The organism is Sphaerospermopsis sp. LEGE 08334 (genome assembly GCF_015207205.1).
In the GTDB taxonomy this organism is placed as follows: domain Bacteria; phylum Cyanobacteriota; class Cyanobacteriia; order Cyanobacteriales; family Nostocaceae; genus Sphaerospermopsis.
Genome location: NZ_JADEXH010000007.1, coordinates 57,672 through 144,421, shown reverse-complemented (window position 1 = coordinate 144,421; position 86,750 = coordinate 57,672). Strand labels below are relative to the sequence as shown.

70 protein-coding genes, 1 tRNA gene and 7 pseudogenes (1 of these 78 only partly in view) are annotated in these 86,750 nt (G+C 37.9%); 39 read left to right on the top strand and 39 right to left on the bottom strand.

Annotated features, from left to right (window positions below; all coding sequences use genetic code 11):
• Nucleotides 1–189: 189 nt before the first annotated feature.
• The gene (locus tag IQ237_RS06015) at nucleotides 190–813 is read right to left on the bottom strand and encodes a TMEM165/GDT1 family protein (RefSeq protein WP_194053292.1); all 624 of its coding nucleotides are present in this window, start codon (nucleotides 811–813) and stop codon (nucleotides 190–192) included.
• Between the two features lie 487 nt (nucleotides 814–1,300).
• Here IQ237_RS06015 and IQ237_RS06005 point away from each other — a divergent pair.
• Together IQ237_RS06005 and IQ237_RS06000 are read left to right on the top strand one after the other, a co-directional pair.
• A pseudogene (locus IQ237_RS06005) lies at nucleotides 1,301–1,600 on the top strand (type II toxin-antitoxin system HigB family toxin).
• Nucleotides 1,584–1,985: a type II toxin-antitoxin system HigA family antitoxin gene (locus IQ237_RS06000; protein ID WP_194053286.1), complete on the top strand. Its 402-nt coding sequence runs from the start codon at nucleotides 1,584–1,586 to the stop codon at nucleotides 1,983–1,985. The pseudogene IQ237_RS06005 and the gene IQ237_RS06000 overlap by 17 nt, the downstream one beginning before the upstream one ends.
• 982 nt (nucleotides 1,986–2,967) lie before the next feature.
• Here IQ237_RS06000 and miaA read toward each other — a convergent pair.
• Nucleotides 2,968–3,858 carry a tRNA (adenosine(37)-N6)-dimethylallyltransferase MiaA gene (gene miaA, locus IQ237_RS05995; RefSeq protein WP_194053284.1) on the bottom strand — a complete coding sequence of 297 codons (891 nt, stop codon included), beginning with the start codon at nucleotides 3,856–3,858 and terminating at the stop codon, nucleotides 2,968–2,970.
• Nucleotides 3,859–4,078: 220 nt separating this feature from the next.
• On the opposite strand from miaA, the pseudogene IQ237_RS26875 reads away from it, so the two are divergent.
• The 4 genes and pseudogenes from IQ237_RS26875 to rpoD all read left to right on the top strand — a co-directional run.
• Nucleotides 4,079–6,904 (top strand): annotated as a pseudogene (locus tag IQ237_RS26875) (ATP-binding protein); the annotation flags it as partial.
• Nucleotides 6,893–8,542, top strand: a pseudogene (locus IQ237_RS26870) (LAGLIDADG family homing endonuclease); the annotation flags it as partial. The pseudogenes IQ237_RS26875 and IQ237_RS26870, both read left to right, overlap by 12 nt.
• A gap of 6 nt (nucleotides 8,543–8,548) precedes the next feature.
• Nucleotides 8,549–8,974, top strand: a pseudogene (locus IQ237_RS26865) (intein-containing DNA gyrase subunit B); the annotation flags it as partial.
• 1,400 nt (nucleotides 8,975–10,374) lie between these two features.
• A complete protein-coding gene (gene rpoD / locus IQ237_RS05985) occupies nucleotides 10,375–11,544 on the top strand; it encodes an RNA polymerase sigma factor RpoD (RefSeq protein ID WP_096569065.1) in 1,170 nt (389 codons plus the stop codon).
• Nucleotides 11,545–11,710: 166 nt separating this feature from the next.
• On the opposite strand, the gene IQ237_RS05980 is transcribed toward rpoD, so the two are convergent.
• Together IQ237_RS05980 and gyrA are read right to left on the bottom strand one after the other, a co-directional pair.
• Nucleotides 11,711–11,890, bottom strand: coding sequence for a chlorophyll a/b-binding protein (locus IQ237_RS05980; RefSeq protein ID WP_096569061.1), 180 nt, complete (start codon nucleotides 11,888–11,890; stop codon nucleotides 11,711–11,713).
• Between the two features lie 195 nt (nucleotides 11,891–12,085).
• Nucleotides 12,086–14,590, bottom strand: coding sequence for a DNA gyrase subunit A (gyrA, locus tag IQ237_RS05975; protein WP_194053280.1), 2,505 nt, complete (start codon nucleotides 14,588–14,590; stop codon nucleotides 12,086–12,088).
• Between the two features lie 333 nt (nucleotides 14,591–14,923).
• Between gyrA and IQ237_RS05970 the strand changes: the two genes are divergently transcribed.
• The gene (locus IQ237_RS05970) at nucleotides 14,924–15,328 is read left to right on the top strand and encodes a response regulator (protein WP_194053278.1); all 405 of its coding nucleotides are present in this window, start codon (nucleotides 14,924–14,926) and stop codon (nucleotides 15,326–15,328) included.
• A 222-nt stretch (nucleotides 15,329–15,550) separates the two neighbouring features.
• Here the strand turns inward: IQ237_RS05970 and IQ237_RS05965 are convergent, their stop codons facing one another.
• Nucleotides 15,551–16,435, bottom strand: a complete 885-nt coding sequence (locus IQ237_RS05965; protein ID WP_194053277.1) for a tetratricopeptide repeat protein — start codon at nucleotides 16,433–16,435, stop codon at nucleotides 15,551–15,553.
• Between the two features lie 255 nt (nucleotides 16,436–16,690).
• Between IQ237_RS05965 and IQ237_RS05960 the strand changes: the two genes are divergently transcribed.
• The 5 genes and pseudogenes from IQ237_RS05960 to IQ237_RS05940 form a co-directional block, all read left to right on the top strand.
• Complete coding sequence (locus tag IQ237_RS05960; protein ID WP_194053276.1) at nucleotides 16,691–17,284, top strand: TetR/AcrR family transcriptional regulator; 594 nt, start codon at nucleotides 16,691–16,693, stop codon at nucleotides 17,282–17,284.
• Between the two features lie 486 nt (nucleotides 17,285–17,770).
• A complete protein-coding gene (locus IQ237_RS05955) occupies nucleotides 17,771–19,222 on the top strand; it encodes an efflux RND transporter periplasmic adaptor subunit (RefSeq protein ID WP_194053275.1) in 1,452 nt (483 codons plus the stop codon).
• A gap of 79 nt (nucleotides 19,223–19,301) precedes the next feature.
• Nucleotides 19,302–20,519, top strand: a complete 1,218-nt coding sequence (locus tag IQ237_RS05950; protein WP_194053274.1) for an ABC transporter permease — start codon at nucleotides 19,302–19,304, stop codon at nucleotides 20,517–20,519.
• 172 nt (nucleotides 20,520–20,691) lie between these two features.
• Nucleotides 20,692–20,976, top strand: coding sequence for a type II toxin-antitoxin system Phd/YefM family antitoxin (locus IQ237_RS05945; RefSeq protein ID WP_194053273.1), 285 nt, complete (start codon nucleotides 20,692–20,694; stop codon nucleotides 20,974–20,976).
• Nucleotides 20,966–21,253 (top strand): annotated as a pseudogene (locus tag IQ237_RS05940) (Txe/YoeB family addiction module toxin); the annotation flags it as partial. The gene IQ237_RS05945 and the pseudogene IQ237_RS05940, both read left to right, overlap by 11 nt.
• A gap of 186 nt (nucleotides 21,254–21,439) precedes the next feature.
• Here IQ237_RS05940 and IQ237_RS05935 read toward each other — a convergent pair.
• The 5 genes from IQ237_RS05935 to IQ237_RS05920 form a co-directional block, all read right to left on the bottom strand.
• Nucleotides 21,440–22,423, bottom strand: coding sequence for a formylglycine-generating enzyme family protein (locus IQ237_RS05935; protein WP_228019736.1), 984 nt, complete (start codon nucleotides 22,421–22,423; stop codon nucleotides 21,440–21,442).
• Nucleotides 22,423–22,593, bottom strand: coding sequence for a hypothetical protein (locus IQ237_RS26140; protein WP_228019733.1), 171 nt, complete (start codon nucleotides 22,591–22,593; stop codon nucleotides 22,423–22,425). The genes IQ237_RS05935 and IQ237_RS26140 overlap by 1 nt, the downstream gene beginning before the upstream one ends.
• 23 nt (nucleotides 22,594–22,616) lie before the next feature.
• Nucleotides 22,617–22,904, bottom strand: a complete 288-nt coding sequence (locus IQ237_RS05930) for a DUF86 domain-containing protein (protein WP_194053271.1) — start codon at nucleotides 22,902–22,904, stop codon at nucleotides 22,617–22,619.
• Nucleotides 22,894–23,184 carry a nucleotidyltransferase family protein gene (locus tag IQ237_RS05925; RefSeq protein WP_194053269.1) on the bottom strand — a complete coding sequence of 97 codons (291 nt, stop codon included), beginning with the start codon at nucleotides 23,182–23,184 and terminating at the stop codon, nucleotides 22,894–22,896. Before IQ237_RS05925 ends, IQ237_RS05930 begins: the two co-directional genes overlap by 11 nt.
• Nucleotides 23,185–23,273: 89 nt before the next feature.
• Entirely contained in the window at nucleotides 23,274–23,711 is a 438-nt protein-coding gene (locus tag IQ237_RS05920; RefSeq protein ID WP_194053267.1) for a DUF29 domain-containing protein, read from the bottom strand.
• A 288-nt stretch (nucleotides 23,712–23,999) separates the two neighbouring features.
• On the opposite strand from IQ237_RS05920, the gene IQ237_RS05915 reads away from it, so the two are divergent.
• Nucleotides 24,000–24,764 (top strand): ABC transporter ATP-binding protein, encoded by a 765-nt coding sequence (locus IQ237_RS05915; RefSeq protein WP_228019730.1) that lies wholly within the window; start codon nucleotides 24,000–24,002, stop codon nucleotides 24,762–24,764.
• A 133-nt stretch (nucleotides 24,765–24,897) separates the two neighbouring features.
• On the opposite strand, the gene IQ237_RS05910 is transcribed toward IQ237_RS05915, so the two are convergent.
• The 6 genes from IQ237_RS05910 to IQ237_RS05880 form a co-directional block, all read right to left on the bottom strand.
• Nucleotides 24,898–27,000: a TonB-dependent siderophore receptor gene (locus tag IQ237_RS05910; protein WP_194053265.1), complete on the bottom strand. Its 2,103-nt coding sequence runs from the start codon at nucleotides 26,998–27,000 to the stop codon at nucleotides 24,898–24,900.
• A 93-nt stretch (nucleotides 27,001–27,093) separates the two neighbouring features.
• On the bottom strand, nucleotides 27,094–28,515 hold the full coding sequence (locus tag IQ237_RS05905) for an energy transducer TonB (RefSeq protein WP_194053263.1): 1,422 nt from the start codon (nucleotides 28,513–28,515) through the stop codon (nucleotides 27,094–27,096).
• A gap of 121 nt (nucleotides 28,516–28,636) precedes the next feature.
• On the bottom strand, nucleotides 28,637–28,972 hold the full coding sequence (gene petJ, locus IQ237_RS05900) for a cytochrome c6 PetJ (RefSeq protein ID WP_194053261.1): 336 nt from the start codon (nucleotides 28,970–28,972) through the stop codon (nucleotides 28,637–28,639).
• Between the two features lie 342 nt (nucleotides 28,973–29,314).
• A complete protein-coding gene (gene petJ / locus IQ237_RS05895; RefSeq protein ID WP_096569028.1) occupies nucleotides 29,315–29,647 on the bottom strand; it encodes a cytochrome c6 PetJ in 333 nt (110 codons plus the stop codon).
• A 503-nt stretch (nucleotides 29,648–30,150) separates the two neighbouring features.
• The gene (locus tag IQ237_RS05885; protein ID WP_194053257.1) at nucleotides 30,151–30,642 is read right to left on the bottom strand and encodes a GNAT family N-acetyltransferase; all 492 of its coding nucleotides are present in this window, start codon (nucleotides 30,640–30,642) and stop codon (nucleotides 30,151–30,153) included.
• Nucleotides 30,643–30,742: 100 nt separating this feature from the next.
• Nucleotides 30,743–31,912, bottom strand: coding sequence for an RpoD/SigA family RNA polymerase sigma factor (locus IQ237_RS05880; RefSeq protein WP_194053255.1), 1,170 nt, complete (start codon nucleotides 31,910–31,912; stop codon nucleotides 30,743–30,745).
• A 970-nt stretch (nucleotides 31,913–32,882) separates the two neighbouring features.
• On the opposite strand from IQ237_RS05880, the gene priA reads away from it, so the two are divergent.
• From priA to IQ237_RS05845, 7 genes are all read left to right on the top strand, one after another.
• Nucleotides 32,883–35,522 (top strand): primosomal protein N', encoded by a 2,640-nt coding sequence (priA, locus tag IQ237_RS05875; RefSeq protein ID WP_194053253.1) that lies wholly within the window; start codon nucleotides 32,883–32,885, stop codon nucleotides 35,520–35,522.
• 715 nt (nucleotides 35,523–36,237) lie between these two features.
• Nucleotides 36,238–37,923 (top strand): potassium-transporting ATPase subunit KdpA, encoded by a 1,686-nt coding sequence (gene kdpA / locus IQ237_RS05870; protein ID WP_194053251.1) that lies wholly within the window; start codon nucleotides 36,238–36,240, stop codon nucleotides 37,921–37,923.
• Between the two features lie 127 nt (nucleotides 37,924–38,050).
• Nucleotides 38,051–40,159, top strand: a complete 2,109-nt coding sequence (gene kdpB, locus IQ237_RS05865; protein ID WP_194053249.1) for a potassium-transporting ATPase subunit KdpB — start codon at nucleotides 38,051–38,053, stop codon at nucleotides 40,157–40,159.
• A 113-nt stretch (nucleotides 40,160–40,272) separates the two neighbouring features.
• On the top strand, nucleotides 40,273–40,872 hold the full coding sequence (kdpC, locus tag IQ237_RS05860) for a K(+)-transporting ATPase subunit C (RefSeq protein WP_194053247.1): 600 nt from the start codon (nucleotides 40,273–40,275) through the stop codon (nucleotides 40,870–40,872).
• 21 nt (nucleotides 40,873–40,893) lie between these two features.
• A complete protein-coding gene (locus IQ237_RS05855; protein ID WP_194053245.1) occupies nucleotides 40,894–41,973 on the top strand; it encodes a sensor histidine kinase KdpD in 1,080 nt (359 codons plus the stop codon).
• 426 nt (nucleotides 41,974–42,399) lie between these two features.
• Entirely contained in the window at nucleotides 42,400–43,620 is a 1,221-nt protein-coding gene (locus tag IQ237_RS05850) for an anhydro-N-acetylmuramic acid kinase (protein ID WP_194053243.1), read from the top strand.
• Nucleotides 43,621–43,828: 208 nt separating this feature from the next.
• Entirely contained in the window at nucleotides 43,829–44,275 is a 447-nt protein-coding gene (locus IQ237_RS05845; RefSeq protein ID WP_193941608.1) for a hypothetical protein, read from the top strand.
• Nucleotides 44,276–44,756: 481 nt separating this feature from the next.
• On the opposite strand, the gene IQ237_RS05840 is transcribed toward IQ237_RS05845, so the two are convergent.
• The 6 genes from IQ237_RS05840 to IQ237_RS05815 all read right to left on the bottom strand — a co-directional run bounded on the left by IQ237_RS05840 (nucleotide 44,757) and on the right by IQ237_RS05815 (nucleotide 49,985).
• Nucleotides 44,757–45,035: a type II toxin-antitoxin system RelE/ParE family toxin gene (locus IQ237_RS05840; protein ID WP_190647819.1), complete on the bottom strand. Its 279-nt coding sequence runs from the start codon at nucleotides 45,033–45,035 to the stop codon at nucleotides 44,757–44,759.
• Nucleotides 45,032–45,298: a CopG family ribbon-helix-helix protein gene (locus tag IQ237_RS05835; protein WP_194053241.1), complete on the bottom strand. Its 267-nt coding sequence runs from the start codon at nucleotides 45,296–45,298 to the stop codon at nucleotides 45,032–45,034. Before IQ237_RS05835 ends, IQ237_RS05840 begins: the two co-directional genes overlap by 4 nt.
• 791 nt (nucleotides 45,299–46,089) lie before the next feature.
• Complete coding sequence (locus IQ237_RS05830) at nucleotides 46,090–46,287, bottom strand: NblA/ycf18 family protein (protein WP_096568971.1); 198 nt, start codon at nucleotides 46,285–46,287, stop codon at nucleotides 46,090–46,092.
• 734 nt (nucleotides 46,288–47,021) lie between these two features.
• Nucleotides 47,022–47,756, bottom strand: coding sequence for a Stp1/IreP family PP2C-type Ser/Thr phosphatase (locus IQ237_RS05825; protein WP_194053239.1), 735 nt, complete (start codon nucleotides 47,754–47,756; stop codon nucleotides 47,022–47,024).
• An 18-nt stretch (nucleotides 47,757–47,774) separates the two neighbouring features.
• Complete coding sequence (locus IQ237_RS05820) at nucleotides 47,775–49,460, bottom strand: AarF/ABC1/UbiB kinase family protein (protein WP_194053314.1); 1,686 nt, start codon at nucleotides 49,458–49,460, stop codon at nucleotides 47,775–47,777.
• 201 nt (nucleotides 49,461–49,661) lie between these two features.
• On the bottom strand, nucleotides 49,662–49,985 hold the full coding sequence (locus tag IQ237_RS05815) for a DUF6825 family protein (protein WP_194053237.1): 324 nt from the start codon (nucleotides 49,983–49,985) through the stop codon (nucleotides 49,662–49,664).
• 445 nt (nucleotides 49,986–50,430) lie between these two features.
• On the opposite strand from IQ237_RS05815, the gene IQ237_RS05810 reads away from it, so the two are divergent.
• Nucleotides 50,431–53,475 (top strand): type ISP restriction/modification enzyme, encoded by a 3,045-nt coding sequence (locus IQ237_RS05810; RefSeq protein ID WP_194053235.1) that lies wholly within the window; start codon nucleotides 50,431–50,433, stop codon nucleotides 53,473–53,475.
• Between the two features lie 194 nt (nucleotides 53,476–53,669).
• On the opposite strand, the gene IQ237_RS05805 is transcribed toward IQ237_RS05810, so the two are convergent.
• From IQ237_RS05805 to IQ237_RS05795, 3 genes are all read right to left on the bottom strand, one after another.
• A complete protein-coding gene (locus IQ237_RS05805; protein WP_194053233.1) occupies nucleotides 53,670–53,909 on the bottom strand; it encodes a type II toxin-antitoxin system HicA family toxin in 240 nt (79 codons plus the stop codon).
• A complete protein-coding gene (locus tag IQ237_RS05800; RefSeq protein ID WP_194053231.1) occupies nucleotides 53,906–54,130 on the bottom strand; it encodes a 2-oxoisovalerate dehydrogenase in 225 nt (74 codons plus the stop codon). Before IQ237_RS05800 ends, IQ237_RS05805 begins: the two co-directional genes overlap by 4 nt.
• Nucleotides 54,131–54,587: 457 nt before the next feature.
• Nucleotides 54,588–57,305: a CBS domain-containing protein gene (locus tag IQ237_RS05795; protein ID WP_194053229.1), complete on the bottom strand. Its 2,718-nt coding sequence runs from the start codon at nucleotides 57,303–57,305 to the stop codon at nucleotides 54,588–54,590.
• Between the two features lie 288 nt (nucleotides 57,306–57,593).
• Between IQ237_RS05795 and psbZ the strand changes: the two genes are divergently transcribed.
• From psbZ to IQ237_RS05780, 3 genes are all read left to right on the top strand, one after another.
• The gene (psbZ, locus tag IQ237_RS05790; RefSeq protein ID WP_096568955.1) at nucleotides 57,594–57,782 is read left to right on the top strand and encodes a photosystem II reaction center protein PsbZ; all 189 of its coding nucleotides are present in this window, start codon (nucleotides 57,594–57,596) and stop codon (nucleotides 57,780–57,782) included.
• 573 nt (nucleotides 57,783–58,355) lie between these two features.
• A complete protein-coding gene (ribH, locus tag IQ237_RS05785) occupies nucleotides 58,356–58,907 on the top strand; it encodes a 6,7-dimethyl-8-ribityllumazine synthase (protein ID WP_194053220.1) in 552 nt (183 codons plus the stop codon).
• 233 nt (nucleotides 58,908–59,140) lie between these two features.
• Nucleotides 59,141–59,212, top strand: a tRNA-Gly gene (locus tag IQ237_RS05780).
• A gap of 438 nt (nucleotides 59,213–59,650) precedes the next feature.
• On the opposite strand, the gene cas5 is transcribed toward IQ237_RS05780, so the two are convergent.
• The gene (gene cas5 / locus IQ237_RS26990; RefSeq protein WP_228019748.1) at nucleotides 59,651–59,725 is read right to left on the bottom strand and encodes a CRISPR-associated protein Cas5; all 75 of its coding nucleotides are present in this window, start codon (nucleotides 59,723–59,725) and stop codon (nucleotides 59,651–59,653) included.
• Nucleotides 59,726–59,972: 247 nt separating this feature from the next.
• On the opposite strand from cas5, the gene IQ237_RS05770 reads away from it, so the two are divergent.
• Together IQ237_RS05770 and IQ237_RS05765 are read left to right on the top strand one after the other, a co-directional pair.
• A complete protein-coding gene (locus tag IQ237_RS05770) occupies nucleotides 59,973–61,238 on the top strand; it encodes a glutamate-5-semialdehyde dehydrogenase (protein ID WP_194053218.1) in 1,266 nt (421 codons plus the stop codon).
• Nucleotides 61,239–61,442: 204 nt separating this feature from the next.
• Nucleotides 61,443–61,877 carry a DUF29 domain-containing protein gene (locus tag IQ237_RS05765; protein ID WP_194053216.1) on the top strand — a complete coding sequence of 145 codons (435 nt, stop codon included), beginning with the start codon at nucleotides 61,443–61,445 and terminating at the stop codon, nucleotides 61,875–61,877.
• A gap of 859 nt (nucleotides 61,878–62,736) precedes the next feature.
• On the opposite strand, the gene IQ237_RS05760 is transcribed toward IQ237_RS05765, so the two are convergent.
• From IQ237_RS05760 to IQ237_RS05750, 3 genes are all read right to left on the bottom strand, one after another.
• Entirely contained in the window at nucleotides 62,737–63,816 is a 1,080-nt protein-coding gene (locus IQ237_RS05760) for a DUF3474 domain-containing protein (RefSeq protein WP_194053214.1), read from the bottom strand.
• A 128-nt stretch (nucleotides 63,817–63,944) separates the two neighbouring features.
• On the bottom strand, nucleotides 63,945–65,018 hold the full coding sequence (locus tag IQ237_RS05755; protein WP_194053212.1) for a fatty acid desaturase: 1,074 nt from the start codon (nucleotides 65,016–65,018) through the stop codon (nucleotides 63,945–63,947).
• A gap of 255 nt (nucleotides 65,019–65,273) precedes the next feature.
• Complete coding sequence (locus tag IQ237_RS05750) at nucleotides 65,274–66,095, bottom strand: acyl-CoA desaturase (protein ID WP_194053210.1); 822 nt, start codon at nucleotides 66,093–66,095, stop codon at nucleotides 65,274–65,276.
• Between the two features lie 86 nt (nucleotides 66,096–66,181).
• On the opposite strand from IQ237_RS05750, the gene IQ237_RS05745 reads away from it, so the two are divergent.
• On the top strand, nucleotides 66,182–67,411 hold the full coding sequence (locus IQ237_RS05745) for a methionine gamma-lyase family protein (RefSeq protein ID WP_194053208.1): 1,230 nt from the start codon (nucleotides 66,182–66,184) through the stop codon (nucleotides 67,409–67,411).
• A 41-nt stretch (nucleotides 67,412–67,452) separates the two neighbouring features.
• Nucleotides 67,453–67,830, top strand: a complete 378-nt coding sequence (locus IQ237_RS05740) for a GxxExxY protein (protein ID WP_194053206.1) — start codon at nucleotides 67,453–67,455, stop codon at nucleotides 67,828–67,830.
• Nucleotides 67,831–67,865: 35 nt separating this feature from the next.
• On the opposite strand, the gene IQ237_RS05735 is transcribed toward IQ237_RS05740, so the two are convergent.
• Complete coding sequence (locus IQ237_RS05735) at nucleotides 67,866–69,065, bottom strand: Coenzyme F420 hydrogenase/dehydrogenase, beta subunit C-terminal domain (RefSeq protein ID WP_194053204.1); 1,200 nt, start codon at nucleotides 69,063–69,065, stop codon at nucleotides 67,866–67,868.
• Between the two features lie 241 nt (nucleotides 69,066–69,306).
• Between IQ237_RS05735 and IQ237_RS05730 the strand changes: the two genes are divergently transcribed.
• The 5 genes and pseudogenes from IQ237_RS05730 to IQ237_RS26630 all read left to right on the top strand — a co-directional run bounded on the left by IQ237_RS05730 (nucleotide 69,307) and on the right by IQ237_RS26630 (nucleotide 71,716).
• Complete coding sequence (locus IQ237_RS05730) at nucleotides 69,307–70,047, top strand: PspA/IM30 family protein (protein WP_194053203.1); 741 nt, start codon at nucleotides 69,307–69,309, stop codon at nucleotides 70,045–70,047.
• 253 nt (nucleotides 70,048–70,300) lie between these two features.
• The gene (locus IQ237_RS05725; RefSeq protein WP_194053201.1) at nucleotides 70,301–70,702 is read left to right on the top strand and encodes a hypothetical protein; all 402 of its coding nucleotides are present in this window, start codon (nucleotides 70,301–70,303) and stop codon (nucleotides 70,700–70,702) included.
• A 15-nt stretch (nucleotides 70,703–70,717) separates the two neighbouring features.
• Nucleotides 70,718–71,125, top strand: a complete 408-nt coding sequence (locus IQ237_RS05720; RefSeq protein WP_194053199.1) for a DUF6575 domain-containing protein — start codon at nucleotides 70,718–70,720, stop codon at nucleotides 71,123–71,125.
• Nucleotides 71,126–71,197: 72 nt separating this feature from the next.
• Nucleotides 71,198–71,404: pseudogene (locus IQ237_RS26635) on the top strand (UPF0175 family protein); the annotation flags it as partial.
• 6 nt (nucleotides 71,405–71,410) lie between these two features.
• Nucleotides 71,411–71,716, top strand: coding sequence for a helix-turn-helix transcriptional regulator (locus IQ237_RS26630; protein ID WP_309225678.1), 306 nt, complete (start codon nucleotides 71,411–71,413; stop codon nucleotides 71,714–71,716).
• A 422-nt stretch (nucleotides 71,717–72,138) separates the two neighbouring features.
• On the opposite strand, the gene IQ237_RS05710 is transcribed toward IQ237_RS26630, so the two are convergent.
• The 3 genes from IQ237_RS05710 to IQ237_RS05700 form a co-directional block, all read right to left on the bottom strand.
• The gene (locus IQ237_RS05710; protein WP_194053195.1) at nucleotides 72,139–72,915 is read right to left on the bottom strand and encodes a cobalt-precorrin-6A reductase; all 777 of its coding nucleotides are present in this window, start codon (nucleotides 72,913–72,915) and stop codon (nucleotides 72,139–72,141) included.
• A gap of 139 nt (nucleotides 72,916–73,054) precedes the next feature.
• On the bottom strand, nucleotides 73,055–73,438 hold the full coding sequence (locus tag IQ237_RS05705) for a DUF1636 domain-containing protein (protein WP_194053193.1): 384 nt from the start codon (nucleotides 73,436–73,438) through the stop codon (nucleotides 73,055–73,057).
• Between the two features lie 157 nt (nucleotides 73,439–73,595).
• Nucleotides 73,596–75,077, bottom strand: coding sequence for a site-2 protease family protein (locus tag IQ237_RS05700; RefSeq protein ID WP_194053191.1), 1,482 nt, complete (start codon nucleotides 75,075–75,077; stop codon nucleotides 73,596–73,598).
• 245 nt (nucleotides 75,078–75,322) lie between these two features.
• Here IQ237_RS05700 and IQ237_RS05695 point away from each other — a divergent pair, with 245 nt between their 5' ends.
• Nucleotides 75,323–76,084, top strand: a complete 762-nt coding sequence (locus tag IQ237_RS05695) for an MBL fold metallo-hydrolase (RefSeq protein WP_194053189.1) — start codon at nucleotides 75,323–75,325, stop codon at nucleotides 76,082–76,084.
• A gap of 115 nt (nucleotides 76,085–76,199) precedes the next feature.
• Here IQ237_RS05695 and ctpA read toward each other — a convergent pair whose 3' ends face one another.
• The gene (ctpA, locus tag IQ237_RS05690; RefSeq protein WP_194053310.1) at nucleotides 76,200–77,453 is read right to left on the bottom strand and encodes a carboxyl-terminal processing protease CtpA; all 1,254 of its coding nucleotides are present in this window, start codon (nucleotides 77,451–77,453) and stop codon (nucleotides 76,200–76,202) included.
• Between the two features lie 351 nt (nucleotides 77,454–77,804).
• On the opposite strand from ctpA, the gene petB reads away from it, so the two are divergent.
• From petB to IQ237_RS05675, 3 genes are all read left to right on the top strand, one after another.
• Complete coding sequence (petB, locus tag IQ237_RS05685; RefSeq protein WP_096568852.1) at nucleotides 77,805–78,452, top strand: cytochrome b6; 648 nt, start codon at nucleotides 77,805–77,807, stop codon at nucleotides 78,450–78,452.
• A 258-nt stretch (nucleotides 78,453–78,710) separates the two neighbouring features.
• Entirely contained in the window at nucleotides 78,711–79,193 is a 483-nt protein-coding gene (gene petD / locus IQ237_RS05680) for a cytochrome b6-f complex subunit IV (protein ID WP_194053187.1), read from the top strand.
• 392 nt (nucleotides 79,194–79,585) lie between these two features.
• Nucleotides 79,586–80,029, top strand: coding sequence for an anti-sigma regulatory factor (locus tag IQ237_RS05675; RefSeq protein WP_194053186.1), 444 nt, complete (start codon nucleotides 79,586–79,588; stop codon nucleotides 80,027–80,029).
• 353 nt (nucleotides 80,030–80,382) lie between these two features.
• On the opposite strand, the gene IQ237_RS05670 is transcribed toward IQ237_RS05675, so the two are convergent.
• Entirely contained in the window at nucleotides 80,383–81,099 is a 717-nt protein-coding gene (locus IQ237_RS05670) for a pirin family protein (protein WP_304944940.1), read from the bottom strand.
• Between the two features lie 221 nt (nucleotides 81,100–81,320).
• Nucleotides 81,321–81,935 (bottom strand): orotate phosphoribosyltransferase, encoded by a 615-nt coding sequence (pyrE, locus tag IQ237_RS05665; protein WP_194053185.1) that lies wholly within the window; start codon nucleotides 81,933–81,935, stop codon nucleotides 81,321–81,323.
• A gap of 111 nt (nucleotides 81,936–82,046) precedes the next feature.
• On the opposite strand from pyrE, the gene IQ237_RS05660 reads away from it, so the two are divergent.
• Nucleotides 82,047–82,478: a hypothetical protein gene (locus IQ237_RS05660; RefSeq protein ID WP_193943752.1), complete on the top strand. Its 432-nt coding sequence runs from the start codon at nucleotides 82,047–82,049 to the stop codon at nucleotides 82,476–82,478.
• 110 nt (nucleotides 82,479–82,588) lie between these two features.
• Here IQ237_RS05660 and IQ237_RS05655 read toward each other — a convergent pair whose 3' ends face one another.
• On the bottom strand, nucleotides 82,589–83,086 hold the full coding sequence (locus IQ237_RS05655; protein ID WP_194053184.1) for a GNAT family N-acetyltransferase: 498 nt from the start codon (nucleotides 83,084–83,086) through the stop codon (nucleotides 82,589–82,591).
• A gap of 396 nt (nucleotides 83,087–83,482) precedes the next feature.
• Here IQ237_RS05655 and blaOXA point away from each other — a divergent pair.
• Nucleotides 83,483–84,280: pseudogene (blaOXA, locus tag IQ237_RS05650) on the top strand (class D beta-lactamase).
• A 58-nt stretch (nucleotides 84,281–84,338) separates the two neighbouring features.
• Here blaOXA and IQ237_RS05645 read toward each other — a convergent pair.
• Nucleotides 84,339–85,058: a class I SAM-dependent methyltransferase gene (locus tag IQ237_RS05645; RefSeq protein ID WP_194053183.1), complete on the bottom strand. Its 720-nt coding sequence runs from the start codon at nucleotides 85,056–85,058 to the stop codon at nucleotides 84,339–84,341.
• Between the two features lie 81 nt (nucleotides 85,059–85,139).
• Nucleotides 85,140–86,750, bottom strand: the 3' portion of a protein-coding gene (locus IQ237_RS05640; protein ID WP_194053182.1) for an ABC transporter ATP-binding protein. It continues 36 nt past the right edge of the window; 1,611 of the gene's 1,647 nt are visible here — the last part of the coding sequence; the start codon falls outside the window, past its right edge — the gene reads right to left on this strand; the stop codon is at nucleotides 85,140–85,142.

Genomic DNA, 86,750 nt, shown 5'->3' with positions numbered 1-86,750 from the left:
AAAAATGGTCTGTTGAGCGTCGGTTTTTGTGACCAATTGTACATTATTTGCACGGGTTTCCTCCCTTGTCCACTGTCCTTCCTTGTCCCCCAAGTCTTGCCCTCACGACAATGTAAAATACCTACCCCTGTGAGCTGCACCCTGCACCCCTGGCTATTTACTGTCACCTGTCACCTGTCACCTGTCACCTCAACTTCCTTCTACGGCGGCGACGATACCGAAGATAATAAATAAAATGCCTCCCAGGAGGGTTATTTGTTTTTCGGAAATTTTACCTGCAATTAATTTACCACCAATGACGGCGATCGCTGCACAAATTGCGTGTCCTAATATTGCTCCTGCTGTGACACCTATGGCGTTGTTACTCGCTGCTAAGGCTATGGTGGCTATTTGTGTGCGATCGCCCCATTCTGCTATAAATGTTAATATAAAAGATTTCAGTAAAATTGACCAGGGAGTTTTCTGCTTACTATCTAAATCTGCCTTTTCTACTGCTTCTTTGGCTTCTTCTATGACTTCTTCTTCAGCTTTAGCGGTCATTTTACTAGCATCGTAGAGCAGTTTTAGCCCAAAGGCTATAAATAACACTATTTTGGCATAATGAACATAGATTTCTGAACCCTGTGTTAAAGCTGACAGTATTTGCCCAAATATTACAGATAATACTGTCATTGCTGCTAAGGCTGCTGTCACCCCTGCAAACACTATTTTTCTGGAGTGTTGCATAGAAAGAATGACAGCGATAAAAAAGGTTTTATCACCTAGTTCGGATATGGTAATTAATAATAAACCTGCGGTGAAGGCTGTTAACACTTTCTTGCTCCTGTAGGATTTTTTACCTGTGTGGAGCTTCTAATGAGAGTTTTTATGACCTCACTGAAGCTCACACACTGTTTTTGTGTGAACTCAGTGAAGGTCTCGCTTTCAAATACTTTGTTATTTGCCGTCTGAACCAGGCTCATCGCCAGTATGTTGATTCAGATGCACTGGCTTTTTGCCAGCAGCTACTCCCCTTCGATTTGATGTGTATTATACGTTGGTTGTGGTTGGGTGTCAAGGGTTTTGAAGGAATGAACCGCAGAGGTGCAGAGGGAGGAGGGTTTTCGGTTTTTTTTGGAGTTTTTGGAGATTTAACCACGAAGACACGAAGAGCGCGAAGGGAAGAGAGTTTAAGAGAAATTTTTCGTGAGTTGTGATTTACTCTTGACAGGTTACTCTCATTTTGAGAGAATTAAATAATCAAAAGAAACAAAGGTAAGTTTTATGTCAATAAATAACCCAAAAACCAAACCTAAAATATATGCACTTAATTTCAATTCGCACCCTCCGCAATGATGCAGCGAAATACCCCGATATCAAAAAACAAATTGAAGATTGGAATACAACTGTTAAGAAATCCGAATGGCAAAATTTAGAGGATGTGCGTAAAGTTTACCGTGATGCTGAAGCGGTTGGTAATTTTACTGTTTTCAATATCAAAGGTAATAATTACCGTCTTATTGTAGCAATGGATTATGAAGATCAAACAGTGTACTAAAAATACTTACTAACTCACGTCGAATACAGTAAAAATAAATGGAAAAATGACCCTTACTTTTGACGATAAAACCTATAGTCAATTACTAGCTGAAGTCGCTCCTCAAGTAATTGAAACAGAGGAAGAGTATGAACGTCTTTTAAAAGTTGCTGAATTTCTAACTTTTAAAAAAAATCTAACTCCAGAGGAGCGAAAATTAGATAAATTGCTTGTGAAACTAATTGAAGATTATGAGGAAGAAAATTATCCAATGGATAAGTCTACTCCTCATGAAATATTACAACATATCATGGAATCTAGTGGCCTTCGTCAAGCTGACTTAGTTCGTATTCTTGGTTCTAGTAGTGGTGTGGTTTCTGAAATGGTTAATGGTAAACGTTCCATTAGTAAAGCACAAGCTAAAGCTTTGGGAGAATATTTTAAGGTTTCTCCTAGTTTGTTTATTTGAACTTCGGTTGTTTAGGATTTTTGTCAGAATCAGGATGTCCAGGATTTAAGGATTTTCAGGATTTTTATTGAGAGATTTTTTAACTGATGTTAAAAAACTAACAGTTTTGATGGTTTTCATGATTGTGAATAATGAATTTACAAAAATACCAAGATTTGCCAAATATAATAGTATAATCATCAACTACCGAAAATTCTGGTATTTTGTAAATCCTGAATCTTCCGAAAAATCACATCCTGTAAATCCTAAAATCCTGGATATCCTGATTCAGACAATCACAATATCATATATCATGAAAATTCTGGTATTTTCTAAATTCTGAATCTTCCAAAAAATCATATCCTGTAAATCCTTAAATCCTGGATATCCTGATTCAGACAATCACAATATCATATATCATGAAAATTCTGGTATTTTGTAAATCCTGAATCTTCCGAAAAATCATATCCTGTAAATCCTAAAATCCTGGATATCCTGATTCAGACAATCACAATATCATATATCATGAAAATTCTGGTATTTTGTCAATCCTGAATCTTCCGAAAAATCACATCCTGTAAATCCTAAAATCCTGGATATCCTGATTCAGACAATCACAATATCATATATCATATATCATGAAAATTCTGGTATTTTGTAAATCCTGAATCTTCCGAAAAATCACATCCTGTAAATCCTAAAATCCTGGATATCCTGATTCAGACAATCACAATATCATATATCATGAAAATCTGGTATTTTGTAAATCCTAAAATCCTGGATATCCTGATTCAGACAATCACAATATCATATATCATGAAAATTCTGGTATTTTGTAAATCCTGAATCTTCCAAAAAATCACATCCTGTAAATCCTAAAATCCTGGATATCCTGATTCAGACAATCACAATATCATATATCATGAAAATTCTGGTATTTTGTAAATTCTGAATCTTCCAAAAAATCATATCCTGTAAATCCTAAAATCCTGGATATCCTGATTCAGACAAACTCCTTTATTCTTCCCCAAACCTTGTCTAATAAATCTGAATCCGCAATATTAAAATATTCAAGATTCGGAGATTGTCTAAACCAAGTGCGTTGACGTTTGGCAAATTGTCGCGTATGCAAAGCTATTAAATCTGTAGCTTCCTCTAAATTAATTTCCCTTGCTAAATATTGTTTGATTTCTTGATATCCCAATGTATTCAATAATGGCAAATCAAAACCATATTTATGACATAAATATTCAACTTCAGCTACTAAACCATCTGCTATCATTTGTTCAGTACGTTTGCGAATCCTTACATCTAAAATTTCTGGTTCACAATCTAAATAAATTTGTAAAATCGGATAATTTGGGGGGTTTTCTCCTTGTTGTTCAGACATGGGACAACCCGTGACATAATATACTTCTAATGCTCTTAATGTCCGCACTAAATCATTAGCATGAATTTTTTGCACTGCTATAGGATCAACTTGCTTTAACATCTGGTAAAGTTGATGTTGACCTAATGATTCTAGTTGCGATCGCAATTCTGGTTGTGGTGAAACTCTGGGAATTTTCATTCCCTGCACAATAGCACGTATATATAAACCTGTCCCACCTACCAACAATAATGGGGAAACTCCCAAATTATCTATTAACTGTTGTGTTTGTTCCTGATAATCTGCTACTGTCATTGTTTCAGTCGGTTCACAGATATCAATCAAATAATGGGGCATTAATTTCTGTTCTTCCCGCGTTGGTTTAGCAGTACCAATGTCAAACTCGCGGTATACTTGACGGGAATCAGCACTCAGAATGACAGAACCTAATCTTTCTGCTAAACTTAACGCTAATCCAGATTTTCCCGTCGCTGTCGCACCACAAATCACAATTAATTTAGTCATTAGTTATTAATTATTTTTATTAGTTATTAGTCATTAGGCTATTCATCTTCCCCAGTCACCAGTCCCCAGTCCCCAATCATCAGCCTATTCCACCCCCTATATAAATTTGCTATTAAATTGCTCTAGAGACGGCATTAAGGCTTTTGTGTTATAATTTTGGGGTGATTTTACTTTTTTAGCCTTTTGGCGAATTAAACCCCTTTTTATCAGGAGAATTTTCATGACGAGCAGTTACAGTGCCGATCAGATTCAAGTTCTGGAAGGTCTGGAAGCCGTCCGTAAACGACCAGGGATGTACATCGGTACTACAGGTCCGCGAGGACTACATCATTTAGTTTACGAGGTAGTGGACAACTCTGTTGATGAAGCTTTGGCTGGTCACTGTACCCATGTTGAAGTGGATATCAATGCTGATGGTTCTGTTACAGTTACAGATGATGGTCGGGGTATTCCTACGGATATTCACCCGAAAACCGGCAAGTCAGCTTTGGAAACGGTGTTAACTGTTCTCCATGCTGGTGGTAAGTTTGGTGGTGGCGGCTACAAAGTATCTGGTGGTTTACACGGTGTGGGTATTTCTGTTGTTAACGCCCTCTCTGAGTTTGTAGAAGTGACTGTTTGGCGTGATCAAAAGGTACACAACCAACGCTATGAAAGGGGTATACCTGTTACTGATCTGCAAGAAAAACCACATAAAGAACCCAGAACTGGTACTTCTGTTACTTTTAAACCAGATGAGCAAATTTTTACTACTGGTACTGAATTTGATTACATCACTTTAGCAGGTCGTCTGCGGGAGTTAGCCTATCTCAACGCAGGTGTAAAAATTACTTTTACGGATCATCGTTTAGAAGTTCTCAAAAGCGATACTCCCAAGGTAGAAACATATCAATATAATGGCGGTATAAAAGAATATGTCGCCTACATGAACCGGGAAAAACAACCTTTACACGAAGAAATTATTTATGTACAAGGGGAACGAAATAATGTACAGGTGGAAGTCGCTCTGCAATGGTGTACAGATGCCTATACTGATAATGTCTTAGGTTTTGCTAATAATATCCGTACTATTGATGGCGGTACTCATTTAGAAGGGTTAAAAACGGTTCTGACTAGAACTTTAAATGCGATCGCCCGCAAGCGGAATAAAATTAAAGAAAATGAATCTAATCTCAGTGGTGAACACGTCCGCGAAGGTTTAACTGCTGTTATTTCCGTCAAAGTCCCTGATCCTGAGTTTGAAGGACAAACTAAAACTAAACTTGGTAATACGGAAGTCCGGGGTATTGTTGATTCTTTCGTAGGAGAAGTCCTGACTGAATACCTAGAATTTCACCCTGGTGTCGCTGATTCTATTCTAGATAAGGCTATTCAAGCTTTTAAAGCCGCAGAAGCAGCACGTCACGCACGAGAGTTAGTTAGAAGAAAATCTGTACTGGAATCATCCCCTTTACCCGGTAAATTAGCAGATTGTAGCTCTCGTGACCCCGCTGAATCAGAGATATTCATCGTGGAAGGCGATTCAGCGGGCGGTTGTTGGCATTGCGACACAGTAATTTCACTTACGGATGGACGTAATATTACATTCAAAGAATTGATTGCAGAGCAGGAGGAGGGAAAAGAGCATTACTGTTACACAGTCAGGGATAGCGGCAATATTGGGGTAGAAAGAATCATCAATGTCCGCATGACTAAGGCTAATGCTGAAGTAGTTAAAGTCACATTAGACAATGGAGAAGTTTTAATCTGTACTCCTGACCATCGGTTTATGTTACGTGATGGTAATTACAAAGCAGCAGCTTTACTTACTCCTGAAGATTCCTTAATGCCTTTGTATCGCAAAATATACCAAAAGAATGAACGCGGTCAAGGTCTTAACGGGTATGAAATGGTTTGGAATCCTTTAAATGATAAATGGATTTACACTCACCTGTTAGCAGATTTTTATAATCTTGAGCATGGGGTTTATCCTTATTCTGATGGTAGTCATCGTCATCATGTTGATTTCAATAAACGCAATAATGACCCCACTAATATTAAACGGATGACTCCTGATGCACATTTAGAACTGCATCGTCAACATATCGAAAAAACTCTCCATCGTCCTGATGTGATTGAAAAGAGTCGTCAAATTCATCAAAGTCCTGAGTTTCGCGCTTTTATGAGCGAAAGAATGCGTGACGAGAAAACTCGTCAAATTCTTTCCGCACAAGCTAAGGCTCAATGGGAAGATGAAGCTTATAAGGAATTTATGACGGCTAAATGGCGGGAGTTTTATGAAACTAATGAAGACTACCGCAGGGAAAATAATGAGTTGTTAAATCAAGCACAACAAGAATATTGGGGGAATGAAGCTAACAGATTGGCACAATCTCAACGAGTGAAGGAATATTTTGCTAATAATCCTCAAGCGCGTCAAGTATTATCTGAGTTAGCTAAAAAACAATGGGAGGACGAAGAATTACGGGCTTGGCGCAGTCAGCAAACTAAGGAACAATGGACCTATGAGTTTCGGGAAAAATGCAAAAGGACTTTACACGAAACATATTTTGATAAGACTATTGGCGTTTTGAAACAATTAGAACTGCAAACTGGTGATATAGATGTAGACAGCTATGAAACCTATCGCAGATTTAAGAAAGATAAATCTTTGCTACGCTGGGATACGTTTTGTGAACGTTATTATCAAGGTCGGCCATCTGTAGCTAAAGAAGCAATAAGAAACTATAATCACCGTGTGGTGAGTGTGGAAAAACTAGAAGAACGCTATGATGTCTATGATCTGGAAGTTCCCAATACTCATAACTTTGCTTTAGGGGCGGGAATTTTTGTGCATAATAGCGCCAAACAAGGACGCGATCGCCGAACTCAAGCTATCCTGCCCCTACGTGGTAAAATTCTCAACATTGAAAAAACCGACGACGCAAAAATCTACAAAAACAACGAAGTTCAATCTTTAATTACAGCACTAGGTTTAGGCGTTAAGGGTGAAGAATTTGATGCCTCACAATTACGGTATCATCGTGTAGTAATTATGAGCGTCGCCGGTGATGAACCCACATTAGTCATGAACAATTCAGGTGAAACTGAATTTGTGCAAATTGGGCGGTTTATTGACGACTGTGCAGAAGGAAGACGCAATGTTAAAGAATACCAAGTTGTCTGTTTTGACCAAAAAACCCACGCTACCCGCTTCCGTCCCCTCAAAGCTGTCATTCGTCACGGTCATGAAGAACCGATGTACAGGTTAACTACCCGTTACAACCGTTCAGTGAAAGTCACATCCTCCCATAGCGTGTTTGTTTGGGAAAATGGGCAAGTAATTCTCAAAAAAGGTAACGAAGTTAAACCAGGGGATATCTTAGTAGCTAGTCGTCGTCTTCCCCGTCCTACCAATAGTCCCACCCGCATTGACTTACTAGCAACTTTCCACCAAGCAGAATTAACCAAATCACTTTATGTTCAAGGTGAGGATGTCCGTAAAGTTGCCAGTCAGCGAGTGTTAGCCAAAGTTGAACGCCCAGATTTATGGGATGAACCCAGAGTTGTGCTAGATTCAACAGCATGGCAACAACTGATCACCGCTCGTCAGCAAGCAAAAGTTAGCCAGAAAAAGGTTGCTACCGCTTGCGGAGTTAAACAACCAATTACTATTAGTCACTGGGAACGGGGAATTAATCGCCCAATTTTATCTCAATTCCTCAACTACCTGGAAGCTATTGGTTGGAATGACAGCATTGTTTATGAACAACTCCCTTCCAAAATAGACGCATTACTTAACCAAGACGACAGTAGTAAAAATGCTAAATGGCGGGAAGTTAGTGACTATAAACCCTTAGATGAGTTTACATCTTTAGAAATTGCCGCTTTAGGTGAAGATATACAGCTTGTTCCCCAAGCACACAGTCACAAAGCCTTTGGACGTTATCTACCTATTACTACTGAATTAATGTGGTTCTTAGGTTGGTATGTAGCTGAAGGAACTTTGAGTCAACATCAAGTAAGTTTGAATTTAGGGAAAAAAGACGAAAGATTCATTCCTGAACTCACAGCAGCCATCGAATCAGTATTTGGGGAAACACCCAGGGTATATCCTGACCCTGATAGTGATGGTCTTAAACTCTATTTCCACAGTGTAGCAGCAGCCAGATTAATTCAGGCTTATGGTTTAGCAAAACCAGCACATCAGAAGAAATTACCTGATTTGGTTTTCAGTCTTCCTGAAGATTTACAGATGGCTTTTGTGGAAGGTTATTTCTTGGGTGATGGAACTACAGCAGGTTTACATTTATCCTTTACCACCAACTCTGTAGAACTCAAAGAAGGATTACTTTATCTGTTGGGGCAAATGGGTATAATTGCTGCTAACAGTCAACATCAGCCAGCAACTAAATCTGATGCACCGATTCAAACTCGCCATCCTTATTACAGCATTAGAATTTGCGGCAAAGAGCAAATATCAAGATGTCGGCAAATTTGGCAGCGTCATGGTAATGCCCATAAACTAGAAGCATTGTTAGCTAGTCCTACTCGCAAAGCTCAAGATTTCGTCTATATCAGTGATGATTTAATGGGTTTACGGGTAATTTTAGCGGAGGAGATAGAGCCGGTTGGCGACTATGTTTATGATTTCTCCGTAGAAGATGATGAAAACTTCGTCTGTGGTACTGGTGGTTTATGCGCTCACAATACTGATGCTGACGTAGATGGTGCACACATCCGCACCTTGTTGTTAACATTCTTCTATCGTTATCAGCGATCGCTCATTGAACAAGGTTTCATTTACATTGCTTGTCCACCACTGTATAAAGTAGAAAGGGGTAAAAACTACCAATATTGTTATAGCGATCGCGAATTACAACAGCATATCGCCACTTTACCTGCCAATGCTAACTATACCATCCAGCGATTTAAAGGTTTGGGGGAAATGATGCCCGAACAACTGTGGACAACAACCATGAACCCAGAAACCCGGACTCTAAAACAAGTGGAAATAGAAGACGCAGCAGAAGCAGATCGGATATTTACCATTTTAATGGGCGATCGCGTTGCACCCAGACGGGAGTTTATTGAAACCTATGGTTCTAAACTAAACCTCATAGATCTAGATATCTAATTTGTGATCTTGAATCTAGTTATAGAACTCGCCCTACATCCAATGGATGTAGGGTAAGATTAATCACTAATAGCTGTGTTAAAATACTAGTATTTAACAGCAACTAAATCAAAATTTTGGAGATATTGTTTGCTTTCATAATGAAGCAAGTTTTGGAAAATAAATGTAGTATACTTATAAAATACTTATAAAACAAGTAAAAATACCCTGCTTGGCAAATAAAAATAGCAGTCATTTAAAATATTAAGGTGCTAATATATACCTTTTTCCAAGAAAACTACTAACAATATATTTGCCAATATTGTCATATACCGCTATGGTAAAAAATATAGATTTGCTGTTAGCGTATCGAAGACAGCGAAAGCTCCGAAGGTAGCATAGCGTCGCCACTTACTGATAGCTGAAAGCTGGCGATTTGTATTATGTATCCGATGCACTTTTTTCATAAGTAGGTAAATTGTTTAGCATATCCAATGACAAATTATTTCTCGACTGATTAAAATATCTTTGTATACAATAGGAACAGTTTGTCAAGCTGCATAAGGTTGAAATCTTCACATTGCGCTAATGTGTTAATAAGGCCGAAAAGAGATAACTTTAAATTCATCTGTCAATCGGCTGATTCTCCCAAAACCTTAACTCCTTAGTTCAGGTTATGAACATAGCATATACAAGGCTTGGTGTCTGGAAACAAGCACCACCACTGTTACGCTATTTCCCTATATACTCAGCGGTTAGCCTAGTTTTGCTATCTCAAATAAGTAATTTATGAAGGAATGGTAAACATGGGGGTGCATCAATAACTGCTAACTTGAGTGAACCTCCAATGTGCTGTTGTCAGGAAACTCAGAAAACTATTGTTTGACTTGGGGTTGAAAATATCCCCATAGCAAGTGCGCCTACCTTTTAATCTAATGAGAATGCCACTGCAAATTCAAAAAGTTTCCAACAAGATTTAATGGTGTGACTACCGTTTTTAATGTCTTTTTGATAAAAGTGGCTTCATCTTGGTAAATGAGTTCGTTATTAACACACAAAAAGATTACAATTTCTGTGAAACAGGCTACAATCAGAACAGTCTTAACAGGTAAATCTGCCCGCAGTCATATCCATTATGTCTGAAGTGGTTAATTTCTTGATTAAGGTGCATCTGGTTTTAGACCAGTGAATCAGAAGTTGTGTATAACGGCAACAGCGATTAGTTTTACTTTTTCAGAGCAACTCACATAAAAGTGATTTTTTGCCATTAAAGTAAACAAGTGCGCCTCCATTGAGAGGAAATGGGAAAGATCATAGGCAAATTAGCCAAAAGCCTATATTTCGGTGAAAAAAAGCTCGATCACAAGAGCAGTAACCACATTTTGAGTAATTGATTCTGCAAGGAGCATGAGGAACGCGGCATGAACCAGGCTAACAACGTACTCGATATTGATTATCGGCCTGACCTAGAAATAAATACGCCTGATATCGAAGAAGAACTCTTATTAATCGAGGATGAAGAGGACTTACTGCTAGTTGATGACGGCGATATTGATGATTTTTTAGAGCCTCAGACTGATGAGGACGACGCAAAGTCTGGAAAAGCCGCTAAATCGCGTCGTCGGACACAAAGCAAGAAAAAACACTTTACCGAAGACTCGATTCGCCTTTACCTGCAAGAAATCGGTCGGATTCGTTTGTTACGCGCAGACGAAGAAATTGAACTGGCGAGGAAAATCGCTGATTTACTGGAATTAGAAAGAGTACGGGATCATCTGTACGAACAGTTAGAACGAGAACCCGAATTTAAGGAATGGGCAGAAGCGGTACAACTGCCATTACCAACTTTCCGTTATCGTCTGCACGTAGGCCGTCGGGCGAAAGATAAAATGGTGCAATCGAACCTGCGGCTTGTGGTTTCCATTGCTAAAAAATATATGAATCGTGGCTTATCCTTCCAAGACTTAATTCAAGAAGGTAGCCTGGGTTTGATTCGGGCAGCAGAAAAATTTGACCATGAGAAAGGTTATAAGTTTTCTACCTACGCTACATGGTGGATTAGACAAGCAATTACAAGAGCGATCGCTGATCAATCTCGTACTATCCGTCTACCAGTTCACCTCTACGAAACTATATCACGGATCAAGAAAACTACCAAGCTATTATCTCAAGAAATGGGTCGCAAACCTACGGAAGAAGAAATTGCGACTCGCATGGAAATGACTATTGAGAAACTGCGGTTTATTGCTAAGTCAGCCCAGTTGCCAATTTCTTTAGAAACACCCATTGGTAAAGAAGAAGATTCCCGGTTAGGCGATTTTATTGAATCTGATGGCGAAACACCAGAAGATCAAGTTTCTAAGAACTTACTCCGTGAAGACCTAGAAAAAGTCCTCGATAGTCTCAGCCCCCGTGAAAGAGATGTGTTGAGATTACGCTACGGCTTAGATGATGGTCGCATGAAAACCTTGGAAGAAATCGGACAGATTTTCAACGTTACCCGCGAACGCATCCGCCAAATAGAGGCCAAAGCACTCCGTAAGTTACGTCACCCCAATCGTAACAGCGTCCTCAAGGAATATATTCGGTAAGGGGACAGGAGATTCAATTTTGGATTTTGGATTTTGGATTGTTTTTCTCAACTCCAATCTAAAATCTAAAATCTAAAATTCTTCTGACTCCTAAAAACTGAAAAACCTGGTGGTTGTAATTAACTACCAGGTTTTTTAGGTTACAAAAAATTTTGCACTTCAAAATTTACAGAATACCCCAGAAGTGCAGGAAGCCTTGGCCAGAGAATAACTCAATTAAAGTGGCTGCTAAAAAGCCAATCATTGCCAAGCGACCATTCCAAATTTCAGCTTGGGGAGTAAAGCCCCAACGCCAAGCATTGCGATCTTCAGGTACAGAAGTAATAGTTTTTGTTGCATTAGTCATGGTTCGCACTCCAAACTATATTTACTAAGCTTTATTGCCTTATGTAAACTAATATAACAATTTTTTTCAGAAATGCAATATTGATTTATGTTTGTGTAGAGATTTGTGAACATAATTTAACAAATCTTATAAATTGATTAGCCAACAGGTGACAAGAATGTTGTCACCCTGAACTTCCAAGCTAAACTTCTAAATTTATGATCGCACCTCAAAAACGCTGATAATTACCTCATCTCGGTTGACTTGTAAAACACTTTCACCCTTAGCATCTCTATCTAGCATCGGCACAGAGTCCACAGGTATTCTGACCACTCGCTCCTTGTTAGTAACTATTACCACCTCTTTCCCAGAGATAGCACGTACCATTCCCGCCAAATGATCAGTTTTGTTATGAAACTTGAGGATTTGTAAACCTAAATCACCACGATTAGCTGCTTTTAAATTGCTGGCGGGTATTCGCTTGGCGTATCCTTCTTGAGTAACCAGCAATAACTGATCATCTTTACCAACATTCGCACAGCCGACCATTTGCTGATTTTTTACCAAGCGAAAAGCTTGTAAACCCATTGCCGCACGTCCCATAAGAGGTAACTGTTCATCATTAACGGCAAATCGCAACAAGCGGCCGCCAGAACTGGCTAAAATCAGATGTTGACCTGTGGTGGTAAACTCAGTAAAAGACAATTCATCATCATCTTTGAGTTTTAAAATCGTAATTCCGCGCCGACTAAGATTAGCAAATTCCTCCAAAGCCAGACGCTTAATGCGCCCTTGTTTTGTCAGCAGTACAATTTGATTAATTTCAGGATCTTCTGGCAGCACAAAGCGGCTAACAATACCTTCTACATTGGCTTGAGCCGTACTGGTAAGCATGGTAATTAAAGGTGTTCCCCGTGGAGAACGTCCAGTTGTGGCGGGAATATCTCCCACCTTCACAGGGTAAACTTTGCCCCCAGTATTAAGAATGAGCAAATCTTGATTGGTATCAGTTACCTCTGTTTGAATAATGAAGTCATTTTCATGCAAACTGTTTTCAGTTTTTGGCTTCTTCCCATTAGGAGAAAGACGACGTACATAACCGCGCTGGGTAAATTCTAAAATAGCTGCTTCTGGGGGCTGTTCCGATTTTAGATTTTGGATTTTGGATTTTGGATCGTCTGTTTCTAATTTTCCATGTTCTTGTTTAACTGGGATATCGCTGATGGCGGAAATTTTAGTGCGTCTTTTATCGACATATTTGCGTTTTAGAGTTCGCAAATCCTTTTTTAAAGACTTCAGTAATTCCCGTCGGTCTTCCAGTAATCTCCGCAATGAGGTAATTTGCTCGTTGAGGTCATTAAATTCCTGCTGTAAGTTTTGTTGTTCTAAACTGGTGAGACGGCGTAATGGCATGGCTAAAATGGCATCCGCTTGTACTTCACTTAAATCTAACTGACTACAAAGAGTCATTTTGGCTGTACTACCATCGGCAGCGTGCCGTAAAATAGCGATTACTTCATCTAAGTTAGATAAAGCTGTTAATAAACCAGTGACGATATTTAAACGATTTTCAGCTTTACCTAACTCATAACTGTAGCGACGATTAAGAGTATGTTCTCGGAAATTGAGAAACTCCTGTAACATTTGCCGCAAGCTTAACTGACGGGGTTGTCCATCCACCAAAGCTAAAAGAATCGCCCCAAAAGTAGTTTGTAGGGCTGTTTGGTGATACAGATGCTGAAGAACATCCTGGGGGTTGGTATCGCGTTTGAGTTCAATAACTACTCGCATTCCCTCACGATCGCTCTCATCTCGCAAATCAGAAATGCCGTGTAAACGACCTTGATTGACCAAATCAGCGACTTTTTCAATCCAGCCGGCTTTATTCACTTGATACGGTAATTCTGTAACTATAATTGCCGTCCGGCGCTTACTTCCCCTAGTTGGCATAACTTCTTCTAGGGTAGCTACACCCCGGAGAACGATCCCACCTTTACCTGTAGTGTATGCTTCTCGAATGCCTGAGTTACCAACAATTTCCCCACCTGTAGGAAAATCGGGACCAGGAATTAACTCAAATAACTTCTCATCTTTTAAATCTGGATTATCAATTAAAGCTATTAAACCATCGACTATTTCCCCTAAATTATGGGGTGGAATATTTGTAGCCATCCCCACAGCAATACCAGCACAGCCATTAAGCAAGAGAAATGGTAACTGAGCAGGTAATACTGTGGGTTCTTGTTGGGAATTATCGAAATTTCCGATAAATTCTACAGTTTCTTCGCCAATTTCCGCCAGCATTCCCTCGTGACTTACTGGTGCAAGGCGCGTCTCTGTATAACGCATCGCCGCTGGTGGGTCATTATCCACACTGCCAAAGTTACCATGTCCGGCTAATAAGGGGTAACGGCTAGAAAAATCCTGTACTAACCTGACTAGGGCATCGTAAACAGCTTGATCTCCGTGGGGATGGTACTTACCTAATACGTCACCAACTACGCGAGCGCATTTGCGATAAGGTCTATCTGGTGTTAAACCGAGTTCGTGCATGGCGTACAAAATCCGCCGATGCACAGGCTTTAAGCCATCACGCACGTCCGGTAATGCCCGCCCGACTATCACACTCATGGCATATTCTAGATAAGACCGTTGCATCTCGGTGTGCAGGGGTGTTGGAATTACCTGTCCCGTGGAGAGAAGGTTTAACTGTTGTGCCATGAGTTTTTTCCCTGAATTCTAACTATACAAAAATCGCTGTAACTTACCACTGTAACAACCACAGCATCACCAATGAAATAGCATTCCTCACACAATCTTGATTCTCAGAGGATAAAAAACCGTAGTATTATCCTTGATGTTGGGGATACACATTGATTATTAAACGGGTGGCAAATATTATTTGCTACATAAGTCTTATACCAAATTGGTAGCGGTTATACTGTTTCAAATTATGGAAACAACTTAACCATCAACACTTCCCCATCGAAAATCCCAAAGCAGAAATCCAATATTGCTTGTCATCCTCCCATATCCACCCTAATTTAAATTCTCATGAAAACAGTTTTAATTGTCGAAGATGATTTGATTAATGCTCGTGTTTTTTCCAAGATTTTGACCAAACGTGGTGGCTTGGGGGTAAAACACACGGAAGATGTGGAAGAAGTAATGAAAATTGCCCATGCTGGTGAAACTGATTTGATTTTAATGGATGTTTCTCTGTCACGTAGTATTTATCAAGGTAAGTCTGTTGATGGTATCCAAATTACACAAATTTTAAAATCTGACCCGCAAACAGCAAAGTTACCTGTAATTTTAGTGACTGCACACGCTATGGAAGGCGATCGCGAGAACTTTCTTGAACAAAGTGGTGCTGATGGCTACATCTCAAAACCAGTTGTTGACCATGAGCAATTTGTTGAGCAAATCATGGCACTTCTACCCAAAGAGGAGTCTTGAGTATTGATCACTGATATTAACAGGGTTCATCCATAACTTTCACCCATAAATATGGGGAAATATTTTGTATTTTGGGCTAATTCTCTATTTTGGACTACTTCTCTGTCTCTTTAGAATATATGTACTATAAATGAGGCAATTTAGGCAAGTATTCTTGATCCTCTCTCCGCTAACCCCAGGGGTGTAGCGGGAGATTTTTGGGACTTTTTGGGGAAAAGGTCTCTACCGTGGAGTTGCTGGATCGGGTATGATTACATCTTCCTGTGGATATAGGGCTGATTGCATTTGGGGTAAATCCAAGAATTTTTTAGCATCTAGTAACAGGCGTGTACCCCAAAGGTTTTGTTTAAGAAAATCTAATTCTGCATAGCGTAGGTCTAGGCGGAGTGCTTCTTGCCCTATTGCTAAACCTTGTTGGCTATCGCCTTGAGTATACAGTGCTACTGCTAGTGCTAATAAAGGTTCTGCTGCTTTTTTGTCAATAGCAATTGCCTCTTGCCATTTCTTTATTGCGCCTTCAACATCCCCTTGTTCGTATTTAATTAAGCCAATGTTGTTAACTGCTGGCCAGAATTTTTTATCTTGGGATACAGATTCATTAAGTTTGGCGATCGCTTCTGGTAAACGACCTAACATATAATAAGCATTTCCCAGATCAAATAAGCCTTCTGGATCATTGGGTTTTAACTTCAACCCAGCTTGATAATAGTTGGCTGAAGCTTGATAATTTTCTTTCTGAAAATTAGCTGAACCTATAGCAAAAAGAACATCCGCATTTTTGGGATTGAGAGTTTGTGCTTTTTTCAAAGCGGCGATCGCTGCATCAAACTCTTTTGTCTGCAAATGTAATCCACCTAACAGGAACCATACTTTATCATTTTTAGGAGCCAATTGAGTCGCCAGCCTGGCTCTGGGTAAAGCCATATCAATTTGCTGAAATTGAGCTAATTGAGCAGCTTCTTGAGCCAAGCTCAAACCCTGCTTCTCTAACTTAGCTGTATCAATCTCTACTGTATGAGGTATTAGTGCCTGTGCGTGAACTGCTTGGGGCAGATTCCATAAACCACAGACAATTAGAAAAGAAATAAAATTAAGGTGTTTTGGCACACTACCGCCTCTTAGCCACAAATCAATTCATCTTTACCGTTAGCTTAGACGATTTCCACCGTAGACGACAGGTAAATTTTACAGAAGATTGGTGATTGGTGATTGGTGATTGGTGAAGAAAATTTTAGATTTTAGATTGGAGATAATCCAAACAATCCAAAATCCAAAATCCAAAATCCAAAATTTAATCGCCCAATGCCCTGTTGACATATATTTTGAAATCAGGTATTTTAATAAGTAATTACATACTTATTTATGGGACGGATAGCAAAAATCACCAATCAGCAAATTTTAGATGCAGCCCGTGAAATCTTTCTGGAGCAAGGTTTTGGGGCTTCTACTTTAGAAATTGCTCAAAAGGCAGGGATTTCAGAAGCGTCTATTTTCAAACGTTTCTCTACCAAAGAAGAACTTTTTTTGGCATCAATGGGGATACCTGAGAAATCACCTTGGGGAAAAAAACTTGATGCTGTGGTAGGAAAAGGAAATCTGAAACAAAATCTGAGCGATTTGAGTCTAGAGATTTTAGAATTCAATCGTCAAGTGATGCCACGATTGATGATGTTGCGATCGCGTGGTAATTTATTGCCAGAAATGTTCAATCGAGCAGATTCTAGACCTAGCCGAGATTTGAAAACATTTACCAAATTTTTAGAGAAGGAAATAGAAAATGGCAGAATCCGCCCCTGTGATCCCCAAACTATTGCTATGATATTGTTAGGTTCACTGATGAACTTTGTGTTTTTAGAGCAGATGCACCCCAAAGGAGATGTACCCGCAGATGAGCAAAAGTTTGTCCAGAACTTAGTTGAGATTATTTGGCAAGGAATTTCACCCATTGAAAATTAATCACTTCACGCCCAAGATATTTTCCCAAGATATTTTTTTGGGCAATTAATAAGTGATTACTTGCATTTTATTTGTCAAGTCAGTTGACTGACGAAGAGTTCATAGGTTTTATTTGCTGGTTTTATTCGCAGGTTAGGTCAAGTCACCCGATCAGGTGATGGCTGACTATAAAATTAATAGGTAAGATAAATCCAAATCAATCAATAAAACCAATCATATCAATAAATTTATCTGGATTTATTGAAGTTGATAATTTATATGAATCACATTTAAATTATTGATTGGAAAATCAGGAAAAAAGCATTAAAATTTAAATAGCTTTGATGAAATTTTAGTTGAGAATTTTCAGTTAAAAATTTCTGTTTTAAGAAAAAATAACTTAGCAAATAACATGAGCAGTAAAACATTGAATATTTAATTTATAATTTATATTTATCCTTTGATGAATCCAAAATCCAAAATCCAAAATCTAAACTCTAAAATATCATGACTACTCACATAGAAATTCCGCTGATAGGCAAAAAAATAAAATACCCATTGCGCTGGTTAACGGGAATAATGGCATCTGGTATTTTAATAATTGGTGCAACCACAGCGATCAAAATAGCGAACCCAGAAAACCGAAAACAAGACATTAGTAAACTCACAGTTCCAGTGACAGAAAAAAGCGTCACCGTGAGAATTACAGCGAGTGGGAAGGTGCAACCAGTACAAAGCGTGAATATTAGCCCGAAAAGTCCGGGATTATTGACAGAATTAAACGTTGAACAGGGGGAAAAAGTCGAAAAAGGACAGATTATAGCCCGCATGGATAATTCTGAAATCAAAATGCGGATACTTCAGTATCAAGCTAACTTAGAACAGGCCAAGGCACAATTAGCAGAAAGCGAAGCAGGGAGTCGTCCTGAAGAAATTGCCCAAGCAAAAGCGAGGTTAGCACAGGCACAAGCTCAGTTAGCTGTAATTCGTGCTGGTAATCGTAATCAGGAAATTGATCAAGCTAGGGCTGCGGTAGATGCAGCTAAAGCGCAAGTTGAATTAACTCAATCCAGAGTTAAGCGTTACCAAGCTTTAGCTAAAGAAGGTGCTGTTTCTCAGGATACTTTAGACCAGTACATTACTGAAGATAGAAAAGCAAAAGCCAGTTTAGAAGAAGCACAAAGACGATTATCTTTGCAAAAAGCTGGAAACCGTGATGAAGATATCAAAAGACAAGAAGCAGTAGTTACCCAAGAACGGGAAGCATTGCGAAAGTTAGAAAATGGTAGTCGTCCTGAAGAAATTACTCGTTTGAGAGCAGTTGTAGCTGCTGCCAATGCTCAATTAAGACAGCAACAAGTACAATTAGAAGATACAATTATCCGCGCTCCTTTTACGGGAATTGTGACTCAAAGATATGCCACATTAGGAGGTTATGTTAGTCCTGCTATTTCTGCTTCTAGTAATGCTTCTGCTACTTCCACTTCAATTATTGCTTTAGCTAGAGGTTTAGAAATTTTGGCGAATGTTCCTGAAACTGATATTGGGAGAATTAAACAAGGACAAGAAGTAGAAATTGCTGCTGATGCTTATCCAGATCAAGTGTTTAAAGGGCGTGTGCGTTTAATTGCTCCTGAAGCAGTTGTAGAACAAGGTGTAACATCGTTTCAGGTGCGGATAAATATTGATAGTGGTGTGGATAAATTGCGTTCTGGTTTAAATGTGGATGTGACATTTTTGGGCGATCGCATTAATGACGCTTTAACTATTCCCACCGTTGCTATTCTCACGGAAAATGGCAAAACAGGGGTATTAGTACCAGATGAAAATAATAAACCCCAGTTTCGAGAAATTACGATTGGTACACAAATTAAAAACGAAACTCAGGTTTTAGAAGGAGTAAAAACGGGAGACTTGATATTTGTTAATCCTCCTAAAGATTACAAGATTAAAAAATAAAGGTGACAGTTAAGAGTTTTTACCAATTACCAATTACCAATTACCAATACAAAATCTAAAATCCAAAATCAAATTTCCTATGAATTTTTTAGAAAGTGTCCAAATGGCAGGTAAAACCCTGTTATCAAATAAATTAAGAACTGTTTTAACAATGCTGGGGATTATTATTGGTAATAGCTCAGTAATTGCAATGATTGGTATTGGTGAAGGTGGACAAAAATTTGTTGACAATCAATTAAATTCCTTGGGTCCTAATGTTTTATTTGTGATTCCTGGTAATGAAGAAGTTCAGCGAGTTTCTAGAGATGTTGTCAGAACCTTAGTTTTAGAAGATGCGAATGCAATTGATACTCAAGTTCCCAGTATAGCAGAAACTACAGCAGAATTAAATAGCAGACAGGTTGTTACTTATAAAAACAGAAATACCAATGTGAATATTATTGGTACAACTCCTAGTTTTTTAAAAGTTCGTGATTTTGAAGTAGCGACGGGTAGATTTTTCACCGACATAGATATGAAGCGCAGTAACCAAGTTGTGGTTTTAGGTGCGAAATTAAAAGAAAAACTTTTTGGTGATTCTAACCCTATTAGTCAACAAATTAGAATCAAAAACGCCAGCTTTCAAGTAATTGGAGTGTTAACAGATAAAGGATCAAATTTGGGCGTAGATTATGATGAATCAGCATTAGTTCCTATTATTACAGCCGCAAATCGTTTAGTGGGTAAAACATCACCTTATGGTTTAGAAGTAACTTATATTGTTGCTTCTGCGAAAGATGCTGATAGTGTAGATGCAGCAGAATTTCAAATTACTAATTTACTGCGACAAAGACATAAATTAGTGGGGGAAAATGACTTTACTATTCGTACCCAAAAAGATGCTTTAGAAACAGTTGGTCAAATTTCCGGTGCTTTGACAATTATGTTAACAGGAATTGCGGCTATTTCTTTATTTGTTGGTGGTATTGGAATTATGAATATTATGTTGGTTTCTGTGACTGAACGTACCCAAGAAATTGGTTTAAGAAAAGCGATAGGTGCTACCCAACAAGATATTTTACTTCAGTTTATGATTGAGGCAGTTATTGTTTCTGTAATTGGTGGTTTAGTGGGTACTGCTGTGGGAGTTGGGGGTATAATGTTAGTGGCTGCTATTAGTCCTTTAGAAGCAAGTATTTCTCTGGTTTCTATTAGTATGGCGGTGGGTATTTCTGGGGGAATTGGTTTATTTTTTGGTGTTGTGCCGGCGCGTCGTGCTGCACAACTTGATCCTATTGTGGCGTTGAGGAGTGCGTAAGTAATTTAAAATGTCAGAATCAGGATGTCCAGGATTTAAGGATTTACAGGATGTGATATTAAATGGCTATGATTTAGGAGCAAATTTCCATCCTAATATCTATATAATTTATCTTCACAACAAATGGAGATATTATATATTATAATAAAATTGTACAAGTTTGAGAAAAATCATGTTAAGCAGAGAAACTACTTATTCTCAAGCAAAGTTGAATTTAGCAAATATCTTAGATCAGGTATGTGATCAACGGGAAATAATGGTGATTAAACGTCAGAATAATAAAAATGTGGCGTTAATTGCTGAAGATGAACTTTCTAGTTTATTGGAGTGTGTTTATTTGCTAAGATCACCTGAAAATGCTAAACGTTTATTTCGTGCTTTGGAATGGTCGGAAACAGAAACAGAAACTCCCCAAACTTTAGCAGAATTAAAACAGGAGTTAGGAATTGAATCCTAAGAGAAAAAAACCAGATGCTCAGGAAGAAAAACAACCATCTGGTTACATTCCTATTTTCAGTCCTGATTTTAAAGCTGATTTAGCTTGGTGGTATAGTCACGATCCCAAAAAAGGCAATAAAATTTTAGATTTGGTAGCGGATATTCTTGATGGTCAACCGTTTACAGGTTTAGGTAAACCAGAACCTTTAAAATATATTGCTGCTGATACTTGGTCAAGAAGAATTGATTTAGAACATCGTTTAGTTTATCGAGTTACAGATAATAAAGTTTATTTTTCAAATAAGGGGCAACCACAGGGGGATTGCCCCTACGTGGGTAATCATAAATTGTTCATTTGTAGGGGTAGCGCCCCCGTGCCTACCCCGATATTTTCATGGCAACCACACATTAACGGGACAACCACACATTAACGGGGCAACCACATATTAACGGGGCAACCACAGGGGAATTGCCCCTACAAATTACACACATACTACACGAAAACCGCAGTAATGGTTGTCGTAGCCCGCGAGATAGTAGTTGCGATAGCCAGAAGCGCAATTATTACTAAAGTTGAACCAGCTACCCCCACGAATTAACTTGTTGCTTTGAGATGTATTAATATACGGTTTACCATCTTTAGGTAAATCAGCAACATAAGTTGTCCAGGAATCAGCGCACCATTCCCACACATTGCCGTGCATATCCACTAAACCCCAAGGGTTAGTATGGGTATGCTCTTTTTCTATCACAGAATGGGTTTTACTATTGGAATTATCCTCATTCCAGGCATGATTTTTTAACTGACTGTCACTATTACCAAACCAGAATTTTGTGGTTGTACCAGCACGGCAAGCATATTCCCATTGGGTTTCACTAGGGAGGGCAATTTTGACGTTAATTCCCCGTTTATTGAGGTATTCAGTCAGCTTTTGACAAAATTCCGTTGCCTGATGCCAATTAACGCGCTCAACGGGGTGGTTTTCCTTACCAATACCTGAGAAATTGGAAGGGTTTGTACCCATAACTGCTTGATATTGTGCCTGAGTAACGGGATATTTACCCATGCGAAACTCGGAAAGATTTACGGTGTATCCACCTTCCATTTTTAATACTCCAGCAGGAATCCAAACTAATTGTAAGGTTTGATTATTGGGTAAAGGTAAAAAAATTTCCCCACTGCGGCGACTAAATTCGGCTTTTTCTAATTCTGTTTCAATGGTTTTTCCTTGTTGTTGCCATTGTTGAAAGAGGTTTTGATAAATTTCGCTAATGGTATCTTGCCAACGCAGTTTTCTAACTACAGTTTCAAAACGAGCATCATCAAAATCATTGTTCCAAAAACCGATGTTGATATTAAAAAATGACTCTTCTACTTGCGTTTCTAAAACCAGCACCGGAATAGAAAGTAATTCACTAAATATTTGATTAATTGCTGACTCGGCACGACGATTTTTGTTACCCATTATCCCGCCATAAATTTTACAGGACGCTGGTTAAGAGTGTATTGTTTAAATAGTTCCCTTAAAGCACCAGAAAGGGTAGATTCCATCATGGGAAATTGACTCTGATCGGTGCTATTTGGTAGAGGATAGTAACGCAAAACCGGAGGCGAAAAGAAGACTGTCAGGGGCATTTCTGAGCGGTTGTGAATTGTTTCTAAAATGTCATCAGCAACAGCAAAAACAGGACTATAAAATATTCATGAGTAACAACATTTCGCATATCACCCATCAGTCGCCAAGGAATTTCTGAATAACGTTCTTGTATATGTTGGGGAATATGTCTAGAGGCTTCACCTATGATCATATAATCATAAAGTACAGCTTTTACTACCAGCTTATTTTCAGAAAATTTCTCAAATGTCAATCCTTGAGTATATTCTCTAATATTATAAGCTGCTGTGAGAATATCCTGAATCCGAAGTTGCCAATTTCTAGAAGACATAAACAACATCCTTTAAAATTGGTTGACGTAAATGTTCACGTAAAGCATCTTTTGTTCCCAGATCAATTTTACATTTGAGTAAGTCTTGAATATAGAGTTTAGCTTCAATAAACTGAAATAAACTCATAGATTCAGATAGTTCTGCTAATAAATCTACATCACTATTAGCATGAGCTTCATTTCTAGCAACAGAACCAAATAACTCCAAAGATATTACTCCTAAATTTTTTAATTCTTGTTGATGTGTTCTGAGAATTTGTAAAACTTCTTCACGGTTCATACTTGACTATTTCTCCTTATTTGTCGGTAATAGTTTTCGTAGTTAGGCTTTAATGATTTTCCAGTATTTAATCCAGCCTAACATAATTTTTACAGTTTCCATAAATCACAATCTAACATAGAATCTATGTCAGAAGAATATGGCCATATATCGGGAAATATGATTTGTGGATAATCTTTTTTAACTCCCTTAATGGCAAGTCTCCAAGCTGTTTTAAAAGATTCATCCCAGATATTTTTCAAACTTGGAGAATCTTCAAATTCTAATTCTAATTTTCGTCTTTGTTCATTAATTGTTATTTCCCAACCCCGATAATTATCTGGTGAATTGACATACAATCTTTTCAGTAAATGTTCTATTAAAACCAAAAGTTTGCTTTTGAGTTCTTTCTTTTCTGATCTTCCCAAACTCTCAATTTCCTCAATTAAATTTTCTAAATCTAGGTGTTCAAAATCTTTGGACTTTAATTTATTAACTATATCTGTTGTCCAAAGTAAGAAATCACGTTCATAAAGAGAAGTTTGCATAATCTTCCTTGGTTGTTTTTTGGTTACAATTCTACATATTCAATCATATTGTAAACAATCGTCATTATTCATAAAATATCTTTCCCCTATTATGTTCTCAAAGTGCTGCACTGATAGAGTAATAACCTGATTTGTATATCCCGGAATTTTTCAAGAAGTCTGTGATCTGGCTTTTTCAACATGATCTAATTAATTGTCATTTGAATGTAATTACATTATAATATGATAATTACAGAAAACCACTTTTGTAAACTAACCATCAGAAAATTAACAGAAAATTAAATTTCTATGTCTAATACTCTCACTATTCATGATTCTCTATCTCCCAATTATTTACCCAAACCAGAAATTATCCGTTTAGAAAATATCTTTAAAGTCTACGGAATGGGGGAAACAGAAGTACACGCACTTAATGATATCAACTTATCTATTCATGAAGGTGAATATTGCGCTATCATGGGTCCTTCGGGTTCGGGAAAATCAACCGCGATGAATATTATCGGTTGTTTAGATCGTCCTAGTTCTGGTAATTATTATTTAGATAATGTCAATGTTGCCCAAATGAATGATCAGGACTTAGCACATATTAGAAATAAAAAGCTGGGTTTTGTATTTCAACAATTTCATTTATTACCCCAACTTACAGCTTTAGAAAATGTGATGTTACCAATGGTTTATGCTGGGGTAAAACCCAGTGAAAGAAAAGAACGTGCTGCGGAAGCATTAATCAAAGTTGGTTTAGAAAAACGTTTAAATAATAAACCCACCCAATTATCAGGAGGACAACAACAAAGAGTAGCGATCGCTCGTGCAATTGTCAACCGTCCTGTGGTACTCTTAGCAGATGAACCTACCGGTGCTTTAGACTCTCGCACAACTCAAGAAGTTTTAGATATTTTTGGTGAATTAAATAGTACAGGAATTACTGTTGTGATGGTGACTCATGAAACGGAAGTTGCTAGTCAAACTAAACGCATTGTTTGGTTTCGTGATGGTCAAGTAGTACACTCTCACTTAACAACAGAAGAATTACATCACCTGGTAGCTTCTTAGAGGATGTTTGAAAAGTCTCTCATGATGTATCAAATATTTTCTATTTTCAGATCCCCCTAAATACCCCTTGAAAATGGGGACTCTAAGGAATTTAGTCCCTTTTTAAGAGGAGTTGGGGGAATCTAAAAATCAACTATATACTAGAAGTTAACCCCAAACGAAAAGTAAAACCAGGACTATAGATACGATTCACCTTTTCATATTGTTCACCGAACAAATTTTCCAGATAAAAAGTCAATCCTAAATTTTGACTCACAGGAATACGACCACTCAAATCTAAATTTACAAAAGAAGGTGAAAAATCTGTATTTTTCTCACCAGCAGCAGTATTAGTAAACAAAGCGCGACGAGTACCACTATTATAAGTCAGATACAAATTAGCTTGCCATCCATTCTTTTGATAACCAATACCAGCTTGCAGCAAAGAATAAGGAATCAAACCTAATTGTAAACCTTTTTCTGTTCCCGTTTTAATTTCGGCATCTGTATAAGTGTAGTTGATAAAAGTAGACCAATCACGAGCTAATTTTAATTGCAAAGCGGCTTCTAAACCATTAGTATCTACCAAACCCACATTTTCCCATCTACCAGCAATAATTCCCAAGCGATTATCCAAACTACTACCAAAATAAGTAAACTGCGCCAGTAAATTACTAGATAAATTAAAATCCACTCCCGCAGTCCAAGTAGAACCAGTTTCCGGTTTTAAATTTGGGTTTGGTTTCCAATTATGAACAGTATCAAAAACATATAATTGATCTAAACCGGGATTACGTTGCGCCCCCGCCCAACTCCCACGCACAGCAACTACAGAATTAATTCCATAACGGAAACCAACACTGGGATTGAAATAACTGTCAAACTGACTATCAAAACTTTGTCTTAAACCCAAATCAATCAAAAAATCATCACTAATTTTCCAAGTATTCACAGCGAATAAAGCTGTATTTAAAACACTTCTATCTTCCTTTTCATTTTCAGCAGCAAGAGCAGGGTTTGTACTCAAAACATCGCCCATTAAATCATTATTTTTTAAATCTAAACCCCAACGTAATTGATTATTTGCGCTCAGTTTCCACTCATGATCTACCCTAGCAGTAATTTGTTTAGTATCTAAAATTCCCGTGCGGTAAAAAATTCCTCCTGGTCCCGTTGGTCCGTATGTACTAAAGTAATTTTGATTATAACCGATAGTAGTTGTCAGATTTGAATCGTTATCCTTACCCAGTCGAGTTTTCCAAGATAAACCAACATTTAAACTATCATGGTCTAATCTATCTCTTTGCAAAGGAAAACCAAAATAAATTAATCCTCGACGACTGCTAAGAGCAGTAACATCTAAATTCACAGAATTTTTAGCATCTAAATCTAAACCAATACTACCAAAATAGGTACTGGTGGCAGTATCAGCATTAAATAAATAACCGTCAGCAGGATTACGATTTGCTGCACCCACAGGAACACGATAACGGTTATCTATAAAAAATCTTTCAAAGCTAAAATTGTATTTGACTTTATTCGTTGAACCAGCGTAAGTTATCTGTTGATTATTTAAATTTAAAGATCCAAATTCTGCACTACCAGTTAATTTGGGTTTACTAAAACCTTCTTTGGTGATAATATTCACAATCCCACCAAAAGCCGAAGAACCATATAAAGATGAAGCCGCACCACTATATAATTCTACTCTTTCAATCGCCTCCACAGGAATACTATTTAAGTCAGTTCCACCATGATAGGTGCTAATATCATTATTAAATGGTCTGCCATTAATTAAGAATACAGATTGATTAATAGAAGCGCCACGATAATATGTTCCTGTGTGAATATCCGCACCATGTCCCACATTATTAATAGCAAAACCAGGCATTCTTTTTAAAACATCTGCAACGCTGGTAGCACCTTGTTTTACGATTTCTTCTTTTTCAATTACATGAGTTGGTGTAGATTCGGGTAAAGCGTCTTTTTCTCCTATTGCTTCAATAGAAATATCAGCTTCATCTGCATCATTGGTAGGATTTAAATCTTCTTCTATTTCTGTTTCTTCTTTAACTTCAGTTTTCGCAGGTTGTTGAGTTAATAGATTCGCATTTGTGGCAGGTAGTTGAATTTCATTTAAACTAGGAATATCTGAATTTACTACCTGATCTTTAGTTTTATTATTATTAGCGACAGCAGGAAAAGCTACCAGTAAAGTCAGTAAAAAAACTGGCAGAAAAGCAAAATTGTTATTCATCTTTCTTAACTCACACCCGGTAAAAACAAATGTAAGTATTTTCTCTATTTATATAAAAACTGTCAAAAGACAAGCTGTCATATTTCAGATCACCTAATTATTTTCTGGATCACTATTAGACTCAGGAGAGGTAGAATCAGTCCGTGTTACTTCTGGGTTTTTACTTTCATTAACCTGATTTTCTGTATCAGATTTAACTGATTCTAGTGAAGATGTAGATTCTTGAGAATTGGTGATTTTTGGTTTTGGTTGAGAAACTTCTTGCGGTTTTTCTCTTTTTCTGTCTTTAATTTGACGGTGACGCTGTGATCCTTTGATCGCAAAATTAATTGATGCTCTCACTCCTTGTCTACCACCATCCAAAGGTGTTAATTTCCACTCTTGTACAGCTTCTTGAGCAACTTCATCTAGTTCGCTATCACCACTAGAACGAATTAACCGCACAAAGGTAACATTACCATTAGCATCCGTATCAATAGCGACTTCAGCACGCCCTTCTATACCCCGCCTTCTGGCTTTATCGGGATATTTGATATCACATCTAATACAATCTGCACGATTTAATTTTGTCCCATTGACAGGACGTGGTTTTGGTGCGATCGCAATATTTCTCTCACCATTTCCAATACCATTTCCAGTACCTTTACCTGCACCATTTCCAATGCCATTTCCAGTGCCATTTCCAGTACCTTTACCTGCACTATTTCCAATACCATCTCCAGTACCGCTACCCTCACCATTTCCAGTCCCGTTTTCTGTACCTTTACTTAAACCAGACCGCAAACGATTACCTAAATTACTTAAACTATTTTGACTAGATGAAGTAGTAGAAGTATTGTTGGAACTAACACTAACACTGCTAGGAGTGATTAACTTTGGTGCTGGAACATTTGAAAGTTTGGTATCTGGTATGACAGTTTGTTCAGGTTGTTCAACTGTGGGTTGAGTGGTTGTTTCAGTTTCTACTTTTTCAGTTATTTTTTCACTTATTTTAGCAATAGGTGTAGTGGTTAAACTTGGTTGTGTTGTCGTCGGTTCAGGAATAGTTTTAGCAATAGGTGTAGTTGTTAAACTTGGTTGTGTTGTCGTCGGTTCAGGAATAGTTAGTGTTTGGCGTTGTTTGACAACAAAATTTTGAGTAGTTTTCAGTTGGGTTTGTTTAACTACAGGTTGAATAGCAGCATTACTCACGCTCAAGGTAGTTTTTTCTGGAAGAGAACTTTTAAAATTGTTATTACCACCACTACCACCACTACCACCACTAGCAGAATTTATCTTTGGTTGAGAGTTTTTTATCTCTTGTGGTTTGGCTATTATTTCCGGAACAGTTTCCACAATTGTGATTTCAATTGGTTCTTCTTGAGTTTGAGAAACTCTTTGTATAAATTTGCCAATCCCTAAAGCTAAAACCCCAATATGAAATACTAAAGAAGCGATGAGACTACAAAATAAAAAAGATTTAAGTGCTTTAGCTTCTTTTTCTCGCTGCTCTACAATTACAATCGAAAAACCCATATTTTAATTATTGTTTATGTTTTTATAATTTATTAGTTGTTTCTACTTATCTAATAATTGGATTAATTAGCGAGACAAAAAGCCCCGCCAATAATTATTTCAATTCAGAAAGTAAATTGTATTACTTCCAATTTTTATCTGCTTGTTCCAACACATAAGCAGCTACATTTTCAATGTTTTCGGTTTTTATGCGCTTACCAAAGGCTGGCATCGCACCCTTGCCGTTTGTAATTTGAGTAATAATAGCTTCAGCAGAGTACATACCGTACTTTTCCAAAGCTTCTTTTTTCAAGCTTTTAGCAGCATTAACTAAATTTTTACCCCCCGCATGACATTGAGCGCAATTAGCTGTAAATACTGCTTTTCCAGCAGCCGCATTTGCCGCTAAAGCGGGACTACTGAAGGCAAAAGTGAAGATTGTTATGCCTAACAGTAATACGGAAATTATCTTTTTCATCTCGTGTTCTCTCTACAACAATCGTTGAGTTGGTGCAATATGCTTCATAATTTTCTTTGGATTCTGTTGTATCAGTCAAACGACAAGCTGTAAAACTTGGAGGTCATTTTGGCAAAATTTACCTGACGTTCTTTTTATATCACGGGTTTGCAGTAAATGTAAATTTATGTAAAGGTCAGTGTTTCCTAGCCTCTACAGATCACTTTTTCAGCAACCGCTAAATAGTAATTCTGATTCATAATTTTTGAATTATCAAGCATTATTCCCAACTGCCAAAACAGTTGGGAATCTCTTGTCTTACCCTTTCAGGTATAACTATTATTAACTCACTGACAAATCTATTTACCAGCCAGCTTCCGCTTTTTCCATGACGTAAGCAGCTACATTGGCAATATCATCAGCTGACAAATTATTTTTGAAAGCTGGCATAGCATTTTTACCGTTTGTAACTTGAGCAATAATAGCAGATTCAGAGTAAATATTGTACTCTTCTAAGTCTGCCTTACTCAAACTTTTAGCAGCATTAACTAAATTTTTACCACCTGCATGACAAGAAGCACAATTAGCTGTAAATATTTTTTCTCCAGCACCAGTGTCAGCAGCGAAAGCAGGATTAATGAAGGCAAAGGTGAAGATAGTGATGCCTAATAGTAATACAGAAATAATCTTTTTCATTTTGTGTTCTCTCTACAACAATTGCTGATTAGGAGGTACTTGCTCCATAATTCTCTTTTTATTGTCTTGTATAAATCAAAAGAATAACTGTAAAAATTGAACTAAATTATTGAGCAGGATAGATGTAAGACTTATGATTGCAATGGTTGGGAATATATATTAATTTATATTAAACCCAAATTTAATTAGCCAAAAAATCATTTTTTAACTAAAAATTAAAAATTCATATCTAAAAAATGCTAACATTAATGCTAATAATTAGGTTTTTACTGACGGAAATCGACTGATCCAGGCTGAATGCTTAGGTGAAAAGATGGGGAGCATCCCAAATGTGTAAGTTGATTTTTTGTGCGAGGTAAAGACGTGAAATGAACGAACCACGTACACCGGAGGTGTTCCCTAAGGGTATAGGACACGAAGGACACGAAGGGAAGAAGGAAGAAGAGAGTTTTTGGTGTTGCTGCGGTTATTTTTTCTTGTATTGGGATGCTCCCAAAAGATGTTTATTGATTTGCTAATTTAGTGATTGCAGTTTCACTTACGCGACAAATGCGCCAATCTTCTAAAATATCCGCGCCCATACTGCGGTAAAATTCCTGGGCGGAAATATTCCAATCTAAAACACTCCATTCTAAGCGTCCACAATTTCTGTCAACAGCTATTTTTGCTAATTTAGTCAGGAGTGCTTTACCAATACCTTGACGACGATATTCTGGTAAAACAAAAATATCTTCTAAATAAATTCCTGGCTTGGTGAGAAAGGTAGAATAATTGTGAAAAAATAAAGCAAAACCCACAGCTTTACCTGTGACTTCTGCTAAAATTGCCTCTATATATTTTCGTTCACCAAATAAATGTTCTTGTAATGTTTGAGCATTACCAGTAACAGCAGCAGATAATTTTTCATATTCTGCCAAGCCCTGAATTAATTCAAACAATACAGCACTATCACCAGGTTCAGCAAACCGGATAATTAAATCACTATCAAAAGTCATTAGTTTTTAGCTTATAGTTCAACGTCTATAAATAGTTTATAGCTAAGTGTGTAATTTTTCTTAACTAATGACTAATGACTAATGACTCCTGACTCCTGCCCTAAATTAACCAACCTTTTAAACGTTTAGCGATATGAGGACGGCGTAATTTTCGCATCGCTTTACTTTGAATTTGCCGCACTCGTTCACGGGAAAGGTTAAACATATTACCCACTTCTTCCAAAGTACAGGGTTCGCTGGTTGTCAGTCCATAGCGTAAAGAAATTACATCTTTTTCCCTGGGAGTAAGTACATCACCTAAAACTTCCCATATCTCCTGACGCATCATATTTTCATTCATTTTTGCTTCTGGAGACTGGTTATCTTCGTCTTCTAGCAAGTCCATTAGTTCCGTATCTTCTTCTTTACCAACACGGTGGTTAAGGGATAATGCTTGCCTGCGTAGTTGTTGCAGTTGACGCAATTGTTGAACGCTTATTTCCAACGACTCGGCCATTTCCGCTTCCGTCGGGTTGCGAGCGAGTTTTTGTTTAAGTTCTCTTTGGGCTTTTTTAAGTTTGTTGAGTTTTTCAACAATGTGAATTGGTAGGCGGATAGTGCGGGCATCATTAGCTATAGCCCGTGTAATCGCCTGTCGAATCCACCAATAAGCATAAGTCGAAAACTTATAGCCCTTATCGGGATCAAACTTCTCTGTAGCGCGATTTAAACCCATAGCCCCTTCCTGAATTAGATCTAGAAAAGGCACTCCTCGGTTAAGATATCGTTTAGCAATAGATACTACCAATCTCAAGTTAGAGCGAATCATTTTCCGCTTCGCTACCCTACCTTGATACAACCGACTTTCCAGTTGTTTTTCCGTCATATCAAACTTAGCAGCTACCTCGCTTTTGCTGGGGTTGTGTCCCAGTTCTGCTTCTAAAGCCGCTTGTAATTCTTTTACTTCTTCTAAAAATCTTACCCGATGCGCCAACTCTACTTCTTCATCAGGTTTAAGGAGAGGATAACGCGCCATTTCCTTAAAAAAAGCGCCCACAGCATCGTCATGTTCGGTTTTATTATATCCCGAAGGACGTGCCGCTGCCATTTCATCCCCATCTCGTTCATCTGACTCCAAATTTTCCACAATTGAAGAGTCTTCAAATACTACTGCATCTAAACTATCAAGTGATGGTTCTTCATGATCAGCAGCGTTATCCAGTATTTCCATTGTTCCCAATTCAGCAAGATTCATAGTTTCCTTTTGGGATAGTTGCTTGGTTTGGTACATAAATTTAGTGACAGCTGCTCGTTTGAGAATAGTTAGTTTTTACCGACATATACACCCATTTACCCAGCCAAATACAATCTTCTTGAAAATTCTTGATTCGGAAGGAAAATATGTATCTGTCTGCCATATTTTGGTTACATCTAGATACAATTTATATGGTCTTTGCACCCAAAATACCATCTTTCCCCACTACCAGCAGACATATTTATAATTTTTTTCTTCATCACCAAATATGTCAAACCCCCCTCAAACATTCTCCAGCTTAACAAATATAAAAATTCCATCTAAAGACCCTATACGTTAAATTTTCATGTATTTTCATGAAGTTTTGTTGGATTTACAGTTAGAAAGTTAAAGCTTCCCAAATGATCCAAATTACAAAAATCTTAGCTTAAAATCCGGACAATCTTGATTGCATAAAAGCATCTCATATACAAAAACTATTGAATATCTATCAATAGGTGGAAAATCTCTACTGCTTATTTAGTAGATAAAAAAACAATCATTAATAGTAAGCATTTAGCTATCAGTAATCAGTAATTAGTAATCAGCTTACACCTATAATCTAGATAGCTCTTGTAGTAAGCATTCAGCTATCAGTAATCAGTAATCAGCTTATAACAGAAAAAACAAAGATTTAGCAGCATTAATTGAGGAAATTTATACTCTGTGCATTTGTTATTGTTCTTTGTATTTTAGCGTTGAAAGCTGAAAACTGACGGCTGAATACTTGCCATTAATATCTAAGATACTGCCATTTGTGTAGTTAGCATCAAATATTTATTGCACATACTGTAGAAATTAATTTGTCTATTAGATTACACCTAATTAAAATTATCAAGTCTCCCAAGTAATAAAAGTATTGCCAAATACAGTTTACTTGTAGTAAACTTAAAAAGTTACAGTTAAGTAATCCCGGCTAATTTTATCCATTTGGGTGAGCAAATATCTATTTAAAAAGCCAAAAATTATGTATATTCAGGATTTAAGTTTATCTTCTCTCGTAGTTGCTGAACCAGTATCATCATACCAGTCCAAAACAAATCTTTATCCTTGGATTGAAGTATTGGTAGATTTGTCAAAACCTTTAGCGCCGAAGACAAATAAGACACCAGAAGAGAATGTAGCAAATGATGAAACAGTAGAAAAAGACTTATTAAATGATGTAATACCAGAACAGGAATTATCAGTTGATGAAATAGCTAACAAAGACCTATTGATTTATAAGATACCAGAACATTTAGATATTAAACCAGGGGACATTTTAACAGTTCCCATTGGAGCGCAACAGGTAGGAGGAATAGCGATTCGTTTATTATCCCAACCACCAGCAAATTTAGGACTAGAGAAAATTCGGGAAGTACAAGATGTAGTCAGCAAAGAATTTTTCTCTAGCACTTATTGGGAATTACTGAATCGTATTGGCGCTTATTACTACACACCATTAATTCAAGTTATTCGGGTAGCATTACCACCAGGATTATTAGGGCGATCGCAAAGTCGTTTACGACTAAAACCAGAAAATATTCCCAATGGTGCAGCCGAATTTTTACGTTCTCAAGCTGCCAAAGAAATACTGAAAATACTCGAATCGCAACCAGATGGAGATTACAGTTTTCAATACCTCAAACGTCAAGTCAAAGGTTTTTATTGGGCAAAAAAACAATTAATAGATAGAAACTGGGCAGAAAGCTATTTCAAATTCACCCAATCTAAACCACAGATGAAACTAGCAGTAACGCTAGTTGATCATGGAAGATACATGAATCTCACTAAACGGCAACAAGAAATATTGAAAATACTGGGAGATCATGGTGGTGAGTTGTGGTTAACTGAGTGTTTAGAAATTTGTCAAACAACACACTCAACTTTAAGAGGATTAGAACAAAAAGGTTGCATTGTCATTGAAGACAGGGAAAAACTACGCAGAGAACAAGGACCCAAAATAGCCGGGGATCAAGCCAAATTATTAACACCAGCCCAAACTAATGCTTTAGAAACCATCAAATCATTAAATGGATTTGCACAAATTTTATTACATGGGGTAACAGGTTCAGGAAAAACCGAAGTTTACCTACAGGCGATCGCCCCCCTCCTCAACCAAGGAAAATCAGCCCTAGTATTAGTCCCAGAAATTGGCCTCACACCCCAACTCACAGACAGATTTCGCGCCCGTTTTGGTAACAAAGTCCAAGTTTATCACAGCGCCCTTTCCGACGGTGAACGTTACGACACCTGGCGACAAATGTTTACTGGAGAACCGCAAGTAGTCATCGGTACACGCAGCGCCATTTTTTCCCCATTACCCAACTTAGGATTAATTATCCTCGACGAAGAACACGACAGCAGCTTTAAACAAGACTCACCCATCCCCACCTACCACGCCCGCACAGTAGCCCAATGGCGTGCAGAACTAGAAAACTGCCCCCTAATTTTAGGTTCTGCTACCCCCTCCCTTGAAAGTTGGGTAAGTATCAAAGAAAGCAGAAAACAAGGAGAGATCAATAACCCAATCACCAATCACCAATACCTCTCCCTTCCTGAACGCATCAACTCCAAACCCCTACCACCAATAGAAATAGTGGATATGCGTCAAGAGTTGAAAGAAGGAAATAGATCAATATTTAGTAGATCCCTACAACAAGCTTTAGAAGAATTAAAAGAAAGAAAACAACAAGGAATATTATTTATTCATCGTCGGGGACATAGCACCTTTGTTTCCTGTCGTAGTTGTGGTTATGTGCTGGAATGTCCAAACTGTGATGTATCCTTGGCTTATCATCATGTAGAAGAAGGCGCACCCCAGTTATTAAAATGTCATTATTGTAACTATGGTCAACCACACCCTAAACACTGTCCTCAATGTAGTTCACCCTACCTCAAATTCTTTGGTAGTGGTACTCAAAGAGTAACCCAGGAACTACAACGCCAATTTCCCCACATTAAACCAATTCGTTTTGATAGCGACACCACCCGCAAAAAAGGCGCACATCGCACCCTGATCAGCCAATTTGCCAACGGTGAAGCAGACTTATTAGTAGGGACACAAATGCTCACCAAAGGTTTAGACTTACCCCAAGTTACCCTAGTAGGAGTAGTTGCGGCTGATGGGTTACTGCATTTATCAGATTATCGCGCCAGTGAAAGAGCATTTCAAACCTTAACCCAAGTTGCAGGAAGGGCGGGAAGAGGAGAAGATCCAGGTAGAGTAATTATTCAAACCTACACCCCAGAACATCCAGTCATTGAAGCGGTGAAAACCCATGATTATCAATCTTTTTGTGATGCAGAATTAGAACAAAGAGAAGCACTTAATTATCCCCCCTATGGCAGATTAATATTATTGCGTTTAAGTAGTTCTGATCCCATAAAAGTGGAAAACACAGCCCAACTAATAGCGACAAATTTTAGTGAACAAGAAGGATTAGAGATATTAGGACCAGCACCGTCTAGTATATTACGAGTAGCTAATCGTTATCGCTGGCAAATATTATTGAAATTTGCCCCTGATGCACTGCCTAATTTACCAGATTGGGAAGAAATCAGAAAGATTAGTAATTCTGCCTCAGTGAGCTTAACAATTGATGTAGACCCCATCAATATAATGTAAATAATCTGCGATATAAAACCTAGACAAAGCTAGACTTTACTTTCTACTTCAACGGGAGCATGGGAGCGGTTATCCCTCTGTAGACTTTCACGCTGTAGCCCAACGCGATTGTGTTCCAATTAAGTTTCTGAAAAAGACTACCACCATCATTGCTTGGTTTTCGCGTCGGCAATAGTCTCAATTCAATACTTGATATCACCGTATTATATATCAAGTAGTTGATTTTTTCCGGAAAATATATTGATTTTTGTCAATATAAGTATAGTTTTGTCTATGAAATTGTCAACTTAGGACAAGCTCATTATGGCTTGCCAAAGAGACTGAAAACCAAGATAAATCAAGGGATACAGGGGGTTAAAATGCTTACACAATCAGGATGATTACTCAAATTCGGAAATATAGAATATAATCATCTGCTAACCTCAGTTCTGATAGAATGAGGTGGTTAAAAGAGTGTAAAGTTATACAAATTGACAGTGTTAGTGTAAGAAAAATATCACGATTTTTTATATTCTTGCAAGAGTGTCAATTAAGTAAAATTGAAATATTCTTAAATACAAATTCAACAAACATCCAGAAACTAATGCAACAAGATTGATAAATTCAGGTGATATTAAGACATCATCCAATCTTAGCAATCAAATTTACCAGTAGTTTAGGTATTATTTTTCAATATTGACTGGCTAGAAATTCAGTGTAATCGAGTAATAAATAAATGGGACAAGGTTTTTTACAAATTGCGTTAACCCTATGTATGGTCATAGCTATCACACCACTATTGGGACAATACATAGCCCGTGTTTTTTTGGGAGAAAGCACAATACTTGATCCCATCATGAACCCGATAGAGAGAATGTTATATCTATTGGGAGGTGTTGGTGAAAAAGAAGAAATGACAGCATGGCAGTATATCCGGGCTGTAATATCCAGTAACCTGATCATGGGTATTTCTGTGTGTTTGCTCATCTCTTTTCAGGGAATACTGCCTTGGAATCCCAACGGTTTGGGAATGCCCAGATGGGATATAGTGCTACATACTACAATATCATTTTTAACTAACACAGATCAGCAACATTACACAGGGGAAACAACATTAAGCCATTTTAGCCAAACAGCAGCTTTAGGGTTTTTAATGTTTACCTCAGCAGCAACAGGTTTAGCAGTAGGAATAGCATTTATTCGGGGGTTAACAGGTAGAAAATTAGGGAATTTTTACGTTGATATTACCCGTGCCATTACCAGGATATTGTTGCCACTTTCAATTATTGGGGCGATCGCTCTCCTGGCTTTAGGTGTACCACAAACATTAGAAGGAACTTTAGCAGTCCAAACCCTAGATGGAGGAACTCAGTACATAGCTAGAGGACCAGTTGCATCCTTTGAAATTATCAAACTGTTAGGCAACAACGGCGGCGGCTTTTTTGCTGCTAACTCAGCCCATCCCTTTGAAAATCCCAATGGCGCATCTAATTTATTAGAAATCATCGCCATGATAGCAATTCCCTCATCCTTAATTTATACCTACGGCGTATTTGCTAACAACAAAAAACAAACTTGGTTACTGTTTTGGATGGTGTTTATCATATATATAGTTATGATTTGGGTTACAGCAGTGGGTGAAGTACAAGGAAATCCCATTATTAACCAAGCATTAAACACAGAACTACCGAATTTAGAAGGGAAAGAAGTAAGATTTGGCTGGGCAGAAACAGCATTATGGGCAGTAACAACCACCGCTACCATGACTGGTGCAGTCAACGGAATGCACGATTCCTTAATGCCCCAAGGTATATTTTCTAGCTTATTCAATTTATTTGTACAGATAATTTGGGGAGGACAAGGAACAGGAACAGCCTACCTATTTATTTATCTGATCCTGACCGTCTTTATAACTGGGTTAATGGTAGGACGCACCCCCGAATTTTTAGGACGCAAAATAGAACAACGGGAAATATTTCTGGCCAGCGTCGTCCTACTGATTCATCCGATCATGGTATTAGTGCCTAGTGCGATCGCCCTAGCTTATCCCATATCCCTATCAGGAATCAGTAACCCCGGTTTTCACGGTATTTCCCAAGTAGTTTATGAATACGCATCAGCGGCAGCTAACAATGGTTCTGGCCTAGAGGGGTTGAAAGACAACACTTTATGGTGGAACTTGAGTAGCAGTTTCAGCATATTAGCAGGGCGTTACATTCCCATGATTGCCATCTTGCTTTTAGCTGATAGTATGTCTCGTAAAGCGACAGTTCCCCAAACTCGTGGTACTCTCAGAACCGACTCGTTACTATTTACCACCGTTACAGCTTTTGTCACCATCATTTTAGCCGTCCTCACCTTCTTCCCAGTTTTAGCCCTTGGTCCAGTCGCCGAAGGTTTAAAATTAGCATCTGGAAGTTAGGAGTCAGGAGTCAGGAGTCAGGAGTCAGGAGTGAGGAGAAAGAATTATTTTTTCAACTCTTGACTTTTGCCTCTTGCCTCTTGCCTTCTTTCTGTCACTTGTCACCTGTCACCTGTCACCTCTTCCTATGAACTCTGCTGCAACTACCCCAAGACCTAAATCTTCTCGTCCCCGTCCTAGCGATCGCCGTCTCAAACGCAAAAAAACACGCAGGATTAGTACCAAAGGACTCTACACTAGGGCAATGAGAGATACCTTTGTGAAGCTATCTCCCCAATATGCCATTAAAAATCCCATCATGTTTTTGGTGTGGTTGGGAACAATCATTACCCTAGCAGCCACAATTTATCCCCCCATATTTGGACCCGTCACCCAGAAAAACCCCCAGCCTTTCAACGGTTTAGTTACAGTTATCTTATTTTTCACTGTGCTTTTTGCCAATTTCGCCGAAGCATTGGCACAAGGAAGAGGTAAAGCCCAAGCTGATGCTTTGCGGTCTACCAGATCAGAAACCATCGCCAAAAAAATTGTCGTCGATGGCACAATCACAGAAATCCCTTCCACGGAACTGAAAAAAGGCGATACCGTTCATGTAGTTGCAGGTGATATCATCCCCGCCGATGGGGAAGTGATTATGGGTGTCGCTTCTGTTGATGAATCAGCCATTACCGGTGAATCAGCCCCAGTCCTCAAAGAATCAGGTTCAGATGTTGCCAGTTCTGTAACCGGTGGGACGCGCATTATCTCCGATGAATTAATCATCCGTATTACTGCTGACCCCGGTAAAGGATTTATTGACCGGATGATCAACTTAGTAGAAGGAGCAGAACGCACTAAAACACCTAATGAAATTGCTTTAACAATTTTACTGTCAGTGCTGACCTTGGCATTTTTGTTTGTAGTCGCCACCTTGCCCGCCTTTGCCTACTATGTCAACAGTCCTGTGAGCGTTACCGTATTAATTGCCCTTTTGGTTGCACTCATACCTACCACCATTGGGAGTTTACTTAGTGCTATTGGTATTGCGGGTATGGATAGAGTCGCCCAATTTAACATCATTGCTACTTCAGGACAGGCAGTGGAAGCCTGTGGAGATATAAATACTTTAGTCTTAGATAAAACAGGTACAATCACTTTGGGAAACCGTTTAGCAGAAGCTTTTATACCCATCAACGGTCACTCAATGTCGGAAATTGCTAATGTGGCTTTAGCTGCCAGTATCTTTGACGATACTCCAGAAGGTAAATCTATTATCCGCTTGGCAGAAAAATTTGGCGCAAAATTTGATATAGACCGCAAACAAGCCCAAGGAGTAGAATTTTCCGCCAAAACCCGCATCAGTGGTACTAACTTTCCTGGTGGACATGAGGCACGAAAAGGTGCGGTGGCAGCAATTAAAGGTTTTGTTCGTTCTCGCAATGGACGGGAAACTCCAGAATTAGATACTGCTTATGAGGAAGTTTCTCATCAAGGAGGTACGCCTTTAGCTGTTTGTCTCGATAATGAAATCTATGGGGTGATTTATCTCAAAGATATTGTTAAACCTGGTATTCGCGAACGTTTTGAGCAACTGCGGCGCATGGGAGTCCGTACCGTGATGTTAACTGGAGATAACCGCATCACCGCTTCTGTTATTGCTAAAGAAGCAGGAGTAGATGAATTTATCGCCGAAGCTACACCAGAAGATAAAATCAGCGTCATCGAGCGGGAACAAGCAGAAGGTAAACTGGTGGCCATGACCGGAGATGGAACTAATGATGCTCCTGCTTTAGCTCAAGCTAATGTTGGTGTAGCTATGAATACGGGTACTCAAGCTGCTAAGGAAGCTGCTAATATGGTGGACTTAGACTCTGATCCTACCAAACTCATTGATATCGTTAGTATTGGTAAACAATTATTGATTACTCGTGGGGCATTGACGACATTTTCTATCGCCAATGATATTGCTAAATATTTTGCCATTATACCAGTAATTTTTGCAGCTGCTAATTTACAAGGCTTGAATATTATGAAGTTAACCAGTGTGAATTCGGCTGTATTATCGGCACTGATTTATAATGCTTTGATTATTCCGGTTTTGATTCCTTTAGCATTGAAGGGTGTCAAATTTCGGCCTTTAACAGCCAATCAACTTCTGCAACGCAATATTTTTCTTTATGGCTTAGGTGGTGTAATTGCTCCATTTATTGCTATTAAATTCATAGATATGCTAATTACAGTTGCAGGTTTAGCTTAATCGGAGACTGGGGACTGGGGACTGGGTAATCAATTTTATTTTTCCCAATCACCAATTACCAATCACCAATTACCAATCACCAATTACCAATTACCAATCACCAATTACCAATTATGGGGTTTATTAGAGAAACTGTCCGTGCTATGCGGATGATTTTATTACTTTGGTTGTTAACAGCAATTATTTATCCTTTGGCAATATTAGGGTTTGGTCAGTTGGCATTCCCTTCTTCAGCTAATAGTAGTATTGTTTTAAATATAGATGCTCAACCCATTGGTTCATCTTTGATTGGTCAAGTTTTTACATCAGATCAATATTTTCATGGTCGTCCCAGTGCTGTGAGATATAGCCAAGGTAGAATAGCCAGACCAACTGGTATATCAGGGGGTAGTAATCTTGCTCCTAGTAATTCAGAACTAACTAATAGAATTATTGAAGAAGCAACTCAGTTTCAAGATGAAAATATACAACCTGCGGCTGATTTAATTTACTCTTCTGGTTCTGGTTTAGATCCTCATATTTCTTTGAAGGCAACACGTCAGCAGTTAGCCAGAGTTGCACAAGCACGGGGCATTAAAGAAGATGAAATTATCCCTTTAATTAATAAGTATACTGATGGCAGATTTTTAGGTATCTTTGGTGAACCAGGAGTTAATGTTTTGCGTTTAAATTATGCTCTAGATTTGCAAGAAATTAACCGTCAGCAAAATTAATAATCAATTGACACTGATTCTATGTATTTCCAAGGAAAAGGAAAACACAAAATCTTTATTGGCATGGCTCCAGGGGTAGGTAAAACCTACAGAATGTTGGAAGAGGGACACGCACTCAAACAGGAAGGTATTGATGTTGTTATCGGACTTGTGGAAACTCACGGACGTAAAGAAACGGCAGAAAAAGCTGAAGGTTTAGAAAACATACCGCCAAAATTATGGTCTCGTGGTGATTTAATGTTACCAGAAATGGATACTCAGGCAATTATTAACCGTTGTCCTCAATTAGTATTAGTCGATGAACTTGCCCATACTAATGTTCCTGGTTCACCACGAGAAAAACGTTATGAAGATGTAGAAGTTGTTTTGGCAGCAGGTATTGATGTCTACTCAACTATGAATGTTCAACACCTGGAAAGTCTTAATGATATAGTAGCAAGAATTACGGGTGTAGTTGTGCGTGAGCGAGTCCCCGATAAAATTTTAGAAGTTGCTGATGAGGTAGTCGTTGTTGATGTAACGCCAGAAACTTTGGAAGAAAGGTTATTAGAAGGCAAAATATATGCCCATGATCAAATTAAATCAGCTTTAGATAACTTTTTTCAAAGACGTAATTTAATCGCTTTGCGAGAATTGGCTTTACGGGAAGTTGCTGATAATGTAGAAGAAGATGCTATTGCTTCTATACCCAAAGGTCAAAGTTTTGGTGTTCACGAAAGAGTTTTAATTTGTGTATCTACTTATCCTAATTCTGTACAACTTTTACGTCGGGGCGCAAGATTGGCTGGTTATATGAATGCTCCTTTGTATGTTTTATTTGTGGCTAATCCTGACGATTTTTTAACTAAAGAAGAAAGCCTACATATTGATATTTGTGAAAATTTATGTAAAGAATTTAATGGAATTTTTATTCGGGTAAGTAATAGTAATATTGCTAAGGCAATTGCAGAAGTCGCTGAAAAATATCATATTACTCAAGTCGTCATTGGTGAGAGTAGGCGTTCTCGTTGGGAAATTCTGCTGAAAGGTTCTTTAATTCAAAAGTTGGTAGGGTTGCTCAAAAATATTGATTTACATATTATTGCCACTGGAAAAAATTAAAAATTTAAAAGTCAGGATTCAGGAGTCAGAATAATTGTTCAGTACCCAAGCAAAATTAATTCAACATATTGAGTGAAAACCAAAATGTCTGTTTTCCTTAATTCCTATTCCCTGAGCATTCCACTCCCAAATATAAAATTTATTTTGCACGACTACTTAAATCAGGACTTAACAGATTCACGGGGAGCATCCCAAATGTGTAAATTTATTTTGATCTAACGGTAAAAATGATCCAAGGTCTTGATATGATTGAACCGCAAAGGACGCAAAGGACACAAAGGTAAGAGAGTTTAAGATATTTTTTAGTGTTGCTGCGATTATTTTTTCAAAATTGGGATGCTCCCGATTCACGATTGTATAAATGGTTTTCATCAAGGTAACATTTAAGTTAAACTACCTTTTAAAATCACACCAGAATCTCTGTCAATGCACCCGACTCGTGTTATAGGTTTAATGAGTGGCACATCTGTGGATGGGATAGATGCTGCCTTGGTAGAAATTGTTGGTACAGATTTGGATCTGAAAGTTGAATTATTAGCCGGGAAAACCTATCCTTACCCTGCTGCACTAAGAGAAAAAATATTGGCTATCTGTGCCGGTGCGCCTATCTCAATGGCAGAACTGGCAGAAATAGATGATGCGATCGCTCTTGTTTTTGCCCAAGCAGCCCAAAATATTCAAGTCGGTTATCCCCCTGCCACCCTTATCGGTTCTCACGGTCAAACTGTTTACCATCGACCTCCAGGGTTTTCTATTTCAGAAAATTCTGTTTCAGGAAATATTTTACCCAGTCATCAGTCACCATTCCCCTATCTCCAATCATTAGGTTACAGTTTGCAGCTTGGCCGGGGTGCTTTAATTTCTCGCCTGACAGGCATTACTACTATTAGTAATTTCCGTGTGGCTGATATTGCTGTTGGTGGTCATGGTGCGCCTCTTGTTCCTAGAGTCGATGCCTATTTACTGAGTCATCCCCAGGAAGCACGTTGTATTCAAAATGTTGGTGGTATTGGTAATGTAACTTATCTACCTCCCCGGCGTGATGACTGGTTAAATCAAATTCTGGCTTGGGATACTGGTCCTGGAAATAGTCTCTTGGATTTGGCAGTGCAATATTTTAGCAATGGTGCTAAAAGTTATGATGAAAATGGTAGTTGGGCTGCTAGAGGTAGTCCCTGTTATCCATTGGTAGAAAAATGGCTAAGTCAAGATTATTTTCGTTTACCACCCCCTAAATCTACTGGTCGGGAGTTATTTGGTGTAACTTATCTACATCAGTGTTTACAAGACTGCCAAGCATATCAACTTAGTCCAGCAGATGTGCTGGCAACAATTACAGAACTCACAGCTGCTTCGATTGTTAATAGTTACCATGCTTTTTTACCGCGAATGCCAAAATGTTTATTATTATGTGGAGGGGGTAGTCAGAATCTTTACTTAAAACACAGGTTAGAGTTATTGTTGAAATCAGTAAAAGTTTTAACTACAGATGAAGCTGGGGTAAGTGCAGAGTTTAAAGAAGCGATCGCTTTCGCTATTTTAGCCTACTGGAGACAGTTAGGTCTTCCTGGTAATTTACCCGTTGCAACTGGAGCAGATCAAGAAGTGGTTTTAGGAGAAGTACATCCGGTGACAGGTGATAAGTGAGGAAAATTTTAGATTTTAGATGTTAGATTTTAGATTGGAAATCACAAAAACAATACCTTCGGGTGATGCCTCCGGCACGTTACGCTAACAGCAGTTGCTCATGGGGAAACCCCCAAGAACTCACTGCTTGACCAAAATCCAAAATCAATAACTCCTGACTCCTGACTCCTAAGATTATTGTTGTTGAAAAATCAAAGGAATTTATAAGGTGGCTCACAGTTTTTTATTGGAACCAGGACGCTGGATCATGCAAGGAAGTTGGTTGGAAAGAAATAGTATGCCGATTAGCTTTAAAGGTATGACTTTGGTAGTTTGGGATCGTGATGATTGGTTTTCTATGGCGACAAAGTTGGTTTTTCCTGGTAGCGATCGTTCAGAAATATCTTGCCAATATAAAGGTAGACTGCATGAAGGCGATCGCCAATATACTTTTTTGCTTCAGCACAATATATTTGGACAGATTGAAGGTGAAGGTTGGATTTGCCCAGATACCATCGTACAGCGTTATTGGGTCCTGGGCGATCGCGAACGTCGCAGCGGTTTTGAAACTTTACACCAGATTTCAGAAGATAGTTACTACCTGACTAGCGGTATCTTAGCAGGTCATTTTCTCACTAGTACCATGGAGGCCAGCCTAGAACGTCAAGTCAAGTAAATACATCAGGAGTTAGGAGTCAGGAGTCAGGAGTCGTAAGGGCAAAGCGTTCGTAAAATAGCCTTGGACAAAAATTTATAACCGACTTTCCGCACTTCAAAATGTAATACGTTAATACTTCAATTATTTTTACAAAAAATGTTGACATAATTCAGTATTTAAACGTGTAGTCTACAGACCTTTGGCGATAGCGAAGCGCTGCTGCAAGCAGTTCGCTATTCAACGACCATTAACCCCAATTGTTGTAGTCTTTGTATGTTACAAAACGAAGTGCGGAATGTGGGATAAAAGTCATAATCTCTGACTAATCGCCGACACCCCATCAACTAACCGTAAGTGCGTTAGTTTTGCCAGTTTTGCCGGAAATTATCAAGGCTCTTTTTTTGGCTAAGGTATTGAGAAAATATACTTGCTTCTACATGAAAAAAGTCTGCCAATTTTTGGGTTAATTTTGGATTTATTTTTTGATTGCCATTTAAAATTACCCAAAATCACGAAACTCCTTACCGTGCCATATTCTTAATACAAAAATCCCATCCTCAAGACGTAAATATCGCACAACATAATCACCAGCTACAAGTTCACGGACATTTTCAAGTTCCGGTATAGAACGCCCTATATCGGGATGCAGTACAAGTTTTGCGATCGCTTGTCGCAGCCGCAGAGATATGCGTTCTGCCGCTTTGGGATTATGAACCGCGATAAACTCACGTAACCGAATCAAATCTTGAACTGCACTTTCCGAAAACTCTAATTTCATAGCAAAGGAGGCTTAGTTTCAGCCGCAGTTCCCCAAGTCTCCAACCATTTCATCACCTCTTCTCCTGATACTACACGACTGGCTTCAATATCAGCTAAAGCGTCTTGAGTTTCTTCCAATATCCTTTGTTTAAGTTCTTCCTGCTCAATATACCTACGGAGAGCATCATTTATTATCCAACCTTTAGAACGCTTAGTACGGTTAGCAGTGATCTCAAGTTTCTCTTGCAAGTCATCATCAAGCCGAAAACTCGTGGTACTCATGAAATTACCTCAATAATGCACAATATTATATTGCATTATTTTGAATATAATTCATTATTCATCAACTTTCAACAGAGAAGTAATAAATAATTCATTCTTTAGACTCTTTCTTCCTTATTGATACTGGTTCATCCTTTGATATATCTGGTATCTGGATAATAAGTAAAGTTTTGTAAATAAAATTTCTTGATTAACGCAAATTATAGTTATATAAAATGGAAAGCTGAATTTAATTAACTGCACTCTCGAAGTAAGAAAAAAATGCCGACATCCTTGGCAGCAGGAGGAAGCAAACAACAAACGGCTCTATTCTTTGAGATATGAGCTTTTTGGGTAATTTTTGTATTCCACTAAATTAGTTTCAGCTATATACAATAGCCTCTTCTACAAAATTGGTCTGGGCATTATTAGACTGAAATATGATTACTGAATTTACTTGTGTCAGATCCTGTGAGATCAAGAGCTTGTCCTAAGTTGACAATTTCATAGACAAAACTATACTTATATTGACAAAAATCAATATATTTTCCGGAAAAAATCAACTACTTGATATATAATACGGTGATATCAAGTATTGAATTGAGACTATTGCCGACGCGAAAACCAAGCAATGATGGTGGTAGTCTTTTTCAGAAACTTAATTGGAACACAATAGCGTTGGGCTACACCGTGAAAGTCTACAGAGGGATAACCGCTCCCATGCTCCCGTTGAAGTAGAAAGTAAAGTCTAGCTTTGTCTAGGTTTTATATAGCAGAAGGAGGTCGCCCACTGCGACAAAAGCAAACCTACTCTATGCCATAGTGGAACCTGAATCTAATCCCCACTGATGCTTGAGAAGCTCTTTATAAGTTGCTTCCCTGACAACCATTTGTTCATAGAGTTTAACCAAAAACTCTTGTGCTTGTTCATGGCTCATGTTCTTGACCTGTGTAGCAAATGAACAAATGCTAAATTGCTGTTCCAAGGAAAGCTCTATTGGTTGATTCATAGTTAAAACCTCAAAAAACAACGCTTAACAGTGATATTGGTGACAGAAAAGCCAAGGGCGTGAGACTTGGGCTGATATTTGTTTTCAGCATTTGTTTTTCCTCTGTATTAAGAAAGATAACAATTGTTTGACAAATTGCCCAGTACCTTGCGTTTAGTTTTTCTGTTTCTAAATCTTGCGTTTAAATCTAATGTTTTAAGCCCATGATTCCTGAAAGCAGGTTTTATGTAAGTAGACTTATGGACCAATCAAGGATTTTTACAGTAGATTTATTTGAGCTTGATTGTTGATCCTTGCAGTTGGGACTAACAAGGGCGAGAATTTCAAAATTTCAATTTTCTAAATATATAGATATCTCCGAAAATTACATAAGCATAACCTGAAACCCTTGGTAGGGAAAATTCATGAATTGTCCCTACATCTTTTTCGGAGATGTCTAATGTAAATTTAGCCTCATCAGGTGAATTGAAAGACTTAAAGATATTTTTAGCAATTTGCTAACATAAAAAATGCTCAAATTGAACAAAATGCTGAGTATATTTACTTTGTTGGTTTTTGGGCATTGGAAGATGGGGATATGGGAAGAATAGATAATTAGGAATTAAGTGCAAAGTTTTTCAGTTGCCACCTCATAAAAGCTTGCACTTTTTGAAAGCCCAAATCGGTAAAACCCTTTACCTGTAAAGTTTTCATAGTTATTCAGCAACCCCTAATTCCCTATTCCCTATTCCCTATTATGAATTTTCCTCAACAACTACAAGGACAACAGTAATGTTGTCGTGTCCACCTTCCTCTTTTGCTGCTTCAACCAAAGAAAAAGCAGCTTTATCAAGTACAGGAAAATTGTCAAGGCAAGTTTTAATTTGGGGAGCGACGAGTTCTTCCGTGAGTCCATCACTACATAAAAGTAAGCGATCGCCAACCTTGATATCTAATGTTTGTATATCAACCTGATGCACATCTTCACGACCTAAACAGCGTGATAACACATGACGATAGGGGTGTACCCGGGCTTCTTCGGCGGAGATATCACCAAGTTTGATAGCTCTAGCGATCCAAGTATGATCCTCTGTGATTTGCTCTAATTGGGATTCGCGATAACGGTATAATCTTGAATCTCCCACATGAGCGCAAAAAGGTGGTTCTGAGTCACGGAAAACTACTACAACAACAGTAGTTCCCATATCAGCACGTTCAGGATGACTTTGCTGATCCTGTAAAATTCCTTTATTAGCTGCCAGCAAAGCTTTTTCTAATAATGCTGACGTAGATTGAGAAGATTGCCAATTTGCTTCTAAATACGCCCGAATTTCTTGGGCAGCAATGTGACTTGCCTGTTCTCCTCCTGCATGACCGCCCATACCGTCAGCAACTATAAAAAACCGTCCTTCCGGGTCTATATAGTAAGCATCTTGATTATTAGAACGAATAAGTCCCGGATCGGTCAAACCCGCGAAGTTAAGTTTCATAAATTTGTGCAGCAATAATTAATACTTCTGATCATAACGGTCAAGGCGTGAAATTAGGCGGAGAAGTACAAGTGAAACTCCGGCAGCAATTAAACCTGCTACTGCTGCTAACCATACATAATGATTCACCAAAAGAATCGTAGCAGAAATTGTAAATCCACTGATGATCAAAGCATAACTCATTCCCATTTGAATACTAGTTTGTCGCCTTAATAGACGTTCTGTTTCTAGGGAACGAACCCGCAGACGAAGATCACCCCGTTCTAGTTTATCCAGTGTATCTTCTAATCGACGTGGTAGACCTAAAGCAGTGCTACTGACTTGTACTGCTTGACGACTTAATTCATTCAAGAAACTATTCCCCTCTGAACCACTACTATTAGTCATAAGTTCCATTGCATAAGGCTGGGCAACTTCCATAAAATTAAATTCTGGGTCTAAACCCTTTCCCACCCCTTCTAGGGTAGAAAAAGCCCGCATGACAAAGGTAAAAGTTGCTGGAAATCTAAATGGTTGATTGTAAGCTATTTCATAGAGGTCTTCGCTGATGGCGGCCACTGATTGAGCTTCAAAAGGTTTATCCATGAAGTTATCCAGCATATACTGGACAGAACGCCGCACCGGACCCATGTCGTCTATTGGTGCGATCGCACCCAAATCAATCAGAGACTGTACCACGCGATCGCCATCTTTTTGAGCGATCCCAAACAAAGTTTCCATTAGTCCTTCGCGGACATTGGATTTAATTGTTCCCATCATCCCGAAGTCGTAGAAAATCAAAGCACCATCGGCACTAACTGCCAAATTACCAGGGTGGGGATCAGCGTGGAAGAAACCGTTATTGAGTAATTGGTGTAAATATGCTTGAGCGCCATAACGAGCGATCGCTTTCCGATCCACACCCGCAGCTTCTAAAGCGTCATATTGACTCACTTTAATTCCGGGGACATATTCCAAAGTAATGACCCTAGAAGTAGCATAACGCCAATAAACCCTGGGTACTTTCACCCAGTTATAAGCGCGGAAATTGCGGCGAAAAGTATCAGCATTGCGCCCTTCATTTAGGTAATCAATTTCCTCCCAGAGAATGCGACAACATTCTTCATAAATACCCATCCAATCTCGTCCCCGTCCCCATTTAGGATGATTTTGGAAGTAGCGGGCAATACCTTTGAGAATTTGTAAATCTATTTCAAACAGCTTTTTGAGTCCCGGACGTTGCACCTTGACAACTACCGATTCTCCAGAATGTAACACAGCTTTGTGAACTTGTCCCAAACTAGCAGCAGCCAGGGGAACTGGTTCAAAACTGTGGAATAGTTCAGGAATTTTTTTACCTAACTCCTGCTCAATAATTGCCTCTACTTGTTCATAGCTAAAAGCTGGTACTCTATCCTGTAACTTAGATAACTCTTCCACGTATTCACTAGGAAAGATATCAGCACGGGTAGAGAACAGCTGACCAACTTTAATAAAAGTCGGTCCCAAATTTAAAAATGTCTCTCTAATCCAGATAGCTTGGGCTTTACGTCTAGCAGCTTGTTCAGCTTCCGTTACACCCCCAGGATAACTCCAAGCTTTATTATACCGCCAAATTTTGAACATTAAAGTCAAAACAAAAGACCAAATATCCACAAAGCGGCGTTTGCTAGAGTATGTTTCCCGATTCCAACGGTAAGCCTTACCTGAATAACCTTGTTCCATATTTTTTTCGTACCGTTGGGTATTCACGGAATCTCCACTAATAACAGACACTCTTCGTAATGGGTAATGGGTAATGGGTGATGGGTGATGGGTGATGGGTAATGGGTAACGGGTAATGGGTAATAAATGTTATTTTTCCCTATTCCCTATTCCCTATTCCCTATTCCCTGTTCCCTGTTCCCCGTTCCCTGTTCCCTTTATCTATTTTGACGCACTGCGATATTTTTGTAATTCAGTGCGTAATAAGGCGATTTCTGCCCGCAATTCGTCAATTTCTGCTTGTAAGTCTGTTGAACCTACACCAGATGCACCGCTACCTGTGGTTGTTCCAGTTTCTGAGGCTTCGGCAGCCCGATTAGCTCGTGCTATGACTTCCTCTGTAAACTGGCGTAACTGTTCTCTGGCTTCAGCATCAAATTTACCCAGTTCGCTCAAAGCATCGGTCAAGGCGACTTCTACACGCTCATTAATTACTTCTGCTACTGCTCTGCCTACAAAAAAGGCTTGCACAAGGGGATTACTCATAAATTTTTGTAAAGTTGCTCCGCAAGAAAATTATAACTTGCATTCAGCATCAGGTGTTGACTATCATTCAGAAGTTTATCAGTATTGGGCTGCTAATGAATTTGTATAATTTTAGCTGGTAATCCCTCAAATACTGGAATTATTCAATAATTTTAATATCTAAATAATTATGAATACATACGTAAATATTTATTGCAATATATTTAATTTAATATTAAATATTTATTAGTTCAATTTAAATTAAGTATAATAATTAAATTGTCACAATCAGGATTTATCAGAATGCAAGATGTCCAGGATTAGATGATTTACATGATTAAATATTAAAAATTAAACGCAGATAAACGCAGATAAACGCAGATGATTTTTAGATTCAGAATTTCCTGGATTTAAGGATTTACAGGATAGTAATTGATTAATTTTTAGTTGATTGTTAAGGTGTAATATGTCAAGACTCTTAGTCACTCAATATCAAACCGAAGTCCAAAAAATCATCCAGTTTGGTGGTTCTCGCAAAGAAACATCTATTCGCGTTGCTTTTCAAAACCTGTTAAATGAATATTGTAAACCCCGTGATTTTTTACTAATTCCTGAATTAGATTTTAAACTACCAAATGGTAAAGTCGTTTATCCCGACGGAACAATTAAAGATGCTTTGCGGTTAGATTGGGGTTATTGGGAAAGTAAGGATCAATATGATAATTTAGATCAGGAAATTGAGAAGAAATTAAATAAGGGTTATCCTGATAGTAATATTTTATTTGAAGATTGCCAAACTGCGGTTTTAATTCAAGCAGGTACAGAAACTCAGCGCGTTTCTATGCAAGATACAGACGCGCTAGATGGTATTATTAATAACTTTATAGATTTTGTCCGCCCTGAAGTCCGGGACTTTCGAGAAGCGATAGAAATATTTAAACAAGATATTCCCATTATATTAGATTCTCTCAGAAAATTGATTGATTGTCAAGAGGGAAATAATACTTTATTTGAAACTGCTAGAAACAAATTTTGGGAACTTTGTAAAAAGTCTATTAACCCGGAAATTACATTGTTAGATATTCGGGAAATGATGATTCAACATATTTTGACTGAGGATATTTTTATTAATATTTTCAGTGAGTCGCAGTTTCATCAAGAAAATAATGTTGCGCGGGAATTACAAGGGGTAATTTATACCTTTTTTACTGGAAGTTTAAAGCGGAATACGTTGGGAAGTATTGAAAGATATTATGCGGTAATTAAAAGAACTGCTGCTAATATTGTCAACCATCAAGAAAAACAGAAGTTTCTCAAAGCATTATACGAGAATTTTTATAAAGCATATAATCCTAAAGCTGCGGATAGGTTGGGTATTGTGTATACTCCGAATGAAATTGTCAGGTTTATGATAGAAAGTACGGATTTTTTAGTACATAAGCATTTTGGTAAGTTGTTAGGAGATAAAGATGTAGAAATTTTAGATCCTGCGACGGGTACGGGTACGTTTATTACTGAGTTGATTGATTATTTACCTCCCCATAGTTTACAGCATAAATATAAACATGAGATTCATTGTAATGAGGTGGCAATTTTACCTTATTATATAGCGAATTTGAATATTGAATATACTTATAAACAGAAAATGGGGGTTTATGAGGAGTTTAAAAATATTTGTTTTGTGGATACTTTGGATAATACGTCTTTTGAGGGTAAGCAATTGGATTTGTTTGCTATGACTGTGGAGAATACTGCTAGAATCAAAAGACAAAATGATAGGACTATTTCGGTTATTATTGGGAATCCTCCTTATAATGCAAATCAAGCTAATGAAAATGATAATAATAAAAATCGTATATACTCAGAGATAGATAAGTTAATTAAGGCTACTTATGTTAAGGAAAGTACAGCACAAAAAACTAAAGTTTATGATATGTATTCTCGTTTTATTCGTTGGGGTACTGATAGATTAGGAGATAATGGAATTATTGCTTTTATTACTAATTCATCTTTCATTAACGCAAAAGGTTTTGATGGTTTTAGAAAAAGTGTAGTCAATGAATTTGATTATATTTATATAATAGACTTAGGAGGAGATATCAGAGAAGGTGATACAACAGGTAATGTTTTTAATATTATTACTGGTGTTGCTATTACTTTTATGATTAAAATAAAATCCAAAAATAAGCTACCTTGTCTAATTATGTATTGTAATACTGAAAATTTTAATTCAGCACAAGAAAAACTCGATTTTTTAGCAAAAACTAAATTTGACTATTTCGCTTTTGAACATATTAAACCTGATCATCAAAATAACTGGGTTAATTTAACTGATAATGATTTTGATGATCTAATTTCTATAGGTGATAAAAAAAATAAATCTATTTTTGAGGTATTTTCTAATGGAGTTGCTACTAATAGAGATGAATGGGTCTATGATATTGATTTAGAAAATTTAGAAAATAAAAGTATATTCTTTATTGATGAATATAATCATGAAGTTCAAAGATGGATTCAATATAAAAAAGATAACAAGTATCAAGATATAAAGCAAGAAGATAATCCTATTGTAGATAAGTTTCTTGGTGAAAGAAATCTAATTAAATGGAGTTCAAGAATTAAAAGAGATAAATTAAGAAAAGAAAAAACAGATGTTTTTAATAGACAAGATTTAAGAGAATCACATTATAGACCTTTCGTAAAGAGATATATCTATTTTAGTTATATTCCCATTGATATAAAAGGTTCACAGCATTTATTTTTCCCTAAAAAGAGTTCTAGTAATTATGTTATTTGTTTTGCGAATAATGAACAGACTGATATTCTTCTTTTAGCTATTAATACTTTATGTGATTTGAATTTTTGTGCAAGAGGATCTAGTTGTTTTGCATTATATACTTATGACGAAAATGGAAACCATATTGATAACATAACCGACTGGGGAATAAATCAATTTCAAACCCATTATCAAGATGAAACAATCACCAAAATAGACATCTTTTATTATACTTATGCAGTATTACATAACCCAGAATACCGCAAAAAATACGAACTCAATTTAAAACGAGAATTTCCCCGCTTACCCTATTACGACAACTTCCAAAAATGGGTAAACTGGGGAAAACAACTCATGGAATTACATATCAATTATGAAACAGTCACACCTTATCAATTAACCCGTGTGGATATTCCCTTAAAAGACAACCAAAAAACCATCAAAGTTAAACTAAAAGCAGATAAAAATAAAGGTGTAATCATCTTAGATGATATTACCACATTAACAGGAGTTCCTGATATAGCTTGGGAATATATGCTAGGAAATCGGAGTGCATTAGAATGGATATTAGATCAATATAAAGAAAAGAAACCCAAAGATCCCACCATTGCGGAAAAGTTTAATACCTATCGGTTTGCAGATTATAAAGAACAGGTAATAGAACTGTTGATGAGAGTGTGTACAGTGAGTGTAGAGACAATGAAAATAATTAAAGAAATGTCAGAATCAGGATAACCAGGATTAAAGGATGTACAGGATGAAATATCAAAAATCAAACGCAGATGAACGCAGATAAACGCGGATGATTTTTGTATTTTCTCTGTGTTCTCTGTGTCTGGAGTGGTTCGATAAAAAAAAGAAATTGTCTGAATCAGGATATCCAGGATTAAAGGATGTACAGGATGTAATTGATCTCTATTTCTTCAGTTTTAAAATAATAGATTTATACATTCCTCACGAGTCAAATTAAAATGATTTTCCACATCTCGTAAAATTGCGCTCAGAGTTCCAACTTTAATAGGACTATGATTAGGGATAGTAATATGATGTTCACCATTTTCTTGAGTAGTTAAGCGAATATGACTACCTGTTTGATGATCAATCATATATCCTAGTTTACGCAAAGCTTGAGCAAGTTCTGACCCTGATAAATCTCTAGGTAATTTCATGAAGCAATTACCTCATCTCGAACAATATGTAAACGAATTAATTGGGGACGATTTTGTATATCAGGATAATGACAATGAACAGCATCTTTAATTAATTCTCGTAGTTCTGGAAGACTGTCAGCTTGAGTAAAAATTGATTGATTAATTGCTTTAGCAATATAACCTCCTTCATCATCTTCTTCCACTAGAAAAATAATTTCTTTAATGTTATTTTCTGGCATGATGTGTAATTTTCAATCATGAAATTTTAGGTTATAATTATAATATCATATTATTGATATTTTATCTCTTTTTCTATCTACGTCTGGAGCGTGAGATAAAAAAATAGAAATTGTCTGAATCAGGATATCCAGGATTAAAGGATGTACAGGATGAAATATCAAAAATTAAACGCAGATAAACGCAGATAATTTTTGCATTTTCTCTGTTTTCTCTGCGTCTGGAGCGTGAGATAAAAAAATAGAAATTGTCAGAATCAGGATAACCAGGATTAAAGGATTTACATGATGGTAATTGATTAATTTTTGGTTGGTGTTTAAGGTAGTATTTTTCAGAATTAGATAACAGCATTTTTCTAAATATAAATTACTAATTCAAATTAAAAATTTTAAAATCAACATCCTGTAAATCTTAAAATCCTGGACATCCTGATTCTGACAAGATGAAAATTAACTAAAATTAACGAGGATAATGTTTAGCTAAAAATTCCCGCGCTTCAGATTCATCCTTAATTGTACCATCAAGAGTAGCAGTCAATAAATTATCCAATATTTGCTTAAAAATTGGACTGGGTTTATAACCCAATTTTTTTAAATCATTGCCATTTAACAAAGGTTGGACATTTGCCAAATTAGTTAAATAATACCAGATTTTACGTCTAACTTTGCGGGGACTTTTCAAAGCAACTAACATCAAAGTTGGTGCATCATATTTTTTTAATACGTGGACAATTTGACTCGGTAATTCACAACTTGGTAATAATTGAATTACCTCTGTTTGCATTTCTGATAATTTCTTTAATCTATTAATACTATCATCAGCTAATTGCAGATTTTTCGCTACCTTTGCTCGATATTGCGGTTCTAAATGGGCAATTAATAACTCTAAACGCATTTGCCAAGGATGTGAAAAAGGATGTAATATTTGTTGTTTTTCACAGCTTCGCAAATAGATGATAATTAATTTTTCTAATAAACGTAATTCTTGTAAAATATCAATATCTAATTTTAGACTAGGATGGATACATTGTAAAGCCCCCAAATTATCCAATAACAGTAAAGCAGACTGCCAATAGGAAGCTTCTAAAATATTTTTTAATTCGGTTTTTAACCGAGTTTGTAAAGCGGGAGTTTTGACATTTTCTTGAGTTGTTTTATCATAAACTCCGCTATTTATGGCATAGTTAATATACTCTTTTGTTCGCTGTTCAATTGCAAATCCAAACCGTACTGCAAAGCGCACTCCGCGATAAATACGAGTCGGATCTTCTATAAAACTGTTAGCGTGTAAAACTCTGATTTCCTTGGCTTGTAAATCTAATAAACCACCAAAAAAATCTAATAATTCACCACTGCGAGGAGATGTTAACCTTAATGCCATTGCATTAATGGTAAAATCTCTTCTATATAAATCTTGCCGAATAGAACTAGCTTCTACTTCTGGGTTAGCAGCAGGATAAGGATAAAATTCTGTTCTGGAAGTGGCAATATCTACCCATAATGAATCTAATTCTGGGTGTTTATGCCATAATAAAGCAGCAGTTTGAAATGCTCCATGAATTTCTAAACGAGCATCTTGATAAATTTCTTGCAATGCTTTTGCTAATTCTACACCAGCACCTACATCTGCTGCTTGATGAAAACCATCAACAACTAAATCAATATCATTAATCATTAATGTGCCTGTTTGGGCTTCTGCTAATAGTAAATCTCGGACTGCACCACCTACTAAATAAAGATGCCAACCGCGTTTTTCTGCTGCTTGAGATGCTATATTTAATAATTGCCAAAGTTCGGGTTTTAATTTAGCTTGTAATTGTGGTAATGTAATATTAGTTTCGCTTTTTTGATCTATTTCTTTATCAGTTAAATCAGCTTGATGTAGTTCCCTTAAAACGTCGGTGCGAGTGACAATACCAACAAGATTTTCGTTTTCTAGAACTGGTAAACGTCCAATGTCATAAGTCACCATTAAAGACTCAATTTGTGGTAGGGTAGCATCTGGTGTAATAGTCTTTAAATTAGTGGTCATGTAACCTTTAACTGGTGCATGACTAAAGCCGTGATGTAAGGCAATATCTAAATCACGTCGAGAGATAATACCCACTAATTTATCTTGATTATTAACAACAGATAAACCAGAATGTCCGTAACGCAGTAAAATTCTTTGGGCTTCAGCAATAGTAGTTTCTGGGCGAATAGTTCGCACAGGTGAAGACATTAAATATCTCGCTGTGGGAGGATGGGGAATTTGTGATTTTAATCCTGCTAATAGTTGTTGTAAAATTGATTGTGAGTCAGTAGTTCTCATATTGAAAGATGCGGCTTGAGAATGTCCACCACCTTCAAAAACTTGGAATAAACTATTAAGATTTGTATGGGGAATTTGGGTTCTACCAATTACTGTTAATCTAAATTTTCCATCATCTAAAAGATATTCATTGGCTAAAAGTAAGGCATCAATTTCTGTTAACTCTACCAATTCTGATGCTAAAGCTGATAAACCAGGTACAAAATTATCAGTTTTTAGAATAACCCAACCAATGGTATATCCCCGCAAACAAACATATTCTAAATTTTCCAGAGATTCAGATAATAATTGTTGCAACTGAGGCGATAAACCCGGCTCACGATAAGTTGAAATTACAGATAAACTTGCCCCTTGCTGCATCAACCAAGCCAAAGCAAAAGCATCTCTAGATGTAGATTGGTTATATGTTAAAGAACCAGTATCAACATGAATACCTAACGCCATCACTGTTGCTTGAGCAGCATTAATAGAAATATGCCGTTTTTGTAATTCTTCCACCATTAAAGTCGTGGTAGCGCCCACTTTATCAACATATAATTTTGTCGTGGGAATATCGCTATCTTGTCCGAGATGATGGTCATAAACTACTATTTCTTGGACATTGGGTAAATCGAACCATGCAGCAGCTTTACCCAGGCGATCGCGCTGTTGAGTATCCACAACCATCAAAGAACGGATTTTTTCAGGATTGACAGAACGCCTTTCAATCAGGGAATATTCATCTCGATACAAAGCCAAAAAATCCCGCACCGGTGGATGCGCTCCCCCAGTCAAGACAATCTTACTACCCGGCTTGAGGCAAGTTAACCCCACAGCCGCCCCTAAAGCATCAAAATCAGCAGTTGTGTGACAAAGAATTATATCCATAGGGAGTAGGTGACAGGTGACAGGTGACAGGTGACAGTGAAGAGAGCAGGGGAGGTGGGGAAGCGGGGAGATAGGGAGAATAAATAATTATCTATTCCCTGTTCCCTGTTCCCTGTTCCCTGTTCCCTATTTCCTAATAACTGATCAACTGTTACAAACCGGACGTAAAATATTAATTGTTCAGAAGACCAAGTGAGTTTACAAAGGTCACTGATCAACCTTGTCTGTCTATCATATCGTGACAGCCTTGGTGAAAGTTACGATTTCGCTGTGTTGGGAAAAGTAAAAATGACCATAGTATTTCAATTTGCTTTAGTATCTCTCGTTCTCATGTCCTTCGTCCTGGTTATTGGTGTTCCTGTTGCTTACGCAACCCCTCAAAACTGGGTGGAATCTAAAAAGCTGCTGTGGGTTGGTTCTGGTGTTTGGATTGCTTTAGTGCTTTTAGTTGGTTTATTAAACTTTTTTGTGGTGTAGACAACGGCTGCACACAAGCGTTCACACATAACATAAAAACCAGAGGAGCTTGTCCTAAGTTGACAATTTTATATACCAAACTATACTTATGTTGACAAACATTGACATAAGTTAGCTCAGAAAAATGCCAACTTGATATATAGTCCTCAGATATCAAGTATTGAATAAGACTATTACCGACGCGAAAACCAAGCATTGATAGTGATAGTCTGTTTCCAAATCTTAACCTGAGAAAGTCGCGTTGGGCTACAGCGTGCAAGTCTACTGAGGGATAACCGCTCCCATGCTCCCGTTGAAGTAGAAAGTAAAGTCTAGCTTTGTCTAGGTTTTATATAGCAGCAGAAAAGCTGAACTCACAGGAAAGGAAAGCAAAAATTTCTTTGTTCTTAGGACTTACGCAAGATCAGACTCAAAACCTGATTCTTGCGTAGGGGTAATTCATGAATTACCCCTACTTTAGTTCTGCTCTGCGTAAGTCCTGGTTCTTTTTCCGTGCTGATATTGCTTTCCTGCTCCTCTATTTCCTTCCAGAAAAGAGTATTGGCTAAGAATTTATAGTTATAAGAGGCAGTCATGGCAGTTTTTGAGGGTAACTTTACTCAAACAGCACCTTTAAAGTTTGCGATGGTGATCGGTCGATTCAATGACCTAGTTACCGTTAAGCTTTTAGAAGGATGTCAAGATTGCCTAAAACGTCACGGTATAGATCCTGACCCCCAAGGCAATCAAGTAGATTATGTATGGGTTCCAGGCAGTTTTGAAGTTCCTACCGTTGCCCGTCAGTTGGCACTCTCTCAACGTTATGATGCCATAATTTGCTTAGGTGCGGTAATTAAAGGACAAACACCCCATTTTGATTATGTATCTGCTGAAGTAGCTAAGGGTATTGCAGCAGCCAGCTTTCAAACTGGTGTACCCGTGATTTTTGGCATTTTGACAACAGATACCATGCAGCAAGCATTGGAAAGAGCAGGGATTAAAAGTAATCACGGCTGGGATTATGCCATGAATGCCATAGAAATGGCCAGTTTAATGCGTAATTTACGTTCTAACCTCGCAGAACCTGATGAATTTTCAAAAGCTCTGGCTGCGTTTGGTGGTAGTGAAGGTGGTAGAGAAGTTTGATGCGTCAACTACGCTCCAACCTAGCAGAACAGTTTTAGTGATTGGGGAAGAGGTGACTGGTGATTGGGTTATTAACTTCCCCTACTTCCCCTACCTCTCCTACCTCCCCATCTCTACTGTCACCTGTCACCTGTCACCTGTCACCTGTCACCTATTCCCATTTCCAAAAAAAAATTTCAAAGAGGGGTTGACAAACCAAAATAAATCTGAAATACTAAGATTATGTTGAGGTCGCGGGTATAGCTCAGTGGTAGAGCGCAACCTTGCCAAGGTTGATGTCGCGCGTTCGAATCGCGTTACCCGCTTTGAAAAGATAACATCAAACAAGTAACTAACAAAATCATTAGGTCTGGGAAATCATGATTAGATTCTCAGACCTAAAATTTTTAATTGTATAAACTCCTGCCTTCTGGGGCAACCACGGGGGGATTGCCTGCCTCCTATTTTGTCTAATTGAAAATGGCGGCTACAATGCTGGCAGAAATATACTAGAAATAATGCTAAGTGTGGGGATGTTGACCAAAAAGTCATTTTTGGCATTCCCACCCAAAACCGTTAACAAAAACTCGCTCAAGTTATTTAGACTGCTTGTGCCATCTCAAAAACCGGAAAAAATAGAATTAAATACGGATTATCCTTGTCCTTGTCGTCGTCGGGGGCGGTTAATTCCTATTACCCTGACAGAAGCATTTGGCTGCGATCGCTGTCAGCAAATATTTGTCGTTGAAGATAATGGATATGTACTAGATCAACTTTCTACCAATTATCCCTATAAGCGTGCTTGGCGCTGGACAGGGAAAAGTTGGAATTTGGTTCAACCGAAATTGGGAGAAAGTTATCTGCCGATAGCGTTGGGTATTATTTTCGTGTTAGTCATTATATGGCTACCGTTAGCATTACGCTTGGCAAATGGTTCGAGTGTTATTGCTTGGGCAATAGTGGCGGTACTATTAGCTATTCTGCCAGCAATTATGGTCTGGCTTACTTACAGACGTTAACTGCATCAGCGCCCCGGATTTATCCGAGGAACTAATCCAAAATCTAAAATCTAAAATCCAAAATCGGATGACTGTTGAAGCTTTTGATGATTATCCCGAACCAATGAACAGCGCCAAACGCGCTTATCAAGCTTCCCTGAAGTTAGGAACTACCAAAGGGGCAGACCGAAGTCGCGCTGTGTTGGCAATGGCACGGGCGCTAAAACGCTCATTTGACGACATTCTCGAAGCCAATACCCTGGATCTAGAAGCGAGTCGGGAAATGGCAGTACCAGAATTAATTTTGGATTGGTTGAAATTAACTCCCTCTCGGTTAGAGAATACTGTTGAGATTCTCCAACGCTTGGGAGAATTATCCGATCCCCTGCGACGGGTGAGAAATGCTGATTATCAACAGGAAGATTCTCAAAGTTATACCCAGTTAATGCCTTTGGGTGCGATTGGATTTATTTATGAGGCGTTTCCAGAACTAGGGGCGATCGCCGCTGGCTTTTGTTTGAAAACTGGTAATACAGTGATTCTCAAAGGCAGTACAGAAGCTAGTCATTCCAATGCGGCGATCGCCGAAGTTCTGCAAACAGCCATTAGTGAAGTTGGTTTACCCCCAGGTTGTATAGAATTAGTCACCACTGAACATGGTACTTCTTTACGGGATTTAGTCACTCAAGACCAGTATTTAAGTTTAGTCATACCCTACGGACGTTCTAGCTTAATTCAGCAAGTAGTCAGACAAGCGACTTGTCCCGTGTTAAAGTCAGCAATGGGCAATTGTTACCTTTACTGGTCCCTCAATGGTAGTTTAGAGATGGTACGCTGGATGATTTTAGATAGCCATGAAAGTGAACCAGATCCAGTCAATGCCATTGAAAAAGTTTTAATTCATCGTCAAGCTTTACCATCTTCCTTGCCTGTGCTGTGGAATAGCTTAAAAGAAAAAGGCTTTGAACTCAAAGCAGATGCAGAATTAGTAGAAGCCTTTCCCCAATTACAATTAGCAAAAGACGGAGAATGGGGAACACCGTATTTAAATAAAACCGTAGCGTTTAAATTAGTAGATAGCTTAGAAAGTGCGATCGCTTGGATTAATCAATATAGTAGTAGTCATGCAGATGCAATAGTTACAGACTCTTACCAAGAAAGTCGCCAATTTGCATTAGGAGTCAATAGCGCCTCTACTTATATTAATGCTTCCCCTCGTTTTTCTCGTAACCCTTCACGGGGAGATTCCGTATTTTTGGGAATGTCCAATCAAAAAGGACACCGTAGAGGGTTTATTAGTTTGGAAACATTGACGACGGTGAAGCATATCATTCAGGGAAATGGAAGGTTTTAACAGATGAATTTGTGGTTAATCTTCTATCATCAACAGTACAGGACTTACGCAAAACAGAACGAACGTAGGGGTAATTCATGAATTACTCCTAAGCAAGAATCAGTTTTTTAGTCTGATCTTGCGTAAGTCCTAAGTAGTAGTTTATAGCGTAGTTTATAGCGTAGTTTATAGCGTAGTTTATAGCGTAGTTTATAGATAAAATCCATGAATACACTTTACAACTCTGATTTTTATGGATGGACAAAAGAACAAGCCCAACTACTAAGAGAAGAAAAATGGGAAATACTTGATAAGTTAAACTTAATTGAGGAAATAGAAACCTTGGGAAGACAAGAAAGAAGGGAATTAGTTAACCGTTTAGCTTTGTTATTAGGACATTTACTAAAATGGCAATACCAACCAGAAAAACGCAGTAATAGTTGGTTGGCAACAATTCGAGAACAGCGCACTCAAGTCAAAAGAATATTAACAGATAGTCCCAGTTTAAAATCTTATTTAGAAGAAGCTTTGCAATTAAGTTATGAAGATGGAATTAACTTAGCTGTTAAAGAAACTAATTTACCTTATGAAACCTTTCCACAAAGTTGTAATTATACAATTTTACAAATATTAGATAATGAGTTTTTACCAGAATCATAGCTATAGCTGTAAAATCTATTCTTCTGACTCCGGTTGTGTAACCCTAACCCGAACTTTACAACTAAGTGAAATTTTTAAACCAGTGTAAACTATAAGGATTTACAGGATTTGATTTTTTAAATTGGGTATGAGAATCAAATATTAAATATTGTCAGAATCAGGATATCCAGGATTTAAGGATTTTCAGGATTTGTTTTTTGCTATTGCTGAAAGTTATACAGTTATCTATTTAATAATAAGAAAAATGAATGTTGTTCATTTTCCAACTTTATATCCTTTGATTTTTTGGTTCTTCAGTACATAGTATGCAAAATCAATCTCAAAAAACTGCGGAAGGCTTAATATACATAAGACATAAGCTACAGATATTGGATATTTTTACAAAAATTGCCTCTTTACCCTGTTCCCTGTTCCCTGTTAAGAGTTCCCTCTTTCAGACTGGTAATTTAGCATAACAAGTATGGTAGAACCGATTTTTTTCACTATCACAAATATCAAATACTATAACAAATATCAAAAATCAAAAAAATAAACAAAATCCTGTAAATCCTCAAATCCTGGACATCCTGATTCTGACAATCTCAACAAATATCAAAAATCAAAAAAATAAACAAAATCCTCCAATCCTAATTCAGACAAAAAAAGCCCGCACTCGGCGGACTTAATAAATATCAATCACTTAGATCCTACCTTCCACACCCCCCGGTGTCACAATTGGTTTTTTCGTAATTTCATTACGACCAAATGTTGTATTTTGTACCAAAGATAATGAATATTGGTAGGCGATCGCCAATTCTAAATCTCCAAATGACCAATTTTCGTTGTGTGACAGTTGAGGGTGCGGAATGTGGGTTAGATATTACTTCGCATTCTCTTGATAATAAGTGTGGTAAACCTTATCACCCTCATCTGGAATAAAACGACAAACCTTAGCAGAATGTAACAACGCCTTCCAGATAGGAACATCAGACTTGTGGTAATATTCACCCATCACAGGTTTAATAGCCTCAGTAGCCTTCAACAAATTATAATGAGGCATATTCAAAAAGATATGATGGGCAACATGAGTACCGATATCATGATGGATATGGTTAAAAATGCCATAATCTCTATCAATGGTAGAAATTGCACCCTTTAAAAAAGTCCAATTATCACCACGATACCAAGGTAAATCTTGTTCAGTATGGTGTAAATATGTAACCAAATCCAACCAAATCACAAACACAACGTAAGGACCAGCGTAGTATTTAAGTAACCACATCCAACCCCATTGATAGGTGAGTAAACCTAACAAACCTACCATACCTATCCAAAGGGTAGTGCTAGTGATAATATCCCACTTTTCGGAAGGTTTAAACAGTGAACTTCTGGGGTCAAAATGTGAACCACTTTTACCAGGAGTACGTTGAAACAAATAGATAGGATAAGCTAGAGGCAAAAACAGATAATAGCGGATTAGCTTTTGTAGCCAAGGTAATTGCTTATATTGAGATTCACTCAGAGGATACCAGCTTTCATCATTTTCCACACTGCCAGTATTTTTGTGATGAGTTCTGTGGCTAATTCTCCAACCGTGATAAGGTACAAGAATAGGTGTATGGGAAAGATGACCAACCAAATCATTTAGCCATTTGTGCTTAGAAAAAGATTGGTGTCCACAGTCATGACCTACTACAAACAAAGCCCAAAACATAGTTCCTTGCATCACCCAGAAAACTGGCCAAAAATACCAAGAATCTAGATAATTTGCCAGTGCATAAAGACCAGCAACAATGGCAACATCACGGAAAAAATAATAGAGTGATTTAACCACACTCGGCTGAAAACATTCAGCAGGAATAGCTGCTTTTAAATCTGCAAGAGTAAACGGAAGTGTATCTTCACCTTGAGCAGTGTTAACCGCAGAATTTTGATTGAATTGAATTGATTCTAATTGCACTGGATTTGTGAATCTCTAAAACGAACAGGAATTAAGTTAGGGTGGGCATTGCCCACCAAAACAGTCAAAGTTGAGAAAAATGATTTAATAAATTTTGCTTGATTAAATCATTAGGGTAAATCTGGAAATTAAGCTAGAGATTTAGCTTTCTGGGCGTAATATTCATCAAAATTTGTATAACCAATGTCAGTTTTATAAAGTTGACATTCGTTAGTAATTTGTTTCATTAAATCCCAAGAAAATTTACATTCTTCATGGAGATATTCACCCCAATTTTTCTTAATGCTATCGTAAGCCATCCGCAAATTGTAGGAAGGAATAGCAGTAGAAATATGATGGGGAACGTGAACATTAATATCGTGACAAAGAACTTCTACCCAACGAGGATAATCACAGTGAATAGTTCCAAATAATTGCGCCATTGCTTCGTTCCATTTATCAGCAGTTTTAAAAGGAACATCTGCTGTTGTGTGGTGAACAATGGTAAAGGTACTCATCCAAAAATGGTAAACCATCCAAGGAATAAACCAGAATTTAATAAAGCCCCAAACACCAGTTGTAATAATCAAAGTTGGGAAAACAATAGCAGCAAAGGCTACTACTACAGCTACAGAAAGTTTTACATTAGCTCTATCTTTGGGTTGAAATTTCCGCGCATCAAAATGCACCACTGCCCAATGTCCGATAGAACCTACCCACCACAAACGCTTGCGAATAAACAACTCATAAGCAGACTGTCTATTTTTATCCCAACCTTCAAAAACCTCTGGTCTAATGGGATGCCATGCGTTATCCTCATCTAGTTTATTTGTATGTTTATGGTGATGATTATGTTTAATTCTCCAACTATGAAAAGGGTAAATTAAAAACATCATGAAAAAATGACCAACCACATCATTTACCCGACGACTGTTGGAAAATGAACGATGGGCGCAGTCATGGCCAATAACAAAAAATCCTGTTAAAGCCGTTCCTGTAAAAATCCATGCTATGGGTAAAAGAAACCAGGGAGAAATGGCCAAAAAATAATAGCCTAACGCTGCCATAGATAAACTGATAATTACAGTAGTCCACGCTTTGCGGCTATTTTTCTGAAAACATTCCTTGGGTAGACTTTTGATAATATGTTTTAGTTTGATTTCGTCTTGACTAAGGTTTGTGGCGACGAAAGTTTCCTGGTCTTTGATTAGTGATGTAGTCATGAATACCTGAAAAACAGCAAACTGGTCTGCAAAGTCATAATCAAAATGAGTTTACAGCTAAGTTTTGTAACATTGAATTTCTGAGATTATAGCAACCTAAGAGTAACTTAGGATAGATGAAAATTCAAAATTCAAAATTAAAATTCAAAAATTCATAATTTCTATTTTGAATCTCCGTAATTACACGCAAAAAGCCAATAGTTTCATACCCAGAAAACGACTATAAAACTATTGACTTTAAACATCAATTATGCGTTATGCTTTTTTATCTGCCAGTTTAATATTTGTTGCTAAACCAAGCAGTTGGAGTAATTGAATAGTCATCCAAGTCATATCAATTTCCCACCATTCCAAACCGTGACGGGCTGAATATTGAAAAGCATGGTGATTATTGTGCCAACCTTCACCAAATACCAGTAAAGCTACCCACCAGCAATTGGTAGAATTGTCACCGGAATCTGGATATGTGCGATAACCGAATTTGTGAGTCGCACTATTTACCAGCCAAGTGCAGTGATAAACCCAAATAATGCGGACAAAAATACCCCAAACCACAAAAGACCAACCACCTAAGAAAAAGAGAGCCAAGCCCAGAGCAATTTGTAAGAAAATGAAATTTTTCTGTAAAAACTGATAAACTGGGTCATCAAAAATATCTTTTGTGAAGCGAGGAACCTGTTCGTGAGCGGGAGCAAAATGAATCATCCAGCCCATATGACTCCACCAAAAACCTTTATTGGAATCATGGGGATCATTTTCTGTATCTGAGTGCAAATGATGGATACGGTGTGTACCTACCCACTCAATAGGACCGCCTTCACAGGATAAAGTCCCAAAAATGACTAGGACATATTCCAACCATTTGGGAGTTTGAAAACTGCGGTGGGTAACAAGACGGTGATATCCCAGGGTAATGCCTAAACCACCAGTAACCCAGTAGAGGAATAATGCAACACCAACTGCTCTCCAGCTAAAGTTACTGGGAATTAAAGCAAATAAAGCGCCGATGTGCAGTCCAATGAAGAACAGGGTATTAACCCAGTTAATTTTAAGTTTAGTTGAAGTAGCAATTGTCATGCAGTAACCTTTATAGGAATTGTCCAGCCTAATCTGCGTGATTTAGGAATCCGCATATTTAGATTATTTTTTTTAATGAGGAAACAATGAACAGCTTAGAGCAGCTGCGAGAAGCAGAACAGGCACTATTAGAAATTTTTTATGGTATTGACGCTCAGGTCAAGCATAATTTACAAAGAGTTCTGAATGCCTTTCGTGATCATCGTGTGGGGGCGCACCATTTTGCAGGTGTCAGCGGTTATGGACATGATGATTTAGGACGAGATACCTTAGATCAAGTTTTTGCCCAAGTAATGGGAGCAGAAGCTGGGGTTGTGCGAGTGCAGATTGTTTCAGGAACTCATGCGATCGCCTGTGCGCTGTATGGTGTACTCCGTCCTGGGGATGAAATGTTAGCAGTAGTTGGTTCTCCCTACGATACACTGGAAGAGGTAATTGGCTTGCGGGGTCAAGGCCAAGGCTCCCTTATTGATTTTGGCATAAAATACCGTCAATTAGAACTAACTGAAGCAGGAAAAATAGATTGGCAAGAATTAAGTACCGCCATCACAGAAAATACCCGTTTAGTTTTAATCCAAAGATCCTGCGGATACTCATGGCGGCCTAGCCTTTCCATAGCCGAAATTGAAAAAATAATTCACATCGTCAAACAACAAAACCCCAACACAGTTTGTTTTGTAGACAACTGCTACGGAGAATTTATAGACACCAAAGAACCCACCCACGTAGGTGCGGACCTCATGGCAGGATCATTAATCAAAAACCCAGGTGGTACAATTGTCACAGCAGGGGGTTACATAGCTGGAAAAGCCGACTTAGTAGAAGCAGCAGCGTGTAGACTCACCGCCCCTGGTATTGGTAGTGCGGGAGGAGCAACCTTTGATCAAAACCGCTTATTATACCAAGGATTATTTTTAGCACCCCAAATAGTTGGGGAAGCAATGAAAGGAACATACCTCACAGGATACGTATTTGATAAACTCGGATATCCTGTAAACCCCGCACCCTTAGCACCAAGAGGGGATGTCATCCAAGCAATTAAACTCGGTTCAGCGAAAAAACTGATTGCCTTTTGTAAAGCTATTCAACAATATTCGCCCATAGGATCTTATTTAGATCCCGTACCTGATGCCATGCCGGGATATGAAAGTAAGGTTGTGATGGCTGGGGGTACATTTATTGAGGGAAGTACCTTGGAATTATCGGCAGATGGACCATTGAGAGAGCCTTATATTGTTTATTGTCAAGGTGGTACACATTGGAGTCATGTTTCGATAGCGTTACAGGCAGCTATTGAGGCTGTAGGAGAAGTATGAGATAATTTTTTTGCACGCAGAGACGCAGAGGCGCAGAGAGTATGATTGAGAATGAGATTACGGGAGTTATTGTTGATGTGGCTTATAAGGTTCACACAACTTTAGGACCTGGTTTGTTGGAGTCTGTTTATGAGACTGTGATGGATGTTGAGTTGAGACGGCGAAAGTTGCAAGTTAGAAGACAAGTAATTATTCCTATCACTTTTGAGGGTGTGGTTTTGGAGGAGGGTTTCCGGGCTGATTTGATAGTTGAAGACAAGGTAATTGTTGAACTAAAATCAGTGGAAAATCTCCATCCTGTCAGCTATAAACAGTTACAAACCTATCTCAAGCTTGCTAATAAAAAAGTTGGACTACTCATCAACTTTAACGTCCCACTCATTAAAGATGGCATCTCACGAGTCGTCAACAACCTCTAAAAACTCTCTGCGCCTCTGCGCCTCTGCGTGAGCTTTTATTCCGGTAATTTATACTGCGCTACGATCCGCTTGGCAAACTCCGGTATATGATCTTCTAATTTCTCTGGATGATTCCGCATAACATATAAGTAGTTTCTCGTAAAGTGGGAATCCATTGAAAATTTACCATATTCCAGTCCTTGAGGTCCGATTTTATCTATGACGACTCCCATTAATTTCGCTACCCACATCGGTAAGGTGACGGCTTTATCGTAGGCTTCTATTCCTTGTTGTACGGCGGCTTTTCTGTCTCCTTTGGACATCACCGGTTGGGTGTGGAGTTGGTCTTTGACGAGTTCTAGCATTTCTTTGCCGGTATCATTTCTCACTACTATCCATTGCCAGTTGAAGGGTGCGCCCATGTATCCCACTACTATGTCTGCTAGGGAGTTGACGTAATCAAAGCAACTCATACATGATGGGGCGAAGATGTCTTTAAGTACGTTGGTTTTGAGTCCAAAGAAGGGTACTTTTTCTTCTGATCCGTCTTCGTGTTTAAAATGTACCCGGAAGTCTTGCATAAATTCGTAACTAACTACGGTTTCGGGGGATCTGCTGGTGGTTTCTAGGAATTTTTGCAGTCCAGCGCGGGTAACATTATCTACGCATGGTGTACCCAGGACATAGAGTTTTTCTAGTCCGAGTTTTTTCTCTACGGCGCGTAATGCTTGTATTTGACACCCTACTCCGATGACTAATAACCGCTTCATTCCTGATTTTTCGATTTCTTCTAATACGGAAAGGTTGGGGGATAGAGTAGGTTTATTTACTTTCGCTGCTAGTATTTCTTCGGGGGTGCGGGCGATGATGGGTACTGGTTGAAAGCGGTCTTCTTTGGAGTTTTGCACACAGACAACGCCTTCAACTAAGCCCCGGTTGAGCATTTCTATGGCGATGGTGCTGACTATTCCTGTCCATTGTGCGCCTTCAATGGGTTGTATTTTGCGGGCGGCTATCATTTCTTGATGTACGCCAAAGTAGAGTTCGTTTTCGTTTTCGAGGTTGCGGGGGCGGTTATGGGTGGTGGTTTCTAGTTCGTCTATTCTTTGGGTGATGAAGGCGCACGCTTCTTTGACGTAGTGGATATAGTAGGTGTCGCATAGTCCGCATTCGCTACATAGTTCTTTGGCGGGGCGCACGCTTCCGGGTTTGAGGGCTTTGGCTTTTTTGTGTTTGTTGGTGTCTATGGTGGTCATATATTTTGTTTATTTTTCGGGAATATGGCTTTTATTAAGATACCGTTAGGGGTTGTGATGTGGGTTGTTTGATTTGGGTAATAGGGTTTTTGTATGTACGGACGTGAATAAAAGTAAAACTGTCTTGTAGTGATAATTTTATTTATGAGTTAATACTTCAGTGAATATACCATGACAATTATTGACAGGTTAACTGTTAAAATTAATATATTCTTGATTTTAAGGGAATAGCAAACTAATTATGAGCCAAATTTTTAACCGACTTAACAGACTCATTAAATCTGAGATAAATTATTCACAAAGTCAGATTAACTATTATAAATATGATGAAATTACAGAGATTTCAGTGATAGAAGGAAATAACTTTGATGTCACAAACGTTCCGGTAAGTGTTAGTAGTTCTTTGAATGGAAGTGGATTATATGAAGCGATAAAATTGATCATCGAAGATCAAGATTCTGTATCTATTGCTTCGAGTTATAACTTTGCATTTACTATTTTAAATAATTTGATTTCACAAGGAATTACTCTAGCAGAAATTTTAGATTTAGCTATTAGAGATATGGAAGATGAATTAGTAAATATACGTGAAGCTACTGTTTCAGCTATGTCTATAGAAAAAGTTAATAGAAAAAAGTATGAGGAAGCTGAAGCGGAGGTAAAAAAATGGCAAGATCGAACTATTTTAGCTATGGAAAAAGGTAATGATCATTTAGCATTAGAGGCTTTAAAGCGTAAAAAGTTTTTTGCAACTAAGGTGAAAAATTTAGAAATTACGTTACAACAACAGACAATTTTATCAAATTGTTTAAAGCTGAGTTTATTTGCTTTATCGAATAAAGTAGCAGAAGCGAAATATTTTCAAGAAAATATTGATTTTACCAATATTAAAAAAAGGGCAATACCTCAAATAGCAATAACTGAATTAGAGGATATTGATAGTGATTTAGAAAGTTTAAAACGTCAACTAGACCAACTATAACTTAGGTGGGATATTCAAGCGATTAATAATATTACAGGTAATTTATCGAAGGTTTTTTGATGTTTAAATACATTTTTCATTATCCCACAAACCCGACTAAGAATTAATTCTCAGTCTCATAGCAAAAGTCTGTTAAAACAGACTGAATAAATATCAATATTTATTCAGCTTTAGCTGAATTTTGCTATTAGCCATGAAATTCATTTCATGGCGGTGATGATATCATATAGAAAATGAATTAAAATAATAGAATATGGAATGGCCTAAGCATTTTCCTGAAAATTGCCCTCCTGAAACTGCTCAACCAATTTCCGGCAATATTTACCGTCTCGTAGATAATAACCCTCCTGTATCTGATGATTTTAGATCATGGCGTGAACAAAATATAGATCAACCTTGTCCTAAAAACATCACAGAATGTCAAACTTGTGGACTCTCTGTTTTTACCTCAGAAGCAGGGGTTTGTAATGCTCGTAATAAAATCCCTGCACTTCGCAAAAAACAAGTAGCATTAGGATATATAAATTCTGATTTAGGAGTAATGTTAAATACACCATCCAGAAAAACAGGTAATGATCATCATACTTGGTGGTTTCCAGCTAATCAAGAACCTTGGAAATGTTTTACAATTGTTAATATTAGTTCTCCTGAATAAAAGTGAGGTTTATCTATGAATTTACTACCACAATACCCACCGCTAGTAAACCTAGAAATTATTGAAATCTATGAATATTATGATTTTCCCTGTTTATTTAGTTGTCAAAATGCTTCAGGACTGATTTTTTTAGCTGTTTGGATAGATGAAAAACCAGATCATAAAACTTGGCTTTATTCTCCCATGTCAAAAAGCAGATTAAAAAATATTCGTTCTGGTAATATTGATTTATATGATGCTTTTAAAAAATCAGAAGATGGTTTTATTTATCAAGCTATAATTTCTGAGAATGATAATTCTGATGTTGTAGAAATTATATTTTGTGAAAGTCTCAATGATGAATGTTTACCCATCTCAGGAAAAAAGATTGATTTTAATGATCAACCTTTTCCGCTAGAAAATAAGGAGAAAATTAAAATATGAAATATTCATTATGTTTATTCAGCTTTAGCTGTGAAATAAATTATAATAATGTTAGTTTAAAGGATAGTAAATATGAGTGTAGTCATTTCCGATGAAATATTAACCACAACTCGCATGAATGAAGAGGAAATGAAACGAGAAATTGCAATTATGCTTTTTCAAAAAGAAAAGTTAACTCTTGCTCAAGCTAGTCGCTTTGCTGGTATGAATCGTATAGCATTTCAACATTTACTCGCAAGTCATCAAATTCCAGTTCATTATGGTGTAGAAGATTTTGAACAAGATATCAAAATAACAACCAGTAGTGGTAATATATTTGCTGATTTAGGATTACCAAATCCTGATGAAATGTTAGTAAAAGCAGAACTAGCTCGGAAAATTAGTCAAGCTATTACTGCACGGGGATTAACTCAAGTTGAAGCTGCGGAATTATTAGGAATTGATCAACCAAAAATTTCTGCTTTAATTAGAGGAAAATTAACAGGTTTTTCTTTAGAAAGAATGTTTAAATTTCTCAATGCTTTTGATAGTGATATAGAAATTATAGTAAAACCTAAATCTAGTCATAATGCACGGATTATTGTTAAGTAATTTTAGGAAGGAAATCTTTATTGAAATTTGTGATAAAATTAATCTAATTGAATGTTTATTGATATCAACAATACAAACCAATGCAAGCTGATAAATATCCATTTGCTCAAGAATTGATTACGCTTTTTTCACAGATATTAAATTTAATTCTGGTATCAGTTCACAACAAGCTGTAAATATTGCCAAACAATCTTTTAATAATGGTGAGTCTTTCCCAAAAACAGAAAGGTTAAAAAATAGAACTGTCTTGTATAGTGATCCTTTTGATAATGATGGAGAAACTATTTACTTACAAGAAACTTACTTGATTTTAAATTCCCGAAATCAAGTTAACCGAATAGTTTCAGTATCTACAACTCCTTGATTTTTTGGGGTTTATGAAGACTAGAATCAATTTTGATTATCATAGCAACAGAAATTTCTCAACTTCCCACCTTCTCTAACAACCATTTTACCGCACTTTCTACATCTCCAACTTGTTCTCCTGGTGGTACAGGTGGACGTTTTACCATCACTACTTTTATTCCCATTTCTCGCGCTGCAATAATTTTAGGATAGGTGGCATTTCCACCGCTATTTTTACTCACAATAGTATCTATATTATATTTAGTTAAAATTTCCCTTTCATCATCTAAAGAAAAAGGTCCTCTATCAAATAACATTAAACCAGGAGGTATCACCACATCAGCATTTGGTGGATCGATCATTCGCATTAAAAACCACATTTCCTGTAAATGAGAAAATGCAGATATTTCTTGTCTACCAATGGTTAAAAAAACTCGTTTTATTTGATGTTTGAAATGTTGATTTTCTAACGCTTGATTTTTTAAAACTGCTGCTGCTTCTGTATTATTTTCTACCTCAATCCAAATATCACCCGGTTGTTTTTCCCAAGGGGGACGGTTTACTAATAATCTAGGAATACCCGCTTGTGTAGCTGCTGCGGCCGCATTCCAAGAGATATGATTAGCAAAGGGATGAGTGGCATCAATTAACACATCTATTTTTTGATGTCTTAAATATTCAACCAAACCCGTCACACCACCAAAACCGCCAACGCGAACATTACCAACAGGTGCAACAGGGTCACGGGTACGACCTGCTAAAGATGCGATCGCCTCAATCCCAGTAATATTATTCAGTCGTGCAGTTAATTCCGCTGCATCACCAGTACCACCGAGAATTAAAACGCGCAACATAGCAATTTTGGATTTTAGATTTTAGATTTTGGATTTTAGATTGATAACCGTAGACAAGTCCGTTAGAACATTAACCAAAACTACAAATCCGAAAATGGAAAGCTTTTAGCACTGTCACCTGTCACCTGTCACCTGTCACCTATAAACTGGGAATTCTTGCCAAAATCCCGTTTTTCAAAGGTTCAGGACGTTCAGACCAAGGTAAAACCCCATTGGGGTGATTATAATATTTACTTGCACATTCCAACACTGCTTCCGCGCAACCATCAACTGGCAAATCACCGAATAAATAAGTTAACTTACCTTGACCGGAAAAAGCAACTACACAAGAACGACTACAAGCACTCATACATTCAACTTCTTTGATGGGGAACTCATCCCGTAAATGCCAATTTTGCGCGACTTGTTGAATTTCTTGTAACAGTTTTTGACCACCACTTTCACCGACACGCTTACCATCTTGCCAAACACTAGCGCAGGTTTTACACACAAATAAACTATGAGCAGTTACATCAGCAGTCATTCTTATCCTCGCAGATTCACACAATTTCTAATTATATTGCAATTAGTGGTAGCTTCAACAATTGACAATTTACCTCTTCCTCAAAAGAGAGGTTTTAACCCAAATTAATTATCAATTGTCAATTATCAATTATCAATTGTCCATTGTTTACCTGTTTTTAAATTTGCAACACACGAGCCAAAGCTTCAGGAAGTGGCAGTACAATTAACAATAATAAAGCTATTGCCAGTAAACCTAAAACATCTCTTTTGTTGTCTAATTCTGTCACATCATTTAATGCGGGTTCGTCAACCAAGGGAATAAATAATAACAGAATTGCCCACAACAAAAATTCTTGACGGATAAAAGAAAGAATTAGTAAAAACAACCGAGAAATTTGACCAATTACCACAGCGGTACGTTGTCCAAACATAGCATGAACAATATGACCACCATCTAATTGTCCTACGGGCATTAAATTTAATGCTGTGACAATTAAACCTAAAAATCCAGCAACTGCTACAGGATGCAAATCTAAAGCAGATTTGGTTGTTAATTCACTACCCAAGGCTATTTTTGAAAGTAAAGCTAATAAAATTGAATATTTGGGATTTAAAGCATTGGGATTTAAAAGTCCTGTTTTGTCGCTGATGGGTACTACTTCTGAATTAGCTAAACCCCAAAGCAGTAAAGGTAAAGTAGCAAGAAAACCGGCAATTGGTCCTGCTATACTCACATCAAATAAAGCTTTGCGGTTAGGAATGGGACTTCGCATTTGAATAAATGCACCAAAAGTTCCCAGGAAAAATGGTACAGGAATAAAATAAGGCAGAGTTGAGCGAATTTTATGAAATCGCGCTGTAAAATAGTGACCAAGTTCGTGGATACCCAAAATAGTGATTAACCCTAAAGCATAGGGTAAACCATTGAAAATGAGCGAGAAGTCAGTTTTGATTTGTGTTGGTTCAACTCCCGCAATTTGCGAACCTATTAAGGTGGTTGTCACTAAAGTCATTAACAACAATCCTAGTGCTGTTGCTGCTTGAGTAAAATTTTCTAAATTGCGGTTTTTGGTATCTTGTCTAGCAGCTTGAGTATTGGGAACTAGAACAAAGAACGGTTTACCATCTATCCCTTCTTGAAATATCACCAGGAAGCGATCGCCAAATTGCCCTTCGATATTTGTTTTAATTTGCTGATAAGCTTGCTGCGGTGCTGTTCGCAACTGTCCACGACAAATCACCGCTTGGGGTCTATACTCAATATTTTGAATGTAGTATACAGACCAAGGGAAACAATTTCGCAGATTAGTTTCTTCTGTTGGTTCAATAGGACGCACTGGTAACGGTTCTGCGGTAGGATTATTTGCTGGTTGTGTTCCTGTATCTTGGGAGTCAGTCCGGGTATTTTCTGGGACTCTATGCCCCGACAGAAATAATATCCAGTATAACAGCAAACTGATAAGCAACGGCCAAATAATCAATTCTGGTGGGGGTGATTGTTGTGTACCATAGATCAGCGTCCAACCAGTGAGGATAATTGCTGGTGTCATTAATACTAGCCACAACAACCACACTGGAGTGCGTGTGATATGAGCAACGCTGCGTTGCACTATCAGATAAGTAGCTAGTCCCAGTAAAAGTAAAAACCAAAATGCCATTTTATTTCAGGAGTTCAAGGATTTCAAGGAGTTCAAGGAGTTCAAGGAGTTCAAGGAGTCAGGAGTGAGAATGTTTGATTAATCTGTAGATTATTGAATATAGAACAGTTCAAGGAGTTCAGGAGTTCAGGAGTTCAAGGAGTTAGTAGTCAGGTTTGATAAATCTGTAGATTATTAAATATAGAACTTAGGTAAAAACTCTATTTATTCGGTTATTTATCGGTTATTTATCGGTTTTTTAATTTATGTTTCCCTCAACTCAACAACCAAGTCATAAAATTAAGCCCCCACAAATTATACTTTCTGGACAAATGCCCAAAGGAGAAATTCTCTCTTCTTCGATGGCAACAGGGTCAGTATCTCCCGACTTGGGTATAAACAAAATTATTGCCTTTCCACCAAATAGAGACATATTGGGGGGAACTTCTTATCTTATTGTAAGAAATGAAGGTTATATTCTCATCGACTGCCCAGCCCTGGAGCAAATTAATCATGATTTTGGGGATGATTTTTGGGACAACCAGGGGGGTAATCCTTTTAAACAGGGTGGTGTGCGTTCGTTGTTTATTACTCATCGCGGTGCTATTGGCAAAGCCGCAGAAATTCAACAAGTTCTTAATTGTGAGATTATCATTCAAGAACAAGAAGCTTATTTGTTACCTGGTTTAACTGTTACTACCTTTTCTCAAGAATTGACTCTTGATGACACCACACAAATTATCTGGACACCTGGCCATTCTCCAGGCTCTTCATGTCTATATTATCGTGAATTTGGAGGAGTTTTATTTTCAGGACGGCATTTAATCTCTAACTTGCAAGGTGAACCTGTGCCATTACGTACACCTAAAACTTTTCACTGGACTAGACAACTTAAAAGTGTTCAAGCATTGCGCGATCGCTTTTCACCAGAAACTCTACAATACATTTGCCCCGGCGCTAATATCGGCTTCCTCCGAGGTAAACACATCATCGACCAAGCTTATCAGAAATTGGTGACTGGTGACTAGGGACTGGGGACTGGGGACTGGGGACTGGGGAAGAAGCAGAGGAACAGGGAGCAGGGGGAAGTTATTTGTATTTTTCCCAATCACCAATCACCAATCACCAATCACCAATCACCAATCACCAATCACCCGCTACTACCAAATTTTTGCTCAACAGTTCCATAGCTGCTTGATATTGTCCATCTGCTGCTGTGCCAATTTGCTCCCGTGAGATTGGTTCTTGGGGAATTACTATGTCCGGCTTAATACCTAATTTGTTAATATCCCGGTGGTTGGGTGTTTCATATTTAGCAATTGTCACTGCTAAACCAGAACCATCGGATAATTCAAATAACGACTGAATCAACCCTTTGCCAAAAGTAGTTTCACCTACTAACTGGGCGCGTCCATTGTCTTGTAAAGCACCAGCTAAAATTTCACTCGCGCTTGCAGTTCCTTGATTGACCAAAATAACTAAAGGAGCTTCTGTCAAAGCTTGACCATAAGCTTCAAAATCCCCTTGAATGCCTTGGCGATTGACAGTATAAACTATTGTGCCTTCATCTAACCACTGACGAGCAACTTCAATTCCCGCTTGTAATAATCCCCCTGGATTATTTCGCAAATCTAGAATATAGGCTGCTGCGCTTTTTTGTTTTAGAGTATGAATAGCGTGTGCTAATTCCATTGGTGCATTAGCATTAAATTGAGTGAGGCGGATATAGCCAATGGGTGTTCCTTGGGGGGATAAACGCAAATCGGCTACTACAGGATTCAGTTCAATGCGATCGCGCACCAGTATAATTTCTTTATCTGCTTCTCCCTCTCTACCAATTAAGAGAGTAACAACAGTACCAGCCTGTCCGCGCATCCGCGCCGCAGCTTCATCCAGAGTCAGATTTGCTGTGGATGTTCCTTCAATCTGCAAAATGCGATCGCGTGGTCTTAAACCTGCTTTTTCAGCCGGCGACCCCTCTATAGGTGTAATTACCTCTAAAATACCTGTCTGGGGATTGAGGGCAATTTGTAAACCCACACCTGTCAATTCTCCAGAAGTATTCACCTGTAAACTGCGGTACTGCTCTGGGTCTAGAAACCTGGTAAAAGGGTCATCCAAGCTTTTGAGCATATTTTGAATTACTTTGTATGCTTCTTGGTCATTTCCCAGCGGACTCTTAAAAGCTTTTTGTCGTACCTCTGTCCAATTTTGATGATTAAATGTTTCATCCAAATAAGATCGGTTAACAATTCGCCAAACTTCAGAAACTAACTTTTGCTGTTGAGTTAGAGCATTTGCTGGTGGAATTGAGCCAAAAGTCAAGCCAAAAGCCAATCCAAAAGCTAAAAGCAAGGAAAATCCGCACCGAAAAACCTGTTTATTCATGAAGCCCATCTTACCTTGTATCTTTACCCAAATCACTTATCAATCTCCATTTGGGACGTTGCTGATGAAATATATCTCTAAATTATGTTACTTTTTTTATAGAAGAGGTGCATTTTCTCATCAAGTTGTTAAGCAACTCTAGAGAAGCAAATTCACCTCAAAAACGATAAAATCTCTTTGTAACCAACATTTTTCACGTTGGCTTGCAAAGGGATCGCAATATATTCCATATTTACAGAATGTTAAGTTTCTGAAAAACTTAATAATTCTGTAACAAAGATTCTCTTTGTGAACATCCCAAACAAAATTAATCTTGGGATATTTATCAACCACAAGCAATTTGTAGGAACTTGAGATTGTATGGCCAGCGTTTATGATTGGTTTGAAGAACGTTTAGAACTTCAAGCTATTGCTGAAGATGTAACCAGCAAGTACGTACCTCCCCACGTTAATATCTTTTACTGCTTGGGTGGAATTACCCTAGTTTGCTTCCTGATTCAGTTTGCCACTGGGTTTGCGATGACATTCTACTACAAGCCCACAGTCGCAGAAGCATTTTCTTCAGTGCAGTACATCATGAATGAAGTCAACTTTGGTTGGCTAATTCGCTCCATTCACCGCTGGTCTGCCAGCATGATGGTATTAATGATGATTCTCCACGTTTTCCGAGTTTATTTGACTGGTGGTTTCAAAAAACCCCGCGAATTGACCTGGGTAAGTGGTGTCATCCTGGCAGTCATTACAGTCTCCTTTGGTGTAACTGGTTACTCCTTACCTTGGGACCAAGTTGGTTACTGGGCGGTGAAAATCGTTAGTGGTGTACCAGAAGCAATCCCCGTAGTTGGTGTTTTGATTTCTGACTTACTACGTGGTGGTTCTAGCGTTGGTCAAGCAACATTAACCCGCTACTATAGCGCCCACACATTCGTATTACCTTGGTTAATTGCGGTATTCATGCTTTTCCACTTCTTAATGATCCGCAAACAAGGTATTTCTGGACCATTGTAATCAAAAGTTAGTCAGTAGTGATTCAGTGAATAGGTAAAACAGTTTCCAGATGCAAGTTGTTTGTTTTAAACTGAAGGCACATAGCCTCAGAATAAAAACAAGCACTATTCACTGAAACCGTAAGCTGTAAACACAATTAACACTTGCTTCAACTGGCAAAGCTGAATCCAGTGTCATAATAAATTTGTGGCTTGCCTAAATAGCTGATAGCTTACACGAATGCTTTAACTTCACTTAAGCAGGAGACCAGATCTAAAAATGTCCACACATAAACCACCAAATCTAAACGATCCAGCTTTAAGAGCTAAACTCGCCAAAGGTATGGGTCATAACTACTATGGCGAACCAGCTTGGCCTAACGACTTGCTGTATGTGTTTCCCATCGTGATCATGGGTTCATTCGCTTGTATTGTGGCTCTAGCTATCCTAGACCCTGCAATGGTGGGTGAACCAGCAAATCCTTTTGCTACACCTTTGGAAATTTTGCCAGAGTGGTATCTGTTCCCAGTGTTCCAGATTCTTCGCTCACTACCTAACAAACTGTTGGGAGTATTGGCAATGGCTTCCGTACCCTTGGGATTGATCCTCGTTCCCTTTATTGAGAACGTTAACAAGTTCCAAAACCCCTTCCGTCGTCCAGTAGCGACAACAGTATTCTTGTTTGGTACTTTTGTCACCATCTGGTTAGGTATTGGTGCTGCATTACCCTTAGACAAATCTCTAACTTTGGGACTGTTCTAAATTAGTTGCCACTAATTTTTAGTTTCCATAAAGTGCTGTGACACCTGTGAGTTTCAAGAGCATATACCGAAGTTATGAGTCTAAAGACTGGCCGCAAGGAATATACAGCCCATTAGCTCTCATTCTTCTAGTGAATATGCTTTTGAAAACTCACAGGTGTCAATTTTCATAGGTCTATTTTGAAGACCGGATTTTTAGTTTTGGGTGTAAAATATAAAAATATAGCAGTTGCCAGAGTAACTAGGAATATTTTAAATTCTGGGATCTTGGTTCAAACAAGATTTTGAAACAGCTAACTGCTAACTGCCATAAAAGCTATTCCAAAATCTAAAACCACCAAAAAACAAACACAAGTTACGTTTTTTACTTACTTAATATTCTAGTCACGGTCAATGCTTACTACAGTGCAGCAAGACCATCTGACGGTGAAGAGCGATCTGAAGCTCCAAAACCAAGTGCAACAATGGTTTGAAAACTTTTCTCTGCAATATTTAGCTCAAAGAGGTTGGTCAGAAAGCCAACTCTATCGTCTCAATTTAGCATTAGCAGAAGGCTTTACTAATGCAGTTCGTCATGCTCATCGGACTTTACCGCCAGAAACAAATATAGAAATTGAATTGAGTCTGTGGGTAGACAGACTGGAAATAAGAATTTGGGATTACGGCAAGCCTTTTGATCCTGATCAGATACCTGAACCAAAACCAGGTACTTTACAAGATCATGGATATGGATGGTTTCTCATTCGGCGTGTAGCAGATCATGTTGTTTATGAACGTGATTCTGAGAATAGAAATTGTTTATTAATTGTTAAATACCTTCTAGAAGGACAACATTAATTAATTTAAGAAAAAATCCCCAGTCCGTTAATAATTTTCTATTTAGGGAATGCTTTTGAAAGTCCTTTCATGAGGGAATAGGAGTCAGGAGTCAGGAGTCAGGAGTCAGGAGTCAGGAGTCAGGAGGAGGTTGGAAAATTTCTTTGCTATCTCTCGAAATCCCAAAAAATGCACACTTTTTCATGTATACCCTTGAAAACCCTTGCACTTTTTTCCTCTTGATCAGCAGTTCGACACTTCGACACTTCGGCAAGCTCTGTTACCGCAAGCCCACTGACCACCTGTAACCTTTGTTATATCTGGGTTTTACATTTATATGGCTTACGCCACGCTCCGCTATCAGCAAGCCCGATTTAAGCCAAGTCAAAAAGTAAAATTTCCGCGTTCTGATTTGTACTCAGTTCTATTTTCTGCTCTCCAGTAATTTGCACTCCATCACCTGCTTGGAGTTGCTGACCATTAAATATTGCTTCACCTGTGGCTATTTGTAACCAAGCGTAACGATGAGGCTGGACATGATAATTAACAACATCACCCTGCTCTAAAATAGAGGAATATACATCTATATCTTGATGAATAGTGATAGATCCATCACGACCGTATTGAGAACCAATTAACCGTAGTTTTCCACGTTTATCTTCTATAGAAAAAGCTTTTTGTTCATACCTGGGTTTTAAACCTTGTTGGTCTGGCAAAATCCATATTTGCAGCAGGTGTAATTCTTCAGTTTGGGAATGATTAAATTCACTGTGCATTATTCCTGTACCAGCACTCATAATTTGAGCATCACCAGGACGAATCACCGAACCAGTACCCAGACTATCTTTATGTTCTACAGCACCTGATAAAACATAGGTGAATATTTCCATATCTCGATGTCCGTGGGCAGGGAAACCAGCACCAGGGGCTACACAGTCATCATTAATGACTCTGAGGGAACGGAATCCCATACGGTTGGGATCATAAAAATGACTGAAGGAAAATGTATGATAACTATCCAACCAATCAATTTTACTATGACCCCGTAAATTGGCTTTATGAATCATGTAGTTAATGGTATTTTGAGACATCATTTCACCTCTTAAAATAGGAGTCAAGAGATCAAGGAGTCAGGAGTCAGGAGTCAGGAGAATGGCTTCGCCACGCTGCGCGAACAAGGAGTCAGGAGGTAAGAAGTAATATCTTATTCTCCCCAGTCACCAGTCACCAGTCCCCAGTCACCAGTCACCAGTCCCCAGTCACCAGTCACCAGTCACCAGTCACCAGTCACCAGTCACCAGTCCCCAGTCCCCTATATTTGCTGATAGCGTTCTTGCAAATCCCGAATAGAAAAGAGCGCATCAAACTGTAAACCAGCAGACTTATATAATTCTGCGCCTCCTTGAAGTCTGTCGATCAAAGAAATTACCCTATCAACGGTATAACCTGCTGCTTGTAAACGTTCAACTGCTTTCAGTGCAGATTGGCCAGTTGTCACTACATCTTCCAGGACTACAACTTTTGCACCTGCTGGTAAAGTAGGACCTTCAATGTAAGCCATTGTACCATGACCCTTAGCTTCTTTGCGAATAATTAACGCTGGTATGGGGCGATTTTCATAGACAGAAACCAAACTGACAGCGGAAACAATAGGGTCAGCACCCAGAGTTAAACCGGCGACAGCCTGTGTATCTACTGGTAGAATATGTAATATCAACCTACCTATAGCTAAAGCTCCTTGGGGGTGCAGTGTAACCTGTTTACCATTAATATAGTAAGAACTACTTTGTCCAGAGGAAAGAACAAAATCACCTTCTTGATAAGCAAGTTGGCAAAATAAATTTAGTAACTTCTGACGCAGGGTAGTTAAATCAGTAGTGGTTGCCCAAATATCCGATGGGTTGGATGTTTCAGTAGAATACGACATTACAAACCGTTAAAAGTTGTGCTACACCAAAGGTTGAACTAATGAAAGTTCTGAAATTAAGCATAAATTAAGAGTTGCCCAAGTTTGCCTAAAAATTGAGGAGTTGTAAACATGAGTATAAATTTGCCTGGATTGGGTGGATTGATGGTACTACTTGCTACTACTACATTTCCTGTAGTTGCAGTTGCCGAGATGCAAACAGAAAATTATGAATCAACCAGCAATGCTTTCGATAGAGCTTATTTTCGCAATAATCCTAATTTTTATGACAATGGCAGTTTACAGCGTCAGGTAGATTCTTTATTAGGTCCTGGGGGTAAGTTCGGAACTACTTTTCCTGATAATGAAATCGCTAAAGATGGTCAGTTAGTTAACATTGTGTATCATGATGTTCTCATGCAGCAAGCACAGAATGATCCTTATCTTCGTACCCCTGATTTACCCAATCCTTACAATTCTTCGCTGTTGATGTCTCCTGAGTACAATGCTAATAGACTCAGGGTTGGTACTGAATATCGCTTTGATAGTTTAACGTCTCGTTAATTATTAGGGAACAGGGAACAGGGAACAGGGAACAGGGAATAGGGAATAGACAAAAATGAATATTCTCCTCCTGTCCCCAGTCACCAATTACCAGTCACCAGTCACCTATTTCACTTTTCCCCAACTCTTAAACCCATAATAATTAAATCTCTTTCTACGCCAGCTAAATCGGCAATTTTGGGTAAATATCCCCAGTTTTGAAAACCAAATTTAGCAAATAGTTTTAAACTAGGTTGATTGTGAGCAAAAATAAAACTAACTAAAGTTTTTAACCCCAAACTTGGACTTTCATTAATTGCTTTTTCTAAAAGTAACTTTCCTAAACCACGTTTTTGAAAGTTTGGGGAAATGTAAATACTAATTTCGGCGGTGGAATGGTAAGCTGGTCTACCATAAAAGGATTGAAAACTCAGCCATCCGGCAATCATCCCATCTATTTCTACTACCCACAGGGGACGTTGTGAAGGTACTCTTCCCTGAAACCAGGCAATGCGACTTTCTACGGTTACGGGTTCTAAATCGGCTGTGGCCATGCGTGTGGGAACAGCAGCGTTATAAATGGCTACAATTTCTGGTAAGTCTGTTTCTGTGGCATGGCGAATAATCATTGCGGCTTTTTAGGCAAAATTCAAATTATCGGTACAATCTTCACAAATCATACACTGTCACCGCAAAATTTATGAGCATTTTTAATCAAGATTTATTGTTTCATCATTAGATAGTTTATTTAACTAAAAACTTACAGCACTTTCCATCTACATGAGGTACACTATGGGCGGGCAAGACTTGTACTGAGCGGTTAGTGAGCGCAGTCGAACTATGTCGAAGTATGCCCACCCCACAAGAGTTTTATCATTAATATCTGTACCTCATAATAACGGAAACTGCTGTAATAATCAGGTATTTATTTTTAAGGAGAAACTATTTTGTTTGGTACTTGTTTGTCGCCTCTGGTGTTGCGCTCCGCGCAATCGCTCAGTTTTGTTTTCACATTCATAATTATCATGAGTTTGAGTCCAAGATATGTCCATGCTCAACCTACTGCCAATGCTTCTGAATCTTTAGTAAAAGGAAATACTAAAGTCCCAGATTTAGGGCGACATTTCCACAAGTTTGGTGTTGTAGGATCGATCATAATTTATGATGCGAAAAATAACCGAACTTATGAACATAATCCTCAACGCAATGTTACTGCTTTTACTCCAGCTTCAACTTTTAAAATTTTTAATGCTTTGACTGCTTTAGAAACTGGTGTGATTGCTGATGATGTAGCTGTTTTGACTTGGGATGGAATTAATCGAGATTTTGCTGGCTGGAATCAGGATACAAATTTGCGTCAAGGTTTTAAATATTCAGTTGTTTGGTTTTATCAAATTCTTGCCCGAAAAATTGGTTATGTGAGAATGCAGGAATGGATTAATAAAGTGGGTTATGGCAACCGTAACATAGGTACTGCTACAGATATTGATAGTTTTTGGTTGCAGGGTCCTTTGAAAATCACTCCTAAAGAACAAGTTAATTTTTTGCAAAGATTATATCAAGGTAATTTACCTTTTTCTCAAAGAACAATGGATATTGTCAAAGATATTATGATCCTGGAAAAAACTCCAGATTATACACTGCGAGCTAAAACGGGCTGGTTAACTAGGAGTAAACAACAAATAGGGTGATTTGTTGGTTATTTGGAACAAAATGATAATGTCTATTTTTTTGCTACAAATATTGATGTTAATAAACGAGAAGATTTACCTGCACGAATTGAAATTACACGCAGTAGTTTTAAAGATTTAGGTTTATTGTAGTAATGTTAAAAAGCAAGAGGTTGAATAGGTTAAATTTTAATGAAATTTTAATGAAATTTTAAAATCTGACTTTGTATAATTCAAATAATTCTCCCAATTGCTTTTTAACTATTTTCGCACCTGCATTTTTAATTGTTTTTTCCCAATCAGATACAGTCTCTAAAAACACTTCTGCACCTAAATAGGTTTCTAAAACTGCCCAATCTTCCGCTAATGGTTGTTCTGAGTTCAGAATATCAAATACAAAATATCCACCTGGTTTTAATACTCTTTTGACTTCTGATAAAACAGATTGCCAATATTCTAGGGGAAAATAACAACTAAATCCTGTAGCTATAACTAAATCAAATTGTGCTGCATCATAGTTTAATTGATGTGCTGCTCCTAATTCTACACCTTTAAAGAGTTTTGAATTTAGTTGTGAACCACGAGAATTTAGTGTATCTCTGGCTATATTACTAATTTCTTGACCATAAAAATATGCTTGCCAATCTCTCCAAGGATAGATTAAAAAGCTGACTCCGCAACCAATGTCTAAACAACGTTGGTTTTTTTGCGGTTGGGCAATTTCCCAAAATGGGGAAGCAATTTTATAAGCTAAAATGCCATTTTTCCATTCTTTATAAATGGGCATTTCTGCTACTTCTTCAGGTACTTCAAAGGGTTCTTTTTGATATTCTTTATTGAAACGATAGGCGATTTGTGCTATTCTCTCTTGCCATTTATCTAAGGAATATGTTTTATTTTGAAAAGGATTTACGGATTGATTTTTAGACATTATTGAATTTGGTGATTGGTGATTGGTGATTGGTGATTGGGTATAGATATGAGACTTTTACTAATTTAATGACTCATAACATTACACTCTGGCTAATAATGGTGCAGCAGATAAAAGGGTTTTTGTGTAGGGATGTTGGGGATGAGCAAAAATTTCTTTTGTATTTCCTAGTTCTACAATTTTACCACCATTCATAACGGCTATGCGATCGCACAAAAAACGAGCTAACCATAAATCATGGGTAATAAATAAATAGGTTAACTCAAATTCATCTTTTAATTGTAGCATTAAATCTAAAACTTGTGATTGTACACTGGCATCTAACATACTCACAGGTTCATCACATATTATCAGTTTAGGTTGGGTAATTAAAGCTCTAGCAATGGCTACCCTTTGTTGTTGTCCTCCCGATAAATCTGAGGGATAACGTTGATAATACATTTCTGCTGGTGTTAAACCCACTTTTTCTAACATCCATAAAACCTTTTCTTTAGCTTTTTCCGCATTAGCTAAATTGTGAATTAATAGGGGATCTGCTATACTTTGTCCCACTGTCATAGCAGGATTTAAACAAGCATGAGGATCTTGAAATACCATTTGGATTTGTCTGCGGGAAGCGCGAATTTCTTTACGGGATAATTTAGTTAAATCCTGTCCTAAAAATTCCACTTTTCCCGCAGTGGCAGGAATTAATTGTAAAATAGTCCGAGAAAGTGTACTTTTTCCACAACCAGATTCTCCCACTAATCCTAATATTTCCCCTGGATATAATTCTAAATTAATACCATCTACAGCTTTAATTTGTTGTCCTTCACCTTTAAATATTCTTTCAATAAAATTCGGTTCTATGGTATAATGTTTTTGCAGTTCTGTAAGTTTTAAAATTGGTTTTTCTTTAATTACTATTCCCTGTTCCCTGTTCCCTGTTACCTCTTCTTGTTGAATATGTAATGCTGCTTTTAATAAAGATTGGGTGTATTCATGTTGAGGATTTTTAAAGACATTTTCTGTTTTCCCTGTTTCTACCATTTTACCTTGGTACATGACCCCAATGCGATCGCAATATTCCCCTACCATTGCTAAATCATGGGAAATTAATAATAATCCCATATTTTCTTCTGCACACAATCGCGTTAGTTCTTGTAAAATCTGAGCAGAAACGGTAACATCTAAGCTAGTTGTAGGTTCATCAGCGACAATTAATTTAGGATTCAACAGTAAAGCTAACGCAATAGCAACTCTTTGACGCATCCCACCGCTAAATTCATGGGGGTACTGACTCCAACGACTTGCAGGAATTTTCACCTTTTCTAAAGTTGCTAAAGCTTTTTCTTTCGCTTGTTGTTTAGTTAATTCTGGTGAATGCGCTGCTAAGGTCTCTAAACAATGATTACCAATAGTCATTAAAGGATCTAATCTTGTCATGGGGTCTTGAAACACCAAAGCTACCGCTTCACCGCGAAACTTTCGCATTTGCAGAGGCGTTAAATCTAATACTGAATTTCCCCGAAAAATTACCTTACCTTCAACTTGACTAGAGGCAGGTAACAAACGCATAATTGCCCTGCCAATAGTAGATTTACCGCACCCAGACTCACCCACCAAGCCTATTTTTTCACCTGGTTGAAGTGTAAAAGATACATCATTAACCGCCCAAATTACTGCTTCTTCGTCACGTTGGGGATAAGCTAC

Coding starts and splice junctions, on each gene's coding strand:
- IQ237_RS06000 (WP_194053286.1), top strand. CDS start 1,584: ATGACCCTTACTTTTGACGATAAAACCTATAGTCAATTACTAGCTGAA.
- miaA (WP_194053284.1), bottom strand. CDS start 3,858: ATGACTAAATTAATTGTGATTTGTGGTGCGACAGCGACGGGAAAATCT.
- rpoD (WP_096569065.1), top strand. CDS start 10,375: ATGAACCAGGCTAACAACGTACTCGATATTGATTATCGGCCTGACCTA.
- IQ237_RS05980 (WP_096569061.1), bottom strand. CDS start 11,890: ATGACTAATGCAACAAAAACTATTACTTCTGTACCTGAAGATCGCAAT.
- gyrA (WP_194053280.1), bottom strand. CDS start 14,590: ATGGCACAACAGTTAAACCTTCTCTCCACGGGACAGGTAATTCCAACA.
- IQ237_RS05970 (WP_194053278.1), top strand. CDS start 14,924: ATGAAAACAGTTTTAATTGTCGAAGATGATTTGATTAATGCTCGTGTT.
- IQ237_RS05960 (WP_194053276.1), top strand. CDS start 16,691: ATGGGACGGATAGCAAAAATCACCAATCAGCAAATTTTAGATGCAGCC.
- IQ237_RS05955 (WP_194053275.1), top strand. CDS start 17,771: ATGACTACTCACATAGAAATTCCGCTGATAGGCAAAAAAATAAAATAC.
- IQ237_RS05950 (WP_194053274.1), top strand. CDS start 19,302: ATGAATTTTTTAGAAAGTGTCCAAATGGCAGGTAAAACCCTGTTATCA.
- IQ237_RS05945 (WP_194053273.1), top strand. CDS start 20,692: ATGTTAAGCAGAGAAACTACTTATTCTCAAGCAAAGTTGAATTTAGCA.
- IQ237_RS05935 (WP_228019736.1), bottom strand. CDS start 22,423: ATGGGTAACAAAAATCGTCGTGCCGAGTCAGCAATTAATCAAATATTT.
- IQ237_RS26140 (WP_228019733.1), bottom strand. CDS start 22,593: ATGCCCCTGACAGTCTTCTTTTCGCCTCCGGTTTTGCGTTACTATCCT.
- IQ237_RS05930 (WP_194053271.1), bottom strand. CDS start 22,904: ATGTCTTCTAGAAATTGGCAACTTCGGATTCAGGATATTCTCACAGCA.
- IQ237_RS05925 (WP_194053269.1), bottom strand. CDS start 23,184: ATGAACCGTGAAGAAGTTTTACAAATTCTCAGAACACATCAACAAGAA.
- IQ237_RS05920 (WP_194053267.1), bottom strand. CDS start 23,711: ATGCAAACTTCTCTTTATGAACGTGATTTCTTACTTTGGACAACAGAT.
- IQ237_RS05915 (WP_228019730.1), top strand. CDS start 24,000: ATGTCTAATACTCTCACTATTCATGATTCTCTATCTCCCAATTATTTA.
- IQ237_RS05910 (WP_194053265.1), bottom strand. CDS start 27,000: ATGAATAACAATTTTGCTTTTCTGCCAGTTTTTTTACTGACTTTACTG.
- IQ237_RS05905 (WP_194053263.1), bottom strand. CDS start 28,515: ATGGGTTTTTCGATTGTAATTGTAGAGCAGCGAGAAAAAGAAGCTAAA.
- petJ (WP_194053261.1), bottom strand. CDS start 28,972: ATGAAAAAGATAATTTCCGTATTACTGTTAGGCATAACAATCTTCACT.
- petJ (WP_096569028.1), bottom strand. CDS start 29,647: ATGAAAAAGATTATTTCTGTATTACTATTAGGCATCACTATCTTCACC.
- IQ237_RS05885 (WP_194053257.1), bottom strand. CDS start 30,642: ATGACTTTTGATAGTGATTTAATTATCCGGTTTGCTGAACCTGGTGAT.
- IQ237_RS05880 (WP_194053255.1), bottom strand. CDS start 31,912: ATGTACCAAACCAAGCAACTATCCCAAAAGGAAACTATGAATCTTGCT.
- priA (WP_194053253.1), top strand. CDS start 32,883: ATGTATATTCAGGATTTAAGTTTATCTTCTCTCGTAGTTGCTGAACCA.
- kdpA (WP_194053251.1), top strand. CDS start 36,238: ATGGGACAAGGTTTTTTACAAATTGCGTTAACCCTATGTATGGTCATA.
- kdpB (WP_194053249.1), top strand. CDS start 38,051: ATGAACTCTGCTGCAACTACCCCAAGACCTAAATCTTCTCGTCCCCGT.
- kdpC (WP_194053247.1), top strand. CDS start 40,273: ATGGGGTTTATTAGAGAAACTGTCCGTGCTATGCGGATGATTTTATTA.
- IQ237_RS05855 (WP_194053245.1), top strand. CDS start 40,894: ATGTATTTCCAAGGAAAAGGAAAACACAAAATCTTTATTGGCATGGCT.
- IQ237_RS05850 (WP_194053243.1), top strand. CDS start 42,400: ATGCACCCGACTCGTGTTATAGGTTTAATGAGTGGCACATCTGTGGAT.
- IQ237_RS05840 (WP_190647819.1), bottom strand. CDS start 45,035: ATGAAATTAGAGTTTTCGGAAAGTGCAGTTCAAGATTTGATTCGGTTA.
- IQ237_RS05835 (WP_194053241.1), bottom strand. CDS start 45,298: ATGAGTACCACGAGTTTTCGGCTTGATGATGACTTGCAAGAGAAACTT.
- IQ237_RS05830 (WP_096568971.1), bottom strand. CDS start 46,287: ATGAATCAACCAATAGAGCTTTCCTTGGAACAGCAATTTAGCATTTGT.
- IQ237_RS05825 (WP_194053239.1), bottom strand. CDS start 47,756: ATGAAACTTAACTTCGCGGGTTTGACCGATCCGGGACTTATTCGTTCT.
- IQ237_RS05820 (WP_194053314.1), bottom strand. CDS start 49,460: ATGGAACAAGGTTATTCAGGTAAGGCTTACCGTTGGAATCGGGAAACA.
- IQ237_RS05815 (WP_194053237.1), bottom strand. CDS start 49,985: ATGAGTAATCCCCTTGTGCAAGCCTTTTTTGTAGGCAGAGCAGTAGCA.
- IQ237_RS05810 (WP_194053235.1), top strand. CDS start 50,431: ATGTCAAGACTCTTAGTCACTCAATATCAAACCGAAGTCCAAAAAATC.
- IQ237_RS05805 (WP_194053233.1), bottom strand. CDS start 53,909: ATGAAATTACCTAGAGATTTATCAGGGTCAGAACTTGCTCAAGCTTTG.
- IQ237_RS05800 (WP_194053231.1), bottom strand. CDS start 54,130: ATGCCAGAAAATAACATTAAAGAAATTATTTTTCTAGTGGAAGAAGAT.
- IQ237_RS05795 (WP_194053229.1), bottom strand. CDS start 57,305: ATGGATATAATTCTTTGTCACACAACTGCTGATTTTGATGCTTTAGGG.
- psbZ (WP_096568955.1), top strand. CDS start 57,594: ATGACCATAGTATTTCAATTTGCTTTAGTATCTCTCGTTCTCATGTCC.
- ribH (WP_194053220.1), top strand. CDS start 58,356: ATGGCAGTTTTTGAGGGTAACTTTACTCAAACAGCACCTTTAAAGTTT.
- IQ237_RS05770 (WP_194053218.1), top strand. CDS start 59,973: ATGACTGTTGAAGCTTTTGATGATTATCCCGAACCAATGAACAGCGCC.
- IQ237_RS05765 (WP_194053216.1), top strand. CDS start 61,443: ATGAATACACTTTACAACTCTGATTTTTATGGATGGACAAAAGAACAA.
- IQ237_RS05755 (WP_194053212.1), bottom strand. CDS start 65,018: ATGACTACATCACTAATCAAAGACCAGGAAACTTTCGTCGCCACAAAC.
- IQ237_RS05750 (WP_194053210.1), bottom strand. CDS start 66,095: ATGACAATTGCTACTTCAACTAAACTTAAAATTAACTGGGTTAATACC.
- IQ237_RS05745 (WP_194053208.1), top strand. CDS start 66,182: ATGAACAGCTTAGAGCAGCTGCGAGAAGCAGAACAGGCACTATTAGAA.
- IQ237_RS05740 (WP_194053206.1), top strand. CDS start 67,453: ATGATTGAGAATGAGATTACGGGAGTTATTGTTGATGTGGCTTATAAG.
- IQ237_RS05735 (WP_194053204.1), bottom strand. CDS start 69,065: ATGACCACCATAGACACCAACAAACACAAAAAAGCCAAAGCCCTCAAA.
- IQ237_RS05730 (WP_194053203.1), top strand. CDS start 69,307: ATGAGCCAAATTTTTAACCGACTTAACAGACTCATTAAATCTGAGATA.
- IQ237_RS05725 (WP_194053201.1), top strand. CDS start 70,301: ATGGAATGGCCTAAGCATTTTCCTGAAAATTGCCCTCCTGAAACTGCT.
- IQ237_RS05720 (WP_194053199.1), top strand. CDS start 70,718: ATGAATTTACTACCACAATACCCACCGCTAGTAAACCTAGAAATTATT.
- IQ237_RS05710 (WP_194053195.1), bottom strand. CDS start 72,915: ATGTTGCGCGTTTTAATTCTCGGTGGTACTGGTGATGCAGCGGAATTA.
- IQ237_RS05705 (WP_194053193.1), bottom strand. CDS start 73,438: ATGACTGCTGATGTAACTGCTCATAGTTTATTTGTGTGTAAAACCTGC.
- IQ237_RS05700 (WP_194053191.1), bottom strand. CDS start 75,077: ATGGCATTTTGGTTTTTACTTTTACTGGGACTAGCTACTTATCTGATA.
- IQ237_RS05695 (WP_194053189.1), top strand. CDS start 75,323: ATGTTTCCCTCAACTCAACAACCAAGTCATAAAATTAAGCCCCCACAA.
- ctpA (WP_194053310.1), bottom strand. CDS start 77,453: ATGGGCTTCATGAATAAACAGGTTTTTCGGTGCGGATTTTCCTTGCTT.
- petB (WP_096568852.1), top strand. CDS start 77,805: ATGGCCAGCGTTTATGATTGGTTTGAAGAACGTTTAGAACTTCAAGCT.
- petD (WP_194053187.1), top strand. CDS start 78,711: ATGTCCACACATAAACCACCAAATCTAAACGATCCAGCTTTAAGAGCT.
- IQ237_RS05675 (WP_194053186.1), top strand. CDS start 79,586: ATGCTTACTACAGTGCAGCAAGACCATCTGACGGTGAAGAGCGATCTG.
- IQ237_RS05670 (WP_304944940.1), bottom strand. CDS start 81,099: ATGTCTCAAAATACCATTAACTACATGATTCATAAAGCCAATTTACGG.
- pyrE (WP_194053185.1), bottom strand. CDS start 81,935: ATGTCGTATTCTACTGAAACATCCAACCCATCGGATATTTGGGCAACC.
- IQ237_RS05660 (WP_193943752.1), top strand. CDS start 82,047: ATGAGTATAAATTTGCCTGGATTGGGTGGATTGATGGTACTACTTGCT.
- IQ237_RS05655 (WP_194053184.1), bottom strand. CDS start 83,086: ATGATTATTCGCCATGCCACAGAAACAGACTTACCAGAAATTGTAGCC.
- IQ237_RS05645 (WP_194053183.1), bottom strand. CDS start 85,058: ATGTCTAAAAATCAATCCGTAAATCCTTTTCAAAATAAAACATATTCC.